Here is a 112,955-nt window from a genome sequence, read left to right as displayed (position 1 = left end):
CGCATCAGTCGCTACGACGCGTGTCCGGTTCCGTTGCTGCTGGTCTCGACTCCCGACGCCGCCGCGCGGGCCGCCCGACAGATCCTGGGTCCGCTCGCCGTGGCCGAGGGCTCGCACCGCCTCGCGGACCGGGACAGCCTGCTCGAGACGCTCGACGCGTGGTTCGCGGCCGCCGGTTCCACCACCGCGGCGGCCGACCGCTTGCACTACCACCGCAACACCGTGCTCTACCGGCTCCGCCGTATCCACGACCTCACGGGCCGTGATCACACGAACCCGGTGGACGCCGCCGAACTGTACGTCGGTCTGCGCGCAGCGGAGCTGGCCCGCGTTCGGTGACGACGGCCGTGTAGGAACATACGTTCGAACGACCGCGCTACGATGGCCCCGTGACCTACGCACTCCAGGCGTCCCTGTTCGACGACGGCGCGGACGGACCGTCGCTCGGCTCCCTCACGTCCGTCCGCCGGACGGTGTTGACCGACGGCGCGTGGATCGACGTGCTGCCGAACTGGGTGAGCGGCTCGGACTCCGTCTTCGACCGGCTTGTGGACGAGGTTCCGTGGCGGTCGGAACGCCGACCGATGTACGACCGCGTCGTCGACGTCCCGCGCCTGGTCTCCTTCTTCCCCGACCCCCAGCGGCTGCCCGCCCCCGTCCTGGTCGATGCCGGTCGACAGCTGAGCGAGCACTACCGGGCCGAACTGGGCGAGGACTTCGCCACGGCCGGACTCTGCTTCTACCGCGACGGCAAGGACAGCGTCGCCTGGCACGGCGACGACCTCGGACGCGGAGCGCGCGAGGACACCATGGTCGCCATCGTGTCCCTCGGCGCCGCACGGCCGCTGTTGCTGCGACCGCGCGGCGGCGGTCCCTCGGTGAGACACACTCTGGGACACGGTGATCTGATCGTCATGGGCGGGTCCTGTCAGCGGACCTGGGAGCACTGCGTGCCCAAGAGCACGCGCGCCACGGGGCCCCGGATCAGCGTCCAGTTCCGACCGCACGGCGTGCGCTGACGGCGTCGGCCAGCGCACGCACGGCGCGTTCGGTGTCGGCCCACCCGAGGCAGGCATCGGTGATCGACTGGCCGTAGGTGAGCGGCTCCCCCAACGTGCCGAGGTCCTGACGGCCCTCGACGAGGAAGCTCTCCACCATCACCCCCACGACGCCGCGGTCGCCGCCGGCGATCCGGTCGGCGAGGTCGCCCAGCACGTCGAGCTGGCGTCGGTGGTTCTTGGCACTGTTGCCGTGGCTGACGTCCACCACCACCCGCGGGTCCGCGCCCGAGCGCCGGAGCCGCTCCCCAGCGTCGGTCACCGAAGCCGCGTCGTAGTTCGGGCCGGAGGACCCACCCCTGAGGATGACGTGGGCGTCCTCGTTGCCCGTCGTGCGCACGGCGGCCAGTCGGCCGTCGTCGTCGACCCCGGCGTACACGTGCGGCGACCTCGCCGAGCGCACCCCGTCGACGGCCACCTGCACGTCGCCGTCCGTTCCGTTCTTGATGCCCACCGGCATCGGCAGACCGCTGACCATCTGGCGGTGAACCTGCGACGACGCGGTGCGGGCACCGATCGCCCCGTACGTCACCAGGTCCGAGAGATGGCCGGACAGAGCAGGATCGAGGAACTCCGTCGCCGTGGGCAGGCCGCCGTCGACGATGGCGGCCAGAATGCGCCGCGCCGCCCGGAGCCCGGCGTCGAGATCGTCCGAGCCGTCGAGGCCGGGGTCGCTGAGCAGACCCTTCCAGCCCACCGACGTCCGCGGCTTCTCGAAGTAGACCCGCATGATCACCTGGAGTCGATCCCCCACCTCGTCGGCCAGGACGGCCAGCCGGCGGGCGTAGTCCAGTGCCGCGATCGGGTCGTGCACGGAGCACGGGCCCACCACGACGGCCACGCGGTCGTCGGCTCCGGTCAGGATGGCGCGCAGGGCGTCACGGCTGTCGGCGACGCGGAGAGCCGCGTCGGCGGATGCGGGTTCCGCGTCCCGCAGCGCACGCGGCGAGACGAGCGGACCTGTCCGCGACAGGTCGGGAAGAGTGTCGAGTGCGAGAGTCACGATGAGTCCTCGGGGCGGTCGGGTGAGACGTCACGACCGGGACACGCATTCCACGCGAGCCGGTCCTGCCGGCTCGTCGGGTGGAGTGGGTCAGCGCATGGTTCCGCTGACCGGACCACCGAGGGCCGGCCTGCTGAACCAAAAATATGCTCGCTGCACACAGGCACTGTAGCGCACGGCCGTACCGACGCACCCGGGCGGCGGAAGCGGACATTCTTCTCCCTCGACGTGGGACCATGGACCGATGGCGATCGACACCTCTCGCGGGGACCGCATCCAGAACAGCACGGCGTTCGAGAGAGCCGCCCGCGCAGGGCATCTCGTGAGCGGAGTGCTGCACCTCCTGATCGGATACATCGCGGTGCGGCTCGCCTTCGGACAGGGCGGCAACGCCGACCAGTCCGGCGCGCTGGGCGAGCTGGCCTCCAAGCCCGGCGGTGCCGTCATGCTGTGGATCGCCGTCGTCGCCTTCCTGGCCCTCGCCGCGTGGCGCATTCTCGAGGCGGTGGTGGGTAAGAAGACCGAGGCCGATTCCGGCAGTGCGACCGATCGACTCAAGGCCGGTGCACTCGCCGTCGTGTACCTCGCATTCGCCTGGTCCGCGCTGAACTTCGCTCGCGGTGCCGGGCAGTCGACGGGTCAGCAGAACGCCGGGCTCACCGCCCGCCTCATGGAGTCGACGATCGGCAAGGTCGTTCTCGTCGTGGCCGCGGCCGTCATCATCGGCGTCGGCGCTTATCACGTGTACAAAGGCATCTCCACGAAGTTCGAGAAGGACCTCGAGGGTCACGTCGGGCGTCCGGTCCGGGTCATCGGCGTGGTCGGATACACCGCCAAGGGCCTCGCCCTCGTCGGTGTCGGTGTCCTGGTGGCCGCCGCCGTGCTGACCGCGGATCCCGGCAAGGCGACGGGTCTCGACGGAGCCGTCAAGACCCTGGGGGCGCAGCCGTTCGGACAGATCCTGCTCGTCCTCGCCGGAGTCGGCATCGCCCTCTACGGCGTCTACGCCGTCGTGATGGCCCGGCACGCCCGGATGTGAGGCGTCGATGTCGTGACACCGACAAACCCATCGGTGCCCATGACGCCGCTCCGACCCGCGCCCGCCGCCTCGATCGCTGCGACGGACTTTTGTCCTGCGCAAAAGGTTGTGCACAATTCAATTGTGCGCTACGTTCGGTCTTGTGAACGACGCGCCGACACTGGACAAGCAACTCTGCTTCGCCCTGTACTCGGCGTCGCGGGCCACCACCGCGGTCTACCGGCCCCTGCTGGACGACCTGGGCATCACCTACCCGCAGTACCTGGTGATGCTCGTGCTGTGGGAGCGGGACGGACTCAGCGTCTCGGAACTGGGCGATCGACTCGGCCTGGATTCCGGAACACTGTCCCCCCTGCTCAAGCGCATCGAGACACTGTCGCTCGTCACCCGCGAACGCTCAGCGGAGGACGAACGACGCGTCGAGATCCGGCTGACGGACACGGGCCGCGCCCTGCGTTCCGCGGCCGCGCACGTTCCCGAGTGCATCTTCACCGCGACCGGCCTCACCGAAGACGAGGCGACCACGCTGATCGCGCTCGTCCGCAAGACCACCGCGTCGCTTCGTTCCGCCTGACCCGTCCATCCCCACCACGAGAGGTTCACCCATGAAGACGCTGTACACCGCAGAGGCACTGGCCACCGGCGACGGACGCAACGGCCACGGCCGCACCACCGACGGCAAGGTCGACGTCGACCTCGCCGCCCCCACCGAGATGGGCGGCAGCGGCAACGGAACCAACCCGGAGCAGCTCTTCGCCGTCGGCTACGCCGCGTGCTACCACTCCGCTCTGCGCCTCGTCGCCGGCCAGCAGAAGGCCGACGTCACCGACTCCTCCGTCGGCGCGAAGGTCAGCATCGGCCCGAACGACGCCGGCGGCTTCGAGCTCGCCGTGGTCCTCGAGGTGACCCTCCCCAACCTCGATCACGACACGGCGCAGGCCCTCGCGGACAAGGCCCACGAGGTCTGCCCCTACAGCAACGCGACCCGCGGCAACATCGACGTGCAGATCACCGTCAGCGACGACTGACCGTTCAGATCGGGTAGGTGACGCCCGTGAGCTCGACCGACCTGGTCCAGAGCTCACGGGCTTTCGCCTCGTCACGCGAGGCCTTGTTCGATCCGACCTTCTTCGGGTGCCCGCTCAGCTCCTGGAACCCGTCCGGTCCGAAGTAGCCGCCGGACTGCAGCCCCGGTGCCGTCGCGGCGTAGAGCTCCGGCAGGCTTCCCATGTAGGCCGACTGGGCGAAGACCCGGCCGAGTGACATGAACGCGTCCTGCACACTCTCCGTCCGACCCATCAACTCGGTACTCGAGTAACCGGGATGCGCCGCCAGCGAGAGCACGGGTGACCCCGCCGCACGCAGTCGGCGATCCAGCTCGTACGCGAACAGCAGGTTCGACAGCTTCGACTGCCCGTAGGCACCCCACCGGCTGTAGCGACGCTTCTCGTAGTTGAGGTCCGACAGCTTCAGTCCCGGTACCTGGTGCATGAAACTCGACATGGTGACCACGCGGTCGGTGATCCTGTCCAGCAGGAGGCCGGTCAGCGCGAAATGCCCGAGATGGTTCGTGCCGAACTGCATCTCGAAACCGTCGGCCGTCCGCTTCAGCGGCAGTGCCATGACGCCGGCGTTGTTGATCAGTACGTCCACGGTGGGCGTGTCGTCGGCGAACTCCCGCACCGAGCTCAGATCCGCGAGGTCGAGTCGACGCACCTCGGCGCGCTCACCGATCTCGTCCGCGATCGGCTTCGCCTTCTCCACGGTCCGGCAGGCCAGCACCACCGTCGCGCCCGCGCGACCGAGTGCCTTCGCGGCCTCGGCGCCGAGCCCGCTGTTGGCTCCCGTGACCACGAAGGTCCGGCCGGACTGATCCGGTACGTCGGTCTCGACCCACTTGTGTGCAGACTTCTGTGCCATGCGCTTCCCCCCTGAGACTTCTCTCGGCCGCTCGCCGCGGCCGACCGCGTTCGAGGGTACCGGCGCACTACGCTCGATCCGGTGCCCGCACCGCTGCCGATCCGAGACGGTCTCAATCCGACGCGGATCCGCATGCCGGACGCGCCGGCAGAGCACAGGACCATAGTCGAGTACCTCGTCGCACGCTTTCCGCGCGATGCGGAGGCCCTGCGCGCGAAGGTGACGGACGGCGAGGTCGTCGATGCCGCAGGACGGCCCGTGCTGGTCGACACTCCCCTGGTCCCCCGCGCCGACGTCTACCTGTACCGGGATCCGCCCGTGGAACCCGAGGTGCCGTTCACCGCCCCGATCCTGTACCGAGACGATGCGATCGTGGTGGTGGACAAGCCGCACTTCCTGGCGACGACACCACGGGGGCGCTTCGTCGTGCAGACCGCCCTGACCCGGCTGCGACGCGAACTGGGAAACGACGCACTGTCCCCGGCGCACCGCCTCGATCGCCTCACCGCGGGCGTGCTCGTCTTCACCGCACGACAGGACGTCCGCCGCGCATATCAGGAGATGTTCCGGGAGCGCAGCATGGTCAAGGTCTACGAAGCGGTGGCCGCCGACTCGCCGATCTCGTTCCCGCACACCGTGATCAGCCGCATCGTCAAGGACCGTGGATCACTGCAGGCGACCGAGGTGCCGGGTGAGCCGAACAGCGAGACCGTGATCGAGAAGGTGCGCACGGTGGGCGACCTGGCGCTCTACCGCCTGCATCCGCGCACGGGCAAGACCCATCAACTACGCGTGCACATGGCCTCTCTCGGCCTGCCCATAGTCGGCGACTCGCTGTATCCCGTGCCGCGCGAGGTCGCCGTCGACGACTACCGGGATCCACTGCGACTGCTGGCGCGGAGCATCGAGTTCACCGACCCGCTCACAGGCGCACCGCGGCACTTCGCGTCGCAGCGGACCCTCGCGCTGTCTCCACCGTGATCCGGTGCGAGATCGCGGCGAGCGTCAACAGTCCGATCGCGAGGTTGGTCAGGGCGGCGAAGCCCGTCTCGGCGAAGTCGACGAGCGCACCGAGCAACGCGTAGATCAGGGCCGCCGACCGGAGTCGGTGCAGAGGCCAGAGGGACGCGGTGCGCCGCCGTGCGATCAGCGACGGGAGCCCGAGGGCGACCGTGACGCACGCCGTCACCCACAGGATGCCGCCCGAGATGGTCATCCGGTCGAGGGTGACATCGAGGTCGTCGCGCTCGATGACCAGACCGCCCGTGGCCAGTTGCGCGATGCCCGCCACGACCGTCGCGGACGCGGTGACCACCATGAGCCAGGACAACGCGATCGCCCAGCGCGTACTGGTCACGAACGACGGGACGGCGCGCGAGAACCACGCCCGCCGACTCGTCGGCCGGGACGGTGCCGGAACGCACCGACTCAGCAGGGTGTCGATGCTCGCGACGAGCTCGGGATCGGCTCCAGTCGTCCGCGCTCGGTCGAGCAGTTCGCGGGCCAGCTCCCGGCGCGATCCCGGTACCCCACCGACGAGTCCTTCCGACGCGATGGCGGCAGCGTTCGCGAGGCATTCCCGTGGCGTCGGTTCGCGGACGTCGCGGACGGTTCGTCCGAGCACCAGGACCAGAACCACCGTCACGTACATGATCTCGGCGGACGGGCCGTAGAAGTAGTCGTTGTCCTTCGTCACGAACTTCCCGACCTCGTCCAGGAACAGACCGAAGCCGACGCCGCCCAGCAGCACGGCCGACGAGCGCGCTCCGAAGCCGAGGAACAGCCATCCGACGACGAGCGCCGTCATCATCAGCGCACCGCCCCACAGTGCGTGGGCGATGTGCAGGCTTCCGCCGCCCACCTGCGGATAGTCGGTGAGTTCGAGGTAGGCGCGGGTGAGCAGGATGGTCGCGACCGCGGCGATGACGAACGACTCCACGGATGATGTCCCGTCGGCACTGCGCACGATCGGCGTCCGCACCCGCCGCGCACTCGCACCGCGTTCAGTGATGGCCATCGTCGATCATGGTCATTCACAGGCCTCTTTCGCGGTGGAATGCGACGGTACGCCCGGTAAAGTTCGTCCGATGAGACTCCTTCCCGCCACGCTCGCCGCTGCTGCTGCCACCCTCGCCCTGGTCCTGGGTGGATGCAGCTCCGAGGATCAGCAGTCCGCACAGGACACCGCGAACAACGCCGCGGAATCGGTGGGCGACGCAGCTCAGGGCGCACTCAGCTCTGCACAGTCGGCCGCACCCGGCATCCAGTCGAGCGCCGGCAGCCTGGCCGACGATGCCGGCAACGTGTTCGACGACGCCAAGCGCGCGACCTTCGTCGCCGCCTACAAGGCGCAGTTCTCCGCGCTCTCCGAGGGAAAGTCCGACGAGGACATCGAATCGCTGCTCGGCAGCATCTGCCAGCAGATCACCGACGGCAAGGAGAAGGACGCCGTGGTCACCGACATCCGGTCACAGGCCACCAACAACGGCAACGAGCCCGGTGTCGACGAGGCCGGTCGCATCTACGACCAGGCGAAGGTCGCCTGCCCCTGACCGTACGAGCTCCGCGAGGTGCGCGGGCTGTCGGTGATCGGGGTTAGCGTGGCGATCGTTCCCCTTCGGAAGGATCTCATCGTGGCCACCCCCGACCTCTCGCGCATCACGCCCTGCTGCCAGGGCGTCGTTCCTCCCTACCTTCTGCAGCGCCTCGCGTCGGCCCCCGCGGAACGCAGTGCCCGCCTGGACACCGCCCCGTCCGTCGCGAGCCGCACGCTGGAACTCGACGACGAGATGCGGCGCCGACGCGACTCGACACGGTCCACCGTGTCGCCCACCGCTCCCCGCAGCGCCGTCGCGGATCGGCTGCAGCGCACCATCGCCGACGCGAGGAACACGCAGACTCTGCCCGGCGACGTCGTGCGTACCGAGGGCGGCGAACCTGTCGGCGATCCGGCGGCGGACGAGAGCTACGACGGCCTCGGCGTCACCCACGCCCTGTTCGCCGAGGTCTACGGATGGTCCAGCCTCGATGGCCAGGGGCTGCCGCTCGACGCCACGGTGCACTACGGCGAGCAGTACGACAACGCGTTCTGGGACGGCACCCGCATGGTGTTCGGCGACGGTGACGGCGAGGTGTTCACCCGCTTCACCGTGTCGCTGTCCGTCATCGCGCACGAGTTGGCTCACGGTTTCACGCAGTACACCTCACAGCTCGAGTACGCCGGACAGTCCGGCGCCCTCAACGAGTCGGTGTCCGACGTGTTCGGCGTCCTCGCAGAACAGCGCTCGCGTGGGCAGAACGCCGAGGACGCGTCCTGGCTCGTCGGCGAGGGGCTCTTCCTCCCCGACGTGCAGGGCAGCGCCCTCCGCTCGATGCTGGCACCCGGTACCGCGTACGACGACGACGTCCTGGGCAAGGACCCCCAGCCCGCGGACATGGCGGGGTACGTCGAGACCACCGAGGACAACGGCGGGGTGCACATCAACTCCGGCATCCCCAACCGCGCGTTCGCCGAGGCCGCCGTCGCGCTCGGCGGGCCGGCCTGGGATCGTCTCGGACAGGTCTGGTTCGACGCTCTCACGTCCGGCAGCCTGACGCCGACCGCCGATTTCGCCGCCTTCTCCGCGGCGACGGTCGCGGCCGCATCGGCGCGGTACGGAACCGGGTCCGACGTTCACCGCGCCGTGGTCGGCGGGTGGACTACCGTGGGCCTCGAGCCGGCCGGGACGGGATCCGCGTCCGATGCGGCGGACGAGGCGAGCAAGAGGACGTGACATGGTCATCGTGGTGGTACGCAGCGGCGGCGTGGCCGGGATGACCCGCCGCGGCAGCGTCGACACCACGGCCCTCGGCGACACGGCACCCGAGTGGGAGCAGCTGGTCACCCGTGCGCTCCCCCTGTTGAACGGCCTGCCCGAGTCGTCGTCCCTCGCCCGCGACACCTTCCGGTGGCGACTCGAGATCGGCGAGCACTCGTGCGAGACCGGCGATTCGGCACTCACCGGCCCGCTTCGCGAGCTGGCAGAGCGCACTCTGCGAGAGGGTCGCTCGCCGCGATGACGGCGGCCTCACGGCGTGCGAGGTTCGCGTTCCACCACGGGTCGCTCCCGGGCTCGTCGAGGATGCAGTCGCGCAGCGTGGGCGACAGGGTCGACACGGCGGGCACCGCGTCCGCCGAGAGCGTGCCGAGATAGTCGACGTCGATCAGTCCGGTCCGCTCGTAGCGCTCGACTGCACGGTCCGCGACCAGCGCATCGACGTTCACCACCGCCATCACCAGCACGCCCAGCGCCGCCGTGCCGACGATCACCGCGGGCAGTAGGCGCGCGGACCAGCGCGCACCGGCGACAATGACGGCGAGCACGACGACGCCCAACCACACCTCGACGGCCATGACCCCGACACGCAGCCGAGTGAGACCGAACTGTTGCTCGTACAACGACATTCGGTACACCGCCGACCAGACGACCACCAGCGTCAGCACACACAGCGACCCGAAGGCGATGCGCGCGAGCACCCGGTCGCGCCGCACCTCGGCGTCGACCTTGCGTACCTGCACGGCGACCACGACGAGCACGCCGACTGTCACCGTGATCAGCTGCCAGAATCCCGATCGGGCGTGGTCCGCGAAGGTCAGGTCGTCCGTCGTCATCACGTGGTCGTGTCCGCCGAACAACGTGGCTGCCTGCACCACCACGAACGCAGCGAACACGACGACGAGCGCGCAGACCGGCACCGCCCACTCCCACACCGGTCGTCGTCGACCGGCGCCAGGAGCGAGCGCATCGAGTGCCATCGCGTGACGCTTCGCGTGGGCGACACCCAGAATCCACAGCGCGACGCACAGAGCCACGACCGGCCCCAGCGGGTCGACGTCGACGGACACGGTCGGGATCACCGCGTCGACGAGCGAGGCGAAGCGATCGTCGGCGCCCGCGAACAGCAGCGTGAACACGGTGACCAGCAGGGCCGTGCTCACCACGACGCGCAGCGTGCGTACCGCGGACCCCCGAGACGGGAGCGTCACCTGTGCGGCACCGGTTCCGAGCGAGCGGAGCACGGCTCCCTGCACCACGACGGGCACGATCGGCGCGAGCACCGTGGCGGTGAACGTCGTCGATCTCGTGGTCGACAGAGCCACACACCACACGGCCAGTCCGACGGACGACGCTGCGAGCCATCCCGAATCGCGGACGAACGGGACCACCAGCAGCGTGAACGCGGCGCCGATCCATGCCACGGACCAGCGCGACCGGTCCGGCAGTCGAGCGGCGAGGACGGCAGCGACGCCGACGGCGAGGTAGGCCACCGACGGCCGGTCGGTCAGTATCGCGCCGGCGACCACCCCGACCGCTGCGGCGGAACCCACGGCCCAGCGACGCGGAGACTCGGTGACGGTGCGGACCGGCGACTGCGCCGCCGGATCGGGAAGAAGGTCGGTGGTCATCGTGAACCTCTTTCGGGCAGGGGTGATCGCGCGAGCACCGGATGCGGTGTCACGTGCCGAGTGCGGACGGTGGGGGTCAGACGGGAAGAGTGAGCCGGAAGCAACACCCGGCGCCGACGTCGACCACATCGAGTGTGCCGCCGTGCAACTCGGCGGCCCATCGAGCGATGGCGAGCCCGATGCCGGTGCCGCCGTCGGTCGACCCGCCGCGGACGAACCGGTCGAACACCCGAGCGCGATCGGCCGGCGCGATCCCGTCGCCCTCGTCGACCACGTCGATGCGCACCGTGTCGTCACCCACCACGGCCGACACGGCCACTGCACCGTCGGGCGGACCATGGCGCACGGCGTTCTCGACCAGATTGGCCATCACCTGCCGTACCCGTTCCTCGTCGGCGGTCACCGTCGCACCGGGAGGCTCGACCGACACCGAGAACCGGGTCGCCGTGCTCTGGGTGACCACGCTGGTCAGGAACTGACGGAGGTCGAACGTGCTGCGCGACAGACCGAGTGCGCCACCCTCGAGCTTCGAGAGATCCAGGAGGTCGTCGACGAGCCGAGCCAGACGTTCGGTCTGCTCGAGGGCGACTCCCACCGTCGCCGGGGTCGCCTCCTGCACCCCGTCGGCGATGTTCTCGAGCACGGCCTGCAGCGACGCGATCGGTGTCCGGAGTTCGTGCGAGACGTTGCCGATCAGCTCCCGACGGTAGCGGTCGGCCTCTGCGAGGTCTGCCGACATCGTGTTGAACGCGACGGCCAACTGGCCGATCTCGTCCCGCGACGTGGCACGAACCCGGTGCGTGTAGTCCCCGTTCGCCATCGCTCGCGAGGCTGCGGTCATCTCGCGCAGCGGCGAGGTCATCCCGTGCGCGACGATCTGCGTGACCACCAGAGCCACGACGAGTGCGAGCAGCAGCGCGTACCGGAACGGCTGCTGCGCCGCGAGCCAGAAGGTGCCCGACGCCGCGAACAGCGCGATCACCACCACCAGGCCGGTCTTGACCTTGAACGAGCGCAGCGAGTCGAGAGGGCGGATCATCCGCGTGCCCGGAACGCGTACCCGACGCCGTGGACGGTGCGCACGACGTCGGACCCCAGCTTGCGCCGCAACGCCTTGACGTGGCTGTCGACCGTGCGGGACGGCACCGACGTCATGGAGTCGTCGCGCGACCACCCCCACACGTCCGACAGCAGTCGATCTCGCGCGAAGGCCGCGCCCGGCCGCCGGGCGAGGAACAGCAGCAGATCGAATTCCGTGCGTGTCAGGTGGACCTCCTCGCCGTCACGGAAGACCCGCCGCGCGTGCTCGTCGACCCGCACGTCGTCGAACTCGTGCACGACGGTCGGCGTCGGCGCGGGATGGCGTTCCACCCGGCGCAGCAGTGCGTGCACGCGGGCCACCAGGGTGCGCATCGAGAACGGCTTGGACATGTAGTCGTCCGCACCCACCCCGAGGCCCACCAGCTGGTCCGTCTCGTCCGACCGCGCCGTGAGCATGAGGACGGCGACGGCGCCCTCGGGGCGGGACTGGATGCGTCGGCACACCTCGAGACCGTCGAACCCGGGCAGCATCACGTCGAGGACCACCAGGTCGGGGTTCGTGCGGGCCACCGTCTCCACGGCGGCCGGTCCGGTCGACGCGAGGTCGACGTCGAAGCCCTCGGACCGCAGCCGTGCCGCGATCGCGTCGGCCAGGGCCCGTTCGTCCTCGACCACCAGAATTCGTCGTCGATCCATGAAACAGACCGTAACGGCACCATGTGCGGGTCTCGGGGACACGTTGTGAAGATTCCGTGGAGATCGCTCCGGCCCAGAACCGGACGCCGCGTCAGCCGAGCAGCCGCGCCACCTCGGCGGCCGCGCGACCACCCGACACCAGAGCACCCTGGATCGACGGGGTGTCGCGATGGTCGCCGGCGAGCAGCACGCGGTCACCGACCCGCAGCGATCGCCGGAGCGACGTCCCGGGTGCCTGGACCGGGAGCGCACGCCGCACGTCGTGACGCACGATCACCCGCCACGACGCGGTGGACCGACCCCACAGCCGGTCGAGAACGGCGCGCACGACGGACTCCGCGGCGGGACCGGCGTCGTCCAGCAGCGTGGTCGCCTGCACCAGGGTCTTCCCGGGCGGCGCGTATCCCGGTGCGATGGAGCTCATCTCGGCGGTGTTGACCACCACGCCGCCCGTCCCCGAGATGCGGAGGAACTCGTCGGATTCCGCGGCGTCGGCCTCGAACCACCACGTCGACAACCCGCGCATGGGAGAGGTCCGGGTGTCCGTCAGCTCGTTCGCGCCTCGCGCGTCCGTCGCCACCACCACCGCGCGGGCCTGCAGCACCGACCCGTCGGCGATCCGCACGGCGGGTGCCGCGCCGTCGGTGACCTGCTCGACGCGCGAGGAGTACGCGATGTCGACCCCGGCATCGCGGGCGAGCTGCTCGGGGAACGCCTGCATTCCGCGGTTCGGCACACCGGGTGTCGCGAGAAGAAAGCTGCGGAGCACGAGCCGGACGTAGCGGTCCGACGTGTCTCCCACGCCGTCGGCGAGGACCCCGCTGAGAAACGGAGCCAGCAGTGCGGAGCGCAGCGGACCGCGTAGGCCGACGCGGTCCCAGTCGTCGGCGAGTGCAGCGTCGGGGGACGCGGCCAGGCGGCGCACCGGTCCGACAGCGGGCAACGCCCACCGCGCGGCACCGACGACGGCGCCCGGGTGCAGCAGGCCGAGGCGAGCCGCGGACCGCACCGTCCCGAGCAGCAGGCCCGGGTGCCGTGTCGGGTCGGCGATCGTGTGCGCTCGCCCCGAGTCGTCGACGATCCGCACACCGCGACCGGCGACCCGCAGATCGAGCGCGGACACGTCGACATGACGCTTCACGGCCGGGTAGGAGGGGTTGAGGAGCTGGAAGCCTCGATCACAGCGGAAACCGTCCACGACGTCGGTGCGGATCCGTCCCCCCGGGGCGTCGCCCGCCTCCACGACCCGCACCGTGAATCCACGCCGGCGCAGCGCTCCGGCGCACCGTAGACCGGCGATACCCGCCCCCACCACGATCACGTCAGCATCGATGTCAGTCATGCCCTATCGATACCACCCGGGCGTCGGCGACCTCGGACGACGGGTCCGGAAACGAGAAGAACCACCTGCGCGGGCAGGTGGTTCCAGTCTGTGTCCATTCTCGGTGGCCAGAGCCGGGATCGAACCGGCGACCTTCCGCTTTTCAGGCGGACGCTCGTACCGACTGAGCTACCTGGCCGTGGGCACCCTCGCGGGTACCGGTGATGCTGTACTACTCGGTGCTGACGATCATCGCATCACTGAGGTATTGCGACCTCTGAGGTGTTGCGACCCTGACGGGACTCGAACCCGCGACCTCCGCCGTGACAGGGCGGCGCGCTAACCAACTGCGCCACAGGGCCATGCTGTGAAGCATGTACTGCGTGGAAGACCCTACTGCATCTTCGTCCTACTTCTCACCACTCCCGCTCCAGTGTTGTCACTCGCTGAAACGTACCCCCTACGGGATTCGAACCCGCGCTACCGCCTTGAAAGGGCGGCGTCCTAGGCCGCTAAACGAAGGGGGCCCGTCGAATCGCTCCGACCGTACCCCAACGGCGTTCCGTTGGGAGCTTGGATAGCTTAGGACACCGCTTCGGAATTTCACAAATCCGCAGGTGAGGCTATGTTTCGACGCTCACAGCGTCGACTCGGGGCCACCCGTTGACGCGCCACTTGTCGAGCCATTCCCGCGACGCCATCGCCATCAGGAGAACCTCGAGGGACTCCTCGAACAGCACCACCAGGTCGGTGTCCTCGGCGGTCAGATCGGCCATGTACCGCTGGCCGGCGAGCGAGGTCACCAGCACGCGGGTGAACATGCGCGGATCGATGTCGGGGCGCAGCAGACCGGTCTCGTGCGCCTCGGCCGCGAGCTTGTGGGCGGTGCGACCCCACACGGCGCCCGCTCCCTCGCGGATGCTCGCGTGGAACTCGGGCTCGACCACGAGACGGAACTCCGCACGCACGACGACGTTCTCGTCGAAGGACCGGGCGAGCTGGAAGATGAGGTTGTGCAGCCACTCGAGGGCGTCGACGCCGTCCGGGCGCTCCACGTCCATGATCGCGACGTACTTCTCCATCGCGGTCTGCAGAACGGCGCGAGCCAGTTCTTCCTTGGAGCTGAAGTGGAAGTACATCGCACCCTTGGTGGCGCGTGATCCCTCGAGAATCGTGTTGACCGACGCCGCGGTGTACCCACGCTTGCTGAACTCGTACGCGGCTGCCTCGACGATCGCGGCCCGGGTGCGTCGAGCACGTTCCTGCTGTGCCATTGCGCTGCTGCCTCCGAAATTGAACACCCTGAAGGGCCCTGATACTGAGTGAAGGGTAGCCGACAAACCTGAGAATCCCCTCGGACGTGGCCGCAAACATCGAGCTCGAGCGGGTTCGTCCGGCGTGTTCGGACGGCCCCACCAGCGTGTCGTGCGTTCCGATGACCGGTTTGTCCGACATTCCCCCGGCCCGCGTCCGAATGTCGACCGTCGAGAATGGTGATGATTCATAGCGAATAGGTGAATGGTGAATGCGTCACTCTCGACACGAGGCCAGGTCGAGAGCGTCCGCCCGGGGTCCATTACACTCGTCGAGCACTGCCCCTATAGCTCAGTTGGTAGAGCTACGGACTTTTAATCCGCAGGTCGTAGGTTCGAGCCCTACTGGGGGCACAACGTCTTTCCCCACACCCGTCGACGCTCAGGAATTCTGGCTCAGCCGGGCCCCGATGCTCTGATGGAGTGAGCGCAACGCGTTCTGACCCAGCGCCACGGTCTCCGACTCGATGTGGCGGAGCAGATGAGCGTCGCTCACCACCTTCTCGGACGACTGGATCAGGACCGTTCCCGCACCGGTGAAGTCGAACTGCCGCTCCTCCCCCGTCTGTGCTCCGAGGAGCATCCCCTGCGCCGCCCCCAGGAAGCTCTGCATCCACTGCGCGTCGAAGTGGTGGGACGGAGCGGGGCAGTCGGCCCAGCCGACGAGTGCCTGCGGATCCACTCGAACGGGCGGTTCGGCGAACACGACCGCACCGTTGGACGAGGCGAGGAACTTCCCGGTGCCGAGCAGCGTGAGAAAACCGGGCACGATGGACTGCTTCAGCTCGAGGCCGGGTTCGAAGGCCAGCAGGTTCGACGCCCGGATGGTCAGGTTGCCGTCGTCGAGATCGAACGAGTTGATGTCGAAGCCGCGATCGCCGAGCAGCACCTTGCCGTGTCCGCTCGCGAGCACCCAGTCGTTCGCGTACAGCGGCGACGAGAAGCGTGAGGCCACGACGGCCGCCATCGACGTCCGCCCGAGAGGCTCGAACTGCACCGACCCGTAGTAGGCGATCATCGCGCCCTTCGCCGTGAACCACGGCTGTCCCGCGAGTTCGATGCAGAAGGCGTAGTCGTTTCCCGGCACGTTGTCGTTCACCGGCAGGGTGTGGGGGTTGTGCACGACGTCGGTCATGTCCGATTCCCTCTCGTCAGAACTTCTGCTCGGACGCCTGGACCCACACGGTCCCTGCGCCGCCGATAGCGAGTTGCACCGCTTCACCCGAACCGCGTCCGACGGCGTCACGCCACCCGACGTTCGCCGAGATGTCGACGGTGAGAGTGCCGCGGTGACACACGTACGCCTGCGGATCGACCACCACCTGCGGCCGGTGCGGACCCACCTCGATCTCGACCGTCCCACCGTGGGCCAGCACGGCCACCTGCCCACGTCCGGCGACCTGTGTCGTGAACATGCCCTGCCCGGTCATCGCCCCGCGCACCGCGCCGCGGACCCCTCCCTGCTGCGTCAGGGGTACGACCGATGTCGAGAGTGCGCCACTGTGTGCGAGCAACCGTGACGCCTCGACCGAGAGGACACCGGTCCCGTCGAGATCGATGACGGACACGTGCAGCCCGGCGTGGCCGTAGTGCACGGTGCCGGACCCCTCGGCGGCCATCATGGCGACGTGCTCGCCCGACATCATCCGGCCGGCCATACCCGCGACTGCACCCATCCCCGGCATGCCGCCCGCGCCGCCGATCGTGTGCGGGACGAAGCGGACGTCGCCCTGGTGGAACAACATGGATCCACGGCGCGCGAGCGTGGGCGAGCCCGGGGCGACGGTCGACTTCACGACCTTGCTGTTGACGAGTTCCAACATGTCAGCGCTCCTGCGGCTGGATGTAGACGACACCGGCGCCGTCGAAGCGGAGGGAGAAGGCCTCGCCGCTCCCGCCGCCGACGGCCGACCGCCACGTGACGTCGGTGACGAAGCTCTGTGTCACCTGACCTCGGTGCGCGACGAAGGCGTCCGGATCGACCACCAACGGGTACTGCGGTGACACCTCGAGCGCGATGAGCGGTCCGCCCGCGGACAGCAGCCCCACCTCGCCCTGTCCACTGACGACCGTCGTGAACAGGCCCTGCCCGGACGAGGCGCCGCGGAGCCCGGCGAAGGCCACATCGGACCGCAGCCCGCCGGACAGAGCGAGCAACTGCGACGATTCGACGTGGAGTGCGTCACCCGCCAACGGCACGACGACGACGTGCTGCGCGTCGACCGCGAGCCGCACCGTTCCCTGCCCCGCCATCTCCATCAGGGACAGCGACTCGCCGGTGACCTTCTGCTTGAGAGCGGCGCGCAGTCCACCGCCACCGCCCATCCCGGCGTTCCGGAAGGTCACCTGGCCCTCGTACGCGATCATCGATCCGGTGACCGCCCGCACGCTGTCCCCGTGCAGGTCGACGACCAGAACGCGGTGTCCCTCGGTTCTCAGTTGCGCCACGGCAGACAGAATGGCAGACAACGGCCGTCGCCACAGTGGCTCCGGTGATCTGTCCCCTGCCACCGACTCCGAGTGACGCACAGTACATCGAGTTCGTTTCTCGCAGAAGTCACAACACCTGTACCCCGTACCCCGCGGCATATACTGGACGGGGTCGACGGCGGGCGGGCGTAACGAACTGTCGCCCCGCTCGATGAACGTCTACCGGACGGTACGCACCCCTCGCGGCGGCTCGTCGAAGCAATTCACATCGAAGTTACGGTGCCGTAGGCTGCCCTCACAGTACGAGGCAGCGCGGTCATCGCGCGGAAGCAGTGAGCCGAACACCATTCTGGAGGACACGCATGGCACGGGATCTGACCCAACTGGAGCTGCTCGGAGAGCTGCAGCCGGTTGCGGAAGAGAATCTGAACCGGCATCTCTCCATGGCGAAGGAGTGGCACCCCCACGACTACGTCCCCTGGGACGAGGGGCGTAACTTCGCCGCGCTCGGTGGCGAGGACTGGTCGCCCGAGCAGTCTCGGCTCGACGAGGTGGCCAAGGCCGCCATGATCACCAACCTCCTCACCGAGGACAACCTGCCGTCGTACCACCGCGAGATCGCGGAGAACTTCTCGCAGGACGGCGCCTGGGGCACCTGGGTGGGCCGGTGGACCGCCGAGGAGAACCGCCACGGCATCGTCATGCGCGACTACCTGGTGGTCACGCGCGGAGTGGATCCCGTCGCCCTCGAGCAGGCCCGCATCGAGCACATGACCAACGGCTTCTCCTCGGCCGCTGCCGGTGGCCACGATCAGATGGGCTTCCTGCACTCCGTCTCGTACGTGACGTTCCAGGAGCTGGCCACGCGAGTCAGCCACCGCAACACGGGCAAGGTCTGCAACGACCCCATCGCCGACCGCATGCTCCAGCGCATCGCGGCCGACGAGAACCTGCACATGATCTTCTACCGCAACCTGTGCGGTGCGGCGCTCGACATCTCGCCCGACCAGGCGCTGCGTGCCATCGCCGACATCGTGCAGAACTTCCAGATGCCCGGCGCCGGCATGCCCAACTTCCGCCGCAACGGCGTGCTGATGGCCAAGCACGGGATCTACGATCTGCGTCAGCACCTCGAGGACGTCGTCATGCCGGTGCTGCGCAAGTGGAACATCTTCGATCGCACCGACTTCACCGCCGAGGGCGAGCAGACGCGTGAGGAGCTCGCCGCCTTCCTCGAGAAGCTGGAGAAGGACGTTCTCAAGTTCGAGGAGCAGCGCGACCGCATGCTGTCCCGCGAGGCTGCCAAGCGGCAGGCCGCGCAGGCATCCTGACCCGCACCGCACCACGGAGTGGCCGAGTGCCAGTTCCGACGGATACCCTCGATGTGCCCGGCACCCGTTCCGCGGATGCCGGGCACATCGCTGTTTCCCGTCGACCATGTCTGGTGTGTGATCAACCATGACTCTGCAGATCGGTTCCCTCGCCCTGCGTAGTCCCGTCGTCCTCGCGCCGATGGCCGGTGTCACCAACGTGGCGTTCCGCACGCTGTGTCGGGAGCTCGAGGAGACGCTGACGGGCAGCACCTCCGGGCTCTACGTCTGCGAGATGGTCACCGCGCGTGCCCTCGTCGAGCGGCAGCCCGCCACGTTGCACATGACCACGTTCGGCCCGACCGAGACGCCTCGCTCGTTGCAGCTCTACACCGTGGACCCGGACACGACGTACGACGCCGCGAAGATGATCGTCGACGAGAACATGGCCGACCACATCGACATGAACTTCGGCTGCCCCGTGCCCAAGGTGACGCGCAAGGGCGGCGGCGCCGCCCTGCCGTACAAGCGATCGCTCTTCGGACGCATCGTCGCCGCGGCGGTGAAGGCCACCGAGGGGACCGACATCCCGGTGACCGTCAAGTTTCGGATCGGCATCGACGACGAGCATCACACGCACCTCGACGCAGGACGGATCGCCGCCGGCGAGGGTGCTGCGGCCGTCGCGCTCCATGCGCGCACCGCGGCGCAGCGTTACTCCGGTACGGCCGACTGGTCCGAGATCGCGCGCCTCAAGGATCACGTCCGCGACGTCCCCGTCCTGGGCAACGGCGACATCTTCGACGCGTCCGACGCCGCCCGCATGATGGCCGAGACCGGCTGCGACGGCGTGGTCGTCGGCCGCGGCTGCCTGGGACGCCCCTGGCTGTTCGCCGAACTGTCCGCCGCCCTGCGCGGCACCACTGCGCCGACGCCGCCCACGCTGGGCGAGGTCGCCGTCATCATGCGTCGGCACGCGGAACTGCTGTCCGACCACCACGGCGAGGGCCGCGGGCTCCGGGAGATGCGCAAGCACGTCGCCTGGTACATGCGCGGATTCCCGGCCGGCTCGGACCTGCGGGTACGCATGGCCACCGTCTCGACACTCGCAGAGCTCGACGAGCTGCTGGCCCGCCTGGATCCGACCGTTCCCTTCCCGGCCGACGCCGAGGGCCCCCGCGGTCGCCAGGGTTCCCCCGGCGCCGTGTCGCTGCCCGACGGCTGGCTCGACGATCCCGACGACTGTGCGGTGCCGGCGGGCGCCGATCTGATGCACTCGGGCGGATGATCAGTACTATGGCGTCGATCCGTCGACCACTGTTCGACGCCCGAGAGAAAGACGGAACGACCAGTGGGTGACGAGAACGAACCGGGGTCGCCCACACCCGGACGACGCGCCCCCTGGGAGCGTCCCATCTCGCGAGTGCCGCGCTCCGATCGCGACCCCGAGACACCGTCTCCCCCGTCCGAGCAGCCCGCGCCGGAACAGCGCCCGCCAGCGGATCGACCCGAGCCCGACCAGACCCCGCCGTCCTCGTCCGACGACCAGGATCGACGCCTCTCGGTGGCCGAGGTAGTGGATCGGATCTCCCGCATCGGTTCGAACCGGGGACGCGCAGCGGGTCGCGACGACTCGCCGACCTCCGGCGCGGACGATCGAGCGGTCGCGTCGAGCCCTCCACCGTCCCCGCCGGTTCCACCTCGCGAGGATCCCGAGCCGCCCACCGAGGTGATCGCCCCCGTCGTGGACGAGCGACGCACCGCAGAGCGTCCGGCGCCCGAGGCGGTCGGCCCCGTCGCACCCCCGACGCTCACGCGGCTCGCCCTCAGCAGGGCACGCAAGCGCAAGCGGATGCGGGTCGCCGGCCGTGTCGGCGTCTCGATGGTCTCGATCCTGGCCCTGGTCATCACCGGTGTCGTGTGGGGATATCTCCGGGCGACCGACCGCGGGTTCGAGCAGGTCGCGGCCCTGGACACCGAGTCCACCGACGTGGTCGACGCGCCCGGCCAGTACGGCGACGAGACCTACCTCATCGTCGGGACGGACACCCGAGCCGGAGCCAGTGGTGAGATCGGCGCCGGCACGGTGGCCGATGCCGAGGGTGCACGGTCCGACACCGTCATGCTCATCAACATCCCGGCCGACCGCAGTCGCGTGGTCGCCGTGTCGTTCCCCCGCGACCTCGACGTCGAACGCCCCGAGTGCGAGGGCTGGGACAGCACCACCGGTGACTACACGGGCGAGATGTATCCCGCCGCGGACGGCGACAAGCTCAACGCGACCTACGCGCTCGGTGGACCCAAGTGCCTGGTCAAGATCATTCAGAAGATCTCCGGACTGCGGATCGGCCACTTCGTGGGTATCGACTTCGCCGGCTTCGAGTCGATGGTCGACGAGGTCGGCGGGGTGGACGTGTGTTCCCCGGTTCCGCTGGTCGACGAGGAGCTGGGAACGGTCCTGGCCACCGCGGGCGAACAGCGCATCGACGGACGCACCGCGCTCAACTACGTGCGCGCCCGCAAGGTGGACGCCGAGGGCACCGGTGACTACGGACGCATCAAACGTCAGCAACTCTTCCTGTCCTCGCTCCTGCGCTCCGTGCTGAGCAACCGCGTGCTGTTCGACCCGGGCGCCCTCAACGGTTTCGTCACGGCGTTCACCCGCGACACGTTCGTCGAGAACGTGAAGACATCGGATCTGCTGACGCTCGGCAAGTCGCTGCGCGGCGTCGAGGCGGGCGCGGTCACGTTCCTCACCGTCCCCACCGCGGGTACCACCGACTACGGCAACGAGATCCCGCGCACCGACGACATCAAGGCGATTTTCCAGGCGATCATCGACGACCAGCCGCTCCCCGGTGAGGAACGCGCACCCGAGACCACCCCCGAGGTCGCGCCGCCGGTCACCACCGAACCGCAGGTCGCGGTCGACCCCTCGCTGGTGTCGGTCCAGATCTCCAACGCCTCTGAGACCAGCGGACTGGCCGCCACCACCGCGGACGAACTGGCGGCCTACGGCTTCCAGGTCGTCGGGACCGGCAACGCCGAGACCACCGGTGCCGCGGCGACCGTCGTGCGGTACGGCGCCGGGTCGATCGCGGACGCGTCGACGGTGGCCAGCACCATTCCGGGAGCGGTTCTCGAGGAGACGCCGACTCTGGGCGGCATCGTCGAGGTCGTCCTGGGGACTGATTTCCAGGGCTTCCTGATGCCGCCGACCGTCGTCGGAGACCTGCTACCGACCTTCGCGACGGGGGTCTCCGGAGCGTCCACGGAGGTCGCGCTCCCCAGCGATCTGACGGTCACGAACGGGGCGGACGAGTCCTGTGTGTGAATCGCTGCTCCGCATTCACCGCCCGTTCACCGCCTGCATGCCCTGTACCCACGTACGGCCGAGTAAAATCGGGCCATGCGCGTGGCTTACAACGAACAGATGACAGAACTCGCCGACCTGCTCGGCGAGATGGCCGCCCTGGCCGGTAGTGCGATGGAGCGCGCCACGCAGTCCCTGCTGCAGGCGGATCTCCGGATCGCCGAGCAGGTGATCGGCGAGCACGACAAGATCACCGACCTCAGTGCCCAGGCAGAGGAGCGCGCCTTCGCGTTGCTGGCTCTCCAGGCACCCGTCGCCGGCGACCTCCGCTCGGTGGTCTCCGGTATCCAGATCGTCGCCGACATCGACCGGATGGGCGCTCTCGCCCTGCACGTCGCCAAGATCGCGCGCCGTCGCCACCCCCAGCACGCACTGCCGGAGGAGGTCAACGGTTACTTCGCCGAGATGGGACGCATCGCCGTCGCTCTCGGCTCCTCCGCACGTGAGGTGCTCGAGACCCGCGACCCCGAGCGCGCCGCGAAGCTCCGTGAGGAGGACGAGGCGATGGACGACCTGCACCGCCACCTGTTCAGCGTCCTCATGGACAAGGAGTGGAAGCACGGCGTCGCCGCAGCCGTCGACGTGACCCTGCTGGGTCGCTTCTACGAGCGCTTCGCCGACCACGCCGTCGAGGTGGGCCGCCGAGTCATCTTCCTGGTCACCGGCAGCCTGCCCAGCGACCTGCCGACGCCTCCCGCGCAGCACGTGTCCTAGTTCTTCCACTCGGTACCCGGACGCACGAAAGGGCGCCCTCCCCGCGGGGAGGGCGCCCTTTCCGTGTGTGGACGCGCGAGCTGCGGTCTAGCCGAAGCGACCGGAGATGTAGTCCTCGGTGGCCTTCTGCGACGGGTTGGAGAAGATCTTCTCGGTGTCGTCGATCTCGATCAGGTTGCCGGGCTTGCCGGTGGCCTCGAGGTTGAAGAAGCCGGTCTGGTCGCTCACACGTGCAGCCTGCTGCATGTTGTGCGTGACGATGACGATGGTGAAGTCCTTCTTCAGCTCACCGATCAGGTCCTCGATCGCCAGCGTCGAGATCGGGTCGAGAGCCGAGCAGGGCTCGTCCATGAGCAGGACGTCGGGCTGCACCGCGATCGCGCGGGCGATGCACAGACGCTGCTGCTGACCACCGGACAGACCGCCGCCCGGCTTGTCGAGGCGGTCCTTGACCTCGTTCCACAGGTTCGCGCCCTTGAGCGACTCCTCCGCGACCTCGTCCAGCTGCTTCTTGCTGCGGCCACCCTGCAACTTCAGGCCGGCCACGACGTTGTCGCGGATGGACATGGTCGGGAACGGGTTCGGACGCTGGAAGACCATGCCGATGGTGCGGCGGACGCCGACCGGGTCGACGCCGGAACCGTAGATGTCCTCGCCGTCGAGCAGCACCGAGCCCTCGACACGGGCACCCGGGGTGACCTCGTGCATGCGGTTCAGCGAGCGGAGCACCGTGGACTTGCCGCAGCCGGACGGTCCGATGAAGGCCGTGACGCTACGAGGAGGAACGGAGAGCGTCACGTTCGACACGGCGTGGAACTTGCCGTAGAAGATGTTGACGTCCTTGAGATCGAGTCGTTTTGCCATGTCGAGATCCTTCTGTCAGAAGTTCTTGGGAGCGAAGAAGCGGGAGACCAGCTTCGCGCCGATGTTCAGCACCGCGACGATGAGGATGAGGGTGAGGGCGGCACCCCACATCCGCTCGCTGGTGAGGGCAGCGGTTCCGGCCTTCTGGAGGTCGACCATCATGAGCGGCAGCGACGTCTGCGGACCGGCGAACAGGTTGAAGTTGATGGCCGTCGCGGACCCGACCAGGATCAGCACCGGCGCCGTCTCACCCATGACGCGGGCGAGAGCGAGCATGATGCCCGTGACGATGCCCGAGAGCGCCGTCGGGACGACGATCTTGGCGATGGTCTTCCACTTCGGCACACCCAGCGCGTACGACGCCTCGCGCAGGTCCTGAGGAACGATGCGCAGCATCTCCTCCGCCGAGCGCACGATCACGGGGATCATGAGCAGGACCAGTGCGAGCGAGACAGCCAGACCCGACCGGTCGAAGCCGAACGTCGCGATCCACAGCGAGTAGATGAACAGCGCCGCGACGATGGACGGGACACCGGTGAGGATGTCGACCATGAACGTCGTGGCCTTCGCGAGCCGCGTGCCCACGCCGTACTCGACGAGGTAGATGGCGACGAAGATGCCGATCGGGATGGAGATGACCGCGCAGAAGAGTCCCTGGAGCAGCGTTCCGACGATCGCGTGGTACGCGCCGCCGCCTTCCTTGAAGGGGGTGACACCCGCCTGCGAGTACTGCCACCAGTCGGCCGACGCGACGGCGCCGATACCGCGGGAGACGACGGTGTAGAGAACCCAGATCAGTGGGACGAGCGCAATGAGCACCGCGAGGGACACGAGGACCGTCGCGATCGAGTCGGAGGCCTTGCGACGGGCACTGACACCCTGGAAGGTCGGCTCCTTGACGGGGCGATCCATGGTGGCGGTTCCACCGGACGTGGTGTCGGCCATGGGTCAGTCCTTCTTTCCAGCGATGGCGGCGCGGGCGCCGGCGTTGACGACGAAGGTGAGGACGAACAGCACCAGGCCCGCGGCGATGTAGGCACCGGCCTGCAGCTGGTTGTTGAACTCACCCGCGGCCAGTGCGATCTTCGTCGCGAAGGTGTTGCCGCCGTCGAACAGCGTCCAGCCGAACGTCTCCTGGGTGCTGCGGATGATGATGTAGAGCGCGATGGTCTCGCCGAGCGCGCGGCCAAGGCCCAGCATCGAGCCGCTGACGAAGCCGGACTTGCCGAACGGGATGACCGTGGTGCGCACGACCTCCCACCGAGTGGCGCCGAGGGCGAGAGCAGCCTCGATCTGGCCACGGGGCGTCTGGACGAACACCTCGCGGGTGACCGCGGCGATGATCGGCAGGATCATGACGGCGAGCACGATCGCACCGGTGAAGATGGTGCCGCCGCCGGCGATGGAGACGGAACCGGTGGCGAAGAGCGGGAACCACGCGAGGTTCGTGTTGAGCCACTCGGCGACGGGCGAGATGACCGGCGCGAGAACGTACAGGCCCCAGAGTCCGAAGACGATGGACGGCACGGCGGCCAGCAGGTCGATGACGTAGCCCAGCGGGCCCGCCAGACGCTTCGGGGCGTAGTTCGTCAGGTAGATCGCGATGCCCAGTGCCACCGGCATGGCGATCAGCAGAGCCACCACCGACACCGTGGCCGTGACCAGGAACAGGTCACGGACACCGAAGAGCATGGCGGACGTGTCCGACGTGCTCCACTGCCCGTTGTACGTGAAGAAGTTCACGGTGTTGTTCTGCAGCGAGGGGATCGCCCGCCACAGGAGGAACCCACCGATCGCCGCGATCAGGACGATGACGAAGACACCGGAACCGGTGGCGAGCGTCGAGAAGATGCGGTCACCCGGGCGGGTGACCGTACCTGAGGCTTTCTTGTCGGGCACTGGTGTCGGCGCTTCCGTCTTGCGAGCGGCGCTCACGGCCGATGTGGTGGCCGGCGTGACGTCGCTGATCGAATGGGTGTCGCTCATACCGCTCACTGTCTCGTGTGGGGTGGTACGGCATCGCCTGCATCACCCGGTGAATGGTCTTCGGGGGTGATGCAGGCGAGAACCAGTGTGTCAGGAAATGGCGTTGATCGCCGTCACCAGACGCTCCTTGAAGCTGTCCGGGAGCGGCACGTAACCGGCAGCCTCGAGGCCTTCCTGGCCCTCGTTGGCAGCGCTGAGCAGGAACGACTTGACGCCCGCGGCGGTCTCCGCGTCGTAGCCCTTGGAGCAGACGATCTCGTAGGTCGACAGCACCAGCGGGTAGGAATCGGCTTCCTTGCTGGCGAACAGTGCGTCGGTGTCGAGCGCGAGGTCGTTTCCGTCACCGGAGAAGGTGACCGTGTCGATCGCCTTGGCGGCGGTCTCGGTGGTGAGCTCGACGGCACCGGCGCCGAAGTCGATCTGCGCCGCGGTCAGGTTCTCCTGATCGGCGAAGCCCTTCTCGACGTACGTGATGGCGCCCGGGGTGGCGGCAGCGGCCTGAGCGACGCCCGACGAACCGTTGGCGCCCTCGCCCACTCCACCGGCCCAGTCGGAGCTGTGGTCCAGCGTCCAGGACTGCGGTGCGGCGTCGGACAGGAAGCGCTGGAAGTTGTCGCTGGTGCCCGAGGAATCCGAGCGGTAGATCGGCGTGATGGCGGTGGTCGGGAGCGACGTGCCCTCGTTCAGCGCGGCGATGGCCGGATCGTTCCAGGTGGTGATCTTGCCGGTGAAGATCTGGGCGATGACGTCGGGCGTCAGGACCAGGTCGTCGACACCGTCGAGCGTGTAGGCCACGGCGACCGGACCGAACACGAGGGGAAGGTTCCACGCCGGGTTGCCGGCGCAGCGCGTGGCGGCCGCGTCGGCCTGCTCTTCCTTGATGGACGAGTCCGAGCCCGCGAAGTCCACGAGACCGGCGACGAACTGGGTCCGGCCGTTGCCGGAACCGCTCACGGTGTACTCCACGGCCTTGCCGGAGCACACACCCGAGTAGACGGACGTGAAGTTGGACATCGCGTTCTGCTGCGCCGACGATCCTTCGCCGGTGATGGGGCTCTTGCCCTCGCACGTCGCGGCGGAGTCACCACTGCCGGTGGCCTCGACGTTCGCGTCGGAACCACATGCAGCCAGCGTCAATCCGCCGACAGCCAGTACACCCATGAGGGCAATGCTGCGCTCGAGCTTCACCTGTCTCCTCCAGAAACAGCCCGTCGGCGACCGATCGGTCGGCGGGCGAGAAAAGATGCGGTGACGTCGTACCGCAACGGGCAGCGTGCGCTACCCGTGGGAGAACGTAAGCGCCGGTGGTGGACGGTTCACCGCGCCTTTGTGAACGGAGGGTGAACAGACAGACCGAAAACCCGGATCGGGATGCGATGCGCGTCTCAGGGACCGCACCGGTCCCGCGTCAGACGCGCGCGAACGCCGCGTCGACGTGGAAGGTGGCGAAGCCGAGCCGGTCGTACGTGTGCACGGCGGCCGTGTTGTCCGACTCGACGTACAGCAGCACGCCGGCGAGGCCGCGATCGGCCAGATACCGCAGGCCGACGAGCGTGAGGGTCCGGCCGAGCCCCCTGCCCTGGGCCGCCGGATCGATGCCGACGACGTAGACCTCACCCAGTTCGGGATCGTCTCCGGTCGGCGGGTGCACCTTGGTCCAGTGGAACCCCAGCACCGTGTCCGGGTCGTCCGTCGACGTCGCCACGAACAGCCCCGCGGGGTCGAACCAGGACTCCGCGCGGCGCTCGTCGATCTCCGCCTGCGTCCAGCCACCCTGCTCGGGGTGCCAGGAGAACGCGGCGTTGTTCACCCGCAGGATCTCGGCGTCGTCGGACTCCCGGTAGGTCCGCACGGTGATGCCGTCCGGGACGGTGAGTTCGGGCAGGGGCGCCGCGTCGGGGCCACCGAGCGGGCGGCGCATCTGCAGCAGTTCGCGGACCACCTCGAGACCGACTTTCTCGGCGACGCGATCGGCGGCGGGCAGCCGCCCGTGGGCCCACACGCGCGCCCCCGGTGCTGCGAGAGCGCGGTCGACCAGCGCGGTGCCGACGCCGCGGCCCCGGTGATCGGGGTGCACGACGGCCTCCACCATGACCGGCGCGTCTCCGCGCGCGGACGAGAGCGTCGCGTACCCCACGAGGTGTTCGCCGTCCAGTGCCAGCAGATGCTCGTCGTCCCGCGGAGAGTCCACGGCGCGCTCGGCCTGCTCCGACAGCGGCGGTGTCCCGTCGGCGGTCGTGGCGGCCTCGATCGCGTCGCGGACGCGTCGGGCCTCGTCGCCGACCGGTCGCCGTGCCTCGAGTCGAATCGCGTCGCTCACGTCAGAAGGCCGTCCGATCAGCTGGGGCGAACGAGGGTGTCGCCGTGTCGTTCTCGATGTCCAGGTCGCCGTCCGACGGCAGGTCGACCGCGTCGTCGCTGCCCGCCGCGCCCTTACCTGCCCGGCTCGGTCTCACGGCCTTGTATCCCACGTTGCGCACGGTGCCGATGAGCGACTCGTACTCCGTTCCGAGCTTCGCGCGCAGACGCCGGACGTGCACGTCCACGGTGCGGGTACCGCCGAAGAAGTCGTACCCCCACACCTCCTGCAGCAGCTGCGCCCGGGTGAAGACGCGGCCCGCGTGCTGGGCGAGGTACTTGAGGAGTTCGAACTCCTTGTAGGTGAGGTCGAGCGGTCGCCCGCGCAGACGGGCGGTGTAGGTGCCCTCGTCGATGACGAGCTCGCCGAGCGTGATCTTTCCCGAGGCCTCGGGACTGCTGACGCCTCCGTGGCGGCCCACGAGCAGACGCAACCGGGCATCGAGCTCGGCGGGTCCGGTGGTGGGCAACAGGATGTCGTCGAGGCCCCACTCCGCGTTGACGGCGACCAGGCCGCCCTCGGTGAGCACGGCCACCACGGGTACCGACGAGCCGGCGCTGCCGAGCAGTCGGCACAGTCCGCGGGCGGCGGCCAGATCGGTGCGCGCGTCGACGAGCGCGATGTCCGCGCTCCCGGCCTCGAGCAACGACGAGACCTCGGTCGGCGCGGGACGCACCGTGTGCGCCAGGAGCGCGAGGGACGGGAGCACGGACTCCGGATCCGGATCGGAGGTCAGCAGCAGCAACTCCACAGGGCCTCCTCGTCCGCTCTTGTTCGGCCGGACGAGCCCACCAGCGGGTCCGCGACCGGCACTTCCGGTTGTTCTTCGGTCACAGACTAACCTGTCGGAAGGCAGGACAGTCGGCTGCGAGCCGCCACCGCCCGCCTCGGGACCCGCCCGCAGGACACCGAACCGCCCGAGAGGAACTCCGTGCGAAAACTGATCGTCGGGCTCGTCTTCGTCCTGGCGCTCGCTCTGGCCGCCGATTTCGGCACTGCCGCCTACTCCGAGTACCGCGTCTCGCGGGCACTGCGGGACGGCGGAGATCTGGTGTCCGATCCGCAGGTGACCATCCACGGCTTCCCGTTCCTGACCCAGGCGGCCGACGGCAGGTACGGCCGCGTGGAGATCCGAGCGCAGGACGTCCCCACCGACTACGTCGAGAAGACGACCATCGAGGCGACGTTGCGCGGCGTGCGCATTCCGGCATCCGACCTGCTCGACGGATCGGTGCGCACGGTGCCCATGGATCAACTCGACGCGCGCGTCCGTATCGACGCCACCGACCTCGGCCGGTTCCTCGAGATCCCCGACCTCCAGGTCTCCACTCCCCCCGCCGACCGCTCCGACGGCACCGGCGGTTCGGGCGGTTCCGGCGAGACCACCGCCGGGGCCGTGGTCCTCACGGGCACCGTGCCCGTCGGCCCCCTGGACACCGCGGTCAGCGTCACCGCCGAGCTCCGGCTCGACGGTGGAACCGTGTCCATCGTCGCGTCGGACCTCTACTTCGGGCCCGAGGGCCAGGCCGACTTCACCATCCCCGACTTCCTGAAGCCCGCGGTCCTGGGCCTGTTCACCCGCACGATCGACGAGCAGCAGCTGCCGTTCGGCATCCTCCCCACGTCGGTCTACGCGGAGGGCGGGCAGATCGTCATCGAGGGCAGCGCCGAGGACGTCACCATCGAACTCGACGAGATCCGCACGCCGTGAGCGCCGTCGTCGTCCTTCTCGTCGCCCTGGCGCTCGCCGCCGTGGTGGGCCTGTGGGTCCGCCGCCGCGAGGGCGCCGTCCGCACGTCGGATCGCGGCGGCGCGTCGGGATCGCGAGCTCACGCTCTGCGCGCCGCCGGCGCCACCGACGGCGCGGTGACCGTACTCCACTTCTCCGCCACCTGGTGCGGCCCGTGTGCGGCGGTGCGACGCGTCGTGTCCGCCGTGGTGACCGACCTCGAGTCGGCGGGGCACCGCGTGTCCGATGTCGAGGTGGACATGGACGAGAACCCGCAGCTCGCCCGCGACTTCGGCGTGATGTCTCTCCCGACCACCTTCGTGCTCGACGGGGCGATGCGGGAACGATCGCGCGCGTCGGGTGTGCCGTCGTCGAAGGACCTGCGGGCCGCCGTGCTCTCGGCGTCCGATTCACCTTCGTCGGAGTGACGAGCGACACCCGGAACTTCTGGATCGGGACCGGCGTGGGTACCATGGCCGACGTGACCGCCAGCCACGAGCTTCTGCTCACCCGACGCCGCACAGTGGACCTGTGCCGCCTCGGTGGCTGTTGCTGCCGTTGCCGCTGACGACGGTCCTCCCCTCGTCGACCCGTCCGCTCGGGTACAGCCGTGCTGTACCGACCTCGGACCGCTCGACGATCGCCGGAGACCATGCGCATCCGCTCGGTCCCCTTTCCTCCACTCCAGGAGCATCTCGATGTCATCCATTCCCCCGCAGGTCGACGTTCGTGGTCCCCGCTTCGTCGCCTGGGTGACCACCGGCGTCCTCGTCGTGACGCTGCTCGTGTCGACGGTGTCGCTCACCGCTGCAGCGGTGCTCCTGGGCCTGCAGACGCTGGTCTTCGCGTACGGCGCTGCTGCCGGGCCGGCAGCGCATCCCTACGGACGCATGTTCCGCGCCGTCGTCGCACCGCGCCTGGGCCCGGTGTCGGAGACCGAACCGACGACCCCCCTGCGGTTCGCGCAGGGACTGGGATTCGCCTTCTCGATCGTGGGAACCGTCGGGTTCGCGCTGTCCTCGACGACCGTCGGCACCGTCGCCACGGGTCTGGCCCTGTTCGCCGCCGTGCTGAACGCGGCGTTCGGAATCTGCCTGGGCTGCAAGATCTACCCACTCGCGAGTCGGCTCCTGCCGGCTCGACATGCCACCACCTGAACCACCCACCACCTGTCAGAGAAGAATCGAAAGGAACCACATGGCTCGCTCCGACGTCCTGGTCACTGCCGACTGGGCCGAGCAGAACCTGCATGCTCCCAAGACCGTGTTCGTCGAGGTCGACGAGGACACCAGCGCCTACGACACCGGCCACATCGAGGGTGCCGTCAAGCTCGACTGGAAGTCCGACCTCCAGGATCCGGTCCTTCGTGACTTCCTGAACCAGGAGCAGTTCTCGGACCTGCTGTCGACGCGCGGCATCGCCAACGACGACACCGTGATCCTCTACGGCGGCAACAACAACTGGTTCGCGGCCTACGCCTACTGGTACTTCAAGCTGTACGGCCACAAGGACGTCCGTCTGCTCGACGGCGGCCGCAAGAAGTGGGAACTGGACGGTCGTCCGCTGAGCACCGACGCCGTCTCGCGGGAGACCACGTCGTACAAGGCCGAGGCTCCCGACCTGTCGATCCGCGCGTTCCGCGACGAGGTCATCGCCGCCATCGGCACCAAGAACCTCCTCGACATCCGCTCCCCCGACGAGTACTCGGGCAAGATCCTGGCGCCGGCACACCTCCCGCAGGAGCAGAGCCAGCGTCCCGGCCACATCCCCGGCGCCGTCAACGTGCCGTGGAGCAAGGCAGCGAACGAGGACGGCACCTTCAAGTCCGACGAGGAACTGAAGGAGCTCTACGACGGTGTCGGCATCGATCCGAGCAAGGGGACGATCGCGTACTGCCGCATCGGCGAGCGCTCGTCGCACAGCTGGTTCGCACTGACGCAGCTGCTGGGCTATGAGAACGTCAAGAACTACGACGGCAGCTGGACCGAGTACGGCTCCCTCGTGGGAGCACCTATCGAGTTGGGAGCGTAATCATGTGTGGAGCACCTGCTCAGGGACAGACCCTTCCCGCCGGCGTCGACGTGGAGAAGGAGACGGTCATCACGGGCCGTGTCCTGGCCGCGTCGGACGGTCAGCCCGTCGGCGGTGCGTACGTGCGCCTGCTCGACAGCACGGGTGAGTTCACCGCCGAGGTCGTCGCGTCCGGAACCGGCGACTTCCGCTTCTTCGCGGCCCCCGGCACCTGGACGCTGCGCGCGCTGTCCGCGTCCGGCAACGGCGACGTGACCATCTCGCCCGAGTCCGCCGGCCTCCACGAGGCCGAGATCTCGATCGGCGCCTGACCGAACACCTCTCGTTTCAGCCGAACACCCTCCCCAGCGTGCTGGGGAGGGTGTTCGCGTCGTGGAGGGTGTGCGATCCGACCGCGGGAACTACTTGCCGGGCTCCGGCGGGAGGCCGAGGGACTTCAGCACTTCCTCCCACGTCGACGGCACCGTCTCCACGGGCTGCGCAGGCGGCGCGAGATAGCCGGGATTCACCGGGGGAATCACGCGGGGCTCGGCGGGCGCCGTCGTGTCTCCCGCAGGAGGAGCGGCCGGCTCGTCGACCGGAGGGGCCTCGCTCTGCTCGCGAGCGAGGTCGGTGATCCAGCGGATCATCTTCTCGCTCTCCCAGTCGCGGCCGTTGTCCGGGAAGTTGTCCCAGTAGTAGAGGTGCTGCAGGAACCCCAGTTCGACGTAGGGCTTCTCGAACAGCTGCGGGATGTCGGCGTTGTCCTCGCCGAACCCCACGGCCTCCGCCTGCAGCTTGGCCTCGACGACGGGGCGGCCGGGACCGAGCGCCCACGTCACTGCGTCGAACATCTCGCGCGGCGTCGGCGACCTCTCGTCCGGCAGTGGCTGGGTGCGGTCCGACACCCGGAGCATCACGTCGAGCAGGGACTCGTCCGACGTGGCGAAGTCCGGGTCGCTGAAGACGTGCGCGATGGTGCGAGCCGCGACGTCGGACGAGACCGCGACGAACTCGGTGACGGTGCGGCCCGGATCGAGCAGGGTGAAGTGCATCCGCCCGAAGACGTTGAGCGCCAACGGCAGGACTCCGAGGTTCTCCGGTGCGTCACAGGCGATGTCCATCGGACGGCACGCCCACCGGATCTTGTTCGTGAGGGTTCCGTAGTCCTTCGGCTCGGACGACATGAAGCCACCACCCGGCGGACCGGGCTTGTCCAGAGACGCAGTGCCGGCAGGGCGGTACGGATCTCCGACGAGGGCGACCCCGGCGATGTCGTCGGACGTCACGTGCGCCGTGGACGGTCGGGACCCGATGTCGACGGCGAGGCGCTCGACCACCTCGGCACCCACGCTGTAGCCGAGCAGCACGTACTTCGTCGACGTGCCGCACGCGGTCTTGTTGGCGTCGATCATCCGGCCCATGGTCGCGAGGCCCTCGGCGACGGATTCCTGATAGGTGGGCACCGGCTCGGCCACGGCCACGCCGTACTCCGACGCGTACGGCACGTACACCCAACCGACTCGTCCGGGCGTGGACGCCGAGGCCTCCCCCGCGGGCACGGTCACGTTGCCGACCCAGTTGGACCACGGCAGCCGGTCCACCTCGTCGACGGGGTTCCGGTCCGACTCCGAGTCCGTCGCGCCCGTGATGGCGACGATGAGCACGTCGGGGCAGTCGTACGCGTAGTTGTTCGGATCCTGATCGACCTTCGTGCCCAGCCCGAACGTGTCGAGCACCGACTCGACGGGGTCGTCGCCCAGACCGAGCGGATCGGAGGGGGTGATCGGTGCCGCCCCCGCCAGTCCTCCAGGGATCGCGCACAACAGCAGTGCCGCGAGGGCAGCGGTCGCCGCGCGCAGCACGATCCTCGTCGGCCCGGTCCGCCGACGGTCGGTCGGGTCGAGCCCGGTCACACGAAGCATGGATGGATCACCCTCGTCTCTCGGTTCCAGAACCTCACGACCTTAAACAATGAATCGCGTCACCGGACCCGGCACAGGTTGTCATCCGTCACACAGTCTGCGGACCGCCTGCGTCGACCGATCGCGACGGCGGCCCGTGGCAGATCCACGACACCGCCGGTCTACAATCGGTGCGTGGTCCTATTCTTCGAAGCACTCCTCATCCTGGCGTCGATCCTCATCGCCTGGTTCTCGCTGTACGTCGTCTATCGCCTGGTCACCGACGAGTCGTGACCGACGAGTTCGGCACCCCGGCGCCCCGCCTGAGCGGTGACGCCGCGGTCGCGCGTGCGGAGGAACGGGCCAAGGAGACGGCCGGGCGCAACATCCCGCTGCTCCCCGATCTGCCCGGTGACGGTGACACCGCCAATCTGCGGCAGGGTCCCGACATCTCGCACTCCATGCTGGCACTGCTGCCGCTGGTCGGCGTGTGGCGCGGCACCGGTGAGGGACACGACGCCGTGGGCGACTACACACTGGGACAGCAGATCGTCGTGAGCCACGACGGCGGTCCCTACCTGTCGTGGGAGTCCCGCACCTGGCGCGTCGACGAGAACGGCGCCTACGCCGGCCGCGACCTGCGCGAGTCCGGCTTCTGGCGGGTGAGCGGAACCGGTGAGCCCGGTGACGACGGCGAGGAGACTCTCGAGCTCCTACTGACCCACGCGAGCGGGCTCATCGAGCTGTACTACGGCCGCGCACTGACGCAGTCGTCCTGGGAGCTGGCCACCGACGTGGTCATCAGAAGCACGTCGGCGGCGCTGGTCGGGGGCGCGAAGCGTCTATACGGCATCGTCGAGGGTGGCGATCTCGCGTACGTCGAGGAGCGGGTCGGACCGGACGGCGATCTCGAGCCCCGGCTGTCCGCCCGCCTCGAACGCTACGTGGGCTGACACTCGCCCTTCTCGCTCTCCGCATCCTTCCCGGAACCGGTGTCGGCCTTGTCGGTGTCGGATTTCTCGGTGTCGGATTTTTCGGAGGCACCGTCCTCGTCGAAGTCCGCGAACGCGGTACCGGACACGGTGCCGCCGGTGCCGGGCAGCGTCACCGTCTCGCGCGCACCGGTCTCGTACCGCGCATTGAGGCCGTCCATCTTCTCGCCGGCGCGATCGAGGTCCTCCTGCGTCAGCTCGGGGCCCACGGTCTCCTCGTTCGCCGAACCGGTGTCGGAGGACGTGTCGTCGGTGTTCGTCGTGTCGGGCTGCTCGTCACTCGTCATGTCCCCCACAGTGACACAGGCGAGGGGGTCTGCTCGGCAGAACGGGGAAGACCAGGCGCGCAGGCCTGGTCCGGACATGGGACGACCCCCGAGCCCTACCGGTACACCGTTGCAGGAGTACGGGTCTCGGTCTGGACGGACCGAGGGCTCGGGGGTCGGGTAGCTGCCTGGTATTCGCCCGCCGCTCGCGCGGTGAGAGAAGAACCGTCAGCGGTTGCGGCTAGCGGGCAGCCACCTCACGCGTCCAAGAGTCATACAATTCCAGACCACCTCCTCTCTCGTGTACAGACGACGCTACGCGTGGATCAGCCCGGTCGGCAACGTCTTTTTCCGTGAGCGAACACACCTGACGTTCACCGCTCACGGTCACCACTCGAACGCCCGTCGGCACCGGTCGATGCGTCACGACCAGAACGGTCGTCGCCCGATCGAACAGTCCACCGTCGGGATCGAGCATCGCGGCGAGCAACGCGGCGGAGGACACGTCGTCCACGTGTTCGGTGGGCTCGTCGACGATGATCACCGCCGCCCGCGAGAGCGTCGCGCGGGCCAGCAGCAGTCGGCGACGCTGTCCGCCGGACAGCACCTCCGCGCCGCCGTCGAGGTCCGTGTGCACACCGTCGGGCAGTGCGCGCACCCAGTCGCCGAGCCCGACCCGGTCGAGTGCCGCCGTCGCCTCCGTCTCGGTCACGTCACCGCGCACCACACGGAGGTTCTCCAGAACGGTGGTCCGGAAGACATGGGCGTCCTCGGCGACGTAGGACACCGTCCGGCGCACCGCGTCCTCGGACAGTTCGCCGACGGACCTGCCGTCGACGAGCACGGCGCCCGCGGCGGGGGCGACGAGCCCCGCGATCGTCATGGCGAGCGTGGACTTGCCGACGCCGCTGGGTCCGCTGATCGCCAGGCGCGCACCGGGTTTCACCATCAGAGATACCGGCGCGGTCCGCGATCCGCCGCGGCCTGCGACGACGTCGCACACCTCGAGGCGCACCGACGGCGACGGCGACGGCGACGGGTCGTCCTTCGGCGTCACCGCCGGCCCGGAGCGGGCCTCGTCCACGAGAGCCATGATCCGCCGAGCCGCCGCGGATCCGCGCACCCACGCCACCGCGGCGGCGGGTATCGCACCCGTCGCCTCGAACGCGGCGAGCGGAACCAGCACCACGACGGCGAGCCCGGTGGGGTCGGTGCCGCCCGCGAACCCCGATGCGGTGCCGTACGCCGAGATGCCGACGGCGAGGGCGCCCAGCACCGCGACTCCCATCGACAGCGGGGTCGCCGCGGCGGACAGGGCGGACCACCCGGCGGCGCGGTCCTGCGCGGCACCGACGGCGCGGTCGGCCTCGTCAGCGCGGCGTCGCACGTCTGCCAGTCGCCCGGACACCCGGAGTTCGGCGGCGTGGTCGATCGCGGTGACGGCGTGGGCGGCGAAGTCGGCTCGCGCAGCGACGAGATCCTCGGCGGCGGCCCGCTCGGCCCTGGCGCTCGACCAGGGCGCCACGACCCCGGAGACGAGCAGCGCGACCGCCAGGACGATTGCCGCGGCAGGGGACCACACGGCGACGAGTCCGACCGCGAGGGCCGAGACCACCGCCGCGACGGCGACGGGAACGAGGGCGCGCACCACCACGTCGCCGACGGCGTCCACGTCGGCGCCGGTCCGCACGAGGAGATCCCCTCGCCGCGTCGTCACCGCCGTGGCCGAATCACCCTGCGACAGTTCGCGGTACAGGGTGGACCGCGCACGGACGGTCCCGCGCAGTGCGACGTCGTGCGTGGCCAGTCGTTCCAGGTACCGACACACGCCGCGCGTGATGCCGAGCGCGCGCACCGCGACCACGGCCACCGAGAGGTGCAACACCGGCGGCATCTGCCATGCCCGCGTGATGAGCCAGGCCGAGAGCGCGGACAACGCGAGTGCACTGCCCAGCGTCGCGACTCCGGCCGCCACGGCCCGCGCGACGCGCCCCGGCGGCAGGTCGAGCAGCCGCAGTGCCCGCGTCAGATTGCTCATGCCGACACCGCCGCTCGGTCCACGTGCACGACAGTGTCCGCGGCGGCGAGCACCTCGGGCGTGTGCCCCACGATGACGACGGTGCGGCCGCCGTCGGCCGCGGCCCGCAGGGACCCGAGCACCCGACGCGCCGATTCCGGGTCGAGGTGGGCGGTCGGTTCGTCCAGGAGCACGACGGATTCCGTCGCGGCGAGAGTGCGCGTCAGGGCCAACCGCTGGGCTTCTCCGACGGACAGTCCCACTCCCCCGGCGCCGAGCATCGTCGCGGCTCCGCGGGGCAGGGACGCCAGGACGGACGAGAACCCCGTGGCGCGAGCAGCTTCGGCCACGTCACCACGCGCCCCGAGGTCGAGGTTGTCGGCGACGGATCCGGCGACGACGGCCGGACGCTGCGGCTGCCAGGTCACACGGCGCCACCACCGGTCGAGGTCGACGGTCGACAGGTCGACCCGCACCCCGTCGGAGCCCACGAGGGAGACGGACCCCTCGTCGGGATCGACGAGCCCGAGAACGGACGCCAGGACCGTGGACTTCCCGGTCCCGTTGGCGCCGGTCAGCACCGTCACCCGTCCCGGCCGGAACGTCGCGTCGAGGTGGCGGGGTGCCCACCCGTCCCGCCCGCGGACCGACAGGTTCGTCAGGACGACGGTGACCGGACCGGTGGGCGGCGCGGCCGTCCGCTGGTCACGCGGCGCCTGCGACTCGGCGCTCTCGAGCAGAGCGAAGGCACGTCCCGCGGCCTCCGCACCGTCCTCGGACGCATGGAAGGCGGCACCGAGTGCGCGCAGCGGCAGGTAGACCTCGGGCGCCAGAATGAGCGCGACGATGCCGGGTGCCAGCTCCATGTCGCCGTACACGAGGCGTAGACCGATCGACACCGCGACGAGTGCGACGCCGAGCGTGGCCAGCAGTTCGAGCACCATGGACGAGAGGAATGCGACGCGCAGTGCGGCCATCGTCCGGCGGCGGTGCTCGTCCCCGAGTTCGCCGACCCGCGCGGCCGGCCCGTCCTGCCGGCCGAGTGCGCGCAGTGTCGGGATTCCGGCGAGCAGGTCCATCAGCTGAGAGGACAGTCGCGTCATCGCGTCGAGGGTTCGTCGGGACCGCCCGCGGGTCATCAGACCGATCAGCATCATGAACACCGGGATCGTCGGGAGTGTGACCGCCACGATCACCGCGGAGAGCGGATCGACGAACGCGATCACCAGGGTCGCGATCGGCGTGACGGTCGCCGCCAGGACGAGGGCCGGGACGTAGTCGGTGAGGTAGGGCGCCAGTCCGTCGAGACCACGCGTGACCACCGTCGACCACTCGCCCCGATCCTCCCCGCCGCGCGAGCGCGTCGTCGTGGCCGCGTCCAGCATGTCCGCGCGCAACCCGCGCACGACTCGGACCGCCGAGCGGTGCGCGTACCTCGACCGCGCCCACGACGCGAGGACGCGGACCAGTACGGCGGCAGCCAGGACCGTCAGCTCGGTGGTCCAGGTTCCGACCGTCCGACGGGTCGGGTCGGTGACCGCGCCGCCCAGCACGGTCCCGACGACGACGGCGATGACGACGACACACGCGGTCGTCACCAGGGAGAGCGCCACCGACCCCACGAGGTGACGACGGACGGGCACCGACCGGTGCCACAACCGGGGGTCGATCGGTCCCCGGGGCCGCCTCGTCGCGGTCATCGGGTGCTCGCCAGGCCGATGGACGCCGGGATCTGCGTCGTCGAGATGCGCCGACGGAAGACCCAGTAGGTCCAGCCCTGGTAGGCCAGGACCACCGGTGCCACGATCGCCGACAGCCACGCCATGATGCGCAACGTGTACGCGGAGGACGACGCGTTGTCGACGGTCAGCGAGAACGCGGCGTCGATGGTCGAAGGCATCACGTCCGGGAACAGTGAGCAGAAGAGCAACAGCACGGCTCCGCCGATGGTCACGGTGGTGCCGACGAAGGCCCATCCGTCTCGCCCGCGCAGCACGGCCACCGCTGCCGTCACCAGCCCTGCCACGGCAGCGGCGACGATCCACCAGGTCCAGCCCTTCCCGTGCGCGAGCTGAGTCCACAGTGCGAACACCCCGGCGCCCACCACGGTCGGAACGATCAGTGCCGCAGCGAGTCTCGATGCGTCCGCTCGAACCTCGCCGGCCGTCTTGAGGGCGATGAACACGGCACCGTGGAACGCGAAGAGCATCGCCGTGGTCGCACCACCCAGCAGCGCATAGGGAGTGAGAAGGTCGAGCAGTCCCGAGGTGACCTTCTTGTCCGCGTCGATGGCGACACCGCGCACGATGTTCGCGAAGGCGACGCCCCACAGCACCGCGGGCACCCAGGAACCGATCCCGATACCGAGGTCGCACCGACGCCGCCACACGGGGTCGTCGATCTTGCCGCGGTACTCGATGGCACAGATACGCAGGATGAGCGCCACGAGGATCAGCAGCAGCGGCAGATAGAAGCCGGAGAAGAGCGTCGCGTACCACTCGGGGAAGGCCGCGAAGAGCACTCCTCCCGCCGTGATGAGCCACACCTCGTTGCCGTCCCACACCGGACCGATCGTGTTGAGCACGACGCGACGTCGGGTCTCGGCGTCGTCCCGGCCGGATCGACCGAGAACGGGCATGAGCATGCCGACCCCGAAGTCGAATCCCTCGAGAACGAAGTATCCGACGAACAATGCGGTGACGACGGCGAACCAGAATTCGGGCGTTCCCATGATCATGTCTCCGGCGGGTCAGTAGGCGAACGAGAGCGGGCGGGCGTCGGCGTCGGTGTCGTCACCGTCGTCGTCGTGGGGGTGCCTGTCGTGCTCGAGCGGACCTGCCTGCACGTAGCGACGCATGAGCAGGAACCAGACGGCACCGAGCCCGGCATAGAGGACGGTGAACGTCGCGAGGGACGCCGCCACCAGAGCGACGGGGTGGTCGGACACGCCCTGGTCGACCGTCAGGCGGATCATGTCGACTCCGCTGGGGTTGGGCGCGACGATCCAGGGTTGGCGGCCCATCTCGGTGAAGATCCAGCCCGCACTGTTCGCCAGGAAGGGTGTCGGGATCGCGAGCAGTGAGAGCCGGGAGAACCAGCGCTGGTCCGGAACTCGGCCACCTCGAGTGACCCACAGGCCGGCGATTGCGAGCACGGCGGACCCGGCGGCGAGGCCGATCATCATCCGGAAGGCCCAGTAGGTCACGAAGAGGTTGGGCCGATAGTTACCCGGTCCGTACTGCTCCTCGTACTGCTGCTGCAGCTCGGTGACCCCCTGGACGGTCGCGTCGAGGTCGCTCTTCGCGAGGAACGACGTCAGGCCGGGGATCGCGACGATGTGCTGGACGCTGTCGCAGTTGTTGTGGGTGCCGATGGTGAGGATCGAGAACGAGGCGCCGGTCTCGGTGTGACACAGCGACTCTGCCGATGCCATCTTCATGGGCTGCTGCTCGAACATCAGCTTGCCCTGCACGTCTCCGGTGATCGCGAGTGCAGCGCCGGAGGCGATCATGACGACGAATGCCAGCCGGGCCGCGGGGCGGAACATGGAGCGGGCCTCCGACGAGGGGCCGACGTCGCCGCGACGTGCGCTGCGCACCATCCACCACCCGGCGATGCCGGCGACGAATGTCGCTGCGGTGAGGAAGGATCCGGCCACCGCGTGCGGGAACGCCGCGAGCGCCGTGTTGTTGGTGAGCATGGCCCAGAAGTCGACGAGCTCGGCACGCCCCGTGTCCGGGTCGTAGACGGCCCCCACCGGGTGCTGCATCCACGAGTTCGCGGCGATGATGAAGTAGGCGGAGGCGTTGACCCCGATGGCCACCAGCCAGATCGTCACCAGGTGAACGACTTTCGGCAGCCGTTGCCACCCGAAGATCCACAGCCCGAGGAACGTGGACTCGAGGAAGAACGCGACGAGGCCTTCGAGCGCGAGCGGCGCACCGAAGACGTCGCCCACGAACCGTGAGTACTCGGACCAGTTCATGCCGAACTGGAACTCCTGGACGATGCCGGTGGCGACGCCGAGTGCGAAGTTGACGAGGAAGAGCTTGCCGAAGAACTTGGTGAGCCGGTACCAGGAGTCCTTGCCGGTGATCACCCACATGGTCTGCATCGCGGCGACGATCGGAGCGAGTCCGATGGTCAGCGGGACGAGCAGGAAGTGATAGACGGTGGTGATTCCGAACTGCCATCGTGAGACATCGAGTGCGTCCATGACCAGCTTCTTGTCGTCGGCTGCGAGGCGGGGATCCTGCCTACGGGGCCGACGCTACTACTACGCGTAGTAGTAGGCGATGGACTGTGTCCACCGTTACCTGTGGCGCGCGACGGCGGTGTCCACCAGTTCTCGCACGACGCGGTCCGACGGCATCTCCTTGAGGTGCGTGGTGTCGAGCGTGTGCACGCGCGCGGCCAGCGTGACGGAGGAGATCAGCCAGACACTGTCGGCCAGGATCAGATCGGCCACCCGCAACGGCTCGTGCGCACAGTCGAAGCCGGCGTCGCCCGCGACCTCGAAGAGAGCGTCCACCGTGGTGCCGCGCAGCACCCCGTGCTCCACCGGAGGCGTGACCATGCGGCGGTCCACCACGGCCAGCACGCTCGACCGTGGACCCTCGAGCACCTGCCCCTCGATACTGCGGAACACGACCTCGTCGAAGCCCTCTCGTGCCGCGTGGCGCAGGGCCGCCATGTTGGTGGCGTAGGACAGAGTCTTCGCACCGAGCAGGGCCCAGGGCGACTGCTGTGTCGCGTCGATGGAGAAACCCCGGTTCAGGGTCAGGGCCGACACGCCCTCCAAGCGCGCCTGTGTGACGCGATCGGCGACGGCGGAGACCATGACGAGCGCCGTCTCGGCACCGTCCGCGCCCTCGCGCCCCCGGCTCAGCAGCAGCCGCATCGCACCCTCGCCGCCACCGGTCTTCTCCCACTGCGCGAGTGCCACGTCCACCGCGCGCCGCCATGCGTCGACATCCGGTTCCGCGAGGTCGAGCATGGCCGCCGACCGGGCGAGGCGGGCGAGGTGGGCGTCGAGTCGGCACGCCCGACCCTCGCGGATCAGCACGGTCTCGAAGATGCCGTCCCCGCGCACCGCCGCCAGGTCGTCGGCATGCAGAACAGGCTCGGTCGGATCGAGCACGGCACCGTCCAGGGTCACCACCACGCGTGAAGTCATGGCCCCGAGGGTAGTGCCGTGGCCGGACCGGGCAGTCCGCTCCTAGACTGGTGGGGTGTCCGAGACCCCTGGCCTGTACTCCTCCCCCGTTCTCGCCCGCCCCGGCGCGGTGGCCGCACCCCAGGACGGTCCCGATCGTGGAACCGCCTGGCACTACGGGGATCCGTTGGGTGAGCAGCGCGCCGCCGTCACGACCGCCGCGGTCGTCGATCGGTCGAACCGGTTCGTCATCGCGATCACCGGCGAGGAGCGACTGACCTGGTTGCACACCATCTCCAGCCAGCACGTCGCGACGCTGGCCGACGGAGCCTCCGCGGAGAACCTGAGCCTGGACGTCAACGGGCGCGTCGAACACCACATGGTCATGACAGACCTCGACGGCACCACCTGGATCGACACCGAGGCGGACCGCGGACCGGACCTTCTCGCCTTCCTGTCGAAGATGGTGTTCTGGTCGAAGGCCGCGCCGCGTCGCGGCAGCGAACGGGTCGTCGTGTCGTTGCTCGGCCCGAAGGCCGGCTCCATCCTGCGAGCGGTGGGCGCCGAGGTGCCCGCGATGCCGTACGACGCCCTTCCGCTCGACGCCGCGAACCCCGACCTCGGTCTGGTCCGCCGGATGCCGTGGCCGACCCGCACCGATTCCTTCGACGTCCTGGTCCCCGCCGACCGTCTCGACGAGTGGTGGGCGAAGTTCGTCGTCGCGGGTGCGCGTGAGGCGGGCAGCTGGGCGTTCGAGGCGCTGCGCGTCGAGTCCGGTCGACCACGCCTCGGTCTCGACACCGACGACCGCACGATTCCCCACGAGGTCGGCTGGATCGGCGGGGTCAGCGAGTTCGGGGCCGTCCACCTCGAGAAGGGGTGCTACCGCGGACAGGAGACGGTGGCGCGCGTCCACAATCTGGGCAAGCCGCCGCGCCGACTGGTCCTGCTGCACCTCGACGGCTCCGCGGACGGTCGACCGGATACGGGCGACGACGTCACCGTCGGCGGCCGATCCGTGGGCCGCATCGGCACCGTCGTCGATCACTTCGAGCTCGGACCGATCGCGCTCGCACAGATCAAGCGCGCGGTGCCGGTGGAGACCACGCTCGACGCCGGGCCGTGCGCCGCCTCGATCGATCCCGACTCCTACGTCCTGGACACCGCAGTCCAGGCGGGCCGCGCCGCGGTGGATCGGCTGCGCGGCCGGTGACGCAGCCGGCCCCGTCGGGACGCGTGCTGTCGGTGTGCGTCGTGCACACCATCCACCCCATATCTCGGCCGGCGGTGGTCGACTCCGCCATCGACAAGCGAGCGGTGTCCGGACCCGTCGACGTCACCGAGCTCGGCCTGCACGGTGATCGCTCCTGCGACGTCACCTTCCACGGCGGCGCGGACCAGGCGGTCTACGCGTACGACGAGGCCGAGGCCGACAGGTGGGCCGAGGAACTCGGCCGGGAGGTTCCCGCGGGGTGGTTCGGTGAGAACCTGCGCGTGAGCGGACTGCCCGTCACCGATGCGGTCGTCGGAACGCGCTGGTCGGTGGGCACCGCCGAGCTCGAGGTGACCATTCCGCGGCGCCCGTGTGCCGCCTTCGCGCGGTGGACGGGCGAGAAGACCTGGGTCAAGCGTTTCACCGCGCGGGGCGATGTCGGGGCATACCTGCGCGTCGTGCGAGTCGGCGCGCTCTCGGCGGGCGACGACATCGAGATCGTGTCCGTTCCCGACCACGGAGTCACCGTGCGGGACCTCTTCACCGGGGTGTCGGCGGAGGCGATGCAGATCCTTCTGAACACCCCCGATCTGGCGCCCAAGGTCTACCGCGAGGCCCGCGACATGGCGGCCCGGGCGGCGCGGCGCGCACCGTCGGTGTGACACCGGCGCCGGTGGAAGCGCAGACCCGATTCGCACGCTAGAGTGTGGGCAGGAAGAACACACAATCAGACGGGGCCGCCAAAAAATCCCAGGCCGCCCCGCTACTCGCGAGGGGGTTAGCCATGGGCCGCGGCCGGGCTAAGGCAAAGCAGACCAAAGTTGCACGTGAGCTCAAGTACAGCTCACCGTCCACGGACTTCGAGAGTCTCCAACGAGAGCTCACAGGTTCCCCCGACTCGCACCGCAACGGCATCGCCGATCGGGAGCCGTCCCGACACGACGATGACGACTACGACGACTGGCGGCGCTGACCGCATCCCCTGACACGGGGGGAATCCTCACATCGCACACACGACAGTGCGGGGCGTTCCGTCTCAGGGACGCCCCGCACGGTCGTGTGTGCGAGGTTCTTCACGCGAGGTCAGATCGCATACTGTCGCGGCGTGTGCTGGACGCTGATCCAGTGGTCGGTGGTGAACTCGTCGATGGCCCACTCGCCGCCGAAACGACCGATGCCCGAGTTCTTCTCGCCGCCGAACGCGGTGTTGGGCTCGTCGTTGATCGTGGTGTCGTTCACGTGTGTCATTCCGGCCTCGAGTCTCGTCGCCACCCGGACCGCACGCCCGACGTCTCGCGAGAACACCGCGCTGGAGAGCCCGTACTCGGTGTCGTTCGCGATCCGGACGGCGTCGTCCTCCCCGTCTGCCCGGATCACCGTGGCGACGGGTCCGAACACCTCCTCGGCGGCGGTCGCGACGCCGTTCGTCCCCAGCACGAGGTGTGGGCCCAGCACCCGCCCGGCCGGTCCCGAACGCTCCCCGCGCACGCGGACTTCCGCGCCGTCCGACTCCGCGCGAGAGATCCGGTCGAGAATCGACTCCACCTGCGCGTCGTTGATGATCGGGCCGATCTGTGTGTCGGGATCGGCGGGGTCGCCGGTGCGCAGTGACCGGACCCGCTCGGTGAGCCGGTCCACCACCTCGTCGTGCACCGCATCGACCGCGATCACCCGGTTGGTCGCCATACACACCTGACCCTGGTGGAAGAACGACCCGAAGACCGCCGCGTTCACGGCTGCCTCGACGTCCGCGTCCTCCAGCACGACCAGAGGCCCGTTGCCCCCGAGTTCGAGGGACATTCTGGTGAGCGGCGCCGACGCCGCGATGCCCGACCCCACGGGCGTCGAACCCGTGAACGACACGAGCCGTGTGAGGGGATGCGAGGTCACGGCGTCACCGATCTCGCTGCTCTTGCCGACGACGACGGACAGCAGGCCGGCGGGCAACCCGGCATCCTCGACGATTCTGGCCAGCAGGAGTCCGCCGGTGACGGGGGTGTCGCTCGCGGGCTTCAGCACCACTGCGTTGCCGAGCGCCAGCGCGGGCGCCACCGAGCGGGCGGACAGTTGCATCGGGAAGTTCCACGGACTGATCACCGTGACCACGCCGAGGGGCCGCCGGTACACGCGGTTCTCCTTGCCGTCGATCAGGGCGGCAGGGAGGATGCGCCCGGCCGATCGAGTGGGGTAGCTCGCCGATTCGAGCATCACCGCGCGGACGGCCAGCCATTCCCACTCGGCGCGGGGGCGGATGGCGCCGACCTCCGCGACGAGCCAGTCCACGATCTCGTCCTTGCGCTCCTCCATGATGCGCGCTGCGCGGTGGAACACGTCCGCACGCTCGGTCGGGAGCGTGGACTCCCAGTCCCGCTGCGCGATGCTCGCCGCCGTGAACGCTGCGTCGACGTCGGCCGCATCGGCCAGCGGGAGGGTGGTCAGGACGTCGCCCGAGTACGGGTTCACGTCGTCGGCGGTGCGGCCGTCTCGGCCCACTCGCCACTGACCGGCGATCGGGAGGGTGTCGAATCCGTCGTACGTCGTCATGCCGGTCGGGTGCCCGACCAGTCCTGCGACAAACGAGAACCTAGAAACGCGGGTGATTACCCGTCAGCACGGCGCGCTCGTCGGTTCCGCTGTCGGCGGACTTCTTGACCGTCCCCAGCGTCCAGCAGTCGATGTGGCGAGCAGTGAGCACGGCGAGGGCGCGGTCGACGTCCTCGGGTGCCACGATCGCGACCATGCCGACGCCCATGTTGAACGTGCGGTCCATCTCCTCGCGCTCCACGCGTCCGCGCTGCGCGATCATCGCGAAGATCGGAGCCGGGCTCCACGTTCCGCGATCGAGCTCGGCGACGAGGCCCTTCGGCATGACGCGAGCGAGGTTGGCAGCCAGGCCACCACCGGTGACGTGGCAGAACGTCCGCACGTCCGTCTCCGCCGCGAGGGCGAGGCAGTCCTTGGCGTAGATGCGGGTGGGTTCGAGCATCTCCTCACCGAGCGTGCGGCCGAACTCCTCGACATGACCGGTGAGCGACATGCGGCTGATGTCGAGCAGAACCTTGCGAGCGAGGGAGTAGCCGTTGGAGTGCAGTCCCGAGGACCCCATCGCGAGGACCACGTCGCCGGGACGCACCCGGTCCGGGCCCAGTACCTGGTCGGCCTCGACGACGCCGACACCCGTCGCGGACAGGTCGTACTCGCCGTCCGCCATCATGCCGGGGTGCTCGGCGGTCTCGCCGCCCAGCAGTGCGCATCCGGCCAGGATGCAGCCGTCGGCGATGCCCTTGACCAACTGCGCGACGTGCTCGGGCACCACGCGCCCCACCGCGATGTAGTCCTGCAGGAACAACGGCTCGGCGCCGCAGACGACGAGGTCGTCCACGACCATCGCGACCAGGTCGAGTCCCACCGTGTCGTGCTTGTCCAGAGCCTGCGCGACCGCGATCTTGGTGCCCACACCGTCGGTGGACGCGGCGAGCAGCGGCTCGCGGTATCCGCCCTTCAGCGCGAACAGGCCGGCGAACCCACCGAGACCGCCCATGACCTCCGGTCGCGACGCCCGCTTGGCGAGGGGCGCGAACAGCTCGACGGCACGATCACCGGCTTCGATGTCCACTCCTGCCGCTGCGTACGAGGCTCCTGCGCCGGGCTGGTGGGTGTCATCGGTCATGGGTGTACTGCTCCAGCCTGATCTGTGTGTGAGTACCCGGGAGGGTCGGATGCGGCCCTAACGGTACCGGAGGCCTATCGGTCCTTCCGGTCTCGTGTCACCTCGGGCCTGGGAATGGCCGCGATCAGGCGCTTGGTGTACTCCTCCGCCGGATCCCGGAGGATCCGTCCGGGCGTCCCGAGCTCGACGACGGCGCCGCCCCGCAGCACCGCCACCCGATGCGCGAGGCGGTCGACCACGGCGAGATCGTGACTGATGAACAGGCACGCGAAGTGCAGTTCGGTCTGCAGTTCCTCGAAGAGGTCGAGAACCGCGGCCTGCACCGAGACGTCCAGCGCGCTGGTCGGTTCGTCGGCGACCAGCAGATCCGGCTTCAGGACGAGTGCCCGCGCCAGCGATGCCCGCTGACGCTGACCCCCCGACAGCTCGTGCGGGTACCGCTTCTCCGTGCCCTTCGGGAGCTGGACCGCATCGAGCCACTCCACGACCGTGCGCGCGATGTCCGCCTTCGACCCGGCCTTGTGCACGATCATCGGCTCGGCGATGCACTGGCCGACGGTCAGTCGGGGGTTGAGCGACGTGGACGGATCCTGGAACACGAATCCGAAACGCTTGCGCAGACTCTTCAGCGCGGACCCCCGCAGCCTGCCCACGTCCTGACCGAGGACGTCCACCGAGCCGGACGTCGGCTTCTGCAGTGCGGCCACGCAACGGCCGATGGTGGACTTGCCCGAACCGGACTCCCCCACCAGACCGAGGGTCTCGCCGCGGTGCAGATCGAAGGTCACCGAGTCGACGGCCCGGAAGACGGGCTGACCGATGCCGCCGGGGAACTGCACGACGAGATCGCGCACCGACAGCACCACCTCGTCCGAGACGGTGCGATCGGTGACCACGGGATCGAGCGTCGGGACCGCCGCCAGCAACGTCTTCGTGTAGTCGGCCTTCGGCGCAGCGAAGAGATCGTGGACGAGTGCCTCCTCGACCACCTCGCCGTCCTTCATGACGACGACCCGATCGGCGATGTCCGCCACCACGCCCATGCTGTGCGTGATCAGCACGATCGCGCAACCCAGACGGTCCTTGAGGTCGCGCAGCAGGTCGAGGATCTCGGCCTGCACGGTCACGTCGAGTGCCGTCGTCGGCTCGTCCGCGATGATCACCTTCGCCTCGCACGAGATGGCGATCGCGATCATCACACGCTGCTTCTGGCCACCGGACAACTCGTGCGGGAAGTAGCCGAATCGCCGCTCCGGGTCGGGCAGACCCACCATGGTGAGCAACTCGATCGCCCGGACGCGGGCGGACTTCTTGTCCAGCACCTTCCCGTCCGGTCCGGCGTGAGCTCGCAGGGCCTCGACGATCTGGAAACCGACGGTGAACAGCGGGTCGAGGGCGCTGCCGGGTTCCTGGAACACCATCGCCACGGCGTTGCCGCGCAGATCGGCCCACTGCTTGTCCGACAGCGACGTCACCTCGCGGGACCCCACGGTGACGGTTCCGCGTACGCGGGCGGTGTCCGGGAGCAGCCCGATGGCGGAGCGGACGCTGACCGACTTCCCGGAGCCCGATTCGCCGACGACGGCCAGGACCTCGCCCGGGAAGACCTCGAAACTCACTCCCTTGACGGCGTCGACGGGCCCCGCGTCGGTGGCGAAGCTGACCGACAGTGCCTCGAGGGTCAGAGCCGCCTGCGGGGTGGACGCTGAGGCCGTCATGAGGGATCTTTCTGCTTGCGTCTGGTTCTCAGAACGGGATTGAGTGTCTCGCTGACGGATTCGCCCACCATGGTCATACCGAGCACGACCAGGACGATGGCCGTGCCGGGGAAGATCGACGTCCACCAGATGCCGTTGGAGATGTCCGGCAGCGCCTTGTTGAGGTCGTATCCCCACTCGGACGCGGACGTCGGCTCGATGCCGAACCCGAGGAAGCCGAGACCCGCCAGAGTCAGGATGGCCTCGGCGCCGTTGAGCGTGAGGATCACCGGCAGTGTCTGCGTGACGTTGGCGAGGATGTGGCGGAACATGATCCGCACCGGGCCGGCGCCGGTGACCCGCGCCGCGTCCACGTAGGGCTCGGTCTTCACCGAGACCGTCGCGTTGCGCACCACGCGGAAGTACTGCGGCACGAAGACGGCGGTGATGGCGATCGCGGCCGAGAGGACACCACCGAAACTGCTGGACTGGCCTCCGGCCACGACGATCGAGACCACCACGGCGAGAAGCAGACTCGGGAACGCGTACATCGCGTCCATGAAGAGGACCAACACCCGGTCCACCCACCGGCCGACGTAGCCGGAGAGCAATCCGAGGGGAACGCCCACCACGATCGACAGCACCAGCGACGTGACGATGACGAGCAGGGCGGTCCGTGCGCCGTAGACGACGCGGGAGAACACGTCCTCTCCGCGCACCGACGTCCCGAAGATGTGGTCCGCACTCGGCGCCGCCTGGCGCGCGAACTCCATGCCGTCGGCGGACGTCTGGGAGAAGGTGTACGGCGCGATGAGCGGAGCGAAGACCGCCATGATCACGAACAGCACCACCAGCACGAGCCCGATGACGATGGTGGCCTTCTGCAGTCCGGCACTCGAGCGGATGATCGACAGGCCGGGCACACCCCGACGTCGCTTCGGCGCCTCGATCGAGCCGACGCTCACCTCGATACTCATCAGAACCTCACTCGTGGATCGACGATCGCCACGATGGCGTCGGTGAGGAAGCTGACGACCGCGACGACGATGGCCAGGAACGTGACGATGCCCTGGACGGCGATGAAGTCGCGCGCCTGCAGGTAGCGAGCGAGCTGATAGCCCAGTCCCTGCCACTCGAACGTCGTCTCGGTGAGCACCGCGCCGCCCAGCAGCATGGCGATCTGCAGCCCCATCACGGTGACGACCGGGATGAGCGCGTTGCGGAAGGCGTGCCGCCGGGCGACGACGCGCGCCGAGAGTCCCCGTGCGCGCGCAGCTTCCACGTAGCCGGACTGCAGGGTCTGCAGAAGGTTCACCCGCACCAGGCGCAGGAACACGCCGGCGGTGAGAAGTCCGAGCGCGACCGCGGGGAGCACGGCGTGCTTCAGCACGTCGACGGTGTAGCTCGGCTCCCCGTAGAGAATCGAGTCGATCAGCAGGATGTTGGTCTTCGGTGACACGTTCTGCAGTGCCAGTTCGACGTTGGTGCTCGCCCGGCCCGCCACCGGCAGCCACCCGAGCTTCACGGCGAAGACCAGCTTGAGCAGCATGCCGACGAAGAACACCGGCGCCGCGTAGAACAGGATCGCCAGGATGCGCAGAGTGCCGTCGGAGATCGAGTCGCGGCGGGTCGCGGCGTAGAAGCCGAGGGGGATGCCGACGGCGAACGCGACGAGCAACGCCCAGAACGCGAGTTCCAGCGTCGCCGCGCCGTTGGTGATCAGCACACCGCTGATCTCCTGGTTGCTGGTCGCGGAGCGACCGAAGTCTCCCCGCAGCAGACCGGACAGGTACTCCCAGTACTGCACCAGGATCGGCCGGTCGTAACCGGCCGCGGCGCGTCGTTCGGCGATCTGGTCGGCGGGCAGTCGTCCACCGAGGGCAGCACTGATGGGATCGCCGAGAACGCGCATGAGGAAGAAGACGACCGTGACCAGGATCCATGCCGTGGGAATGATCAGCAGGAACCGGATCACGAGATAACGGGCGAGCGCGCCGTAGCGTGACGACGCGCTCGCCCGTGACTGCTTCCCCACCGACGCCTCGTCGGGCGTGGTGGTGACCATGGATCAGCCCTTCGTGAGCGGGGTGAAGCGGAACTTGAACGAGGCGTCGAGAGTCTCGTCGACACCCTGGACCTCGTCCGTCGAGATCGCGATCTGCTTGCCCTCGAGGAGCGGCAGCGTGGACACGAAGTCCTGCGCCATCCGCGTCTGGATCTCACCGATGATCTCGGAGCGGCGAGCCGGGTCGGTCTCGGTCCGCTCGGAGTCGATCAGCGCAGTGATCTCGGGGTTCTCGAAGTGGTTCTGCAGGAAGTTGTCCGGTGCGAAGAACGGCGTCAGGTAGTTGTCCGCATCCGGGAAGTCCGGGAACCAGCCGAGCTGGTAGACGGGGTACGTGTCCGCGACGCGTTCCTTGTTGTAGGTGTTCCACTCGGTGGACTGCAGGTTCACCGTGAACAGGCCCGAGCTCTCGAGCTGCGCCTTGACCGCCGCGTACTCCTCCGACGACGAGGAACCGTAGTGATCGGGGTTGTACTGCAGATTGACCGCGACCGGGGTCTGCACACCGGCGTCGGACAGGAACTTCGCTGCCTCGTCCTTGTTCGGGGCCTCGCCGTAGACGTCCTTGAACGCGGTGTTCGCGCCTTCGAGGCCACTGGGCACCACGGACCACGCCGGCGTGAACGTGCCCTTGTAGACGTTCTCCGACAGTGCGTCACGGTCCACCGAGGCGGCCATGGCCTTGCGGATCGCGAGCTTCTGCTCGGGTGTGCCGCCGGGCATCGTGTTCTGGTTGAAGACGATGTAGCGGAGCTCGCCGCCGGGGCCCTCGTGGACGGTGAGGCCGTCCACCTGGTCGAGCGACTCGATGTCGGTCGGGGTCAGCGAACGCCACGCGACGTCGATGGACTTGTTCTGCATGTCGAGCTTGAGGTTGTCCGCGCTGGTGTAGGTGCGCAGGGTGACCGATCCGGTCTTGGGCTCGCCCAGCACGCCCTTGTAGTCCGCCGCGGCGGAGAAGCTGACGAGGGAGTTCTTCTCGTAGCTGTCGATCGAGTAGGGGCCGGCGAAGGGCTTGGCCGCCACGACCGCGTTGTCGTCCATGATCGAGTCGGCCGGGAAGACCTCGGAGTCGATGATGGGCCCGGTGTTGGTGGCGAGCACCTGGGGGAAGGTCTGGTCGTTCGCGGCCTTCAGCGTGAACTCGACGGTCTTGTCGTCCGGCGCGGCCACCGAGTCCAGGTTGGCCAGCAGCGAGGACGGGCCGTTGGGATCGTTGATGGACACGATGCGATCGAACGAGAACTTGACGTCCTCGCTGGTCAGCGCGTGGCCGTTGGCGAACGTCAGGTCGTCCTTCAGCGTGCAGGTGTAGACCGTCGGCTGACTGAACTCGCAGCTCTCGGCGGCGTCGGGCTGCAGTTCGTCGCTGCCGGGGGCGTAGTTCATCAGGAACGGATAGACCTGGTTCATGATCGTGAACGAGCCGTTGTCGTACGAGGCGGCAGGATCGAGCGAGTAGACCTGGTCGGTGGTGCCGACGACGAGCGCCTCGCCGCCGCCCTCACCGCCTGCGCCGCCGCCGTCGTCGGTGCGGCCGGAGCCGCACGCTGCCGCGGTGAGAGCCGCGACGGACAGGATGGACACGGCTGCGGTGCGCCGCGCCGTGCGTCCTCGGGAGGGCACGCTCATGGTGTGGATGTCCTTCGTGAGTCTGGGCCCGCGGTGTCGGAAGCGCGCGTCGCGTCCCGTCCGGCCGGGTCGTTCCGGTGGTTCGGTGAACGGCACGTTACCGAGTGCGCATGTCGTTCATGTGTCGAACCACACGAAATTTTTAACATGACCGGTACTTACCTGTCCGACCGCCTGATGTCCAACAGCTTTTCGCCTCGCGGAGACAGCCGATATCCCACCTTCAGACTCTCGGTCAGACCCAGCGCCTTCAGCCGACGCACGCGCGGCTTGAACACGTCGCGTTCGAGTCCCAGCACGGCGCCGAGGTCCGCCGCCAGCACCGCCGGGCGCTCCCGGATCAGCTCGAGGGTGCGCCAGGCCCACGGCGCGTCGGCACGCTCGTCCATGCGATCGAGCTTCGTGGTCACCATGGCGACGTCGTCGTCGGACAGATCGTCGTCCGCACGCAGCCCCACTCGCGGGTCCTCGCCCCGATCCGGCCGGCCTCCGGCCTCCCCGCCACCGAACGACACCTCGACCCGCCAGACGGGATCACCGTCGGCGCCCCGAAACCCCTTGCGCAAGGCCGAGATCGAGGGCTCCCCCGCCGCGCGGGCATCGTCGTCCGTGAGCGACTCGGGGTCGCACTCGGAGATCGAGTCCACGACGACGACACCGGCCGGCGTGTGGATCCACGTACCCGCCTTGACGCGCCGCTTCGCCCAGCGCCGGTACTGCACCCGGATCGTTCCCGTCGCGATCGCCTCGGCGATCGCGAGCCGGATCAGCATCTGGGTGTCAGGGGCGCGAGAGAGCGCTCACGTTGTCGACGGCAGCGGGCATCGCGATGCCCGCTGCGGTCGCCAACATGCCCTCGAGGACGTTCTTGCCCATGGCGGTCTCCTTGGGGAGCTCGATGGGGTACTTGCCGTCGAAGCAGGCGGAGCACAGCCGCGTCGCGGGCTGCTCCGAGGCGGCGATCATGCCCTCGATCGAGATGTAGCCCAGCGAATCGGCGCCGATGGCCTGCCGCACACCCTCGAGCATGCCGTCCTCGGAGTCCATGCCGTTGGCGATCAGTTCCGCGGGCGAGGCGAAGTCGATGCCGTAGAAGCACGGCCAGCGGACCGGCGGCGACGCGATGCGCACGTGGATCTCGAGCGCGCCCGCCTCGCGCAGCATGCGTACCAGGGCCCGCTGGGTGTTGCCGCGGACGATCGAGTCGTCCACCACGATGAGGCGCTTGCCCCGGATGACCTCGCGGAGAGGGTTGAGCTTCAGCCGGATGCCGAGCTGACGGATGGTCTGCGACGGCTGGATGAACGTGCGTCCGACGTACGCGTTCTTCATCAGGCCCTGGCCGTACGGGATGCCGGAACCCTGCGCGTAGCCGACGGCGGCGGGCGTTCCCGATTCCGGGACAGGGATCACCAGATCGCCCTCGGCGGGGTGCTCCTCGGCCAGGCGGCGGCCGATCTCGACGCGGGTCGAGTGGACCGACCGGCCACCGATGACGCTGTCGGGGCGCGCGAGATAGACGTACTCGAAGATGCAGCCCTTGGGCTCGGGCGCGGCGAAGCGGGAGGATCGCACACCGTCCGCGTCGATGGCGAGCAGCTCGCCCGGCTCGATGTCGCGGACGAACGAGGCGCCGACGATGTCGAGGGCGGCGGTCTCCGAGGCCACGACCCAGCCGCGGTCGAGACGGCCCAGGGACAACGGACGCACACCGTGGGGGTCACGCGCCGCGTAGAGGGTGTGCTCGTCCATGAACGTGAGGCAGAAGGCACCCTTCAGCGTCGGCAGCAGTTCCATGGCCGCCTGCTCGATGGTGCTGTCCGCGGCGCCGTGCGCCAGCAGTGCGCCCACGATGTCCGAGTCGGAGGTGGCACCGGTCCCGCGCGGGCGGCCCATGATGCCGGCGTCGCGCGCCCGCTCCGACAACTCGGCCGTGTTCACGAGGTTGCCGTTGTGGCCCAGGGCGATGCCGCTGCCGGCCGCGGTGGTGCGGAAGATGGGCTGCGCGTTCTCCCACGTCGTCGATCCGGTGGTGGAGTACCGGCAGTGCCCGATGGCGATGTGGCCGCTCATGGCGCCGAGAGTCTGCTCGTCGAACACCTGGCTCACCAGACCGAGGTCCTTGAACACCAGCACCTGGGACCCGTCGGCCACGGCGATGCCGGCGGCCTCCTGACCGCGGTGCTGCAGCGCGTAGAGGCCGTAGTACGTCATCTTCGCGACGTCCTCGCCGGGGGCCCACACACCGAAGACGCCGCATTCCTCCCGCGGCTCGTTCTCGTTGATGTCCAGTTCCGGACCGGATGTGTCATCGAGCAGATTCGGGCTGTGGACCGAGGGGTCACGAGTCACGACGCGCTCTCCTAGAAGCCGGGAGGGGTGGGGTGCAGGCCACGCTGCACGCACACTCGGGGAGTCTACGGGCAACCCCGCGATCAACAAGCCGTCGGCAGGCACCGATACCGCGGTGAGCTGTGATCCACGACTCGCGGCGCGGTGCCATGATGGAGACATGGTCAGCAGACTTCCGTACGGCGTCACCCCCGAACAGCCCGGCGAGGGGCAGGAATCGGTGTGGGACTACCCGCGTCCGCCGGCCCTCGAGGCGTCCACGAAGCATCTCGTGGTGCGCTTCGGCGACGTGATCGTCGCCGACAGTCACGCGGCCCACCGCGTCCTGGAGACCAGCCATCCGCCCACCTGGTACATCCCGCGGGCCGACGTCGACGAGAGCCGACTGCGGCGCTCGAGTGCGCGATCGACGATGTGCGAATGGAAGGGATCCGCCACCTACTGGGACATCGTGGGCGACGACGGCGCCGTGCTCGAGGCCGGCGGGTGGAGCTACGAGAACCCCACCCCGTCCTTCGCACCGATCGCCGGCGCGCTCTCCTTCTCTCCCGTGTCCCTGACGTGCGAGCTCGACGGCGAGGTGGCACGCCCGCAGGAGGGCGGCTTCTACGCGGGGTGGATCACCCGCGACGTCGTCGGACCGTTCAAGGGCATCGCCGGGAGTTGGGGCTGGTAGTGGCCGAGAAGAACTTCTACAGCCACTCCGACGCGGCCGAGAAGTCCCGCCGCGACAAGGCCGTCGCTCTCGCTCGGTACCTGTGGGATCGCGACATCTCTGCGGACGACCTCGCGGCGATGGCTGCGGACGTCCGACGCAAGGTGGCGCGGGCCGCGGACATCAATCCACCCAGTTCCGACGAGACGTGGACGGTGGTGTCGACGCTGTTGCGCGAGAAGGCGGAGTGGGCGCTCGATCACCCGGATCACGACGCGGTCCGCCGGGCACACGCCGACGAGAAGATTCTGTGGGTGAAGCCGCCGGTACAGCCCTGGCGGTGAGGGTCAGATCCGGACGAGTGGGAGCCAATGCGCCACCTCGCCGGCGCGGCCACCCGAGGCCGTGACGCCCGCACCACGGACGGCGTCCTCGAACGCCACGCGCCCCGTCACCATCAACAGCCATGTCCGCGGGTCACATTCGACGACGTTCGGCGGCGTCCCTCGGGTGTGACGCGGCCCGACGATGCACTGCACCGCGACGAACGGCGGCACGCGCACCTCGACACTCGAGCCCGGCGCCGTCTGCTCGATGGTGCGCGCACTGAGCCGCACCGCGGCGGCGAGATCGGCGCGCGGCGGCTTCGGGAGGTCGGGGTCGTCGAGCCACGGAGACACGGTCTGCAGTGCGCTCCGGAGCTCGGCCGGGTCGACGGGTTTCGAGGGTGCCACGCCGTTCAGTGTCTCACCGAGCGCGGTGTGCCCCGAGCCGTGCCTCACCGTCCACAGGTCGCTCTGATCGACGGGATCCCGTCGATTCGTGAGACTTGCGGATGCTGAGGCACGGTCTGATCAACGAGGACTGCCGCTGTCCGCGATGGACGCTTCACTGTCTCCATGACACCGAATCTCTATCAAGGATCGACCATCGACCACCTCAACGTGACGGTCACGGATGTCGACCGCTCACTCGCGATCTATGTGCCGGCCCTCGCGGTACTGGGTATCGAGAAGCTGCTCGACTTCACCGGCGGGCCGGACGACGACTACGTCCGCATGGTCGGATTCGGCAGTGGCCGCAAGCCGTTCTTCTGGCTCGTCCAGGGAAGCACCGTCGATCCCGCACTGCACGTGGCGTTCTCGGCACCCACCCGTGACGTCGTCCGGGCGTTTTACGCCGCGGCCCTTGCGGCGGGCGCACGGGACAAGCTGTCTCCGCGCGTCTGCCCCGAGTACCACGAGAACTACTTCGGCGGCTTCGTGTACGACCCCGACGGCCTCAACCTCGAGGCGGTCTGTCACCTCGAGTAGAGCGCCACCACGTCGATGCGATCGCACCGACCGAGTTGGCGGCCCAGTGCAGTGCCATGGGCGTCAGAATGGTGCCGGTTCGCCGCTTCGACTCGACGAACAGTGCGCCGGCCGCCCCGGTGAACAGGACGACGGGCACCGACCTGCCCGAGTCGTACCAGTGCCAGACCCCGAATGCCGTGGAGCCGACCACCAGTGCGGCACGGGGACCCACCACGGCGGTGGCCACGGTGTCGACGACGCCGCGGAACAGGAATTCCTCGGGTAGCACTGTCCCGATGGGGATGTCGAACAGCACCCATCGGGCCAGTCCGGTCACTTCTCGGGACCGTCGGCGTCGGCGTACTCGTTCATGACGACGCGGATGCGTTCGGTGTCGGCCTGCGTCCACCCGTCGGGGGCGGCCACAGCGGCGAAGCCGTCGAGCACCGTCGTCCCGTAGTTGTGGCCGTGCCCGTCCGGCACGCCGGCCGCGTTCGTGAGGTCGGCACTCACCTGCCAGAAGGTGACGAACGGGAACCACCGCATGCTGGGCAGTCGGTCGTACCCGGGCGGCTCGGCGAGCCAATCCGGACGCTGGAAGATCAGATCCGGCGTCCACCACACGATGGGGTCGGACGGGTGCTGGATGTACAGCACGCGCGGGTAGGGCCAGTCCCCGCTCAGCGCCTCGACGTCCCGGGTGCTGTCGGCGAACCGCATCAGCAGTCCGCCGGCGTAGACGGGTTCCACCTCGGTGGTTCCCGGATCGCGTCGGCTGACGTAGGTGTCCCAGATGCGATTGGAGTTCGGCGGGCCCACCCACAGCACTCCGTCGACGGTGTCCCGGATGTCGGCGATGTCCGCGAACGCGCCTTCGCCGGCCTGGGTTCCGAGACTCTCGCCGTAGACGTAGAACTTGGGCCTGGTCGCCTCGGGCTCCTGCTCCCATCGCTGGTGCACGGTGTCGATGAGCAACTTCCCCGCGGCCGCCGCCTTCTCGCGATCGGCGAGGAAAGAGATCCAACTCGGAAGGTACGAGTACTGGGACGCCACGAGCGCGACGTCCCCGTCGTACATCAGTTCCACGGCCCGAGCTGCGGTGGGATTGACCCACCCGGTTCCCGTGGTCGGGATGACGACGATGGCCTTGCGGGAGAACGCATCGGTTCGATCGAGTTCGCGTACCAGGAGATTCATGCGCTCCTCGTCCGTCTCCGCGCTCTCGAGTCCCACGTACGCGCGGATCGCCTCCATGCCCGTGCGGCCGGTCGCTCGGGTCATCTCGTCGGCCGACAATCCACCCGAGACGAAGTTCCTGCCCTCGAATCCCAGTGTGTCCCAGCCGACGAGCGAGCCGGTACCACCGGAACGCTCGGGCACCGTCGGCTGTTCGGCACCCTCACGCGTGTTGCTGTTCTGAGTGCTGAAGACCGAGTTGGCGACGGTCATGGTGCCGCGCAACAGCACACCCTGCACCAGTGTGACGAGCACCGTCACGACGAGGAGGAACCCCACGAGGTTGGCCACCCACTGCGGGAGTCGGATCAGACGCAGGATCGAGCGCACGACGAAGCGGCGGATGTCCCGGATGACCCGCCACAGGCCGATGAGCGCGGCGCACACCGCGAAACTGATGATGCCGGTGCGGATGAACCCCGTGGACGTGAGCCCCTCGGCGCCCATGAGCGCGGCGAGCTGACGCTGCCAGTCCGCAGAGGCGTAGAGCATGACCGCTCCGGCGACGGTCGCGATCACCGGGACAGCGACCAGGAGTGCGCGCTCCACGCGGATCGGCAGCGGCCACCACGGCTGCTGACGAAGCACCGTGCGCAGGAGAATCCAGCCGACAGCGACGCCCACCCCGTACCCGATGGCCGCGGTGATGCCGCTGACGATGCCCTGGAACAGCCAGCCGCGTGGCAGCAGTGACGGCGTCAGCGACCAGCAGAAGAACAGGGCGCCGAACGCGATGCCGGTGACGTCGAGCCGCAGCAGACCCCACGCCCAGATCCACGCGGGGTGCTTGCGCACCGTGCGGGTCGCCGAGCTCAGGACGTACGCCGGCAGTTCCTCGAAACTGTGGGGGCGCTGCAGTTCGTCCGACGACCGAGTATCGGTGTCGGTCATCGGACGGTGCCGGTGCCGGTGCCGGTGCCGGTGCCGGGAAGGTCGGTCAGCCGAAGAGCGCCGGGAGCGTCCCCTCGTACGCCTCGCGGAGTTCGGTCAACGGGACACTGAACAGTCCCTGGAACTCCACCTCGTCCGACCCTTCGTCGGCCACCCCGATACGCGTCCATGGCATCCCCCTCGCGCTGCACATCCCCGTGAACCTGGTCTCCTCGGTCCGAGGGACAGCAACGAGTACCCGCCCGGACGATTCCGAGAACAAGGTGACGAAAGGATCTGTTCCTTCGGGCGGCAGAATGCGGCACCCGGTCTCGCCGGCGAGCGCGACCTCGACGACGGTCTGCGCGAGCCCGCCCTCGGAGAGGTCGTGCGCCGCGGTGACCAGACCGTCGCGGCTCGACGCCGTGAGGATGTCGGCCAGCAACTGCTCGCGAGCCAGATCCACCTGCGGCGGAACACCACCGAGATGGTCGTGGACGACCTGGGCCCAGATCGAGCCGTCCAATTCGTCGTGCGTGTCACCCAACAGGATCAGGGTCTCGCCCGGCTCCAGGCCGATGCCCGTGGGGATGCGGCGGTGGACGTCGTCGAGGACACCCAGCACACCCACCACCGGGGTCGGCAGGATCGGCGTCGACCCGGTCTGGTTGTAGAAACTGACGTTTCCGCCGGTGACCGGAATGCCCAGTTGCACACAGCCGTCCGCCAGGCCGCGTACCGCCTGCTGGAACTGCCACATGACACCCGGATCCTCGGGCGACCCGAAGTTCAGGCAGTTGGTGACGGCCTTCGGCGTGGCGCCCGTCGTCGCGACGTTGCGGAACGCCTCGGCCAGAGCCAGCTGCGCACCGCGGTACGGATCCAGCGCGGTGTACCGGCCGGACGCATCGGTCGCGAGAGCGATTCCGCGGCCGGTCTTCTCGTCGATGCGCACCACACCGGCATCGGCGTGCTCGGCGAGCACGGTGTTGCCGCGGACGTACCGGTCGTACTGCTCGGTGATGAGCCGCCGACTGCAGAGCTGGGGGGAGGAGATCATCTGCAGCAGGGTCTCGCGCAGTTCCACGCCTGTGGTCGGACGGGGCAGACCCTCGGTGGTGTTCGCCACCAGGGCATCCTGGCTCGCGGGCCGCTGCACGGGACGCTCGTAGACGGGACCGTCGTGGGCCACCGTCTTGGGCGGCACGTCGACGACGACCTCGCCGTGCCAGGTGATCTCGAGATGCTCACCGTCCGTGACCTCGCCGATGTCGGTCGCCAGCACGTCCCACTTGGCGCACACCGCCATGAAGGCGTCGACGTTCTCCGGTGCCACCACGGCGCACATGCGTTCCTGCGACTCGCTGGACAGCACCTCCGCCGGCGTCATCCCGGTCGCACGCAGCGGAACCCGATCCAGGGCGATGTGCATACCGCCATCACCCGCCGAAGCGAGCTCGGAGGTGGCACAGGACAATCCGGCACCGCCGAGGTCCTGGATACCGACCACGAGCTTCTGCTGGTAGAGCTCGAGGCAGCACTCGATGAGCACCTTCTCGGTGAACGGGTCGCCCACCTGCACCGCGGGTAGCTTGCGTCGGCCCTGCTTCTCGTCGAACGTCTCGGACGCCAGCACCGACACGCCGCCGATCCCGTCGAGGCCCGTACGGGCACCGAACAGGATGATCTTGTTGCCCGAGCCCGACGCGAACGCCAGGTGCAGATCCTCGGTACGCATCACTCCGGCGCACAGCGCGTTGAGCAACGGGTTGCCGGCGTAGGACGCGTCGAACACCGTCTCGCCGCCCACGTTCGGGAGGCCGAGTGAGTTTCCGTAACCGCCGACGCCGCGCACGATGCCCTCGAGCACCCGGCGCGTGTCCGGAGCATCAGCCGCACCGAAACGCAACTGATCCATCACCGCGATCGGACGAGCACCCATGGCCATGATGTCGCGCACGATGCCGCCGACGCCGGTGGCCGCACCCTGGTACGGCTCGATGTACGACGGATGGTTGTGGCTCTCCACCTTGAAGGTGACAGCCCACCCGTCGCCGACGTCGACCACGCCCGCGTTCTCACCGATTCCGGCGAGCATTCCCGACCGCATCTCGTCCGTCGTCGTCTCGCCGAAGTACTTGAGGTGCACCTTCGACGACTTGTACGAGCAGTGCTCGCTCCACATCACCGAGTACATCGCCAACTCGGCGTCCGTCGGACGGCGGCCGAGGATCTCCCGGATGCGGGCGTACTCGTCCTCCTTCAGACCCAACTCCGCCCACGGCTGAGCGACGTCGGGCGACCCGGCCGCAGCGGAGACGGTGTCGACCGGAGGGGTGGGGAGGGCGTCGACCTGAGGAGTGGACTCGACAGACACGGTGGATGGGGTCCTTCCCTCGGCAGAATGTCGAGGTCATTCTATGTGCAGGACCCGACACCGTCCGACCGGCCTCTAGTCCCCCTGGACGGCGTAGTCGACGACCACGTTGCCCTTGCTCGTGACGAGGGAGTTCGTCAGGACGAGACGAGTGAGCGGATCCCCCGGCTCGAACAGGTGCTGGCCCTTGCCCACGACGACGGGGTGCGTCATCAGGGTCAGGGTGTCGAGCACACCGGCCAGGAAGAGCTGGCGGACCAGAGAGACGCCGCCCACCAGCGCGATGTCGCCACCGTCGGTCTGCTTGAGTCGACGCACGAACTCCACCGGATCGCCGTCGATGAGCGTCGAGTTCTGCCATGCGAGATCTCCGGTGAGCGTGCGTGAGGCGACGAACTTCTCCACCGGATTGATGAGGCCGGCGAAGGGGTCGTCCGCCCCCGCGTTGCCGAAGTGTTCCGACCACGACTCGTAGGCGACCCGACCCATGACGGCGGTGGTGGTCCTGCTCATGAACCCGCCCATGGACTGGCCGAGTTCGTCGTCGAAACTGTCGAACTGCCACTGGTCGGGAGCCTCGACCACACCGTCCACCGAGTGGAAGAGCCCTGCCGTCACCGCACGCATCGTGTACCGCCCTCGTGAAGAACCGGCGCCGGTCGCCGATCACTGCGGGACAGACCATGCCGGACGCCGGAACTCATCACCCCTCGTTCGCCGCGGACTCGATCCAGTCCGTCGCCGCGTCCGTCAGCTCGGACGACCCGTCGACGGACTCACCGGCCCACCACGACGGGTCGGTGAGATCGCCGTTCACGCGCAGCACGTCGTCCCTCACGGCGGACGGGAGCGGCTCACCGTTGTGCTCGACCAGCCAGTCCCGAGTCTCCGCCGTGACGGCCGGCCACCACTGCGCGATCTCCATCCCGCCAGTCTCCCCCGCCGGGCCCTGTACGGCAGCAGGATTCGTCGGCCGCGTCGACGGGGTTCCCGTAACACCACGCGGCCCGCGCGCACCGCCCGGTGCAGCGCACATCCCGTAGCGTGCGCTGACCATCTCGCGCACCGCCCGGCGGCATCGGATCGCCAGGCGGCCCAACAGCAGGAAGCAACCGGCACTCAGCGCAGCCCGACCCAGCGCTACGCCCCCAGGAACGCAGCCAAGGCGTCGGCGTACATGTCGACGTCGTGTGCGCCCATCACCTCGCGCGCGGAGTGCATGGCGAGCTGCGCGGCACCCACGTCGACGGTGGACAGACCGGTGCGGGAGGCGGTGATGGGGCCGATGGTGGAGCCGCACGGCAGATCGGCTCGGTGGACGTATCGCTGCAGCGGGACGTCGGCTCGCTCGCACGCCAAGGCGAAGGCCGCGGCACCGGCGGCGTCGGTGGCGTAGCGCAGATTCTGGTTGACCTTGAGCACCGGGCCACCGTTGACCTCGATGCGGTGCGCGGGCTCGTGCCGCGAGACGTAGTTCGGGTGGGTCGCGTGCGCCATGTCGCCCGAGGCGTGGATCGACCCGGCCATCGCGCGCAGGAACTCCTCGCGGCCGCCACCACGCGCGAGCACGATGCGCTCGAGGACGGTGTTCATCAGATCCGAGAACGCGCCACGGTCCGACATGCTGCCCACTTCCTCGTGATCGAAGAGTGCGAGGACGGGGATGCAGTCGTCGGCTTGCGCGGCCGCGACGACCAGCGCCTCGGTTCCGGCGTAGCAGGTGCCCTGGTTGTCCAGTCGCGGCGAACTGACGAGGTCGTCCGAGAGTCCCACCACTGCAGCAGGATTGAGGTCGTGGGTCATCAGTTCCCACCCGAGCACGTCACCGGGATCCACCCCGACCTCGTCGGCGAGGAACCCGATGAACGAGTGGGGTGATCGCCCGACGCCCCAGATCGCGTTCACGTTGTTCTGCGGATCGAGGTGCACTCCCTTGCGATCCTCCGACAGGTGGATCGCCAGTTGGGGCACCCGCAGGATGGGACGGTCGACGCGCACGAGGACGTCGCGCACCGAGCCGCCGTCACGCACACCGAGACGGCCGGAGATGCCGAGATCGCGGTCGAGCCAGGAGTTGAGCCACGCGCCGCCGTACGGCTCCAGGGCGACCATCTGCCACCCGGCGACGTCGAGATCGGGGTTCTGCTTGACGCGGAGGTTCGGACTGTCGGTGTGTCCGCCCACGATGCGGAAGGCCGCATCGGGTGCACGTTCGGTGGACCAGGCGATGATCGAGCCGCCGCGGACGACGAGGTAGCGGCCTGGCTCGGAGGGCCACGCGTCGGTCTCGGCCACGGCGGTGAACCCGTGCGCCGCCAGTTCCGAGGCCACCGTCTCGACGACGTGGAACGGCGACGGAGACGCGTCGACGAAGGAACAGAGGCCGGCCGCGGTCGCGGAGGTGAGGGACGCCATGGTCACCGATCGTAGAGAGACGGGGTGCGGAGACAGCGATACCGGGCCCACCACGAGGGTGGACCCGGCATCACGAGTCGAGAAGGGTTCAGCTGAAGAAGCTCAGGCCGTCGAGGAAGCTTCCGGCGCCACCGAAGATGTCGGACAGTGCACCGAGAAGGTCGACGAAGCTGGCGAGGTCGGTCATGAGGAGCTCCCTTTGTGAGGTTGGTGGGCTTGTTGCCCGCTTGCTAAGTAATCCACACAAAAGAATGGCTCGCAACCCGAAAATTGTCGCGATTCGGTGACGAGAATCGACTCACGGGTCGATTTGTGCACCACCTGCAACGCCGGGCCACCGGCGAGCCATTGTCACCAGCACTGTCGCCTCGCGTGGACTCCGACCCGATCCGACGCCGACTCCTGCCATTCCACGCCGGGCACACCTGTGGGGCGGACTCGGCCGAGTTCGCCCCACAGGGATGATCGGGTCAGCTGAAGAAGGACAGTCCGTCGAAGATCGATCCGAGCGCGTCGACGATCCCGGACAGGTTCTGGAAGAGTTCGAGCAGATCGGTGAGGTCGGAGGACATGGTGACTCCCTTGGCACGGTGGTGACGAACGGTCGTCCGCCGACGTCAGTTACTCATAGTGACAGTCACTACACAACCGGAATCGAATTGTGCGATCCGACAAGCAGACCGTCGCTCGGCGAACCCTCGCCGAGACCGGGAAAAAGGGGGAAATGCGATGCAGGACTGGGTCGATCACGTCATCTGGTGGCAGGTGTACCCCCTCGGGTTCGTCGGCGCCGAGGCCGAGGCAGTGGACCGCACCGAACACCGACTCGACCGGATCGAGGGCTGGTTCGACTACCTCCTCGAGCTCGGGTGCAACGGCCTCGCACTCGGCCCGGTGTTCGCGTCGGAGACCCACGGCTACGACACCGTCGACCATCTCCGCATCGATTCCCGTCTGGGAACCGACAGCGACATGGACGCACTCATCGGTGCGGCACGCGCCAAGGGCATCCGAGTTCTGCTCGACGGCGTCTTCAACCACGTCGGCAGGAGCCACCCGCAGTTCGTTCGTGCGGAGCAGGACGGGCCCGATTCGGACGCGGGACGGTGGTTCCGCTGGAAGGACGGTCGGCCGCGCACGTTCGAGGGCCACGATCTTCTGGTCGAGTTGAACCACGACGAGCCGGCGGTGCAGGAGCACGTCGCACAGGTCATGACGCACTGGCTCGACCGCGGTGTCGACGGATGGCGGCTCGACGCGGCGTACGCGGTCTCACCGGCCTTCTGGGCGGCGGTGCTCCCCCGTGTGCGAGAGGCACATCCCGACGCCTGGATCGTCGGCGAGATGATCCACGGGGACTACGCGTCGTACGTGCGGGAGTCCGGACTCGACTCGATCACGCAGTACGAGCTGTGGAAGGCGACGTGGAGCGCCCTGAAGGACGCGAACTTCTTCGAGTTCGCCCACGCGCTGGGGCGCCACGACGAGTTGCTGCCCACGTTCGTTCCGGCGACGTTCGTCGGCAACCACGACGTCACCCGGATCGCGTCCACCCTCGACGACGACGATGCCGACATCGCCGCCGCGCTGCTGTTCTTCGTGGCGGGAACGCCGACGGTGTACTACGGCGACGAGCAGGGATTCCACGGGATCAAGGAGGAGCGGGTGGGTGGCGACGACGCCATCCGACCCGAGTTCCCGGCGACACCCGACGATCTGGCGCCGTACGGATGGCCGCACTACCGGCGCCACCAGGCCCTGATCGCGATGCGGCGACGGTTCCCGTGGCTGCACCGTGCGCACGCCGAGGTGTCCGGACTGGAGAACACCGCGGTCACCCTCACCGCGACGGACGGCACGACGACACTGGTGCTGTCGGCGAACATCGGCGACGCACCCGTGCCTCGACCGGCCGGAGACATCGTGGCAGCAGCCGACGGAGTGGAGAACGACCTGCGGCCGCACTCCTGGGCGGTGACCGTCAGGCCGTGACGATCGCGTCCAGCGCAGAGTAGAAGATGCCGAGGCCGTCGTCGCTGGGGCCCGTGAGTGCCTCGGTGGCGTGCTCGGGGTGCGGCATGAGTCCCACGATGCGCCCGTCGGCGGACGAGATGCCCGCGATGGACCGCTGCGAACCGTTCGGGTTGTCACCCGAGTAGCGGAACACGACGCGTCCCTCGCCCTCGAGCTCGTCCAGGACCGCCTCGGACGCCTGGAAGCGACCCTCACCGGACTTGAGCGGAACGAGGATCTCGGCGCCCGCCTCGTACCGCGAGGACCACGCCGAGGACGTGCTCTCGACCGTGAGCCACTGATCGCGACACGTGAAGTGCAGGTTGGCGTTCCGGGTGAGGGCGCCGGGCAGGAGTCCGGCCTCGCACAGCACCTGGAAGCCGTTGCAGATACCGAGGACGGGCATGCCGCCCTTCGCTGCGTCGATGACCGCATCCATGACGGGGGCGAAGCGCGCGATGGCGCCGGCGCGCAGGTAGTCGCCGTAGGAGAAACCGCCGGGGACGACGATGGCGTCGACGTTCTTCAGATCGGCGTCGCCGTGCCAGAGGCTGACGGCCTCACCACCTGCGAGCGTGACCGCGCGCGAGGCGTCGATGTCGTCCAGCGTGCCGGGGAAGGTGATCACACCGATCCGGGCGGGAAGGCCGGAGGCCGGTCGATCTTCGAGGCGAGTCACAGCCGGGTCACTTTCCATTCCTCGATGACGGTGTTGGCCAGGAAGGTCTCGGCGATCTGGTCGAGAGTCGCATCGTCGACGTCGTCGCCGACCTCGAGCTCGAACCGCTTGCCCTGACGGACGTCGGAGACACCGGCGAAACCGAGTCGCGGCAGCGCCCCGACGATGGCCTGCCCCTGAGGGTCGAGAATTTCCGCTTTGGGCATGACGTCGACAACCACACGGGCCACGTGAGAGCTCCTGAGCTAAGAGGGCAGATCCAGCAGGCACTTTACCCAGTCCCGAACCGCTCCACGAATCCGGCGCATACTGGGGAACCATGGAGCTGACTCACTTCGGACATTCGTGCATTCAGGTGTCGATGGCGGGATCGACGGTGCTGTTCGACCCCGGCGCCTTCTCTCACGGGTTCGAGGGCATCACCGGCCTCGACGCCATCCTGATCACGCACCAGCATGCGGACCACGTCGACACCGATCGGTTGCCGGCGCTCCTCGAAGCCAACCCCGACGCGGCGCTGTACGCGGACCCGCAGACGGCCGACCAGCTCGGAGATCGGTGGACCGCCGTGAACGCGGGAGACGTCTTCTCCATCGGGGGCGTCCAGGTGACGGGTGCGGGCGGCACGCACGCGACGATCCACCCGGACATCCCGCTGATCGACAACATCGCGTATCTCCTCGGCACGCCGGAACAGCCCGGGCAGCTGATGCATCCCGGCGACTCGCTCTTCGTTCCCGACGTGGAGATCGACGTGCTGGCACTTCCCGCAGCGGCCCCGTGGATGAAGATCGGCGAGGGCATCGACTTCCTCCGCGCCGTCTCTCCGCGACTGGCCGTTCCCATCCACCAGGCCATCGTCGCGCCGGACGCGCGCGGCATCTACTACGGCATGCTGTCGGGCCTCGCGGGCGAAGGGACGGAGTTCCGCGCCCTGGAGGAGGAGACGGGCACGTCGCTCTAGACATTCCCGGACCGTCGTGGACACTGACCCGATGACGTGGACCAGGAGTACCTCGAAGGTCATCGGATCTGCCGCCCTGCTGGCCGTCGTGGCGGCGACCGCGGCATGCGGGACCGGGGAGTCCGGTGCGTCGGCCACCGACACACCGCCGGGGATCTCCGTGTCCGGGGTCGGCGAGATCCAGGGCACCCCGGACACTCTCACCGCTCAGATCGGTGTCGAGACGACGGCGGACGACGTGACGACGGCGATCGACGAGGCGAACACCGCGGTGACTGCGGTGACCGAGGCGATCGCCGCTGCCGGAGTGGACCGCGCGGACATCCAGACCCGGCAGGTGTCCATCGACCCGCAGTATGCCGACGGGTTCGGGGGCGGAACCTCCACGATCTCCGGCTACCGGGCGTCGAACATCCTCGGTGTGACCGTGCGCGACCTGTCGCGAGCGTCGGCGGTGCTGGGCGACGCCACCCGCGCAGGTGGGAACGCGACCCGAGTGTCCGGCGTGTCCTTCCGCATCGACGACGATTCCGACCTCATCGCCGACGCTCGGTCACGGGCATTCGCGGACGCTCGCGACCGAGCCGAGCAGTACGCGTCCCTGGCGGGAAGCGATCTCGGCAAGGTCCTGTCGATCACCGAGAACATCACCGGCCAGGAGTCGGCGCCCAGCTTCGACAGAAGCTCCGTCTCGTCCGCGGTGCCGATCGAGCCGGGGCAGCAGACCGTCAGTGTCTCGGTGAACGTGCAGTGGGCGCTGGGATGACTCCCCGGCTGCAGTACACCTAGCGCCGCAGGGCGCGTCCCGCGGCGCGTCCGGAGAAGATGCACCCCCCGAGGAAGGTGCCTTCGAGCGAGCGGTACCCGTGCACACCGCCGCCACCGAAGCCGGCGACCTCGCCGGCCGCGTAGAGCCCCGGGAACGGCGTGCCGTCGGCTCGGAGCACTCGGGAGTTCAGGTCGGTCTGCAACCCGCCCAGCGACTTTCGCGTCAGAAGGTGCAACTTGACGGCGATCAGCGGACCCGCTGCGGCACGCCCGGTCTCGTCGAGCAGCTTGTGCGGTGTGGCGATGCGCGCCAGGCGATCGCCTCGGTAGTTGCGCGCCGCGTGGATCGCCGAGACCGAGAGGTCCTTGCTGAAGTCGTTGTCCATCTCACGATCTCGCGCGACGACCAATTTCTCCACGTCGGAGGCGTCGAGCGTGACGTCACCGATCTTGTTCATTCCGGCGACCAGTTCTGCCACCGTGTCGGCGACGACGAAGTCGACGCCCTTCTGCTTGAAGGCCTCGACGGGGCCGGGTGCGCCGGGACGGACTCGCTCGAGAAGCTTGCGCAGATCGCGGCCGGTCAGATCCGGATTCTGCTCCTGACCGGAGAGTCCGAACTCCTTCTCGATGATCTTCTGATCGAGGAGGAACCACGTGTAGTCGTGTCCCGTCGACACGATGTGTTCGAGAGTGCCGAGCGTGTCGAAGCCGGGGAACAGCGGCGCCGGTAGCTGCTGACCCGACGCGTCGAGCCACAGCGACGACGGACCCGGCAGGATGCGGATGCCGTGGTTCGGCCACACGGAGTCCCAGTTGGTGATGCCCTCCGTGTAGTGCCACATGCGGTCCTCGTTGATGATGTTCCCGCCCGCGGCACGCGAGATCTCCAGCATCCGACCGTCGACGTGCGCCGGTACGCCCGAGAGCATGTGAGAAGGGGTGCGGCCCATGCGCTTCGGCCAGTTCTTCTGCACCAGGTCCCAGTTGCCGCCGATGCCGCCGGAGGTCACCAGCACCGCGCCGGCCCGGATCTCGAAGTCCCCCACCACGGTGCGGGAGGACGTCACGCCGCGGGCGACGTCGGTCGGCTCCAGGACGGCGCCGCGTACACCGGTCGCGACACCGTCGGTCACCACCACTTCGTCGACCCGGTGCCGGAAGGCGGGGATCACGCTGCCGCGGTCGATACCGTCCCGCACGATGCGTTCGAAGATCTCCACCAGTCCCGGCCCGGTACCCCAGGTGAGATGGAATCGCGGCACGGAGTTGCCGTGGCCGGTGGGGCCGTAGCCGCCGCGTTCGGCCCACCCGACGACCGGGAAGATCTTCCAGCCGCGCTCGCGCAACCAGGAGCGCTTCTCCCCCGCCGCGAAGGCGACGTAGGCCTCGGCCCACTGGCGAGGCCACTCGTCCTCGGGACGGTCGAAGCCGGCTGATCCCATCCAGTCCTGCAGGGCGAGTTCGTAGGAGTCCTTGACGCCGAGACGACGCTGCTCCGGGCTGTCCACGAGGAACAGCCCGCCGAATGACCAGAACGCCTGGCCGCCGAGGTTCGCCTCGTTCTCCTGATCGAGCAGGATCACGCGCTTGCCCGCCTCGACCAGTTCCGCTGTCGCGACCAGTCCTGCGAGACCCGCACCGACCACGACGACATCGCACTCTCGTATCCCCATGACCTCACCGTATACGGCGAACCATGTTTTCGATACCGTCGGTATCGAGCGGTACTCTTCCCGAGTGAGCAGCGCCGAACCGAGCACCCGCCCCCCTCGCAGCGAGGTTCGCGAGCGGATCATCGCGTCCGCGATGACAGAGTTCGGTCGACGCGGGTACGCCGACGCCACCCTCGACGCCATCGCCGAGCAGGCCGGGTTCACCAAGGGCGCGGTCTACTCGAATTTCGGCTCCAAGGAGGGGCTGTTCTACGAGCTGATGGACCGGCAGGTGCTCGGTCGGGCGCGGATGTCGGTCGACCTGCTCGCCGAGCTCCCCTCCGACCTGCGGGAAGCCCAGCGCGTGCTGAGTACCCGTCTCACGGAGGCGATCTCGAACAATCGCGACTGGCATCTGCTGTTCATGGACTACTGGTCGAGGGCCCTTCGCGATCCCGAGGTGGGTGCCCGCTTCGCCGAGCACAGGGCGCAGCTCCGGGCGGCGGTCACCGACGCCGTCGTCAGCGTCACCGAGAGCTCCGGAGCGACGTTGCACGTTCCCGCGGAGTGGGTCACGTTCGTCATCCTGGCGCTCAGCAACGGTCTGGCCGTCGAGGAACTCGCCCAGCCGGGCATCGTGCCCCCGCAACTGATGGGCGAGGTCGTCGGGCGCCTCCTGCACATCCCCTGACCACGAAGGTCCTCAGCGCCCCGAATACGTCGCCTTCACGTGCATCCGTTCGCCCTGCGGTCCGAAGATTCCCAGGTACTCGACGGGCCGGCGGTCGGCGCTGCCGAACCAGTGCGGAAGGTGAGTGTCGAATTCGGCCACCTCACCCGGACCCAGCACCAGGTCCTGGTCGCCCAGGATGAGTCGTAGCTTCCCGTTCAGCACGTAGATCCAGTGATAACCCTCGTGAGACCCCAACCGCGGGTTCTCCTCGTAGCGATCTCCGGGGACGATCTGCTTGAACGCCTGCAGCCCGCCCGCCCGGCGCGTCAGCGGGACGACGGTGACGCCGTTCGTCGTGACCGGCGTGAACTGCACCCGCGGATCTCCGGTCTCGGGGGCGTCGACGATGTCGTCCAGGGGAACGTCGTACACCTTGGCCAACGGCAGCAACAGCTCGAGGCTGGGCTTTCGTTGCCCCGATTCGAGCCGGGAGAGCGTGCTCACCGGGATGCCCGTGCGTTCGGACACCGCGGCCAGGGTCACGTCCGCCGCGACGCGGAGAGCGCGCAGGCGCGGACCGATCGCACTGATCACACCGTCGAAGTCGTCCATACCTCATATTGCAGTTTCGGCAAATATGTTTGTCAAATCCGCAGACTCGGGCGCACAGTGTCCGCATGACCTCACACCACCACGTCGACGCCGACGTCATCGTCCTCGGCGGCGGGTCCGCCGGACTGTCCGCCGCACTCATGCTCGGCCGAGCCCGTAGGCGAGTCCTGGTTCTGGACAACGGAACTCCTCGCAACGCACCTGCCTCGCACATGCACGGCGTGCTGGGTCGGGACCACACCTCGCCGCTCGACTACCTGAAGAACGGCCGAGCCGACCTCGAGCGATACGACGTCACGATCGTCGACGCCACGGTCACCGCACTCGGCGGTCACGTCGGGCACTTCTCCGCGACCACGGACGACGGACGCGCCTTCTCGGCGCGGCGCATCGTGGTGACGACCGGACTCACCGATCTGCTCCCGCCCGTCGACGGTCTGGCGGAACGCTGGGGTCGGGACGTCGTGCAGTGCCCCTACTGCGACGGGTGGGAGATCCAGGATCACCGCATCGGCGTCCTGAGCACCGGGCCGTTCAGCATCCATCACGCCTCGATGTGGCGGCAGTGGACAGAGAACCTGACCTTCTTCACCGACGGCGGACCTCTGGCGGACGAGGACCGCGAGAAATTCACCGCGCGCGGCATCGAGATCGTCGAGCAGAAGGTCACCTCGGTGCTCACCGGGGAGGATCGCCTCCGTGCGGTCGGGTTGGCCGACGGGACCGAGGTCGCGGTCGACGCTCTCGCCGTGGGGCTGCGCTTCACCGCTCGCAGTGAACTTCTCGGATCGCTCGGCCTCACCACAGTGCCGCACGCGACCGGACTCGGCGACGTCGTCGAGGTCGATTCCTTCGGTGCCACCACCGTGGCGGGAGTGTGGGCGGCGGGCAACGTCACCGACCCGTCGGCCACGGTCATCGCCTCCACCGCGCAGGGAGCCCTCGCCGGCGCTCACGTCAACGCGAACCTCATCGCCGAGGAGTTCGACCAGGCGGTCCAGGCAGGGCGCCCCCGTCCGGCGTTGGACGGGCACTTCTGGGACGAGTTGTACCGGGAGTCGGACAAGCGGTGGAGCGGCAATCCCAACCCGACACTGGTCCAGTACGCGGAGCACCTCTCCCCCGGGCGCGCCGTCGACGTCGGATCGGGTGAGGGCGCCGACGCCGTGTGGCTGGCGGAACGCGGCTGGACCGTCACCGGCGTCGACATCTCCGAGGTGGCCGTCGAGCGGGCACGCGGACTGCACGACGGTGTGACGTGGCTGGCCAGGGACCTGCTGACCGACCCGCTGCCGCCGCACTCCACGGATCTGCTGACGCTGCACTACTTCGGCATCCTGCAGGACGACTCGACCGACGGACTCGCGCGACTGGTCGACACCGTCGCGCCCGGCGGCACGCTGCTCATGGTCGGCCACACCCCGTCGCCCGGACACCGCTGGGCAGGGTTCGATCCGTCGGACTTCCACAGCCCCCACTCCGTCGCCGAGTCCCTCGACCCCGCCGAGTGGACCGTCACGGTCGACGAGACGCGTCCACGACTGGTGGAGGCAGCACCCGGAACCCCCCACGTCTCCGACGACATCCTGGTGGCCGTCCGGGTGCCGGAACGGGTCGGACAGCGATAGCGTCGTCGCATGATCCCGGCGTCCGATCTCCGCGCTCGTTTCGCAGTCGCCCTCTCGGCGATGTACGGCCGTGAGGTCCCGGCGTACACGACGCTGGTGGAGGTGGCGACCGCGGTGAACGCGGACGTGGTGGCTCGCGAGGGTGCCGAGGCCGAGCGCCTCGGCACCCTCCACCGCGTCACGGCGGAACGGCACGGAGCCGTCCGGGTGGGGACCGTCGCCGAGTTGCGCGACGTGGCACGACTGTTCGGGGGGTTCGGCATGCACCCCGTCGGCTTCTACGATCTGCGTGACGCCGCCACCCCGATACCGGTGGTGTCCACGGCGTTCCGGCCCGTGGACTCGATCGAGCTGGCCCGCAACCCGTTCCGGGTGTTCTGCTCCATGCTCGTCGTCGACGACCGCAGATTCTTCACCGCCGATCTGGAGCAGCGACTCTCGACCGCACTCGAGGCGCGCACGCTCGTCCCGCCCGACCTGGTGCGCCTCGCGGTCCGTGCCGCCGAGGACGGCGGGTTACCGGAACCGGAGGCCACCACGCTCGTCGACGGCGCCGTCGCCGTCTTCGAACTCGGCACGGAGCCCGTCGATCGCGCCTGGTACGACGAGCTCGAAGCCGTGTCGTCGGTGGCCGCGGACATCGGCGGGGTGTCGTCGACGCACATCAACCACCTGACGCCGCGGGTGCTCGACATCGACGACCTGTACCGCCGCATGGCCGAGCGCGGTATCGAGATGATCGACCGGATCCAGGGACCCCCTCGGTGGACCGCGCCGGTGCTGTTGCGCCAGACATCGTTCCGAGCTCTCGCCGAACCTCGACTCTTTCGCGACGCGTCCGGTGCCACGTTCTCCGATCGGCTCCGCGTCCGCTTCGGTGAGGTGGAGGCACGGGGCGTCGCCCTCACCCGCCGCGGCCGGGAGGTGTACGACACCGCGATGGCGCGGGTGGACGGCCTCTCCGACGAGGCCGCTGCCCGGGAGTGGGCGCAGCACTTCCCCGGCACCGATCAGGAGATGGCGGAGCGCGGACTGGCCTACTACCTTCGCACGCCGGACGGGCTCGAACCCGTTGTCTACGAGGACTTCCTGCCCGCGTCCGCCGCGGGCATCTTCCGGTCGAACCTCACCTCGGACGGCGCCGTGGACACCGATGCCGAGGGAACGAGCTGGTCGGCGGAGTCCCTGTCCGAGGCCCTCGGGATGCCGATCGCGGATCCCTACGACCTGTACGACGCGCAGGTCGCGGCCGGGTCAGGCGACAGCGGTGCGTGAGCGCGGAACCCACTCGTAGCGGGCCGACGTCGCACCGTGGAAGCGCGCCAGGTCCACCGCGTCGAGCATGGCGGCACGGGGGCCCGGACGGCCGAGCTGCTTGGCGCTCACCGACAGTCGCACCACGCCGCCGCGGCGAGCCGTACGGCCGGCACCCATGACGAGCGCGCGGCACCACCACGGTTCCGTGGACCCGGGCTCCCAGACGTAGCCACCGGATCCGGTGCCGAAGCCCTCACCGATACCGTGGACCCGACCGCGCACCGTGGTTCCCCGCTCGAGGTCCTGGATGCCGGCGAGCCCGGCGAAGACGCGGAACCCGACCGTGGGAAGGGCGGACACCGCACCCGGTGAGGCGACCCAGCGGGGCGGTGCGAACACGCGGGTGCGCATGCCGATCTCCTCCATGACCCGGTCCGCGGCGCGCAACCGCAGCTGCGCCTCGTGAGCGGGGAGGGTCGCGAACTCGGCGCGACGCCGCTTGGTGGCCGCCTGGTCGTATCCGTGCAGGACCAGTGCGTCTCCGTGATCGCGGCGCATGCGCAGCCAGTCCTGCGTCTCGGTGTCGCGCGTGAGGCGGTACTTGTCCTTCAACCGCGGGGCCACGAGAAGCGACAACTCGATGTCGCGGCGATCCATCTCCGCGGCGAACTCGGCGGCGGCGTCGCGGGTCTCGTCGCGGATACCGGACACGGACACGATCAGACGTGCACTCATGAAGAAACCGTCGCACACCGAGGTGTACGACGGTCTCGTCCCGCGTGAACGCCGGGCGACGTCAGAGAGTCTGAACGGGCAGCACCTTGTCGATCGCCGCGAGAACCTCAGGGGCGTCCGGTTCGGTGCGGGGGCGGAATCGGCCCACGACCTCGCCGTCCGGCGAGACGAGGAACTTCTCGAAGTTCCACTGCACGTCTCCCGCGTTCCCCTCGGAGTCCGCGGTCTGCGTCAGGATCTCGTAGAGCGGGTGCCGGTTCTCGCCGTTGACGTCGACCTTCTCCATCAGCGGGAAGGTGACGTCGTACGTCGTGGAGCAGAACGTCTCGATCTCCTCGGCCGAGCCGGGCTCCTGGCCACCGAACTGGTTGCAGGGAACGCCCACGACCGAGAGTCCGCGGTCCGCGTACTCGCGGGCCAGCTTCTCCAGCGTCGTGTACTGCGGGGTCAGGCCACACTTCGAGGCGACGTTGACCACGAGCACCGCGCGGCCGCTGTACTCCTCGAGCGAGGTGGGAGCGCCGCCGAGAGTGCTGATGCCGACGTTCTGCAGTTCTGTCATGGGCTCACAGTACCGGCCGGTAACCCGTGAGCACGAGAGCGGGCGCACCCTCCCTGTGTGGAGGATGCGCCCGCTCTCGGTCGGTGCGTGCGGTGCTAGTTCTTCACGAGGTCGGGCTTGGCTTCCGGATCGCGGGCCTCTCCGTGCCCGTCGTCCACCATCGTGGTCTCGTCGAACGGGAGCTTGCCGGCGAGGACGTCCTTGACGCGTTCGTTGTCGATCGTCTTCGTCCAGGTGCCGACCAGCATCGTGGCGACGGCGTTACCCGAGAAGTTGGTGACGGCGCGAGCCTCGGACATGAACCGGTCGATGCCGACGATGAGGCCGATGCCGTCGAGCAGCTCGGGGCGGTGGCTCTGCAGACCACCGGCGAGCGTGGCGAGGCCGGCGCCGGAGACGCCGGCCGCACCCTTGCTGGCGATGATCATGAAGACGAGCAGCGAGATCTGCTCGCCGAGTCCGAGCGGGTTGCCCATGGCGTCGGCGATGAAGATCGAGGCCATCGTCAGGTAGATCGCGGTGCCGTCGAGGTTGAAGGAGTAGCCGGTGGGGACGACGACGCCGACCGTGGTGCGCTGCACTCCGACGTGCTCCATCTTGGCGATGAGGCGCGGCAGGGCCGACTCGGAGGACGAGGTGGCGACGATGAGCAGGTACTCACGGGCCAGGTACTTGACCAGCTTGAAGATCGAGACGCCGGAGACGAAGCGCAGGATCGTGCCGAGGATGCCGAAGACGAAGATGGTGCAGGTCAGGTAGAAGGCCAGCATGAGGGTGGCCAGCTGGACCACGGCCTCGAAGCCGGTGTCACCGACGACCTTGGCGATGGCGCCGAAGGCACCGATCGGGGCGAGCCACAGGATGCCGGCCAGGATGCGGAAGACGAGCTTCTGGATCGAGCCGATGCCGCGGAGGATGCCCTCACCCTGCTTGCCCATGGCCTGCAGGCCGAAGCCGACGAGCAGCGCGACGAAGAGGGTCTGCAGCACGCTGCCCTCGGTGAGCGACGACAGCAGCGACGTCGGGATGATGCCCTGGATGAAGTCGAGCGTGCCGCCGGCACCTTCCGCGGTCTCGACGAGCTTGCCGACAGCGCCGGAGTTCGGCTCGATGTTCAGGCCGGTTCCCGGCTGGATCAGGTTGCCGACCACCATGCCGATGGCGAGGGCGAAGGTGGACATCGTGATGAAGTAACCGAGGGCGAGGCCGCCGACCTTGCCGACGCTGGCCGCGGCCTTGACCGACCCGATGCCGAGCACGATGGTGCAGAAGATGACCGGGCTGATCATCATCTTGATCAGATCGACGAACATGGTGCCCAGCACGCCGAGGCTCGACCCGACCTCGGGTGCGACGAGACCGACGATGACACCGCCGATCACGGCGATGATCACGGCGATGTAGAGCCAGTGGGTCTTGTCCCGCTTCTTCTTGGGCGGCGGGGTCGCGTCGTACGGTTCGGCGTCGATGCTGGCGGTCATGGTTGTCCTTACGATCGTGGCGTGAGGTGGATCACGCTTGTCTGAATGGAATGGTGGTCCATGAGCGTGACCCGAGTCACCAATGAGTTCATTTCGTTCATGTGTACAGCGGTCACGCGCACGTCGTGAGCAGAACAGTCGAACCCGGAGGAACCCCGTGAGCAGCACGAACACCCGGCGTCGCCGCAGTGTGGCGCGGCAGCTCCTCGTCGGCCAGCTCGCGGTCGTGGTGCTCCTCGTGACGCTCGGCGGCGCTCTCGCCCTCGTCGACGCCCGCCGGGACAGCGACGAGAGCATCCGCCGGGAGGTCGTCGACATCGCCGTCTCGATCGCGACTGCCCCGTCCACGGTGACCGCACTCGCGAGTGCGGATCCCACAGCCGCGCTGCAACCGGTGACCGAGCGCGTGCGCATCGCGACGGGGATGGACTTCATCGTCGTCATGTCGCCCGACCGCACGCGTTTCACCCACACCACCACCGAGCTGATCGGCGGGCAGTTCACGGGCACGATCGACCGGGCGCTCGCCGGCGAGACGTTCACCGAGACGTACCGCGGATCTCTGGGACCGTCGATCCGCGCCGTCACGCCCGTGCTCGACGACGGCCGCGTCGTGGGGCTCGTCTCCGCCGGGGTCACCCGCCAGAAGATCTCCAGTCAGTTCGTCGCCGGGCTCCCGGCAGTCCTCGGCATCATCGCGGCGGCACTCGGCGTGGCCCTCGCGGCGTCCTATCTACTCAATCGGCGGCTCAGTCGTCAGACCCTCGGGCTCGCGCCCGACGAGCTGCGCAGCATGTACGAGCACCACGACGCCGTCCTGCACTCCATCGGCGAGGGGCTGGTGGTGTGGGGCGACGACTCGGAGGCGGAGCTGGTCAACGACGAGGCGCGGCGGCTGCTGGACCTGCCCGAGGGTCCCGTGACGCGCGAGCGCCTTCCGGAATCGCTGCGCGGACTGGGCGACACCGCCGTTCGCGACGAGATGCACCTGACGACGACGCGTGTCCTCGTGGTGACCCAGGACCCCGTCCTGCACGGGTCCCGCCGGCTCGGCACGGTGACCGTGCTGCGCGATCACACCGAATTGCAGCGTGTCATGGGCGAACTCGACTCGATGACGTCCTTCGCCGAGTCGCTGCGCTCGCAAGCGCACGAGTCGGCGAACCGTCTCCACACCGTCATCACGATGGTCGAACTCGGCCGCACCGAGCAGGCGGTCGAGTTCGCCACCCAGGAACTCGAGCTGTCGCAGAACCTCATCGACCGGCTCATGAGCACGGTGCAGGAACCCGCGGTCGCAGCACTGTTGCTGGGCAAGGTGAGCCAGGCCGCCGAGCAGGGCGTCGAGCTCACGGTCACCGAGGACACCGCCCTCACCGACACCGAGTCCTTCGACCGACGCGAATTGGTCACTCTCGCCGGAAATTTGATAGACAATGCGATCGATGCAGCGAAGCAGTCGGACGAGCCGTGGGTGGAGGTGACCGTGCGCGAGAGCGAGACGGACCTCGTGATCCAGGTGGCGGACAGTGGACCGGGAATGGACGCGGACGCCCTGGCGAGAGCACGGACCCGCGGTTACTCCACCAAGTCCGGCTCGCGGGGCCTCGGTCTCGCGCTGGTCACCCAGGTGGTCGAACGCCATCACGGGACCCTGACGTCGGAGACGACCTACGGATCGGTCGTCACCGCGAGCATCCCGCATGAGTGAGGCACCCGGTCCCGACGACACCACCATCCGCGTGCTGATCGTCGAGGACGAACCCCTGATCGCGGAAGCCCATTCGAGCTACGTCGGTCGTGTCCCCGGCTTCACCGTGGGTGCGATGGTGCACACCGCGTCGGGCGCCATGCGCGCGGCGTCCAAGGCCATCGCCGACGGGTCGCCGTTCGATCTGGTCCTGCTCGACATCGGGCTGCCGGACGCCAACGGCATCGACGTCGCCGCCGCACTCGGTGGACTGCGCCCCGGACCCGACGTCATCGCCATCACCTCCGAGCGCGACCTCGCCGTCGTGCGCAACGCCGTCGCGCACGGGGTGGTGCTGTACCTGCTCAAGCCCTTCACCTTCGCGGCGTTCCGGGACAAGCTGGAACGGTACGGCGAGTTTCGCAGCGCCCTGCGCGACGGCGAGTCGGCGGTGAGTCAACGCGACATCGACCGCGCCATGGCCTCTCTGCGCACCGCGGACGAGCGCGCCGCCTCCCCCAAGGGCATCGCTCCGGCGACACTCACCGAGATCTCGAACAGCGTGCGGGCACAGCCCGAGGGACTCGGGGCCTCCGAGGCAGCCAAGGCCGTCGGCGTCTCCCGGGTGACGGCGTGGCGCTATCTCGAACGGCTCGCCGACGACGGGCTCGTCGAGCGGCACACCGAGTACGGCAGGGCCGGACGGCCCCAGGTGCGGTACCGCTGGCGGTGAGTCAGCCCAGCGGGACCGTGCGCTCCAGGAACGCGATCTGATCGGCCACCACGTGCTCGAACGGGTCGCCGACATAGATCTCGAAGTGGCCGTACGGGTACACCTCGATCTGTCCGCGAGGCGCCTTCGCCGCATGGCGCAGGGTCGCCTTCGTCGGTGCGACGGTGTCCGGATCGCACACGCAGAACAGCACCGGCGCGGTGATCTTCTTCGCCGCCCGGCCAGGGAAGTACCGGGTGATGGCGAGTGCGAACCGAGCCGCCACCTCGTTGGAGAAGGCGGAACCGGGGGGCTGCAGACCGAGGTACCCGTCGAGCGCATCGGTGCTGGCCATCAGTGCGACACCACGGTGTTCCGCGGCGAGCGGCACCATCACGGGAGGCTTGCCCCGGAGCGATCCGACGATGTCCCGGACGGCGAGCGGGGTGATCCTGAGCGTCGTGCTCAGCGGCGTGGCCAGGGCCGACGCGAGCCCGTCGGTGAACGGGCACTGGGAGATCACCGCGGCGACCCGACCGTCTCGAGCGGCGGCCTCGAGGACGTGGCCACCACCGAACGAGGAACCCCACAGCACCACTCGGGTCGGATCGATCCCGTCGATCGTGCGGGCGTGCGCGATGGCCGACGCCCAGTCCTCGAGTTGGAGCCTGATGTCGAGGAGCTGCCGTGGCTCGCCGCCACTGGCGCCGAAGTGGCGGTAGTCGAACACCAGGCACGCGTAGCCGGCAGCGGTGAACCGTTCGGCGTACGCGTCGAGCCGCATCTCGCGGACACCGCCCAGACCGTGGGCCAGGACGACGATCGGCTGCCGCTCGCTCGGTGTGTCCGGACGGTACAGCCACGCCGCACAGGTGGCGTCCCCGGACACGAACTCGACATCACGACGTTCACTCACTGCGGCCCCCGACCGTCATTCGCTGCAGTCCACCCCCCGGCGAACGCCGTCAGCTTGCCGTATCGCGGCCACCCGTGGCAATCGCACCCGTGCGTTCGATCACCCACGCGTACTCGAAGGCGATCTCCTTCCACTTCTCGTATCGCCCGCTGACCCCGCCGTGCCCGGCACTCATCTCGGTCTTCAGCAGAATCGGCTCGCTGCCGGTGTTCTTCACCCGCAGAGCGGCGATCCACTTCGCGGGTTCGACGTAGAGCACGCGCGTGTCGTTGATCGAGGTGATGGCCAGGACGGCCGGGTAGTCCTTCTCCGCCACGTTCTCGTACGGGCTGTACGACTTCATGTAGTCGTAGACGTCCTTGTCCTCCAGCGGGTTTCCCCACTCGTCCCACTCGATCACCGTGAGCGGCAGCGACGGGTCGAGAATGGACGTGAGCGGATCCACGAACGGCACGTTGGCGAGGATGCCCGCGAACAGTTCGGGTGCGAGGTTGGCCACCGCTCCCATGAGGAGGCCGCCCGCACTGCCACCGTCGGCCACCAGACGATCGGGAGACGTCACCCCGGTGTCGATCAGATGCCGTGCGCACGAGACGAAGTCGGTGAACGTGTTCTTCTTGTGCAGCATCTTGCCGTCCTCGTACCAGAGGCGGCCCATCTCCCCGCCGCCGCGCACGTGCGCGATGACGAACACGATGCCCCGATCGAGCAGGGACAGTCTCGACACCGAGAAGCCCGGGTCCATGCTCGCCTCGTACGAGCCGTACCCGTACAGCAACGTCGGCGCGCCGCCCTCGGACACCTCGACGTCGACGCGCTTGATCACCGAGAGCGGCACTCGCGTGCCGTCCTCCGCCGTCGCCCACTCCCTGGTCTGGGTGTACCGCGTCGGGTCGAAATCGCCGAGCACCGGCTGCGACTTGCGCAGGATGCGCTCGCCAGAGGCCAGGTCGTAGTCGTAGACGCGCGAGGGCGTGATGAACGAGGTGTAGCCGAAACGCAGCAGCGGTGCGTCCCACTCCGGATTCGAGCCGAGACCCACCGAGAACAGTTCCTCGTCGAACTCGAGCTCGTGACGCTCGCCGTAGCCGCTGTCGAGCAGTGGCCACAAGGCCATGCGCGGCACGGCTTCCCGGCGGTACGACAGCACCAGGTGGTGAGCGAACGCGTCGACGTCCTCGAGCCGCACGTCGTCGGCGTGCTCCAGGAGAATCGTCATGTCCGACGGGTCCTCCACCGGCGCGTCGGCCAGGACGAAGTTCTCCGCCTTCACTCCGTCGACGACGTCGTTGTGCAGGATCAGGAACCGGTCGCGGCCCGCGACCACGGCGTGCTCCGCGCTGTACTCGACGCCGTCCCTGCGCGGCAGGATCACGTGGAACTCGCCCGTCGGATCCTGCGCGTCGAGGTACCAGCCCTCGGTGGTGACCTTCGACCCCACCCAGATCACGAGGTACTTCTCGCTGCGCGTGGATCCGAAACTGACCCAGTAGGACTCGTCCGGCTCGTGGAAGACCACCACGTCCTCGGACGTGGGCGACCCGATCCGGTGTCGCCACACCTTGTCCGGACGCCACGAGTCGTCCACGGTCTGATAGAAGAGGTACTGCTGATCGGCGGACCAGGTCGCTCCGGGAGCGGTCTGCTCGATCTCGTCCGGGAACAGCTCTCCGGTACGAAGATCCTTGATGCGCAACGTGTACCGCTCGTCGCCGGCGGTGTCGACGGAGTACGCGAGCAGGTGTCCGTCGTCGCTCAGGGAGAATGCGCCGAGCGAGAAGAAATCGTGTCCTTCTGCCAGCACGTTGGCGTCGAGGACGATCTCCTCGCCGGGGACCTCGACACCCGGTTCGAGCGCGGGCGGCGTCCAGTCGTCCACCGAGGCGACCGGGCAGCGGCACTGCATGCCGTAACTCTTGCCCTCGAGCGTGCGCCCGTAGTACCACCAGAGTCCGCGGCGCGTGGGCACCGACAGGTCGGTCTCCTGTGTGCGCGACTTGATCTCGTCGAAGATCGCCGTGCGCAGCGGCTCCAGGTGGGCCGTCTGCGCCTCGGTGTAGGCGTTCTCCGCCTCGAGGTACGCGACGACCTCGGGATCCGACTTCTCCCGCAACCACTCGTACGGGTCCACGACGACGTCACCGTGGTGGGTGCGCGTGTGCGGAACGGTCTTGGCGATCGGTGGTGTCGTCTGCTGTGCGTCGTGCGTCTGCATGTCGGTCACGGTCGTACCCAATCGTCGAAGGAGAGACCCGAGAGTCGTTCGTACGCCTCGACGTAACGCGACCGGGTGCGGTCGGCGATGTCGTCGGGCAGCGGCGGGGGCGGTGCGTCGCCGTGGCGGTCCCATCCGGACTCACCGGTCAGCCAGTCCCGGACGAACTGCTTGTCGAAACTCGGCTGCGCCTGCCCCTCGGTGTAGCCGTCGAGCGGCCAGTACCGGGACGAATCGGGAGTCAGCACCTCGTCGGCGAGGACCACCTCGCCGTCGTCGTCGACACCGAACTCGAACTTGGTGTCGGCGAGGATGATTCCGCGTCCGGCGGCGAACTCCGCGGCGCGCGCGTAGATGTCGAGCGTCGCCGAGCGCAGCTTGTCCGCCGTGTCGGCTCCGACCAGGGCGACCACGGAATCGAAGTCGATGTTCTCGTCGTGATCGCCGATCGCCGCCTTGCTGGCGGGGGTGAAGATCGGCTCCGGGAGCGTGCTCGCCTCGGTGAGACCGTCCGGGAGCGGAACGCCGCACACCGCACCCGTCTCACGATAGTCGAGCAGCCCGGACCCGGTGAGGTAGCCACGGGCGACACACTCGACCGGCGCCATGCGCAGCGCGCGCACCACCAGCGCGCGGCCGAGCACCTCCTGCGGGATCCGCGGATCCTCCGCGTCTCCGGCGAGGTGATCGCGCACGCCGAGAGTGTCGAAGAAGAACACGCTCATCGCGGTGAGCACGCGACCCTTGTCAGGAATGGGCGTCGACAGCACGTGGTCGTACGCGGAGATGCGGTCGCTCGCCACCAGGAGCAGATGGTCGTCGTCGATGCGATACAGGTCGCGGACCTTGCCGGCCGCCAGATGGGGATACTGCGAGAGAGAGGGGCGCACGACGTTCGAGCGTAGTCGTGCCGCGCATCGCGGTGGTGGCGGTGTCTGGCAGTGTTCGGAGGGACCCTCGGTACCGAGGCGAACGAAGGAGCGTGGCGGGTGACGACGACGGACAGGGTGCAGGTCGGATTCCGGTCCGAACGAGGCCCGATCCTGGCGGCGCTGATGCTCTGCAACTCGCTCGTCGCCCTCGACTCGACGATCATCGCCACGTCCGTCCTCACCATCGTCGACGATTTGGGCGGCTTCTCCCAGTTCCCGTGGCTCTTCTCGATCTACCTGCTCGCACAGGCCGTCACCGTGCCGGTCTACGGCAAGCTGGCGGATCTCTTCGGCCGCAAGCGTCTCGTCCTGTTCGGCATCGCCGTCTTCGCGATCGGCTCGGTGCTGTGCGGGATCGCCTGGAGCATGCCCGCCCTCATCGTCGCCCGGGCGATCCAGGGCATCGGCGCGGGCGCGATCCAACCGATGGTGCAGACGATCGCCGGCGACATCTACACCGTGCGCGAGCGAGCGAAGGCGCAGGGCTATCTGGCCAGCGTGTGGGCGATGTCGTCCATCGTGGGTCCCAGTCTCGGCGGCATCTTCTCCGAGTTCCTCTCGTGGCGCTGGATCTTCTTCGTCAACATCCCGCTGTGCCTGGTCGCGGCGGTGATGCTGATCCGCAAGTTCGACGAGACGGCGAGGCCGTCGACGCGGCAGAGCATCGACTACGTCGGCGCCGCGCTGCTCACCGTCGGCGCGGGCGCCCTCATCCTCGGGCTGCTCGAGGGTGGTCAATCGTGGGCGTGGACGTCGGGAGCGAGTGTCGCGGTATTCGCCGTCGGAGTGGCCGGGCTCGCCGCCTTCGTGCTCGTCGAGAGACGCGTCGCGTCCCCCGTGCTGCCACTGTGGGTGCTGACGCGTCGCGTCCTGGCCGCCACGAGCGCCGTGGGCGCCGTCATCGGCGCCGTCGTGCTCACGCTCACCACGTACGTCCCGACGTTCGTCCAGGGCGTACTGGGGCTGAGCGCACTGGCGGGCGGCTTCACCCTCGCACCGCTCCTGCTGTCGTGGCCGCTGATGTCGTCACAGTCGGGTCGGGTGTATCTGCGCATCGGGTTCCGGCGCACCGCGGTCATCGGTGGGTCGATCGTCACGGCCGGTTCGCTGCTCACACTGGGATGGACCACGACGTCGTCGGTGTGGGAGATCTGCGTCGGGTGCCTCGTGATCGGAGCCGGGATGGGGCTGATCGCGGGCCCTGCGCTCATCGCGGCGCAGTCGAGTGTCGACTGGTCCGAGCGCGGAGTGGTCACCTCCACCAACACGTTCGCCCGCAACCTCGGCAGCGCCGTCGGCATCGCGGTGTGCGGGGCCATCGTCAATGCCACCGTCGGAGACGACGCATCGCCGACCGAACTCGGCGACGGTCTGCACATCGTGTTCTACACGGTGATCGGCGGAGCGGTCCTGCTGCTGATCGCCGCGCTCGCGATGCCCGGTGGCCGTATCGCCGATCCCGAGAAGAGCTAGAGGCCGACGCGCTCGAGGAGTGCCTCGAACTCGTCCTGCGCCTGCGCTTCCGACTTGCCCTCGCGCAGAGCGCGCTTGTAGCCCGCGAGCGCCATCGCCTCGTACCGCTTGTAGGAGGCCAGCCACTCCTCGGCGCGCTCGCGCCAGTATCCGATGACCGAGCACTCACGGGTGCTCATGCCCCACTGCTTGCGCACGTGGGAGCGCACCGCGCGGGACGCGCCCGCCTCACCGGCGAACCACACGTATCCGGAGCCCGCGGGACGCTCGTACGACGCGACCGCATCGGGGAGAACGCTCGGCATCACACCGTTGCCGGTACCCACGCGCCAGTCGACGGTGACGTCCGCCGCCGTGTCGAACGACTGGATGTCGGCGGGGTCGAGGACCTCGAGCACGACGTGGGTCCGCAGCCCGGCAGGTGCCTGCTCGAGTGCTCGGGCGATGGCCGGCAGACCCGTCTGGTCCGCCACGAGCAGTTGCCACGCGGCGTCCTCGGGACACCGGTACCAGGAGCGGGGGCGCGAGAGGACGACGCTGTGGCCCGGGCGCGCCAGCCGCGCCCAGTCAGACGCGACGCCGCTCTCGTGCAGGACGAAGTCGATGGTCAGCGTGTCGTCGTCGCGCATGCGGACGGTGTAGTTGCGGCACTCCGGCCGCGTCGCCGCGTCGTGGTAGCCCCACACGCCCTTACAGCAGGTCATCGGCGGCAGGACGTCGTCGACGGCGGGCGGGAAGTACACGGTCACGCACTCGTCCGGTGCCTCGACGCCGACGTACCGTTCCACCCACGGGCCGCCGAGAACGATGCGCACCATGCTGGGTGAGATCGCCGTCGTGGACAGCACCGACGCCGGATAGAAGCCGGGTTCCGCATCGAGCGTCGCGGCGTCGAGTTCGAACGCTGTCGACATCGGACCTCCTCGCCTGCGGCACGCTCGGGGGATCGAGCGACTGTAAGGCGAGCCTAACCATGCCTGGCGGGGAGTGCAATGGGGCCGGTCACAGACAGCTGTGACCAGCGCGTCACGATCTCACGAGAGCCGCGTCAGGATCCCGAGCAGTCCGGCACGTCGACGGTGGCGGTGCCGGGGAGCGTCGCAGGCTGGAGCGGCACCCGCGCAGCACCCGGCGCCGTCGGCTCCACGAGGTCGAGGACGAGGGTCTTGGTCTGCCCCGGCTCGACGACGAACGGCGTGTAGAAGAACGGATGGCCCCGTTCCTGCCCGGTGAGCACGAACACCTGCTGCCCATCGATCGACGCCTTCGTCAGCGTCGATCCCGTCGTCGTGAAGACCGACACCACCGATCGATTGGTTCCGGGGGGACCCTCGTACGCGGTCGTCTCGTTCTGACGTCCGGCGATGTACGTCGGGTACTCCTGCGGCGGAGCCGTGTTGGTCACGGAGGCGGTGATCTGGGTCGTCCGGGTGTCCCCCTCGCAGGACGTCGCGGTGTAGGTGATGTCTCGCTCGAGGTAGTAGTCGAGCTTGCCACCGGCGCCGTTGTTGACCACCAGCGCGGCGTACGGCGCGGGATCGTCCGGCACCTCGTGCGCGATCTTGGTTCCGGAGAGCACACTCTGGATCGCGGGGTCCGCGCTCCAGACGGCGGTGTGGCCCTCGCTGACGCCACGTCCGATGGCGTCGAGAAGTCCCGCAGGATCGTTGATTTTGCCCTCCACCTTGGAGAAGACGCGTGCCGCGATCTGCTGCAGGTAGTCCTTGCGCGCGAGGTTGTCGTCGGCGAAGCGGAAGTACGCCTCCGACTGCGTCAGGTTCACCACGTTGTCCGACGTGACCTGCTCGCCGTCGGCGAGAGTCACCGGGCCGACCACGCCGAGGATGTAACTCAGCGCGACCGGGTCGGTCGCCAGCACACCGTCGACGGACTGACCGGACTCCTGCTGCCAGATCGACCGGAGGATCTCCCCCGTGTACGGGAAGTGAGGACTCACATTCGCGTTCTGCCAGTTGGCCGTCGCGTTGTACTGGTTGCCGTACGCCTTGGCGAAGTCGGGCCCCAGATCGATCGGGTCGTAGAGGGCACCGAGCTCGCTGTTCTTCGCCAGTGCGTCGAGCGAGATCTTGCCCCGGTCCGCGTCGATGATGGCGAATCCACCCATGAGCCCGCCGGTACCGCGCGACTCGGCATTGGTCTGGAACGCCAGGAAGTAGCTCTTGGGTGAGTTCTCGCCGAGCATGTCCGGGAGGATCTTCGACGCCAGGCTGGTGTTGGTGAGCAGCCCGGACAGATCGTCCAACTGCGCCTTCAGCGAATCACCGGCCTCGGTGACCTGCGGTAGATAACTGTCGGTGTCGATGGACTCCGCGCGCTGGTTCAGTGCGGTCGCCGAGGCGGACACCTGCTCGAGGGTCGGCGACGCCTCGCGCAGCGCACCCAGATCGATCGTGCCGTCGTCGGCGCGCAGTTCACTCGGGTTCAGCACCGCACCGACGTCGACCGCGGGCTGCAGGACCTCGGTCGTGAGGTCGTGGACGAGTCCGGTGAGCGGACCCACGACATCGAGAGGGGAGCCCACACCCGGAATGGCGGCGACGGCCTTCCAGATGGGCGACTCGGTCGCATCCAGCGCATCTGTCGACGCGGCGGTCGCGTCCGCGACGCGCTCACGACCCTCGTCCGCGTTGCCGGCCAGGATCGCCGACCGTGCCGCGAGTGCATCGTCACGGGCGGAGCTCAGCCCCTTGTACGCCGTGTAGACGGTCCACCCGAACCACGCGACCAGGGCCAGGAGGACGACGGCCACGATCCACACCCAGATCGGGACTCGCCGTCGCCGTGCCGTCGTGGTTCCACCGAGCTCATTCGACACGACAATCCTCTGCTCGTTCTCGGACCGATATTCGGCAGGAGTGTATCAATGGCGTTGTCGACTGTCGTTTCGTCGGACTCAGGGTCGTCCGAGACCGCGATAGTGCCACCCGGCAGAACGCCACACATTCACGTCGAGGCAATTGCGTCCGTCGATGATTCTGCGTTCCCGCACCACGCCCTCCAGATCGGCGGGAACCAGCTCGCGGAATTCACGCCATTCGGTGAGCACGAGTACCACGTCGGCCTTCGCGCACGCCTCCAGCGCAGAGCTCGCGTACCCCAGCGTGGGGAACAGCGCGCGCGAGTTGTCGTTGGCCTTCGGGTCGTACACGGTCACACCGGCACCCTGAAGTTGCAGTTGCCCAGCGACATTGAGAGCCGGCGAATCCCGGACGTCGTCGGAATCGGGCTTGAAGGCGGCACCGAGCACCGCCACCTGCGCCCCCAGGAGGGTGCCGACAGTGTCACGGACGACGTCGACCATGCCTGTACGCCGACGCATGTTGATGTTGTCGACCTCGCGCAGGAAGGTCAGCGCCTGGTCGGCTCCCAACTCACCGGCACGGGCCATGAATGCGCGAATGTCCTTGGGCAGGCAACCGCCACCGAAACCGATCCCGGCGTTGAGAAATTTGCGTCCGATTCGATCGTCGTGACCGATTGCATCGGCCAGAACGGTGATATCGGCGCCTGCCGCGTCACAGACCTCGGAAATAGCGTTGATGAACGAGATCTTCGTCGCGAGAAATGCGTTGGCCGACGTCTTGACCAATTCGGCGGTGGCCAGATCGGTCACGATGAAGGGGATCCCCTCGGCGAGCAGGGGCGCGTAGACCTCGCGCGCGACCTCCTCCGCGCGCCGAGGACGGTTCCGGTCGACCCCGAGCACCAGCCGGTCCGGGTGCAGCGTGTCCTCCACGGCGTGACCCTCGCGCAGGAACTCCGGGTTCCAGGCCACCTCGAGGTCCTCGCCTGCCGGCGAGAGCGCGTGGGCCATCGTGCCGAGTCGCTCCGCCGTGCCCACGGGGACCGTGGACTTGCCGAAGAGGACAGCGGGTCCGGTGATCAGCGGTGCGAGGTTCTCCACCACCGAGTTCACGAACGTCACGTCGGCGGCGTACTCGCCCTTCTTCTGCGGCGTGCCCACCGCGAGGAAGAAGATGTCACCGAACGCTGCAGCGTCCGCGTACGACGCGGTGAAGCGCAGGCGGCCCGCTGCGATGTTGCGCTGCAACACTTCCTCGAGGCCGGGCTCCCAGAAGGGCACCTCCCCCGCCTCGAGCTTGGCCAGCTTGCTCGGGTCGACATCGACCCCGAGGACGTCGTGTCCGATCTCGGCCATGCACGCAGCGTGCGTGGCGCCCAGATAACCCGTTCCGATGACGACAACTTTGCTCACATGACGAACCGTAGGGTCTGACGGCCGTCACTTCCACCGGGAGACCGCCCCGTCGTCACGGTTCACATCACAGAATGGGAGCCGGTGTGTACCGAGCCGCCTCCGGGTTCGCGTCGACCAGTGTCTGCACCGCGGCGACGACCGCAGCGACCTGCGCGTGCGCGGCGCCGATGAACGCCGACCGATCCGCCAGCGCCGTGTCGAGTGCCGCGCGGTCGAGCGGCAACCGCTCGTCGGCCGCGAGTCGGTCGAGGAGGTCCGGTTCCCTCCCCTGCTCCCGCATCGCGAGAGCGACGGCCACGGCATGCTCCTTGATGGCCTCGTGGGCTGTTTCCCGACCGACTCCCGCACGTACGGCGGCCATGAGCACCTTGGTCGTCGCCAGGAAGGGCAGATAGCGATCGAGCTCGCGGGCGATCACCGCGGGATAGGCACCGAACTCTGCGAGCACGGTCAGGAAGGTCTCCATCATCCCGTCGATGGCGAAGAATGCGTCCGGCAGCGCGACACGACGCACGACGGAACAGAAGACGTCGCCCTCGTTCCACTGTGCGCCGGCCAGCTCCGCGGCCATGGACCCGTAGCCGCGCAGAATCACCTGCAGGCCGTTGACGCGTTCGCAGGACCGGGTGTTCATCTTGTGCGGCATGGCCGACGAGCCCACCTGACCCGGCTGGAAACCCTCGGTCACCAGCTCGTGTCCGGCCATCAGGCGCACCGTGTGGGCGAAGGAGGACTGCGCCGCACCCACCTGCACCAGCGCCGACACCACGTCGTGGTCGAGGGAACGAGGGTAGACCTGGCCGACACTCGTGAAGACGTGGGCGAAACCGAGATGCTGCGCCACTGCGCGTTCGAGGGTCTCGAGCTTGTCGGCGTCGCCGCCGAGCAGATCGAGCATGTCCTGGGCCGTCCCCATCGGACCCTTGATGCCGCGCAGCGGGTACCGGTCGATCAGCTCCCGGAGCCGGGTCGACGCCACCATCAACTCGTCGGCAGCCGACGCGAACCGCTTGCCCAGCGTCGTGGCCTGCGCCGCGACGTTGTGGCTGCGGCCGGCCATGACCACCTCGGTGTACTCGGCCGCGCGCTCGGCCAGACGCGCCGCGACAGCCACGCCGTGCCCGTACACGTGTTCCATCGACCGCAGGATCTGCAGCTGCTCGACGTTCTCCGTCAGATCGCGGCTGGTCAGACCCTTGTGCACGTGCTCGTGGCCGGCAAGGGCGTTGAACTCCTCGATCCGCGCCTTCACGTCGTGACGAGTGACCCGCTCTCGATCCGCGATCGACTCGAGATCGACCCGGTCGGCCACTCGCTCGTAGTCCGCGATGGCCTCCGCCGGGACGTCGACACCGAGATCGGCCTGCGCTCGCAGCACGGCGATCCACAGCTGACGCTCGAGCACGATCTTGTGCTCGGGTGACCACAGACGGGCCATGTCGGGACTGGCGTAACGGTGGGCGAGGACATTCGGGATACGGCTCACGAGCGGCCAGTTTACGGTCCCCTCACTGCGCGACCGTCCCCCGGACTGCGCCTCTACTGCGCGACCGTCCTCCGGACTTCCCGCGACAACGGCGCGTGACGGTCCACCGCATCCAGCAGGACGTCCCGCACGCGTGACCGCAGGTCCGCCCCGTTCTCCCCCAACGCGCCCATCACGACACCGTCGACGAGGGCCAGGAGCGGGCGGACGTGGTCACGGTCGGTGGGCCGACCCGCGGCGGACAGCACGTCGGACAGCATGTCCTCCAGCTCACCACGCAGCCGGCAGTGCAGTTCCTGCAGCTGCGGATGCCGCGCCGCAGCCAGCACCCGCTCGTAGCGCGCCACCATCAGGTCCCGCCGGACCTCGTCGCCGTCGTCCGGACCCACGAGCAGGTCCACCACCAGGTCCACCGTGTCCGCGGTGTCCAACGCAGCCGGCGCGAATGCGGTCATCCGGTCGCGGATCATCGCGATCTCACGGACCCCGTTCAGTTCCGCGGCGTGCGTGACGAGGTCGTCCAGGGAGTCGAAGTAGTAGGTCGTGGACGCCAGCGGAAGCCTGGCCCTCGCCGCGACGCTCCGGTGCCGCACGGCGTCGTACCCTCCGGCCAGCAGAAGATCCGCTGCGGCCGAGATGAGGGCCTCGCGCCGACGCCGACCCTTGGGCGTCGAGCGGGGAGCGGAGCCGGTCGACATGCGTACACATGCTGCCACCGGCGCTTCTCCCCCGTGCGCCTTTTGCGTATCCCTGGATGCGCGAAAGGCGCACGGGGGCGCAGCCCACTACCGCAGTCGCGGGGTGAGCCGACGCAGCGCCTCGGTGATGTCCTCGGTCGCACCGGCGAAGGAGAAGCGCACCGTGTGGTGACCGTGCACCGTGTCGAAGTCCGCACCCGGGACGACGGCCACTCCGGTCTCGTTCAGGGTGTCGGCGCACCATCGGAACGAATCGTCCGTCAGGTGCCCGATGTCGGCGTACGCGTAGAAGGCGCCGTCCGCGGGAGCGAGCCGGGTGATACCGGCGTCACGGAGACCGCCGAGCAGTTCCTCGCGGTTGCGGGCGTACCGCCGCACGTGACCGTCCAACTCGGCGAGGGACTCGTCCGTGAAGGCGGCGACCGCGGCGAGCTGCGAGACGGTCGGCGGACACACCGTCATGTTCGAGGCCAGCCGCTGGACCGCTCGGGTGAGCGAACGCGGGAGCACCATCCAGCCGAGACGCCAGCCGGTCATGGAGAAGTACTTCGAGACCGATCCGATCGAGACGGCGCCGTCCGAGAACTCCCGAGCGCTCCGGCACTCGACGTCGCCGTAGGAGATGCCGTGGTAGATCTCGTCGGAGATCAGCAGCGTGCCGTGCTCGTCGCACCATCGCGCGAGCGCGGCCAACTCGTCGGGATCGATGATCGTGCCGGTCGGATTGGCCGGACTGGCGATGATCAGTCCCTTCGGAGGTTCGGGGAGCGCATCGAGCATCGCGACCGTCGGCTGGAAGCGCACGTCCTCGCCGCAGTCCAGCTCGATTACGCGACACCCCAACGCGGACAACGTGTTGCGATACGCGGGATAACCGGGTCGCGCCATCACCACGGTGTCGCCGGCGTCGAACGCCGCGAGGAACAGCAATGTGAACGCACCCGACGACCCGGTGGTCACCACGACGTCCTCGGCCTCGATGACGACCTGCGATCGCGTCGACAGGTAGGCGGCGATCGTCGCCCTCAGCCGCGCGGTACCCAACGTCTCGGAGTAGCCGATCACGTCGTCGTCGAGCGCCGTGCGCATGGCAGCGAGGACCGGCCCGGGCGCACGCGTGGACGGCTGTCCGGCCGCGAGGGACACGACGTCGCCGTGAGTCTCCTGGCGGCGCGCCGCAGCGGCGAACACGTCCATGACGCGGAACGGCTCGATACGCGAGCGCGCGGATTCCTCGACCATCGTCAGGAGGGGATCGAGATCCGGCCCTCGACGGCCGAGAGTCCGATGTCGGTGCGGAAGTGGCCGCCGGTCAACGACACTCGCGCCATGATGTCGTACGCCTCGGTGCGGGCGGCGGCGAGATCGGCCCCGGTGCCGACGACGCTGAGCACGCGGCCCCCGGCCGACACGAGGCCACCGTTCCTGCCGTGCGCCGTCCCCGCGTGCAGCACGCCGGGGTTCTCGGCGCCGGTGATGGCGTCTCCGGTGCGCGGTCGGCCGGGATAGTTCTCGGCGGCGAGCACGACGGTGACCGCCGAACCCTGCTTCCACTGCAGCGGCGGCAGGTCCGCCAATGTTCCGGTGGATGCCGCGTACAGCGCCGCACCGAGCGGTGAGTCGAGCAGTGCGAGCACGGCCTGGGTCTCGGGATCACCGAAGCGACAGTTGAATTCGATGACCGCGGGGCCCTCACCGTCCACCGCGAGGCCCGCGTAGAGCAGGCCGGTGAACGGGCAACCCCGTGCCACCATCTCCGCTGCCACGGGCGCGACCACCTCGTCGACGATGCGCTGGACCATCGAGTCGGGCAACCACGGCAACGGTGTGTAGGCGCCCATCCCGCCGGTGTTGGGCCCGGTGTCGCCGTCTCCGACGCGCTTGTGGTCCTGAGCGGGCAGGAGCGGCACCACGGTCTCGCCGTCGACGAGACAGAACAGCGACACCTCCGGGCCGGACAGGAACGATTCGAGCAACACGGGATGGCCGAGTTCGAGGAGCTCGGCGGCGTGAGCGCGCGCGGTGAGGCGGTCCTGCGTGACGACGACTCCCTTGCCCGCGGCCAGTCCGTCGTCCTTCACCACCCACGTCGGCCCGAAGCGGTTGAGGGCGGCATCGAGCAGTGCCGGCGTGTCCACCACCTCGCTGGTCGCGGTGCGGACCCCGGCCGACGCCATGACGTCCTTCGCGAACGCCTTGGAACCCTCGATCCGGGCGGCGGCGGCGGACGGACCGAAGCAGGCGATCCCGGCCTCGCGCACCGCGTCGGCGACGCCGAGCACCAGCGGTACCTCGGGGCCGATGACGACCAGATCGGCGCCGCGCTCGCGAGCGAGCGACACGACGGCCTCCCCGGAGGCGACGTCGACGGGGTACGTCTGGGCGACGGTCTCGATGCCGGCGTTGCCGGGTGCGCACATCACCGCGCTCACCTCGGGGTCCGCCGCCAGGGCGATCAGCAGGGCATGTTCACGGGCTCCGGAACCGATGACGAGTACTCGCACGAGAGCAGCGTACTGGCCACGACCTCTGGACCAGCGCACCCGTTCGCGCTATGGTAATTCCGGAATTACGGAATAGCCGAACGATGCGACTCGAGGAGAACCGATGATGCGCACTCTCACCGCCGTGACCGCGGCGTCGATTCTGCTGGCCGGGTGCTCGTCCGCACCGCCGAGCACGGCCGAGCCGACGTCCACCACGACGTGCGCACCGGCCCCCGTTGCGGACATGACCACACCCGACGGCTGGATCGGCTTCGCCGCCGAGCACCCGGAATCGGTGTCCTTCGCGGTGGACGACGGGCTCGGACACACCGCCGAGCACGACGCGGACACGCCGCACCCCCTCGCCTCCGCCGTGAAGGTCGTACACCTCGGTGCCTACGCCCGCGCCGTGGCCGACGGCACGCTGGACCCGGACGAACGCATCCCTGTCGCCGACTGGCAGCGGTGGTACGCACCCGGCACGGACGGCGGTGCCCACATCGCGGCTCTGAATCGCCTCGGCATCGCGAACGACGGAACATCGCCGACGGATCCGGCCGCGACGGTGCGGCTCGACGACATGGTCACCGCGATGGTGCGTGAGAGCGACAACGGAGTGCCCGACTACCTCCGGTACCGGCTCGGCGACGACGCGTTGCGGGACGCGGCCGCAGCGGGCGGGTGGAGCGACTTCACACCACCCACCCTCGTCGGCGTCACGCTCGGCGCCCTCGACGCGACCGTCGACACGGACGATCTGTGGTCGCTCGCACAGCGGTTCGCGTTCGACGCCGACTTCCGCGCGACATACGGAACGACTGCGCGACCGCACGACGAGACGGAACTCCTCAGGTACTTCGATCGGTTCGGCCCGACCGGGACGGCCGCCGAGCTCGCGCGATTCCACACCGCCGTCGCCGACGGTTCCTACGGCTCGGGGGTCGGCACCGTCAGGCGCCACCTCGAATGGCAGGACCCGCCTGCGAACGCCGGGTTCGTGGCCATGGGGTTCAAGGGCGGGAATCTGCCCGGAGTTCTCACGCACGGCTTCGAGTTCCGCCGCGCGGACGGCGCCCCCGCCGTGGTGGTGTGGCTGAACCATGGTCTGACCGCAGCCGAGTACGAGTCCGCGACGACGAACCTGACCCAGCATCAGACGCTGCTCCTCGAGGCCGCGGCGGATCCGGCGACAGTGGGGCGGCTAGCCTGCATCTCGTGAGCGAGCTGGAGGCACGCGTCGCAGCCCTGGAGGCTCGGGTCGCGGCGCTCGAGGGGGACCCCCGACAGACGGCGGCGTCCACCGGGGGCCTCGTGTCCTACTCGGGTGACGTCCATCTGGCCGGCGACGTCACCTGGTCCATCGAGTACGTGCCCGACGCCGTGCTCGATCTTCCTCCCGACCGGGCGGTCGAGGTGCTGGCGGCGCTCGGCCACCCCGTGAGGCTCGCCGTGGTCCGCGCACTGTTGCGCGGTCCAGCAGTCGCCGCCGATCTACAGGCGGCGGTGGGACTGTCGTCCGTCGGTCAGCTCTATCACCATCTGAAGACCCTCACCTCGGCGCGGATCGTCGAGCAGCACGGCCGGGGCGACTACCGGCTCGCCGCACGCACCGTCGTGCCCGCGCTGGTGCTGATGCTCGCCTCGGCCGACATCGCCGGAGAACTTCGCTGATGTGAGATCCGGTGCAGTGGACCGTGGTCAGCACGGTTCACTGCACCGGATCCGGGTCAGGCGGTGAGGTCGTACAGCGTCACGCCGTCCACGGTCTGGGCGGTGAAGGTCGCGGTGACCCACTCGCTGATCTCCGCCGAGGTACCGGACGCACCGCCTCCCATACCGCCGCCCGCGATGAACCAGTGGATCTCACCGTCGGCGACGTGCTGCTGGAACTCGGCCAGCGTCGGGGAGGGATCGCTGCCGTTGAAACCACCGATCGGCATGACCGGGTCCTCGGTCGCCAACTGGTAGCCCGACGCGGCATTGGACCCGATCGCCGCGGCGACCCAGGTGTACGAGTCCGAGTTCTCCTCGAGCAGGGCGACCATCTCGGCGCTCGGAGTACTGCCATCGAGCAACCCGCCCATGCCGCCGCCACCGTCCGCGCCACCCGGCATCTGCGCGGCGCCACCCGGGAGCTGACCGGGCGCACCCGTCGGCGCCTGTCCCCCGGCGGGCATCCGGCCGGCACCGCCGTCGCGCATGCCGCGCCCGCCGTCCATGCCGCCACGCCCGAAGCCGCCACCGGTGTTCGGCCCGGCCGTGACGATGGAGCCCTGATGCGGTGTCGCGATGGTGTTCGCGGCGTAGGCGGTCGGTCCTGCGAGTCCCGCGATCACCGCCGCCAGAACCGTGACCGCGGCGAGCCTGCCGCGAGTCAGCCGCGGAACGAGCAGCCCCACGACCGCGAGCACACCGACCAGCACGACGACGACCTTCAGCCACGGAACGAAGGATGCGCTGCGGGACAACAGGATCCAGGACGTCACCACGGTCGCGACCACCGTCGCGGCGAGAACGATGCGTGCGACGAGGCGCTCGCGGACCCGCCAGAGCGCCACGCTGCCCATGCCCACCAGCGCCGCGACCGCCGGCGCCAGCGCCACGGTGTAGTACGAGTGGAAGATGCCGGCCATGAAGCTGAACGTCAGCCCGGCGACCAGGAGCCACAGTCCCCAGACGATCAGCGCAGCGCGCCGCTGGTCGGTACGAGGAGCCCTGCCGCGCAGCACGATCGCCGCGATTCCCAGAATCAGCGCAGCGGGAACGAGCCAGGCGATCTGACCGCCCTGCGAGGCGTCGAACATCCGCAGGATGCCCGTCTCCCCCCACATTCCGCCGCCACCACCGCCGCCGCCGGGAGTGACCGAACCGGTCTCCTCACCGTTGAGCCGACCGAGACCGTTGTATCCCAGCGTCAGTTCGAGGATCGAGTTGTTCTGCGACCCACCGATCCACGGCCGCGACGACGCCGGCCAGAGTTCCACGACGGCGATCCACCATCCGGCCGACACGATCATCGCGCCCAGCGCCGCACACAACTGCAGGATGCGCCGTCGCATCGACACGGGCCCGGCCAGGAGGTACGTCATCGCCAGTGGGGGAACCACCAGCATGACCTGCAGCTGCTTGGTGAGGAAGCCGAGTCCGACCATCGTGCCGACGACCACGAGCCACCGGGTGTGACCGGTCTCGACAGCCCGCATCATCGCCCACACCGCCGCGATCATGAGCAGCACCAGCAGCGCATCGGGGTTGTTGAAACGGAACATCAGTGCCGCCACGGGAGTCAGCGCGAGAACCAGTCCTGCGAGCAGTCCGGCGGCCGGTCCCCACTGTCGCCGTACGGTGCGCCACAGCAGCGTCACGGAGGCGACACCCAGCAGGACCTGCGGCACGAGGATCGCCCACGAGTTCAGCCCGAACACCCGGACGGACAGTTCCATGAGCCACAGCGACATCGGCGGCTTGTCGACGGTGATGGAGTTCGCGGCATCGGAGGAGCCGAAGAAGAACGCCTCCCAGGACTGCGAACCCGCCTGCACCGCAGCGGAGTAGAAGGAGTTGGCCCATCCGTTGCTGCTCAGGTTCACGAGGTAGGCGACAGCAGTTCCCAGGATCAGGGCCGCAGCGGCCCATGGTTCCCAACGAGTACGGACCGGGCGCGGAGCCCCGTCGTGCACGTGATCTTCCGGGGCGGTGAGGAGGGTGGTCACGAGGTGGACTCCATCTGACGATGGCGGGCGGAGGATGCGGCCCGGAAGACCCAGCGCAGCGCGACGAAGCGCGTCACGGTGGCGACCAGGTTGGCGAGAACGAGAACGAGGAGCTCGACGTGCTTGGACGCACCCGGAGCCCACTCGTGCAGGGCGACGAGAGAACCGGCGGTGACGAGCCACCCGAAGGCGAACACCGCGAGACCCTGAAGATGATGCGCCGCAGCCCCGTCGGAGCCTCGGACCCCGAATGTGAAGGCTCTGTTGGCGGCGGTGTTCAGCACTGCGGTGACGAGGAGCGCGACGAAGTTGGCGCCCTGCGCGCCGAGGATCGTGTGCAGGATCAGGTACAGCACCGCGTAGGCAACAGTGCTGGCGACGCCGACGAGCGCGAACCGCACCAGTTGACCGATCATGCCGACGGGCACTCCCCTCAGTTCGGAGACCTCGGCGGTGGAGGCGGTGGACGACAGGGGTCCACGACCCAGGCTGAGACGCAGGTCCGCGATCGGGAGGGCGCCGGTCGCGAGCGCACGCCCGACGCGCCAGCAGCCCTTCAGATCGGCCAGTGCGGTGTCGACGATGTCCACGCTCGAGTCGGGATCGTCGACCCAGTCGACGGGCACCTCGTGAATGCGGAGACCGACACGCTCCGCGAGGACGAGCAGTTCGGTGTCGAAGAACCACCCGGTGTCCTCGATCAGCGGAAGCAGTTCCCGGACGATCTCGGTGCGCGCGGCCTTGAACCCGCACTGAGCGTCGGAGAATCTGGTCCGCAGACCCGTGCGAAGGAGGACGTTGTAGGTGCGGGAGATGAACTCTCGCTTCGCCCCTCGCACCACCCGCGAGGACGAGGCGAGCCGGGACCCGATCGCGAGATCGGAATGGCCCGATGCCAGCGGAGCCAGGAGGGGCACGAGTGCACCGAGATCCGTCGACAGGTCGACGTCCATGTACGCGACGATGTCGGCCTCCGACTCCGTCCACGCCGCCTTGAGCGCGCGACCGCGACCCTTGTCGTCCAGATGTCGCACCGAGACACCGTCGAGCTCCCGGGCGAGGCGCTCGGCGATCGACCGTGTCGCGTCCGTGCTCGCGTTGTCGGCGACGGTGATCACCGTCGACCAGGGAACGTCGGCCCGCAGGAAGGCGTGCAGCCTGCGGACACAGGCTTCGAGCGCGGCCTCCTCGTTGTACACGGGCACCACGAGCTCGACGGTCACCGTCCGCGCCGCACCCCCACCCGGCCCCGGCTCCCGCCCGCGCCCGGGCCCACGGCCTTCCCGCCCGTCACCGGCCGGCCTCCGGCCTTCCCGCCCGTCACCGGCCGGCCTCCGGCCTTCCCGCTCCACCACTGAGTTGGTTGTCATGCACCGAACACTCGTGCGCCGCCCCGGGACCGACCCGGGGCGAACCCGGGAAGTACCCGGGAGCCGATGCGGAGCCGACGAATAGAGTCGGCCCATGGCATCCGTGTTCAGCGCAATCATCGCCGGCGACATCCCGGGCCGCTTCGTGTGGGAGGACGACGACGTCGTCGGGTTCCTCACCATCGCCCCGGTCACGCAGGGTCACACCCTGATCGTCCCGCGAGCCGAGATCGATCAGTGGCAGGACGTCGATCCCACGACCTTCGGCTCGCTCACGTCTGTCGCTCAGACCGTCGGCAAGGCCGTCCGGTCGGCGTTCGACGCCCCTCGGGCGGGTCTGCTGATCGCCGGTCTCGAGGTGCCGCACCTGCATCTGCACGTGTTCCCGGCCTTCGATATGGCGGACTTCGACATCTCCGGCGCCGACACCTCCCCGTCGCCCGAGTCGTTGGACGAGGCGCAGGAGAAGATCACCGCAGCGCTCACGGCACTCGGCCACGGGCAGCACGTCCCCCGTCGCTGATCGGTCGTCCGAGAACCGCCCGCGCGGCTCCGACGATCGCCGCGGCCACCGTGTCGAGCGCCGGCGACGACAGCGTCCATTGCTGCCAGTGAAGCGCCACGTCGATCACGGTGTCGTCGAGTTCGACGACGTCGAGTCCGCCGCGCTGCTGGTCCGGCAGCATGCCCCAGCCGAAGCCCAGATGCACGGCACGCGCGTACTCGGTGGACGACGGCACCAGGTGTCGCGGCGGCACCGACGCGGACACGCCGTGTCGCGAGAGGTAGCGATCCTGCAGCGCGTCCTTCTCGTCGAACACCACGACGTGGGCTCGGGCCAGGGCGTCCGGAGTGACGCCGTCGTCCAGGAATCGAGTCACGAACGACGGAGACGCGCAGGGGCGGTACCGCATCGAGCCGAGCCTGGTCGAGGTACAGCCGCGGACAGGTGTGTCCACGGACGTGATCGCCGCTGTCACCGTTCCACCGCGGAGCAGTTCGGCGGTGTGGTCCTGATCCTCTCGATGGATGTCGAGGATCACGGAGCCCGCCAGTGGCGCGAGCGCCGGCAACACCCACGTGGCCAGGGAATCCGAGTTGACGGCCAGCGACACCCGAGCGACGTCGTCCGCGGTGCGCAACTCCCGCACGGCGCCGTCGGTCAGAGTCTGGATCTGCCGGGCGAGCCGGAGCAGCACGACGCCCGACTCGGTCGGCATCACGGGCTTCGTGCGCGAGACGAGAACGGCACCGACCCGCAGTTCCAGCGCTTTGATGCGCTGACTCACCGCCGACGGTGTGATGTGCAGCGACCGCGCAGCGGCTTCGAACGTGCCGTCGTCGACGACGGCACGCAGAGCCTCGAGCTGGTCCGACTGCATGATGTGAAGCTACGCTCATCAGTCCTGAAAAACATGAGCTGGACTACATCGTCGGGTTCGACCTAGCGTTCCGGTCATGTCCTCCCTGTTCGTCGGCTTCGGTGTCGGCCTCTCCCTCATCGTCGCGATCGGCGCACAGAACGCCTTCGTTCTCCGTCAGGGCATCGCACGACAGCACGTGCTGGCCGTCGTCCTGGTGTGCGCTCTGTCCGACGCGGTCCTCATCCTCGCGGGAGTCTCGGGCATCGGCGTGGTCGTCGAGACCTACCCGACGGCTGTCACCGTCGTCACGGTCGCCGGCGCCGTCTTCCTCACCGTGTACGGACTCATGGCCTTCCGACGGGCACTGCGCCCGACGAGTCTGACCGTCGGCGGGAACGGAGCGAGTGTGTCGCTGCGGTCCGCGGTCCTCACCTGCCTGGCACTGACGTGGCTCAACCCGCACGTCTACCTCGACACCGTCGTCTTCCTCGGCTCCGTCGCCAATCGCGAGACCGGGTCAGCGCGCTGGTGGTTCGCCCTCGGCGCGACACTGGGCAGCATCGTCTGGTTCACGGCCCTCGGATTCGGCGCGCGATTCATGACGCCGATCTTCGCCAGACCCGTCGCGTGGCGTGTGCTCGACGTCCTGATCGGTGTGGTCATGCTCCTCATCGCCGTCGTCCTGGTCGAGGGGCTCGTCTCCGGCTGACTCCACCCGTCCACCCGGACGCCGGCCCGCCAGGGGCAGCTCCACGCGGAACGTCGCACCCCGGCCGGGCGCGCTCGCCACCGAGACCCGACCGCTGTGGGCCGCGACCAGCGCGGACACGATCGACAGACCCAGACCACTCCCGCCGCTCTCTCTCGTGCGCGAACGATCCGCCCGATAGAACCGCTCGAAGACGCGCTCGGCATCGTCCTCGGTGAGTCCCGGCCCGGTGTCACGAACCTCCAGAACTGCTGTCTCACCGACGGTTCCGACCGCCACGGTGATCGACGCCGTCGGCTGGGTGTGCCGGAGCGCGTTGCCCACCAGGTTGCCGAGCACCTGGCGCAGACGCGCATCGTCCCCCAGCACCTCCGGCACGCCGCTGCCCTCGAGCACCTGCAGACTCACGGCTCGTTCCGGAGCCGTGGCGGCCGCATCGTGCACCGCGTCCGCTGCGATCACGAGGAGGTCCACGGGGCTCCGATCGAGCGGACGCTGGGCGTCCAGCCGCGCCAACATCAGCAGATCTTCGACGAGCAGACCCATCCGCGCCGACTCTCCCCCGATACGGGTCATCAGCAACTCGGTGTCGGTCATGGCCCCCTGCCGGTAGAGCTCGGCGAAGCCGCGGATCGTCGTCAGCGGGGTCCGGAGCTCGTGGGAGGCGTCGGCCACGAAACGGCGCATCCGGTCCTCCGACGCACGTGCCGCGTTCTCGGACTCGCGCGCCGCGTTCTCGGACGCCTCCGTCGCAGCGAAGGCGTGCTGGATCTGGGCGAGCATTCCGTTGAGTGCCGCGGACAGTCGCCCCACCTCGGTGCGTTCGTTCCGCTCGGGAACGCGTCGATGCAGATCCCCGGACGCGATGGCCGCGGCAGTCACCTCCACCTCCTGCAGCGGCCGCAGGCTCCGGCGTACCAGGAAGTACGCGGCGACACCCAGCACCGCCAGCACTCCGAGACCGATGGACAGTTGCAGAGTCACGAGCCTGGAGACGATGGCCTCGTTGCCCGCCAGCGGAATCGCGACCGTCGTCTGGCCGTCCCCGTTCGAGACGGTCACCGTGCGCCACGAATCGTCGGGATCGCCGACCGATCCGACAGTGGTCGGCGTGGCGGTCAGGACGCCGGTCAGATCCGGCTGATCGTCCCCGACATCGTTCACGGGAGTACGCACGGTGCCGTCCGCCGCCACCGAGCGGACGTAGAACGCCGTGGGCGGACGCTGTGGGTTCGCCTCCTCCGGGGGAGGTCCGACGAACCGCTCCCCACGAGGCCTGGCCCAGCCGGACGCCGCCTCCATGAGCTGTTCGTCGACACGTTGGGTCAGCGTGTTCTGCAGTGCCGAGGTCACGGCCACACCCGAACCGACGAGACCGAGGGCGACGAGAAGCAGCAGCACCGACACCAGGGTGACGCGGAGCGGGACGGCGCGTAGGTGCCGCTTCACCGTCGCGGTTCCCGCAGGACGTAGCCGACGCCTCGCAGTGTGTGGATCAGCCGGGGTTCCGTCGTGTCGACCTTCCTGCGCAGGTACGACACGTAGGACTCCACGACACCGACCTCACCCCCGAAGTCGTAGTGCCACACGTGGTCCAGGATCCGGGGCTTGGACAGCACCGTCCCGGAATTGACCATGAGGTAGCGCAGGAGCGTGAACTCCGTCGGGGACAACGAGACGGGTTCGCCCGCCTTCCACACCTCGTGGGTGTCGTCGTCGAGCTCGATGTCGGCGAACGTCAGGCGTGACGGCTGCGCCTCCGGACCGCGCACCGACCGGCGCAGGATCACGCGCAGGCGCGCCACCACCTCCTCGAGGCTGAACGGCTTGGTGACGTAGTCGTCCGCACCCATGGTCAGACCGGTCACCTTGTCCTCCACCGAGTCCCGTGCCGTGAGGAACAGTGCGGGCGCGTCGATGCCGTCGGCGCGCAGTCGGCGGAGCAGCCCGAAGCCGTCCATGTCGGGCATCATCACGTCCAGGATCAACGCGTCCGGCCGGAAGGTCCGGGCGACGTCCAGAGCCGCGGGCCCACCCAGCGCCGTGCGGACCTCGAAACCCTGGAACTTCAGACTGACCGACAGCAGTTCGACGATGGTCGGCTCGTCGTCGACCACCAGTACCTTCGCCTCGGCGGTGGTCTGCGGTCGGGGAGTCGTCATGACGGAATTCTCGCTCACGAGTGCCATGGTGTCCGGCGTTGCTGGTTCCTGCCCGGGGTGTCGCTGTGAGGTTCCTGTGAGCCCCGATCCGGCGTCGTGTCCGCTTTGCTACCGTGGAGGACAGACTGCGACACAGACCCGGACGAGCGCACCGTACCCGGCCAGCGACAAGACGGTGCCAGGAGAGTCGACTACTCATGGCATGGATCATTCTGGTGTTGTCGGGCGTGTTCGAGGCCGTCTGGGCCACCGCACTCGGCAAGTCCGAGGGCTTCACGAAGCCCGTCGCCACCATCGTCTTCGGTACGGCGCTCGTCGTCAGCATGGGCGGTCTCGCCTTCGCCATGCGGACCATCCCGACCGGCACCGCCTACGCGGTGTGGGTGGGCATCGGCGCCTCGCTCACCGTCGTCTACGCGATGGTGTCCGGCACCGAGTCCGCGACGCCGATCCGCATCGCCCTCATCGCAGGGCTCGTCGGGTGCGTCATCGGACTCAAGCTCGCCCACTGACCGCGCCCCCCGGCCGTCCCGCCGTCCCGTCCCGACCGGCCTCCGGCCTTCCCGCCGTCCCGTCCCGACCGGCCTCCGGCCTTCCCGCCGCGGGTTAGAGTGACCCCATGAACTGGGTGTCCGCGGTCACACTGCCGGTGCGTGTCGGATTGGCTGTCGCCGAGTCGGCGGTCGGGGTGGCCGAGTCGGCCGTCGCGACCACCCGGATGGCGCTGGCCGCAGGCGCTTCCGGGTCACTCGACGCCATCACCCTGGCCAATCCTCGGAGCGGCCCGCTGCAGCTTCTCGGACAGTTGGCCGAGCTCACCTCCGACGACCGCGCACTGGGTCACGCGCTGCGGCCCGGTGGCCCGCTGGACCGACTGCTCGAGCCCGGTGGCGCCGTCGACAGGTTGACGAGCAAGGGCGGCACCCTCGATCGACTGCTCGAGCCCGGCGGTCCTCTCGAACGCATCCTGGCGGACGACGGCCCCCTCACCCGAGTCCTCGCGGAGGACGGTGCGCTGGATCGCCTCCTCGCCGAGGGCGGTCTGCTCGATCGACTCACGGCCGTCGACGGACCCATCGAGCGCCTCACCGCGAAGGACGGCCCTGTCGAACTCCTGACCAAGGAGGGCGGCGTGATCGAGGCGCTGACCCGTGAGAACGGGGTCATCGACAACGCCCTCGCCAAGGGCGGGCTCGTCGAGACGCTGCTCGGTGAGGAAGGCGCGATCCAGCGGCTGACGGCACGCAACGGTCCGCTGGATCAGCTCGTGACCGTCGCCGAGTCGCTGAGTTCGCTGGCGCCCAACCTCGAGCGCATGAGCGTCAGCGTGGAGATTCTGCAGGACACCGTGGACGTCCTCGCCGCGGCGGTGAATCCGCTCGGCGAACTGGTGGGCAAGCTGCCGAGCCGCTGGGTCAAGAGTCGCGGCGCGGTCGAGCCCAAGACGGGCGAGGTGCGCGGGGCGCTGCAGGGTCCGGCCGTCGGCCGCTGAGCCTCGTGGGCGTCAGCGCGACCGGACGTGCTCGCCGAAGAAGGTGAAGACCCGAGCGAAGGCGTCCTCGGCCTGCTCGTGCTGATAGCCGAATCCGGTGACGCGCATGACCAGTGCACCCGGACCCGATCCGAAGTCGTTCGCGAAACTGTGGCCGGCACCGGGATAGGTCACGACGTCGTGGGCAACGCCCTTGTCCTGCAACACCTTCTCGAGCTTCGGGCCCGCGCCCGGCAGCATCGGATCGCGCTTGCCGAAACTCGCGACCATCGGGCACGTGCCGTCGAGGGCCGACTCGATGTGCCGGGGCAGGATGCCGTAGAACGGCGCGCTCGCCTCGAACCCCCGGGGCGCCAGCGCCAGAGCGAAGCCTCCACCCATGCAGAACCCGACGATGCCCACCGCGCCGGTGGTGTCGGCGCGCGCGGTGAGGGTGTCGCGGCACGCCAGCAGGTCGTCCACCGCCCGGCCCGAGCGCGCGAGAAGCGACCGGAACACTCCTGTCACACACTTGGCGCGACCACCGCGGGCGTAGAGATCCGGCACCAACGCGACGTAGCCCTGGTCGGCGAAGCGCCGGGCGATGGACCTGATGTCGTCGGTCATGCCGAACACGTCGTGCACGATCACGACGGCGGGCCAGGGCCCCTCCCCTGAGGGGATCTCGAGTGTCGCCTCGATGCGATCTGTTCCGGTGTCGACCTCGATGACAGTCATACCGGCCGACTCTAGCGACCCAGCGCCGTTCTCACGGTGTCCGACAGCAGGTTGCCGGCGTGCACGCTGAGACCGTCTGCGAGCCCGGGAACGGTGGCGCACGCCTGCTCCCAGCCCTGGTCGGCGAGAGCGAGAACGAACGGGAGCGTCGCGTTGGTCAGCGCCTGCGTCGACGTGCGGGGAACCGAGCCCGGCATGTTGGCCACGCAGTAGAAGATCGAATCGTGCACCGGGAAGGTGGGATCGTCGTGCGTGGTGGGACGCGAGTCCTCGAAACACCCGCCCTGATCGATGGCGATGTCGACGAGCACGGACCCCGCCTTCATCCGTGCGACCAGTGCGTTGGACACCACCGTCGGGGCCTTGGCACCCGGGACGAGGACCGCCCCGATGACGAGGTCGGCGGCCACGACGGCCTGCTCGAGCTCCCACCTGTTCGACACCACGGTCTTGACCTGGCCGCGGTACTGCGCGTCGATGGTTCGCAGCTTGGCGATGTCGAGGTCGAACACCGTCACGTCCGCACCGAGCCCGTGTGCCATCGCCACGGCGTTGGATCCCGACACCCCACCGCCGATCACCACCACCTTGGCCGGACTCACTCCCGGAACGCCGCCCATCAGCACGCCGCGGCCGCCCGTCTGCGCCATCAGGTGATACGCCCCGGCCTGGGTCGCGAGCCGGCCGGCGACCTCGCTCATCGGTGCGAGCAACGGCATACTGCCGCCCGCGCCGGTCACCGTCTCGTAGGCGATCGCCGTGGTGCCGGACGCGACGAGGGCATCGGTGCATGCGGCCGACGCGGCGAGATGGAGATAGGTGAACAGGACCTGGCCCGACCGCAGCCGGTGGTATTCGGCCTCGATCGGCTCCTTCACCTTGAGCAGCAACTCGGCCCGCGCCCACACCTCGTCGGCCGAGTTCGAGATCTCCGCGCCGGCAGCCTTGAAGTCGTTGTCCGAGAACGACGATCCCGCGCCCGCCTCGGTCTCGACGACGACGCGATGACCGTGCACGACCATGTCGTGCACTCCCGCCGGGCTCGCCGCCACCCGGTACTCGTGATTCTTCAGTTCCCGAGGTATGCCGATTCTCATGGTGCGCCCTTCGCCTCTACCGGATGACTCGTCATGTCCGATAATCGTGAACTTCGTTCGACCGAGCCGCAATCGAAGTGACGATAATTTCGTAGACTGGCCTCATGGACATCGAATCGTCGAATACGGGTCTGTCCGCCGCGGTGCGACCGAACAATCTTCGGGCGGCATCTCTGGACCGCATCGATCGCGTCATCCTGCGTGAACTGGCGAACGACGCCCGCATCCCCAACAACACCCTGGCCGTTCGCGCCGGGATCGCCCCGTCGACGTGTCTGGGACGCGTCCGTTCACTGGTCGAGCGCGGGGTCGTCCGCGGTTTCCACGCCGACATCGATCCGGCGGCACTGGGACAGGGCCTGCAGGCCATGATCGCGGTGCGGCTGCTGGCGGGTGCCCGGCGCCACCTGGGCGAGTTCGCGGAGTCCTTCACGACGTTCCCCGAGGTGCTCGACGTCTACTTCATCGCCGGTGCCGACGACTACCTGATCCACGTCGCGATGACGGACTCTGCGCACCTGAGGGACTTCGTCGTCCAGAACCTCAGTGCTCATCCGTCGGTGGCCGCGACCGAGACCACACTGATCTTCGAGCACCTGCGGCCGCGACTGGTCGACGAGGGCGGACCGAGCTGACGCCCTCCGCCCATCCGGTGCGGCGAGCGCACCGAATACCCGGTGTATCAGCCAGGAGAGCACGGCCGTGGATGTGACGGGGGTACTTTTCGCCCACTCTTACTGACCCACCGACCACACGCATGGAGGCAGCCCGAGATGAGCGATCACGGTTCGCCCGAACGACCCGTGCAGCTGCCGGATCGGGACCTTCTCGAGCTCGCGTACCTGTGTGCCCTCGACGCCATGGCAGCCTCGGAGCAGTACGAGACCATGACTCGCCTCGACGACACGGACGCCCACACCAGGCGGAGGTTCGACGCGATCGTGCGTGACGTCCGCGAGACGATGGCCGTGACGTCGGACGCGACACGCACTCCCGCCCCCGCCGATCTCCGGGTCCGCATCCTGGGGGCCGTGGAGGACACGGCGCAGGTCGACCCCGACGGCGCGACAGTCCTCCCCCTTCGTCCCAGCCGCCGACGCGGATGGCGCATCGCCGCGATGGCGGCCGCCGCTACGGTGGTCGTCGGTGTGGGCGGGGCGGTGGCCGTGCAGCAGAACGCGACTCCGTCGGCTCCCACCGCGACCGTCGCGGCACCGCTCGAATCCCCGGTGGCCGGAGGCGGCACCATGAGCGTGCAGTACACCCCCGGTGACGAGCGCGCCGTGCTCCGCATGACGGATGTCGCAGCGCCTCCCGCCGGATCGGTCTACCAGGTCTGGCTCATCGAGGGCTCGCCCGTGTCCGTCGGGACGATGGATGCCGACGACCTCTCCCAGCCTGCATCCGTGCCCGTCGACGGCGCCACCGCACTCTCGGTGACCGTGGAACCCGCGGGCGGATCACCGTTCCCCACCTCGGGCGCCGTGGCCCGCGTCGCGCTCGTCTGATTCCGTCCCGGATCGGATCCACTCGAAGTCGAACATGTGTTCGACACCCGTGTAGGGTGGGTGTCACTGCACCACCCGACGTCAGACCTTCCCTCGTGACGTGTGATTCCCGAGGAGACGTCCGTGATGAACCGTCGGCGCCGACTGCACCTGATGAACGGGGTCTGGCACGAGGAGGCACCGGCCACCTGCGGTAACGGTCATGTGCTGCAAGCGCGTTCGGTTCTCGTGGGAGCCAGGTCGTGCTCGTGCGGCATCGGTCACCATCGCACGCACCACTGCCGCACCTGCGGTGACACCGTCTTCACTCCCGCCCTCGGCGAGGGGTGCCGGGACGGGAGCTTCGACGGACGCGCGAATCGCGCGCGCGGCGAGGGGTCAGGAGCGGGTCAGCAGTGACCGGAGGAAGAACGTCAGGTTCGCCGGACGCTCCGCCAACCGCCGCATGAAGTACCCGTACCACTGCGTACCGAAGGGCACGTACACGCGGACGCGGTACCCCTCCGACACCAGGCGTGTCTGCTCACCGTCGCGGATGCCGTAGAGCATCTGGTACTCCATGTCGTCCGGTCCACGTCCCAGTTCGGCCGCGTCTCGTCGCGCCGCCTCGATCATGCGGGGATCGTGAGACGCCACCATGGGGTAACCCTCCCCCTCCATGAGCACCCGCAGGCACCGCTCGTACGAGGCGTCCACGTCCGCCTTCTTCTGGAAGGCCACACTGGCCGGTTCGCGATATGCGCCCTTGCACAACCGGATTCGTGATCCGGGACCGGAGAGCTCGCGGCAGTCCTGTTCGGTGCGGTGCAGGTACGCCTGCAGGACGGTGCCGAGAGTCGGGAAGTCCTTGCGGAGCTCCCGCACGATCGCGAGAGTCGAGTCGGTGGTGGTGTGGTCCTCGGCGTCGACGGTGACCCACACTCCCGCGGCGTCCGCGGCGGCGCACACCTTGTGGGCGTTGGCGAGGGCCACGGCGTGGCCGTCGTCGGGGAGCGACTGTCCGAGCGCCGAGAGCTTCAGCGAGATCTCCAGCGGGAAGGCCGGAGGCCGGCCGGAATTGGACGGGGAAGCTGGAGGCTGTGGGGTGTGGAGGCGTGAGTATGCCTGCAGTAGGGACAGATACGCGTCGACGGTCGCGGTGGCCTGCGCCGCGTCGGTGGTGTCCTCACCCAGGTGATCGACGCTGACGACGCGGCCGGACCCGAGCAGGTCGGCGACGGCACCGACCACCTCCGGTTCGGTGCTCCCGGCGATGAAGCGTTCGACGAGCGACCTGGTCAGGACGGACCGCGCGACGACGCGTTCGAGGCGGCGCGATCGCCCGGCGGCGAGGAGGACGGGGCGGAGCGGGTTGGTGGCCATCGGTCAGACTCCCTGGTGCGGGTAGGTGTGGTCCACGGCCGGCACGAAAGTCTCCTTGATGGTGCGCGCGGAGGCCCACCGGAGCAGGTTCTGCGGTGATCCGGCCTTGTCGTTGGTGCCCGACGCGCGAGCACCGCCGAACGGCTGCTGTCCGACGACGGCGCCGGTCGGCTTGTCGTTGACGTAGAAGTTGCCGGCGGCGAAGCGCAGGGCCTCGGTGGCCTGCGTGACGGCGGCGCGATCGTCGGCGATGATCGATCCGGTCAGGGCGTACTTCGACCCGCTGTCGACCATGGCGAGCGTGTTCTCGAACGCATCGGGCTTCGAGTCGTCGTAGACGTGCACGGCGAGGATCGGGCCGAAGTACTCGGTGTGGAACGCCTCGTCGCCCGCGTCGTCACCGAGCAGGATCGTCGGGTCCACGAAGTAGCCGACGGAATCGTCGCAGGTGCCGCCGGCGGCGATGGTGATGCCCGGGGTGGACTTCGCGCGCTCGAGTGCAGCCGCGTTGCGGTCGAAGGCCTTCCGGTCGATGACCGCCCCACCGAAGTTCGACAGATCGGTGACGTCGCCGTAACGCAGCGACGACGCGGTGTCGACGAGCTTGTCCCCCATCCTCTTCCACACCGACGACGGCACGAAGGCCCTCGACGCCGCGGAGCACTTCTGACCCTGGAAGTCGAAGGCACCGCGGATCAGCGCCGTGGTGAGCACGTCCGGGTCGGCGGAACTGTGGGCGACGACGAAGTCCTTGCCACCGGTCTCACCGACCAGTCGCGGGTAGGTGTCGTAGCCGGCGATGTTCTCGCCCACCTCGCGCCACAGCCGCTGGAACGTCGGTGTGGAGCCGGTGAAGTGGATGCCGGCGAGACGACGATCGGCGAGTGCGACCTCGGAGACGAGGGGTCCGTCACCGAGCACGAGGTTGATGACGCCGGGGGGCAGTCCGGCGGCCTCGAGAAGCTGCATCGTCAGGTACGCGGCGACGGCCTGGGTGGGCGACGGCTTCCACAGCACGGTGTTGCCCATGAGCGCCGGCGCCGTGGGGAGGTTTCCCGCGATGGCGGTGAAGTTGAACGGGGTGATGGCGTAGACGAAGCCCTCGAGGGGGCGGTATTCGACGCGGTTCCAGACGCCGGGCGCGGAGATCGGTTGTTCGGCCATGATCTGTCGGGCGAACGAGACGTTGAAGCGCCAGAAGTCGATCAGCTCGCAGGGTGCGTCGATCTCGGCCTGGTACGCGCTCTTCGACTGCCCCAGCATGGTGGCAGCCGCGATGGTCTCGCGCCACGGCCCGGCGAGGAGATCGGCGGCGCGGAGGAAGACTGCGGCGCGCTCGTCGAAGGGCAGCGATCGCCACGCAGGTGCGGCGGCGGTCGCCGCGTCGATGGCGTCGCGCACGTCCTGGTGGGTGGCATTCGCGAACGATCCGATGACGGACGCGTGCCGATGCGGTTGCACGACGTGCTCGCGTGGGCCCGTCGCGTCGCGGTGGACTCCACCGATGACCTGGGTGATCTCGGTGGGCGTGGCGGCGAGTCGATCCAGATGGTGCGTGAGCCGCGCTCGCTCGGCGCTGCCGGGTGCGTACGTGTGCACCGGCTCGTTCAGGGGGGTGGGTACTGCGGTGACGGCGTCCATGTCGGTCCTCGGTGTCGGGTCTTCGTGCCGGGTCGGTGGGTTCAGCCAAGCGGACGCGGCATCCTCGATATTCGGCCCAGCGTCCAAAGAAACACACCGACCCCTGTCCGATCGGATGAAGGACACCTAGAGTGCACGGCATGACCCGCACCTCGTCGACCCTCGACTCGATCGTGCGTGCGCTGCACTCCGCCTTCGTCGAGGTGCTCGTGGCACCGGCAGGGTCGGACGTGCCGATCGGGTCGGTGACGCTCGTCGACGCCGACGATCTGGCCGCCGAGCTCTACACGACCGCCGCCGCGGCGGACCTCTATCTGCTGGCGGGTGTGCGGGAAGCGGACGCCGTTGCGTGGTTCGACGACCTGGCGACGCGGAGCAGCGACCTTCGACCCACCGCGGTGATGTCGAAGATCGCCGCCTCGTCCTCGCTGATGCAGCACGCGGCTCGCACGGCCGGCGTCGCTCTCGTCGCGGTGCACACGCAGACCCGCTGGGACCGCCTCCTGTCGATGGTGCGCGGCGTGCTCGACCATTCCTCGCCGTCGATCACCACACCTCCACCGTCGTCCGCGGAACCGTCCGAACTGGCGGGACTGGTGGGCGCGGACACCGATCTCTTCGGGCTGGCGCACACCGTCGCGGTGCTCACGCGCGGGATGGTGAGCATCGAGGACCAGCGGTCGCACGTGTTGGCGTACTCGGCGTCGGACGATCAGGCGGACGAGCTGCGGACCCTGTCCATTCTCGGACGAGAAGGCCCCGCGGAGTATCTCCGGCGACTCGAGCAGTGGGGTGTCTACGACGCGGTCCGCCGTTCCGACGAGGTCGTCGAGGTGCCGGCGCACTCCGATCTGGGTATCCGACGGCGACTGGTCGCCGGCATCAGAACGACTGCCACCCAGGATGGTTCGGGCACACCACGACTGGTCGGCACGCTGTGGATCCAGGAAGGTCGTCGCCGGCTCACCGACGATGCTCCGAGCGTGCTGCAGGGCGCGGCCGCGGTGGCGGCACGGTTGATCACGCGCATCCTCGAGGCACCCACTAACGAGGCGGTGCAGATCCAGCGACTGCTCGGCGCTCGTGGCGGTGGGGTCGACGTGCCCTCACTCGCCGCGGCGCTGTCCATCCCGACGGACGGGCCGGCGGCGGTGATCGGTCTCGCCGCGGTGGACGGCGCCGCGCCCGATGCCCCCTCGTCGGCCACGATGGCCGATCTGTCCGGCGCGATCCGACTGCACGCCAGTTCCTTTCACCGACTGTCCCTGGTCACCACTCTCGGCGACCGCATCTACGTCCTCGTTCCACGGACCCGCGCGGAGGCCTCGGTGCCGTCGTGGACTCGCCGGTTGCTCGAGGGCATCGAGGGACGCACGGGGATCCGGTTGCGGGCCGCGGTGGCATCGCCGGTGGCCGCCCTGTCCGAGGTCGCCGCCGCTCGCCGCGAGGTCGATCGCGTCCTGGACGGGACCGCCGGAGCAGACGACAGGGTGACCACACTCGCCGATTCGCGGACGTCCGTGCTGCTCGGTGAGATCGTCGATCTGCTCCTCGCGCACCCCTCGCTGCACGATCCGCGCATGGCGGCGCTCGTCGAGTACGACGCACGCACGTCCTCGTCGCTACGCGAGAGCATCGCGACGTATCTGCGGCACCCGTCCGACGTGCGCCGGGCCGCGGCCGACCTGCACGTGCACCCGAACACGTTGCGCTATCGGGTCCGACGGGCCGAGGAGATCACCGGGACGGACCTGTCGGATCCCGCCGCGCGACTGCTGATGGAACTCCAGTTGGCCGTGCTGGCACGTCAGGCCAGTACCTGACGGCACCATTCGAGAAGTGGTGTGAGATCACGCCAGGCGCCACGGATGTGATCGGCGCACTCTGCTGTGTCGAGCCACGGCGGGCAGCCGAAGGACCGTCCTGCCGTCAGGGACTTGTGGCGCAGCAGATCGATGCGGGGATGATCCGCGTCGTAGCCGCGCGGCGAGGTCTTCAGCCGGTCACCGCCGCGGTCGTAGCCGCGGCTCTCGAGATCGGCCACGATTCGCGCGAGCTCCGACCCGCGGACCTCGTCGTCGACGACGGCGCGGAACTGGGCGATGGAGTCGGACGTGGACGCGTAGAACCCGCCGGCGACCATGAGGCCGGAGGCGTCGACCTGCACGTACCACCCCGTGGACGGGGCCACCTGCACGTAGGCACCCTGGTGCGTCTTGTACGGCACCTTGTCCTTGGAGAAGCGGACGTCGCGGTGCGGCCGGAAGAGCTTGGCCGTCCCGAACTCCTCGGCCAGTAACTCCGTGAGCGCGGTCATGGGCGCGCGGACCGATTCGTCGTAGACGTGCTTGTGTTCGGCCCACCAGGTCTTGCTGTTGTCGACCTCGAGATCCTCGTAGAAATCGAGGGCGGCCTCCGGGATTCCGGTGAACGAGCTCATAGCGGGAGGCTATCGCCCCGTGCGCCCTGTGCGTACCGCTGGATGCGCATAGTGCGCACGGGGGGGTCAGGCCAGCGACCGG

The 112,955-nt window shown here is 68.8% G+C and carries 109 protein-coding genes, 4 tRNA genes, 1 pseudogene and 1 riboswitch (2 of these 115 cut by a window edge); of the genes and pseudogenes, 44 read left to right on the top strand and 70 right to left on the bottom strand.

Going from position 1 to position 112,955, the window contains the following annotated elements; genetic code table 11:
* A protein-coding gene (locus ASG69_RS01210) for a PucR family transcriptional regulator (protein WP_056447502.1) crosses the window boundary here: on the top strand, positions 1 to 339 show its 3' end. It extends 879 nt beyond the left edge of the window; the window shows 339 of its 1,218 coding nt (coding positions 880-1,218); its start codon lies off the left edge, out of view; it ends in the stop codon at positions 337 to 339.
* Positions 340 to 389: 50 nt separating this feature from the next.
* On the top strand, positions 390 to 1,019 hold the full coding sequence (locus ASG69_RS01205; RefSeq protein ID WP_056446811.1) for an alpha-ketoglutarate-dependent dioxygenase AlkB: 630 nt from the start codon (positions 390 to 392) through the stop codon (positions 1,017 to 1,019).
* Here the strand turns inward: ASG69_RS01205 and ASG69_RS01200 are convergent.
* The gene (locus ASG69_RS01200) at positions 985 to 2,061 is read right to left on the bottom strand and encodes a 3-deoxy-7-phosphoheptulonate synthase (RefSeq protein ID WP_037183986.1); all 1,077 of its coding nucleotides are present in this window, start codon (positions 2,059 to 2,061) and stop codon (positions 985 to 987) included. The genes ASG69_RS01205 and ASG69_RS01200 overlap by 35 nt on opposite strands.
* Positions 2,062 to 2,305: 244 nt before the next feature.
* Between ASG69_RS01200 and ASG69_RS01195 the strand changes: the two genes are divergently transcribed.
* The 3 genes from ASG69_RS01195 (at position 2,306) to ASG69_RS01185 (ending at position 4,128) form a co-directional block, all read left to right on the top strand.
* Positions 2,306 to 3,100, top strand: coding sequence for a DUF1206 domain-containing protein (locus tag ASG69_RS01195; RefSeq protein WP_056446809.1), 795 nt, complete (start codon positions 2,306 to 2,308; stop codon positions 3,098 to 3,100).
* Between the two features lie 142 nt (positions 3,101 to 3,242).
* A complete protein-coding gene (locus tag ASG69_RS01190) occupies positions 3,243 to 3,674 on the top strand; it encodes a MarR family winged helix-turn-helix transcriptional regulator (RefSeq protein ID WP_056446805.1) in 432 nt (143 codons plus the stop codon).
* A gap of 31 nt (positions 3,675 to 3,705) precedes the next feature.
* On the top strand, positions 3,706 to 4,128 hold the full coding sequence (locus ASG69_RS01185) for an organic hydroperoxide resistance protein (protein ID WP_027504250.1): 423 nt from the start codon (positions 3,706 to 3,708) through the stop codon (positions 4,126 to 4,128).
* 4 nt (positions 4,129 to 4,132) lie between these two features.
* Here ASG69_RS01185 and ASG69_RS01180 read toward each other — a convergent pair whose 3' ends face one another.
* Positions 4,133 to 5,020: an oxidoreductase gene (locus tag ASG69_RS01180; RefSeq protein ID WP_056446802.1), complete on the bottom strand. Its 888-nt coding sequence runs from the start codon at positions 5,018 to 5,020 to the stop codon at positions 4,133 to 4,135.
* Positions 5,021 to 5,152: 132 nt separating this feature from the next.
* On the opposite strand from ASG69_RS01180, the gene ASG69_RS01175 reads away from it, so the two are divergent.
* A complete protein-coding gene (locus ASG69_RS01175; RefSeq protein ID WP_200933717.1) occupies positions 5,153 to 6,001 on the top strand; it encodes a pseudouridine synthase in 849 nt (282 codons plus the stop codon).
* On the opposite strand, the gene ASG69_RS01170 is transcribed toward ASG69_RS01175, so the two are convergent.
* Positions 5,943 to 7,037: a hypothetical protein gene (locus ASG69_RS01170; protein ID WP_056446796.1), complete on the bottom strand. Its 1,095-nt coding sequence runs from the start codon at positions 7,035 to 7,037 to the stop codon at positions 5,943 to 5,945. The two genes, ASG69_RS01175 and ASG69_RS01170, sit on opposite strands and share 59 nt — an antisense overlap.
* Before the next feature lie 70 nt (positions 7,038 to 7,107).
* Here ASG69_RS01170 and ASG69_RS01165 point away from each other — a divergent pair, with 70 nt between their 5' ends.
* The 3 genes from ASG69_RS01165 to ASG69_RS01155 all read left to right on the top strand — a co-directional run bounded on the left by ASG69_RS01165 (position 7,108) and on the right by ASG69_RS01155 (position 9,079).
* Entirely contained in the window at positions 7,108 to 7,572 is a 465-nt protein-coding gene (locus ASG69_RS01165) for a hypothetical protein (RefSeq protein ID WP_056446792.1), read from the top strand.
* 81 nt (positions 7,573 to 7,653) lie between these two features.
* The gene (locus ASG69_RS01160) at positions 7,654 to 8,793 is read left to right on the top strand and encodes a M4 family metallopeptidase (protein ID WP_235578797.1); all 1,140 of its coding nucleotides are present in this window, start codon (positions 7,654 to 7,656) and stop codon (positions 8,791 to 8,793) included.
* Position 8,794: 1 nt separating this feature from the next.
* Positions 8,795 to 9,079: a protealysin inhibitor emfourin gene (locus ASG69_RS01155; RefSeq protein WP_027504254.1), complete on the top strand. Its 285-nt coding sequence runs from the start codon at positions 8,795 to 8,797 to the stop codon at positions 9,077 to 9,079.
* Here ASG69_RS01155 and ASG69_RS01150 read toward each other — a convergent pair.
* From ASG69_RS01150 to ASG69_RS01115, 8 genes are all read right to left on the bottom strand, one after another.
* Entirely contained in the window at positions 9,018 to 10,466 is a 1,449-nt protein-coding gene (locus ASG69_RS01150) for a DUF4153 domain-containing protein (RefSeq protein ID WP_056446790.1), read from the bottom strand. The two genes, ASG69_RS01155 and ASG69_RS01150, sit on opposite strands and share 62 nt — an antisense overlap.
* A gap of 76 nt (positions 10,467 to 10,542) precedes the next feature.
* Positions 10,543 to 11,505, bottom strand: a complete 963-nt coding sequence (locus tag ASG69_RS01145) for a HAMP domain-containing sensor histidine kinase (protein ID WP_027504255.1) — start codon at positions 11,503 to 11,505, stop codon at positions 10,543 to 10,545.
* Positions 11,502 to 12,203: a response regulator transcription factor gene (locus ASG69_RS01140; protein ID WP_056446788.1), complete on the bottom strand. Its 702-nt coding sequence runs from the start codon at positions 12,201 to 12,203 to the stop codon at positions 11,502 to 11,504. Before ASG69_RS01140 ends, ASG69_RS01145 begins: the two co-directional genes overlap by 4 nt.
* Positions 12,204 to 12,294: 91 nt before the next feature.
* Positions 12,295 to 13,545 (bottom strand): FAD-dependent oxidoreductase, encoded by a 1,251-nt coding sequence (locus ASG69_RS01135; RefSeq protein ID WP_056446785.1) that lies wholly within the window; start codon positions 13,543 to 13,545, stop codon positions 12,295 to 12,297.
* Positions 13,546 to 13,649: 104 nt separating this feature from the next.
* Positions 13,650 to 13,723 (bottom strand) — tRNA-Phe (locus ASG69_RS01130).
* Between the two features lie 89 nt (positions 13,724 to 13,812).
* A tRNA-Asp gene (locus tag ASG69_RS01125) sits at positions 13,813 to 13,886 on the bottom strand.
* Between the two features lie 92 nt (positions 13,887 to 13,978).
* Positions 13,979 to 14,051 (bottom strand) — tRNA-Glu (locus ASG69_RS01120).
* 96 nt (positions 14,052 to 14,147) lie between these two features.
* Positions 14,148 to 14,798: a ScbR family autoregulator-binding transcription factor gene (locus tag ASG69_RS01115; RefSeq protein WP_027504258.1), complete on the bottom strand. Its 651-nt coding sequence runs from the start codon at positions 14,796 to 14,798 to the stop codon at positions 14,148 to 14,150.
* A gap of 320 nt (positions 14,799 to 15,118) precedes the next feature.
* Here ASG69_RS01115 and ASG69_RS01110 point away from each other — a divergent pair.
* Positions 15,119 to 15,191 (top strand) — tRNA-Lys (locus tag ASG69_RS01110).
* 28 nt (positions 15,192 to 15,219) lie between these two features.
* Here ASG69_RS01110 and ASG69_RS01105 read toward each other — a convergent pair.
* From ASG69_RS01105 to ASG69_RS01095, 3 genes are read right to left on the bottom strand one after another with little or no spacing between them, the layout of a single operon-like run.
* Positions 15,220 to 15,972 (bottom strand): AIM24 family protein, encoded by a 753-nt coding sequence (locus tag ASG69_RS01105; protein WP_027504259.1) that lies wholly within the window; start codon positions 15,970 to 15,972, stop codon positions 15,220 to 15,222.
* Positions 15,973 to 15,988: 16 nt separating this feature from the next.
* Positions 15,989 to 16,660 (bottom strand): AIM24 family protein, encoded by a 672-nt coding sequence (locus ASG69_RS01100; RefSeq protein WP_056446783.1) that lies wholly within the window; start codon positions 16,658 to 16,660, stop codon positions 15,989 to 15,991.
* A 1-nt stretch (position 16,661) separates the two neighbouring features.
* A complete protein-coding gene (locus tag ASG69_RS01095) occupies positions 16,662 to 17,276 on the bottom strand; it encodes an AIM24 family protein (protein WP_373425298.1) in 615 nt (204 codons plus the stop codon).
* A gap of 353 nt (positions 17,277 to 17,629) precedes the next feature.
* Between ASG69_RS01095 and ASG69_RS01090 the strand changes: the two genes are divergently transcribed.
* From ASG69_RS01090 to phoU, 4 genes are all read left to right on the top strand, one after another.
* Positions 17,630 to 18,598, top strand: a complete 969-nt coding sequence (locus ASG69_RS01090; RefSeq protein WP_027504262.1) for an acyl-ACP desaturase — start codon at positions 17,630 to 17,632, stop codon at positions 18,596 to 18,598.
* A gap of 127 nt (positions 18,599 to 18,725) precedes the next feature.
* Positions 18,726 to 19,865 (top strand): tRNA dihydrouridine synthase DusB, encoded by a 1,140-nt coding sequence (gene dusB / locus ASG69_RS01085; RefSeq protein WP_056446780.1) that lies wholly within the window; start codon positions 18,726 to 18,728, stop codon positions 19,863 to 19,865.
* Between the two features lie 63 nt (positions 19,866 to 19,928).
* The gene (locus ASG69_RS01080) at positions 19,929 to 21,911 is read left to right on the top strand and encodes an LCP family protein (RefSeq protein WP_056446775.1); all 1,983 of its coding nucleotides are present in this window, start codon (positions 19,929 to 19,931) and stop codon (positions 21,909 to 21,911) included.
* Between the two features lie 75 nt (positions 21,912 to 21,986).
* Positions 21,987 to 22,664, top strand: a complete 678-nt coding sequence (gene phoU, locus ASG69_RS01075; protein ID WP_027504265.1) for a phosphate signaling complex protein PhoU — start codon at positions 21,987 to 21,989, stop codon at positions 22,662 to 22,664.
* Positions 22,665 to 22,751: 87 nt separating this feature from the next.
* Here phoU and pstB read toward each other — a convergent pair whose 3' ends face one another.
* The 6 genes from pstB to ASG69_RS01045 all read right to left on the bottom strand — a co-directional run bounded on the left by pstB (position 22,752) and on the right by ASG69_RS01045 (position 28,624).
* The gene (gene pstB / locus ASG69_RS01070) at positions 22,752 to 23,528 is read right to left on the bottom strand and encodes a phosphate ABC transporter ATP-binding protein PstB (RefSeq protein WP_027504266.1); all 777 of its coding nucleotides are present in this window, start codon (positions 23,526 to 23,528) and stop codon (positions 22,752 to 22,754) included.
* A gap of 15 nt (positions 23,529 to 23,543) precedes the next feature.
* Positions 23,544 to 24,473, bottom strand: coding sequence for a phosphate ABC transporter permease PstA (gene pstA, locus ASG69_RS01065; protein ID WP_027504267.1), 930 nt, complete (start codon positions 24,471 to 24,473; stop codon positions 23,544 to 23,546).
* Between the two features lie 3 nt (positions 24,474 to 24,476).
* Positions 24,477 to 25,514 carry a phosphate ABC transporter permease subunit PstC gene (gene pstC / locus ASG69_RS01060; protein ID WP_056446771.1) on the bottom strand — a complete coding sequence of 346 codons (1,038 nt, stop codon included), beginning with the start codon at positions 25,512 to 25,514 and terminating at the stop codon, positions 24,477 to 24,479.
* 90 nt (positions 25,515 to 25,604) lie between these two features.
* Positions 25,605 to 26,702: a phosphate ABC transporter substrate-binding protein PstS gene (gene pstS, locus ASG69_RS01055; protein ID WP_056446768.1), complete on the bottom strand. Its 1,098-nt coding sequence runs from the start codon at positions 26,700 to 26,702 to the stop codon at positions 25,605 to 25,607.
* A 220-nt stretch (positions 26,703 to 26,922) separates the two neighbouring features.
* On the bottom strand, positions 26,923 to 27,834 hold the full coding sequence (gene mshD / locus ASG69_RS01050; RefSeq protein WP_056446765.1) for a mycothiol synthase: 912 nt from the start codon (positions 27,832 to 27,834) through the stop codon (positions 26,923 to 26,925).
* A gap of 1 nt (position 27,835) precedes the next feature.
* The gene (locus tag ASG69_RS01045) at positions 27,836 to 28,624 is read right to left on the bottom strand and encodes a winged helix-turn-helix transcriptional regulator (protein ID WP_056446762.1); all 789 of its coding nucleotides are present in this window, start codon (positions 28,622 to 28,624) and stop codon (positions 27,836 to 27,838) included.
* A gap of 180 nt (positions 28,625 to 28,804) precedes the next feature.
* On the opposite strand from ASG69_RS01045, the gene ASG69_RS01040 reads away from it, so the two are divergent.
* From ASG69_RS01040 to ASG69_RS01020, 5 genes are all read left to right on the top strand, one after another.
* Positions 28,805 to 29,584, top strand: a complete 780-nt coding sequence (locus ASG69_RS01040) for an LmeA family phospholipid-binding protein (protein ID WP_027504272.1) — start codon at positions 28,805 to 28,807, stop codon at positions 29,582 to 29,584.
* On the top strand, positions 29,581 to 30,030 hold the full coding sequence (locus ASG69_RS01035) for a TlpA family protein disulfide reductase (protein WP_056446758.1): 450 nt from the start codon (positions 29,581 to 29,583) through the stop codon (positions 30,028 to 30,030). The genes ASG69_RS01040 and ASG69_RS01035 overlap by 4 nt, the downstream gene beginning before the upstream one ends.
* A 270-nt stretch (positions 30,031 to 30,300) precedes the next feature.
* Positions 30,301 to 30,759, top strand: coding sequence for a DUF4395 domain-containing protein (locus ASG69_RS01030; RefSeq protein WP_056446755.1), 459 nt, complete (start codon positions 30,301 to 30,303; stop codon positions 30,757 to 30,759).
* A 40-nt stretch (positions 30,760 to 30,799) separates the two neighbouring features.
* Positions 30,800 to 31,633 (top strand): sulfurtransferase, encoded by an 834-nt coding sequence (locus tag ASG69_RS01025; RefSeq protein ID WP_056446752.1) that lies wholly within the window; start codon positions 30,800 to 30,802, stop codon positions 31,631 to 31,633.
* A gap of 2 nt (positions 31,634 to 31,635) precedes the next feature.
* Complete coding sequence (locus tag ASG69_RS01020; protein ID WP_027504276.1) at positions 31,636 to 31,944, top strand: DUF1416 domain-containing protein; 309 nt, start codon at positions 31,636 to 31,638, stop codon at positions 31,942 to 31,944.
* Positions 31,945 to 32,034: 90 nt separating this feature from the next.
* On the opposite strand, the gene ASG69_RS01015 is transcribed toward ASG69_RS01020, so the two are convergent.
* Entirely contained in the window at positions 32,035 to 33,537 is a 1,503-nt protein-coding gene (locus ASG69_RS01015; RefSeq protein WP_082544585.1) for a cutinase family protein, read from the bottom strand.
* Between the two features lie 269 nt (positions 33,538 to 33,806).
* Between ASG69_RS01015 and ASG69_RS01010 the strand changes: the two genes are divergently transcribed.
* The gene (locus tag ASG69_RS01010) at positions 33,807 to 34,469 is read left to right on the top strand and encodes an FABP family protein (RefSeq protein ID WP_056446749.1); all 663 of its coding nucleotides are present in this window, start codon (positions 33,807 to 33,809) and stop codon (positions 34,467 to 34,469) included.
* Here ASG69_RS01010 and ASG69_RS01005 read toward each other — a convergent pair.
* The 6 genes from ASG69_RS01005 to ASG69_RS00980 form a co-directional block, all read right to left on the bottom strand.
* Positions 34,457 to 34,795: a hypothetical protein gene (locus ASG69_RS01005; RefSeq protein ID WP_056446746.1), complete on the bottom strand. Its 339-nt coding sequence runs from the start codon at positions 34,793 to 34,795 to the stop codon at positions 34,457 to 34,459. The two genes, ASG69_RS01010 and ASG69_RS01005, sit on opposite strands and share 13 nt — an antisense overlap.
* A gap of 220 nt (positions 34,796 to 35,015) precedes the next feature.
* On the bottom strand, positions 35,016 to 36,812 hold the full coding sequence (cydC, locus tag ASG69_RS01000) for a thiol reductant ABC exporter subunit CydC (protein ID WP_082544584.1): 1,797 nt from the start codon (positions 36,810 to 36,812) through the stop codon (positions 35,016 to 35,018).
* A complete protein-coding gene (cydD, locus tag ASG69_RS00995; protein WP_056446743.1) occupies positions 36,809 to 38,491 on the bottom strand; it encodes a thiol reductant ABC exporter subunit CydD in 1,683 nt (560 codons plus the stop codon). Before cydD ends, cydC begins: the two co-directional genes overlap by 4 nt.
* Positions 38,488 to 39,522: a cytochrome d ubiquinol oxidase subunit II gene (gene cydB / locus ASG69_RS00990; protein WP_056447499.1), complete on the bottom strand. Its 1,035-nt coding sequence runs from the start codon at positions 39,520 to 39,522 to the stop codon at positions 38,488 to 38,490. The genes cydD and cydB overlap by 4 nt, the downstream gene beginning before the upstream one ends.
* Positions 39,523 to 39,540: 18 nt before the next feature.
* Positions 39,541 to 41,007 carry a cytochrome ubiquinol oxidase subunit I gene (locus tag ASG69_RS00985; RefSeq protein WP_056446740.1) on the bottom strand — a complete coding sequence of 489 codons (1,467 nt, stop codon included), beginning with the start codon at positions 41,005 to 41,007 and terminating at the stop codon, positions 39,541 to 39,543.
* Between the two features lie 96 nt (positions 41,008 to 41,103).
* Positions 41,104 to 41,967: an aminodeoxychorismate lyase gene (locus ASG69_RS00980; RefSeq protein WP_082544583.1), complete on the bottom strand. Its 864-nt coding sequence runs from the start codon at positions 41,965 to 41,967 to the stop codon at positions 41,104 to 41,106.
* Between the two features lie 55 nt (positions 41,968 to 42,022).
* On the opposite strand from ASG69_RS00980, the gene ygfZ reads away from it, so the two are divergent.
* From ygfZ to ASG69_RS22005, 3 genes are all read left to right on the top strand, one after another.
* A complete protein-coding gene (gene ygfZ / locus ASG69_RS00975) occupies positions 42,023 to 43,159 on the top strand; it encodes a CAF17-like 4Fe-4S cluster assembly/insertion protein YgfZ (protein WP_056446735.1) in 1,137 nt (378 codons plus the stop codon).
* Complete coding sequence (locus tag ASG69_RS00970; protein ID WP_056446733.1) at positions 43,156 to 43,821, top strand: MOSC domain-containing protein; 666 nt, start codon at positions 43,156 to 43,158, stop codon at positions 43,819 to 43,821. The genes ygfZ and ASG69_RS00970 overlap by 4 nt, the downstream gene beginning before the upstream one ends.
* Before the next feature lie 122 nt (positions 43,822 to 43,943).
* On the top strand, positions 43,944 to 44,132 hold the full coding sequence (locus ASG69_RS22005; RefSeq protein WP_081821107.1) for a DUF3073 domain-containing protein: 189 nt from the start codon (positions 43,944 to 43,946) through the stop codon (positions 44,130 to 44,132).
* 110 nt (positions 44,133 to 44,242) lie between these two features.
* Here ASG69_RS22005 and ASG69_RS00965 read toward each other — a convergent pair whose 3' ends face one another.
* The 8 genes from ASG69_RS00965 to purF form a co-directional block, all read right to left on the bottom strand.
* On the bottom strand, positions 44,243 to 45,703 hold the full coding sequence (locus tag ASG69_RS00965; protein WP_056446731.1) for an aldehyde dehydrogenase family protein: 1,461 nt from the start codon (positions 45,701 to 45,703) through the stop codon (positions 44,243 to 44,245).
* Between the two features lie 40 nt (positions 45,704 to 45,743).
* Positions 45,744 to 46,829 carry a phosphoribosylformylglycinamidine cyclo-ligase gene (purM, locus tag ASG69_RS00960; protein WP_027504286.1) on the bottom strand — a complete coding sequence of 362 codons (1,086 nt, stop codon included), beginning with the start codon at positions 46,827 to 46,829 and terminating at the stop codon, positions 45,744 to 45,746.
* A gap of 74 nt (positions 46,830 to 46,903) precedes the next feature.
* A complete protein-coding gene (locus ASG69_RS00955; RefSeq protein ID WP_056446729.1) occupies positions 46,904 to 48,547 on the bottom strand; it encodes an ABC transporter ATP-binding protein in 1,644 nt (547 codons plus the stop codon).
* On the bottom strand, positions 48,544 to 49,503 hold the full coding sequence (locus ASG69_RS00950; protein ID WP_056446726.1) for an ABC transporter permease: 960 nt from the start codon (positions 49,501 to 49,503) through the stop codon (positions 48,544 to 48,546). The genes ASG69_RS00955 and ASG69_RS00950 overlap by 4 nt, the downstream gene beginning before the upstream one ends.
* Positions 49,503 to 50,591 carry an ABC transporter permease gene (locus tag ASG69_RS00945; protein ID WP_081821062.1) on the bottom strand — a complete coding sequence of 363 codons (1,089 nt, stop codon included), beginning with the start codon at positions 50,589 to 50,591 and terminating at the stop codon, positions 49,503 to 49,505. The genes ASG69_RS00950 and ASG69_RS00945 overlap by 1 nt, the downstream gene beginning before the upstream one ends.
* Positions 50,592 to 50,594: 3 nt before the next feature.
* Positions 50,595 to 52,223, bottom strand: a complete 1,629-nt coding sequence (locus tag ASG69_RS00940) for an ABC transporter substrate-binding protein (RefSeq protein ID WP_056447497.1) — start codon at positions 52,221 to 52,223, stop codon at positions 50,595 to 50,597.
* A 158-nt stretch (positions 52,224 to 52,381) separates the two neighbouring features.
* A complete protein-coding gene (locus tag ASG69_RS00935; RefSeq protein WP_056446724.1) occupies positions 52,382 to 52,996 on the bottom strand; it encodes an ASCH domain-containing protein in 615 nt (204 codons plus the stop codon).
* A 7-nt stretch (positions 52,997 to 53,003) separates the two neighbouring features.
* On the bottom strand, positions 53,004 to 54,575 hold the full coding sequence (purF, locus tag ASG69_RS00930; protein WP_056446723.1) for an amidophosphoribosyltransferase: 1,572 nt from the start codon (positions 54,573 to 54,575) through the stop codon (positions 53,004 to 53,006).
* Positions 54,576 to 54,735: 160 nt separating this feature from the next.
* Here purF and ASG69_RS00925 point away from each other — a divergent pair, with 160 nt between their 5' ends.
* Together ASG69_RS00925 and ASG69_RS00920 are read left to right on the top strand one after the other, a co-directional pair.
* A complete protein-coding gene (locus ASG69_RS00925) occupies positions 54,736 to 55,251 on the top strand; it encodes a DUF427 domain-containing protein (RefSeq protein ID WP_056446720.1) in 516 nt (171 codons plus the stop codon).
* Positions 55,251 to 55,574: a hypothetical protein gene (locus ASG69_RS00920; RefSeq protein ID WP_056446715.1), complete on the top strand. Its 324-nt coding sequence runs from the start codon at positions 55,251 to 55,253 to the stop codon at positions 55,572 to 55,574. The genes ASG69_RS00925 and ASG69_RS00920 overlap by 1 nt, the downstream gene beginning before the upstream one ends.
* A 3-nt stretch (positions 55,575 to 55,577) precedes the next feature.
* Here ASG69_RS00920 and ASG69_RS00915 read toward each other — a convergent pair whose 3' ends face one another.
* The gene (locus ASG69_RS00915; protein WP_027504295.1) at positions 55,578 to 55,964 is read right to left on the bottom strand and encodes a sterol carrier family protein; all 387 of its coding nucleotides are present in this window, start codon (positions 55,962 to 55,964) and stop codon (positions 55,578 to 55,580) included.
* Between the two features lie 165 nt (positions 55,965 to 56,129).
* Here ASG69_RS00915 and ASG69_RS00910 point away from each other — a divergent pair, with 165 nt between their 5' ends.
* Positions 56,130 to 56,543, top strand: coding sequence for a VOC family protein (locus ASG69_RS00910; protein WP_056446712.1), 414 nt, complete (start codon positions 56,130 to 56,132; stop codon positions 56,541 to 56,543).
* On the opposite strand, the gene ASG69_RS22000 is transcribed toward ASG69_RS00910, so the two are convergent.
* From ASG69_RS22000 to ASG69_RS00880, 6 genes are all read right to left on the bottom strand, one after another.
* A complete protein-coding gene (locus ASG69_RS22000) occupies positions 56,512 to 56,862 on the bottom strand; it encodes a CPBP family intramembrane glutamic endopeptidase (protein WP_051612986.1) in 351 nt (116 codons plus the stop codon). The genes ASG69_RS00910 and ASG69_RS22000 overlap by 32 nt on opposite strands.
* Complete coding sequence (locus tag ASG69_RS00900) at positions 56,859 to 58,652, bottom strand: alpha/beta hydrolase (RefSeq protein ID WP_056446711.1); 1,794 nt, start codon at positions 58,650 to 58,652, stop codon at positions 56,859 to 56,861. Before ASG69_RS00900 ends, ASG69_RS22000 begins: the two co-directional genes overlap by 4 nt.
* Before the next feature lie 46 nt (positions 58,653 to 58,698).
* Complete coding sequence (gene purL / locus ASG69_RS00895) at positions 58,699 to 61,008, bottom strand: phosphoribosylformylglycinamidine synthase subunit PurL (RefSeq protein ID WP_056446708.1); 2,310 nt, start codon at positions 61,006 to 61,008, stop codon at positions 58,699 to 58,701.
* Between the two features lie 75 nt (positions 61,009 to 61,083).
* Positions 61,084 to 61,626, bottom strand: coding sequence for a dihydrofolate reductase family protein (locus ASG69_RS00890; protein WP_200933703.1), 543 nt, complete (start codon positions 61,624 to 61,626; stop codon positions 61,084 to 61,086).
* Between the two features lie 85 nt (positions 61,627 to 61,711).
* A complete protein-coding gene (locus tag ASG69_RS00885) occupies positions 61,712 to 61,933 on the bottom strand; it encodes a hypothetical protein (protein ID WP_056446702.1) in 222 nt (73 codons plus the stop codon).
* Positions 61,934 to 62,148: 215 nt separating this feature from the next.
* Positions 62,149 to 63,423 (bottom strand): M18 family aminopeptidase, encoded by a 1,275-nt coding sequence (locus tag ASG69_RS00880; RefSeq protein WP_056447496.1) that lies wholly within the window; start codon positions 63,421 to 63,423, stop codon positions 62,149 to 62,151.
* Positions 63,424 to 64,152: 729 nt separating this feature from the next.
* Here ASG69_RS00880 and ASG69_RS00875 point away from each other — a divergent pair.
* Entirely contained in the window at positions 64,153 to 65,415 is a 1,263-nt protein-coding gene (locus ASG69_RS00875; RefSeq protein WP_056446699.1) for an alpha-amylase family protein, read from the top strand.
* Here ASG69_RS00875 and purQ read toward each other — a convergent pair.
* Together purQ and purS are read right to left on the bottom strand one after the other, a co-directional pair.
* Entirely contained in the window at positions 65,405 to 66,115 is a 711-nt protein-coding gene (gene purQ / locus ASG69_RS00870; protein WP_235578796.1) for a phosphoribosylformylglycinamidine synthase subunit PurQ, read from the bottom strand. The two genes, ASG69_RS00875 and purQ, sit on opposite strands and share 11 nt — an antisense overlap.
* Positions 66,112 to 66,345 (bottom strand): phosphoribosylformylglycinamidine synthase subunit PurS, encoded by a 234-nt coding sequence (gene purS / locus ASG69_RS00865; protein ID WP_027504302.1) that lies wholly within the window; start codon positions 66,343 to 66,345, stop codon positions 66,112 to 66,114. The genes purQ and purS overlap by 4 nt, the downstream gene beginning before the upstream one ends.
* An 89-nt stretch (positions 66,346 to 66,434) precedes the next feature.
* On the opposite strand from purS, the gene ASG69_RS00860 reads away from it, so the two are divergent.
* Positions 66,435 to 67,079, top strand: a complete 645-nt coding sequence (locus ASG69_RS00860; RefSeq protein WP_027504303.1) for an MBL fold metallo-hydrolase — start codon at positions 66,435 to 66,437, stop codon at positions 67,077 to 67,079.
* Between the two features lie 31 nt (positions 67,080 to 67,110).
* Positions 67,111 to 67,845: an SIMPL domain-containing protein gene (locus ASG69_RS00855; protein WP_027504304.1), complete on the top strand. Its 735-nt coding sequence runs from the start codon at positions 67,111 to 67,113 to the stop codon at positions 67,843 to 67,845.
* A 19-nt stretch (positions 67,846 to 67,864) separates the two neighbouring features.
* On the opposite strand, the gene ASG69_RS00850 is transcribed toward ASG69_RS00855, so the two are convergent.
* The gene (locus ASG69_RS00850) at positions 67,865 to 69,523 is read right to left on the bottom strand and encodes an FAD-binding dehydrogenase (RefSeq protein ID WP_056446693.1); all 1,659 of its coding nucleotides are present in this window, start codon (positions 69,521 to 69,523) and stop codon (positions 67,865 to 67,867) included.
* Between the two features lie 64 nt (positions 69,524 to 69,587).
* Between ASG69_RS00850 and ASG69_RS00845 the strand changes: the two genes are divergently transcribed.
* A complete protein-coding gene (locus ASG69_RS00845; RefSeq protein ID WP_056446690.1) occupies positions 69,588 to 70,193 on the top strand; it encodes a TetR/AcrR family transcriptional regulator in 606 nt (201 codons plus the stop codon).
* Positions 70,194 to 70,205: 12 nt separating this feature from the next.
* Here ASG69_RS00845 and ASG69_RS00840 read toward each other — a convergent pair whose 3' ends face one another.
* The gene (locus tag ASG69_RS00840; protein WP_056446687.1) at positions 70,206 to 70,787 is read right to left on the bottom strand and encodes a helix-turn-helix domain-containing protein; all 582 of its coding nucleotides are present in this window, start codon (positions 70,785 to 70,787) and stop codon (positions 70,206 to 70,208) included.
* Between the two features lie 65 nt (positions 70,788 to 70,852).
* On the opposite strand from ASG69_RS00840, the gene ASG69_RS00835 reads away from it, so the two are divergent.
* Together ASG69_RS00835 and hglS are read left to right on the top strand one after the other, a co-directional pair.
* Complete coding sequence (locus tag ASG69_RS00835) at positions 70,853 to 72,415, top strand: bifunctional NAD(P)/FAD-dependent oxidoreductase/class I SAM-dependent methyltransferase (RefSeq protein ID WP_056446684.1); 1,563 nt, start codon at positions 70,853 to 70,855, stop codon at positions 72,413 to 72,415.
* A 9-nt stretch (positions 72,416 to 72,424) separates the two neighbouring features.
* Complete coding sequence (gene hglS / locus ASG69_RS00830; RefSeq protein ID WP_056446680.1) at positions 72,425 to 73,690, top strand: 2-oxoadipate dioxygenase/decarboxylase; 1,266 nt, start codon at positions 72,425 to 72,427, stop codon at positions 73,688 to 73,690.
* Here hglS and ASG69_RS00825 read toward each other — a convergent pair.
* The 3 genes from ASG69_RS00825 to ASG69_RS00815 form a co-directional block, all read right to left on the bottom strand.
* The gene (locus tag ASG69_RS00825) at positions 73,670 to 74,407 is read right to left on the bottom strand and encodes a DUF2334 domain-containing protein (protein WP_027504308.1); all 738 of its coding nucleotides are present in this window, start codon (positions 74,405 to 74,407) and stop codon (positions 73,670 to 73,672) included. The two genes, hglS and ASG69_RS00825, sit on opposite strands and share 21 nt — an antisense overlap.
* A gap of 61 nt (positions 74,408 to 74,468) precedes the next feature.
* A complete protein-coding gene (locus ASG69_RS00820; RefSeq protein WP_056446677.1) occupies positions 74,469 to 74,969 on the bottom strand; it encodes a glutathione peroxidase in 501 nt (166 codons plus the stop codon).
* 95 nt (positions 74,970 to 75,064) lie between these two features.
* Positions 75,065 to 76,450, bottom strand: a complete 1,386-nt coding sequence (locus tag ASG69_RS00815; RefSeq protein WP_027504310.1) for a cation:dicarboxylate symporter family transporter — start codon at positions 76,448 to 76,450, stop codon at positions 75,065 to 75,067.
* A gap of 157 nt (positions 76,451 to 76,607) precedes the next feature.
* Here ASG69_RS00815 and ASG69_RS00810 point away from each other — a divergent pair, with 157 nt between their 5' ends.
* Both ASG69_RS00810 and ASG69_RS00805 read left to right on the top strand, forming a co-directional pair.
* A complete protein-coding gene (locus tag ASG69_RS00810; RefSeq protein WP_027504311.1) occupies positions 76,608 to 78,161 on the top strand; it encodes a sensor histidine kinase in 1,554 nt (517 codons plus the stop codon).
* On the top strand, positions 78,154 to 78,873 hold the full coding sequence (locus tag ASG69_RS00805) for a response regulator (RefSeq protein WP_037184018.1): 720 nt from the start codon (positions 78,154 to 78,156) through the stop codon (positions 78,871 to 78,873). Before ASG69_RS00810 ends, ASG69_RS00805 begins: the two co-directional genes overlap by 8 nt.
* Position 78,874: 1 nt before the next feature.
* Here the strand turns inward: ASG69_RS00805 and ASG69_RS00800 are convergent, their stop codons facing one another.
* Genes ASG69_RS00800 through ASG69_RS00790 form a run of 3 tightly spaced genes read right to left on the bottom strand, consistent with a single transcriptional unit; the run spans position 78,875 to position 82,873 of the window.
* Entirely contained in the window at positions 78,875 to 79,768 is an 894-nt protein-coding gene (locus tag ASG69_RS00800; RefSeq protein ID WP_056446674.1) for an alpha/beta hydrolase, read from the bottom strand.
* Positions 79,769 to 79,817: 49 nt separating this feature from the next.
* Positions 79,818 to 81,983 (bottom strand): S9 family peptidase, encoded by a 2,166-nt coding sequence (locus tag ASG69_RS00795; protein ID WP_056447493.1) that lies wholly within the window; start codon positions 81,981 to 81,983, stop codon positions 79,818 to 79,820.
* 5 nt (positions 81,984 to 81,988) lie between these two features.
* A complete protein-coding gene (locus tag ASG69_RS00790) occupies positions 81,989 to 82,873 on the bottom strand; it encodes a phosphoribosylaminoimidazolesuccinocarboxamide synthase (RefSeq protein ID WP_056446672.1) in 885 nt (294 codons plus the stop codon).
* Positions 82,874 to 82,972: 99 nt separating this feature from the next.
* On the opposite strand from ASG69_RS00790, the gene ASG69_RS00785 reads away from it, so the two are divergent.
* Positions 82,973 to 84,388 (top strand): MDR family MFS transporter, encoded by a 1,416-nt coding sequence (locus tag ASG69_RS00785; RefSeq protein ID WP_056447490.1) that lies wholly within the window; start codon positions 82,973 to 82,975, stop codon positions 84,386 to 84,388.
* Here the strand turns inward: ASG69_RS00785 and ASG69_RS00780 are convergent.
* The 7 genes from ASG69_RS00780 to purD all read right to left on the bottom strand — a co-directional run bounded on the left by ASG69_RS00780 (position 84,385) and on the right by purD (position 93,316).
* On the bottom strand, positions 84,385 to 85,302 hold the full coding sequence (locus ASG69_RS00780; protein ID WP_056446669.1) for a siderophore-interacting protein: 918 nt from the start codon (positions 85,300 to 85,302) through the stop codon (positions 84,385 to 84,387). The genes ASG69_RS00785 and ASG69_RS00780 overlap by 4 nt on opposite strands.
* Before the next feature lie 134 nt (positions 85,303 to 85,436).
* Positions 85,437 to 87,224, bottom strand: a complete 1,788-nt coding sequence (locus ASG69_RS00775) for a DUF4012 domain-containing protein (protein ID WP_056446666.1) — start codon at positions 87,222 to 87,224, stop codon at positions 85,437 to 85,439.
* Between the two features lie 78 nt (positions 87,225 to 87,302).
* Positions 87,303 to 88,625 (bottom strand): UDP-glucose dehydrogenase family protein, encoded by a 1,323-nt coding sequence (locus ASG69_RS00770; protein ID WP_082544579.1) that lies wholly within the window; start codon positions 88,623 to 88,625, stop codon positions 87,303 to 87,305.
* Between the two features lie 67 nt (positions 88,626 to 88,692).
* Positions 88,693 to 90,114 carry an adenylosuccinate lyase gene (purB, locus tag ASG69_RS00765; RefSeq protein WP_056446656.1) on the bottom strand — a complete coding sequence of 474 codons (1,422 nt, stop codon included), beginning with the start codon at positions 90,112 to 90,114 and terminating at the stop codon, positions 88,693 to 88,695.
* A gap of 53 nt (positions 90,115 to 90,167) precedes the next feature.
* Positions 90,168 to 90,812 (bottom strand): TetR/AcrR family transcriptional regulator, encoded by a 645-nt coding sequence (locus tag ASG69_RS00760; RefSeq protein ID WP_027504321.1) that lies wholly within the window; start codon positions 90,810 to 90,812, stop codon positions 90,168 to 90,170.
* Between the two features lie 87 nt (positions 90,813 to 90,899).
* The gene (locus tag ASG69_RS00755) at positions 90,900 to 92,054 is read right to left on the bottom strand and encodes a pyridoxal phosphate-dependent aminotransferase (protein ID WP_056446653.1); all 1,155 of its coding nucleotides are present in this window, start codon (positions 92,052 to 92,054) and stop codon (positions 90,900 to 90,902) included.
* 2 nt (positions 92,055 to 92,056) lie between these two features.
* Positions 92,057 to 93,316 (bottom strand): phosphoribosylamine--glycine ligase, encoded by a 1,260-nt coding sequence (purD, locus tag ASG69_RS00750; RefSeq protein WP_056446650.1) that lies wholly within the window; start codon positions 93,314 to 93,316, stop codon positions 92,057 to 92,059.
* A gap of 103 nt (positions 93,317 to 93,419) precedes the next feature.
* On the opposite strand from purD, the gene ASG69_RS22990 reads away from it, so the two are divergent.
* Both ASG69_RS22990 and ASG69_RS22985 read left to right on the top strand, forming a co-directional pair.
* Positions 93,420 to 94,517 carry a serine hydrolase gene (locus ASG69_RS22990; RefSeq protein WP_156380403.1) on the top strand — a complete coding sequence of 366 codons (1,098 nt, stop codon included), beginning with the start codon at positions 93,420 to 93,422 and terminating at the stop codon, positions 94,515 to 94,517.
* Positions 94,514 to 94,969 carry an ArsR/SmtB family transcription factor gene (locus ASG69_RS22985; RefSeq protein ID WP_056446646.1) on the top strand — a complete coding sequence of 152 codons (456 nt, stop codon included), beginning with the start codon at positions 94,514 to 94,516 and terminating at the stop codon, positions 94,967 to 94,969. The genes ASG69_RS22990 and ASG69_RS22985 overlap by 4 nt, the downstream gene beginning before the upstream one ends.
* A 56-nt stretch (positions 94,970 to 95,025) precedes the next feature.
* Here the strand turns inward: ASG69_RS22985 and ASG69_RS00735 are convergent, their stop codons facing one another.
* Positions 95,026 to 97,011, bottom strand: a complete 1,986-nt coding sequence (locus tag ASG69_RS00735; protein ID WP_414891772.1) for a glycosyltransferase family 39 protein — start codon at positions 97,009 to 97,011, stop codon at positions 95,026 to 95,028.
* Positions 97,008 to 98,381 (bottom strand): bifunctional glycosyltransferase family 2/GtrA family protein, encoded by a 1,374-nt coding sequence (locus tag ASG69_RS00730; RefSeq protein WP_082544578.1) that lies wholly within the window; start codon positions 98,379 to 98,381, stop codon positions 97,008 to 97,010. The genes ASG69_RS00735 and ASG69_RS00730 overlap by 4 nt, the downstream gene beginning before the upstream one ends.
* 94 nt (positions 98,382 to 98,475) lie before the next feature.
* Between ASG69_RS00730 and ASG69_RS00725 the strand changes: the two genes are divergently transcribed.
* Complete coding sequence (locus ASG69_RS00725) at positions 98,476 to 98,904, top strand: HIT family protein (RefSeq protein ID WP_027504327.1); 429 nt, start codon at positions 98,476 to 98,478, stop codon at positions 98,902 to 98,904.
* Here ASG69_RS00725 and ASG69_RS00720 read toward each other — a convergent pair.
* The gene (locus tag ASG69_RS00720) at positions 98,864 to 99,763 is read right to left on the bottom strand and encodes a LysR family transcriptional regulator ArgP (RefSeq protein WP_056446641.1); all 900 of its coding nucleotides are present in this window, start codon (positions 99,761 to 99,763) and stop codon (positions 98,864 to 98,866) included. The genes ASG69_RS00725 and ASG69_RS00720 overlap by 41 nt on opposite strands.
* A 76-nt stretch (positions 99,764 to 99,839) precedes the next feature.
* On the opposite strand from ASG69_RS00720, the pseudogene ASG69_RS21995 reads away from it, so the two are divergent.
* Positions 99,840 to 100,373, top strand: a pseudogene (locus ASG69_RS21995) (LysE/ArgO family amino acid transporter); the annotation flags it as partial.
* On the opposite strand, the gene ASG69_RS00710 reads toward ASG69_RS21995, so the two are convergent.
* Together ASG69_RS00710 and ASG69_RS00705 are read right to left on the bottom strand one after the other, a co-directional pair.
* The gene (locus ASG69_RS00710) at positions 100,263 to 101,903 is read right to left on the bottom strand and encodes a sensor histidine kinase (protein ID WP_321163724.1); all 1,641 of its coding nucleotides are present in this window, start codon (positions 101,901 to 101,903) and stop codon (positions 100,263 to 100,265) included. The pseudogene ASG69_RS21995 and the gene ASG69_RS00710 overlap by 111 nt on opposite strands.
* Positions 101,900 to 102,616 carry a response regulator transcription factor gene (locus ASG69_RS00705; RefSeq protein WP_027504330.1) on the bottom strand — a complete coding sequence of 239 codons (717 nt, stop codon included), beginning with the start codon at positions 102,614 to 102,616 and terminating at the stop codon, positions 101,900 to 101,902. The genes ASG69_RS00710 and ASG69_RS00705 overlap by 4 nt, the downstream gene beginning before the upstream one ends.
* A gap of 118 nt (positions 102,617 to 102,734) precedes the next feature.
* Positions 102,735 to 102,798: riboswitch (guanidine-III (ykkC-III) riboswitch) on the top strand.
* A 15-nt stretch (positions 102,799 to 102,813) separates the two neighbouring features.
* Here ASG69_RS00705 and ASG69_RS00700 point away from each other — a divergent pair.
* Both ASG69_RS00700 and ASG69_RS00695 read left to right on the top strand, forming a co-directional pair.
* Positions 102,814 to 103,128 carry a DMT family transporter gene (locus tag ASG69_RS00700; protein WP_027504331.1) on the top strand — a complete coding sequence of 105 codons (315 nt, stop codon included), beginning with the start codon at positions 102,814 to 102,816 and terminating at the stop codon, positions 103,126 to 103,128.
* A gap of 107 nt (positions 103,129 to 103,235) precedes the next feature.
* Positions 103,236 to 104,108, top strand: coding sequence for a hypothetical protein (locus ASG69_RS00695; RefSeq protein ID WP_051612993.1), 873 nt, complete (start codon positions 103,236 to 103,238; stop codon positions 104,106 to 104,108).
* A 12-nt stretch (positions 104,109 to 104,120) separates the two neighbouring features.
* Here ASG69_RS00695 and ASG69_RS00690 read toward each other — a convergent pair whose 3' ends face one another.
* Positions 104,121 to 104,825, bottom strand: coding sequence for a dienelactone hydrolase family protein (locus ASG69_RS00690; protein WP_056446635.1), 705 nt, complete (start codon positions 104,823 to 104,825; stop codon positions 104,121 to 104,123).
* Between the two features lie 11 nt (positions 104,826 to 104,836).
* Positions 104,837 to 105,922, bottom strand: a complete 1,086-nt coding sequence (ald, locus tag ASG69_RS00685) for an alanine dehydrogenase (RefSeq protein WP_056446632.1) — start codon at positions 105,920 to 105,922, stop codon at positions 104,837 to 104,839.
* A 104-nt stretch (positions 105,923 to 106,026) separates the two neighbouring features.
* On the opposite strand from ald, the gene ASG69_RS00680 reads away from it, so the two are divergent.
* Positions 106,027 to 106,557, top strand: a complete 531-nt coding sequence (locus tag ASG69_RS00680; protein WP_056446629.1) for an Lrp/AsnC family transcriptional regulator — start codon at positions 106,027 to 106,029, stop codon at positions 106,555 to 106,557.
* A gap of 138 nt (positions 106,558 to 106,695) precedes the next feature.
* The gene (locus ASG69_RS00675) at positions 106,696 to 107,430 is read left to right on the top strand and encodes an anti-sigma factor (protein ID WP_056446626.1); all 735 of its coding nucleotides are present in this window, start codon (positions 106,696 to 106,698) and stop codon (positions 107,428 to 107,430) included.
* Positions 107,431 to 107,808: 378 nt separating this feature from the next.
* On the opposite strand, the gene ASG69_RS00665 is transcribed toward ASG69_RS00675, so the two are convergent.
* Complete coding sequence (locus tag ASG69_RS00665; protein ID WP_056446620.1) at positions 107,809 to 108,792, bottom strand: proline dehydrogenase family protein; 984 nt, start codon at positions 108,790 to 108,792, stop codon at positions 107,809 to 107,811.
* Between the two features lie 3 nt (positions 108,793 to 108,795).
* Positions 108,796 to 110,433 carry an L-glutamate gamma-semialdehyde dehydrogenase gene (gene pruA / locus ASG69_RS00660; RefSeq protein ID WP_056446617.1) on the bottom strand — a complete coding sequence of 546 codons (1,638 nt, stop codon included), beginning with the start codon at positions 110,431 to 110,433 and terminating at the stop codon, positions 108,796 to 108,798.
* Between the two features lie 140 nt (positions 110,434 to 110,573).
* Between pruA and ASG69_RS00655 the strand changes: the two genes are divergently transcribed.
* On the top strand, positions 110,574 to 112,256 hold the full coding sequence (locus ASG69_RS00655; RefSeq protein WP_056447482.1) for a PucR family transcriptional regulator: 1,683 nt from the start codon (positions 110,574 to 110,576) through the stop codon (positions 112,254 to 112,256).
* Here ASG69_RS00655 and ASG69_RS00650 read toward each other — a convergent pair.
* Together ASG69_RS00650 and ASG69_RS00645 are read right to left on the bottom strand one after the other, a co-directional pair.
* On the bottom strand, positions 112,241 to 112,873 hold the full coding sequence (locus ASG69_RS00650; RefSeq protein WP_056446613.1) for a DUF2461 domain-containing protein: 633 nt from the start codon (positions 112,871 to 112,873) through the stop codon (positions 112,241 to 112,243). The two genes, ASG69_RS00655 and ASG69_RS00650, sit on opposite strands and share 16 nt — an antisense overlap.
* Before the next feature lie 66 nt (positions 112,874 to 112,939).
* A protein-coding gene (locus ASG69_RS00645) for an acyl-CoA dehydrogenase family protein (protein ID WP_056446610.1) crosses the window boundary here: on the bottom strand, positions 112,940 to 112,955 show its end. It continues 1,121 nt past the right edge of the window; the window shows 16 of its 1,137 coding nt (coding positions 1,122-1,137); its start codon lies beyond the right edge, outside the window — the gene reads right to left on this strand; its stop codon occupies positions 112,940 to 112,942.

Origin of the sequence: Rhodococcus sp. Leaf225, assembly GCF_001426145.1 — a bacterium.
GTDB lineage: Bacteria > Actinomycetota > Actinomycetes > Mycobacteriales > Mycobacteriaceae > Rhodococcoides.
This window is presented reverse-complemented; position numbering and strand designations above follow the sequence as displayed.

Excerpts from the sequence above, each read along its gene's own strand:
- ASG69_RS01165 (WP_056446792.1), top strand. The coding sequence starts at position 7,108 with ATGAGACTCCTTCCCGCCACGCTCGCCGCTGCTGCTGCCACCCTCGCC.
- cydD (WP_056446743.1), bottom strand. The coding sequence starts at position 38,491 with ATGACCGCGACGAGGCGGCCCCGGGGACCGATCGACCCCCGGTTGTGG.
- ASG69_RS00940 (WP_056447497.1), bottom strand. The coding sequence starts at position 52,223 with ATGAGCGTGCCCTCCCGAGGACGCACGGCGCGGCGCACCGCAGCCGTG.
- ASG69_RS00855 (WP_027504304.1), top strand. The coding sequence starts at position 67,111 with ATGACGTGGACCAGGAGTACCTCGAAGGTCATCGGATCTGCCGCCCTG.
- pstB (WP_027504266.1), bottom strand. The coding sequence starts at position 23,528 with ATGGCAAAACGACTCGATCTCAAGGACGTCAACATCTTCTACGGCAAG.
- ASG69_RS00910 (WP_056446712.1), top strand. The coding sequence starts at position 56,130 with ATGACACCGAATCTCTATCAAGGATCGACCATCGACCACCTCAACGTG.
- ASG69_RS00665 (WP_056446620.1), bottom strand. The coding sequence starts at position 108,792 with ATGGCCACCAACCCGCTCCGCCCCGTCCTCCTCGCCGCCGGGCGATCG.
- dusB (WP_056446780.1), top strand. The coding sequence starts at position 18,726 with ATGACTCTGCAGATCGGTTCCCTCGCCCTGCGTAGTCCCGTCGTCCTC.
- ASG69_RS00755 (WP_056446653.1), bottom strand. The coding sequence starts at position 92,054 with ATGGTCGAGGAATCCGCGCGCTCGCGTATCGAGCCGTTCCGCGTCATG.
- cydC (WP_082544584.1), bottom strand. The coding sequence starts at position 36,812 with ATGAGCAATCTGACGCGGGCACTGCGGCTGCTCGACCTGCCGCCGGGG.
- ASG69_RS00705 (WP_027504330.1), bottom strand. The coding sequence starts at position 102,616 with ATGACGACTCCCCGACCGCAGACCACCGCCGAGGCGAAGGTACTGGTG.
- ASG69_RS01020 (WP_027504276.1), top strand. The coding sequence starts at position 31,636 with ATGTGTGGAGCACCTGCTCAGGGACAGACCCTTCCCGCCGGCGTCGAC.
- ASG69_RS01135 (WP_056446785.1), bottom strand. The coding sequence starts at position 13,545 with ATGACTGACATCGATGCTGACGTGATCGTGGTGGGGGCGGGTATCGCC.
- ASG69_RS01195 (WP_056446809.1), top strand. The coding sequence starts at position 2,306 with ATGGCGATCGACACCTCTCGCGGGGACCGCATCCAGAACAGCACGGCG.
- purM (WP_027504286.1), bottom strand. The coding sequence starts at position 46,829 with ATGACCGATGACACCCACCAGCCCGGCGCAGGAGCCTCGTACGCAGCG.
- ASG69_RS00825 (WP_027504308.1), bottom strand. The coding sequence starts at position 74,407 with ATGAGTGCACGTCTGATCGTGTCCGTGTCCGGTATCCGCGACGAGACC.
- ASG69_RS00925 (WP_056446720.1), top strand. The coding sequence starts at position 54,736 with ATGGTCAGCAGACTTCCGTACGGCGTCACCCCCGAACAGCCCGGCGAG.
- ASG69_RS00860 (WP_027504303.1), top strand. The coding sequence starts at position 66,435 with ATGGAGCTGACTCACTTCGGACATTCGTGCATTCAGGTGTCGATGGCG.
- ASG69_RS00795 (WP_056447493.1), bottom strand. The coding sequence starts at position 81,983 with ATGCAGACGCACGACGCACAGCAGACGACACCACCGATCGCCAAGACC.
- ASG69_RS00820 (WP_056446677.1), bottom strand. The coding sequence starts at position 74,969 with ATGACAGAACTGCAGAACGTCGGCATCAGCACTCTCGGCGGCGCTCCC.
- ASG69_RS00720 (WP_056446641.1), bottom strand. The coding sequence starts at position 99,763 with ATGCAGTCGGACCAGCTCGAGGCTCTGCGTGCCGTCGTCGACGACGGC.
- hglS (WP_056446680.1), top strand. The coding sequence starts at position 72,425 with ATGATCCCGGCGTCCGATCTCCGCGCTCGTTTCGCAGTCGCCCTCTCG.
- ASG69_RS00805 (WP_037184018.1), top strand. The coding sequence starts at position 78,154 with ATGAGTGAGGCACCCGGTCCCGACGACACCACCATCCGCGTGCTGATC.
- ASG69_RS00945 (WP_081821062.1), bottom strand. The coding sequence starts at position 50,591 with ATGGTCACCACCACGCCCGACGAGGCGTCGGTGGGGAAGCAGTCACGG.
- ASG69_RS00840 (WP_056446687.1), bottom strand. The coding sequence starts at position 70,787 with ATGGACGACTTCGACGGTGTGATCAGTGCGATCGGTCCGCGCCTGCGC.
- ASG69_RS01140 (WP_056446788.1), bottom strand. The coding sequence starts at position 12,203 with ATGGATCGACGACGAATTCTGGTGGTCGAGGACGAACGGGCCCTGGCC.
- ASG69_RS00875 (WP_056446699.1), top strand. The coding sequence starts at position 64,153 with ATGCAGGACTGGGTCGATCACGTCATCTGGTGGCAGGTGTACCCCCTC.
- ASG69_RS01175 (WP_200933717.1), top strand. The coding sequence starts at position 5,153 with ATGCCGGACGCGCCGGCAGAGCACAGGACCATAGTCGAGTACCTCGTC.
- ASG69_RS01090 (WP_027504262.1), top strand. The coding sequence starts at position 17,630 with ATGGCACGGGATCTGACCCAACTGGAGCTGCTCGGAGAGCTGCAGCCG.
- cydB (WP_056447499.1), bottom strand. The coding sequence starts at position 39,522 with ATGGGAACGCCCGAATTCTGGTTCGCCGTCGTCACCGCATTGTTCGTC.
- pruA (WP_056446617.1), bottom strand. The coding sequence starts at position 110,433 with ATGGACGCCGTCACCGCAGTACCCACCCCCCTGAACGAGCCGGTGCAC.
- ASG69_RS01005 (WP_056446746.1), bottom strand. The coding sequence starts at position 34,795 with ATGACGAGTGACGAGCAGCCCGACACGACGAACACCGACGACACGTCC.
- ASG69_RS01100 (WP_056446783.1), bottom strand. The coding sequence starts at position 16,660 with ATGTTGGAACTCGTCAACAGCAAGGTCGTGAAGTCGACCGTCGCCCCG.
- ASG69_RS00950 (WP_056446726.1), bottom strand. The coding sequence starts at position 49,503 with ATGAGTATCGAGGTGAGCGTCGGCTCGATCGAGGCGCCGAAGCGACGT.
- phoU (WP_027504265.1), top strand. The coding sequence starts at position 21,987 with ATGCGCGTGGCTTACAACGAACAGATGACAGAACTCGCCGACCTGCTC.
- ASG69_RS00935 (WP_056446724.1), bottom strand. The coding sequence starts at position 52,996 with ATGCTGATCCGGCTCGCGATCGCCGAGGCGATCGCGACGGGAACGATC.
- ASG69_RS00980 (WP_082544583.1), bottom strand. The coding sequence starts at position 41,967 with ATGACTTCACGCGTGGTGGTGACCCTGGACGGTGCCGTGCTCGATCCG.
- ASG69_RS00965 (WP_056446731.1), bottom strand. The coding sequence starts at position 45,703 with ATGACGACGTACGACGGATTCGACACCCTCCCGATCGCCGGTCAGTGG.
- ASG69_RS00780 (WP_056446669.1), bottom strand. The coding sequence starts at position 85,302 with ATGTCGACAGCGTTCGAACTCGACGCCGCGACGCTCGATGCGGAACCC.
- ASG69_RS01145 (WP_027504255.1), bottom strand. The coding sequence starts at position 11,505 with ATGATCCGCCCTCTCGACTCGCTGCGCTCGTTCAAGGTCAAGACCGGC.
- ASG69_RS00850 (WP_056446693.1), bottom strand. The coding sequence starts at position 69,523 with ATGGGGATACGAGAGTGCGATGTCGTCGTGGTCGGTGCGGGTCTCGCA.
- pstC (WP_056446771.1), bottom strand. The coding sequence starts at position 25,514 with ATGAGCGACACCCATTCGATCAGCGACGTCACGCCGGCCACCACATCG.
- ASG69_RS01170 (WP_056446796.1), bottom strand. The coding sequence starts at position 7,037 with ATGGCCATCACTGAACGCGGTGCGAGTGCGCGGCGGGTGCGGACGCCG.
- ASG69_RS01180 (WP_056446802.1), bottom strand. The coding sequence starts at position 5,020 with ATGGCACAGAAGTCTGCACACAAGTGGGTCGAGACCGACGTACCGGAT.
- ASG69_RS01155 (WP_027504254.1), top strand. The coding sequence starts at position 8,795 with ATGGTCATCGTGGTGGTACGCAGCGGCGGCGTGGCCGGGATGACCCGC.
- ASG69_RS00900 (WP_056446711.1), bottom strand. The coding sequence starts at position 58,652 with ATGACCGACACCGATACTCGGTCGTCGGACGAACTGCAGCGCCCCCAC.
- ASG69_RS00700 (WP_027504331.1), top strand. The coding sequence starts at position 102,814 with ATGGCATGGATCATTCTGGTGTTGTCGGGCGTGTTCGAGGCCGTCTGG.
- ASG69_RS00985 (WP_056446740.1), bottom strand. The coding sequence starts at position 41,007 with ATGGACGCACTCGATGTCTCACGATGGCAGTTCGGAATCACCACCGTC.
- ASG69_RS01150 (WP_056446790.1), bottom strand. The coding sequence starts at position 10,466 with ATGACCACCGACCTTCTTCCCGATCCGGCGGCGCAGTCGCCGGTCCGC.
- ASG69_RS00680 (WP_056446629.1), top strand. The coding sequence starts at position 106,027 with ATGGACATCGAATCGTCGAATACGGGTCTGTCCGCCGCGGTGCGACCG.
- ASG69_RS00655 (WP_056447482.1), top strand. The coding sequence starts at position 110,574 with ATGACCCGCACCTCGTCGACCCTCGACTCGATCGTGCGTGCGCTGCAC.
- ASG69_RS00955 (WP_056446729.1), bottom strand. The coding sequence starts at position 48,547 with ATGACGGCCTCAGCGTCCACCCCGCAGGCGGCTCTGACCCTCGAGGCA.
- ASG69_RS00885 (WP_056446702.1), bottom strand. The coding sequence starts at position 61,933 with ATGGAGATCGCGCAGTGGTGGCCGGCCGTCACGGCGGAGACTCGGGAC.
- ASG69_RS00675 (WP_056446626.1), top strand. The coding sequence starts at position 106,696 with ATGAGCGATCACGGTTCGCCCGAACGACCCGTGCAGCTGCCGGATCGG.
- ASG69_RS00650 (WP_056446613.1), bottom strand. The coding sequence starts at position 112,873 with ATGAGCTCGTTCACCGGAATCCCGGAGGCCGCCCTCGATTTCTACGAG.
- ASG69_RS00695 (WP_051612993.1), top strand. The coding sequence starts at position 103,236 with ATGAACTGGGTGTCCGCGGTCACACTGCCGGTGCGTGTCGGATTGGCT.
- pstA (WP_027504267.1), bottom strand. The coding sequence starts at position 24,473 with ATGGCCGACACCACGTCCGGTGGAACCGCCACCATGGATCGCCCCGTC.
- ald (WP_056446632.1), bottom strand. The coding sequence starts at position 105,922 with ATGAGAATCGGCATACCTCGGGAACTGAAGAATCACGAGTACCGGGTG.
- ASG69_RS01105 (WP_027504259.1), bottom strand. The coding sequence starts at position 15,972 with ATGACCGACGTCGTGCACAACCCCCACACCCTGCCGGTGAACGACAAC.
- ASG69_RS00880 (WP_056447496.1), bottom strand. The coding sequence starts at position 63,423 with ATGGCGTCCCTCACCTCCGCGACCGCGGCCGGCCTCTGTTCCTTCGTC.
- ASG69_RS00815 (WP_027504310.1), bottom strand. The coding sequence starts at position 76,450 with ATGACCGCCAGCATCGACGCCGAACCGTACGACGCGACCCCGCCGCCC.
- ASG69_RS00835 (WP_056446684.1), top strand. The coding sequence starts at position 70,853 with ATGACCTCACACCACCACGTCGACGCCGACGTCATCGTCCTCGGCGGC.
- ASG69_RS01030 (WP_056446755.1), top strand. The coding sequence starts at position 30,301 with ATGTCATCCATTCCCCCGCAGGTCGACGTTCGTGGTCCCCGCTTCGTC.
- ASG69_RS22990 (WP_156380403.1), top strand. The coding sequence starts at position 93,420 with ATGATGCGCACTCTCACCGCCGTGACCGCGGCGTCGATTCTGCTGGCC.
- ASG69_RS01015 (WP_082544585.1), bottom strand. The coding sequence starts at position 33,537 with ATGCTTCGTGTGACCGGGCTCGACCCGACCGACCGTCGGCGGACCGGG.
- ASG69_RS00690 (WP_056446635.1), bottom strand. The coding sequence starts at position 104,825 with ATGACTGTCATCGAGGTCGACACCGGAACAGATCGCATCGAGGCGACA.
- ASG69_RS01025 (WP_056446752.1), top strand. The coding sequence starts at position 30,800 with ATGGCTCGCTCCGACGTCCTGGTCACTGCCGACTGGGCCGAGCAGAAC.
- ASG69_RS00725 (WP_027504327.1), top strand. The coding sequence starts at position 98,476 with ATGGCATCCGTGTTCAGCGCAATCATCGCCGGCGACATCCCGGGCCGC.
- ASG69_RS22005 (WP_081821107.1), top strand. The coding sequence starts at position 43,944 with ATGGGCCGCGGCCGGGCTAAGGCAAAGCAGACCAAAGTTGCACGTGAG.
- ASG69_RS01185 (WP_027504250.1), top strand. The coding sequence starts at position 3,706 with ATGAAGACGCTGTACACCGCAGAGGCACTGGCCACCGGCGACGGACGC.
- ASG69_RS01115 (WP_027504258.1), bottom strand. The coding sequence starts at position 14,798 with ATGGCACAGCAGGAACGTGCTCGACGCACCCGGGCCGCGATCGTCGAG.
- ASG69_RS00730 (WP_082544578.1), bottom strand. The coding sequence starts at position 98,381 with ATGACAACCAACTCAGTGGTGGAGCGGGAAGGCCGGAGGCCGGCCGGT.
- ASG69_RS00760 (WP_027504321.1), bottom strand. The coding sequence starts at position 90,812 with ATGTCGACCGGCTCCGCTCCCCGCTCGACGCCCAAGGGTCGGCGTCGG.